The sequence below is a fragment of the Pseudomonas sp. KB_15 genome, from assembly GCF_052114525.1.
GTDB lineage: Bacteria > Pseudomonadota > Gammaproteobacteria > Pseudomonadales > Pseudomonadaceae > Aquipseudomonas.
Genome location: NZ_JBFREX010000003.1, coordinates 421,699 through 533,430, shown reverse-complemented (window position 1 = coordinate 533,430; position 111,732 = coordinate 421,699). Strand labels below are relative to the sequence as shown.

Below are 111,732 nucleotides of genomic sequence, written 5' to 3'. Positions count from 1 at the left end.
CTGGGCGGAACCGAACGGGTGCGGCCGCTGCCGTCGATGGCAACGAACACAAACACCGCTTCGGTTACTTTACGCCACTCGCTGGACAACGGATCGTCGCTCCAGACCTCGACCATCATCTTGATCGAGCTGCGGCCGATTTCCAGGGCCTGGGTATAAAAGGAGAGCTGAGCGCCCACCGCCACCGGAACCAGAAAGGCCATGCGGTCGATCGCAACGGTGGCAACGCGTCCACCGGCGACCTTGCTGGCCATCGCGGTGCCTGCCAAATCCATCTGCGCCACCAGCCAGCCGCCGAAAATATCGCCAAAGCCGTTGGTTTCGCGAGGAAGTGCGGTGATTTGCAGGGCCAGGTCGCCTTGCGGGATCGGATCTTCTTGTTCGAGCTCTATCATGCCGGGGGGCCTCTGACCCGTGACTCTTCGTTGGTATTGCTGGTGGTAGCCGTCTTCGGGAAAAACGATTCAGCACCGAACATACTACGTTCGTCACGTTTTCCATAAGGCGCCTAAAGGGAAACTCTGCGAAATCGCCTATGAACCTGACAGGCGCTTTCGCACAGCAACCCCTCAAAAACCGGAGCAGGCTTTGAGTATATCGGTCGGTAGACTCCGCGACGACCGTCCGGTTCTCATTTTGACCGTCAAAAATGCACCTCTATGTGCTTTTTCGAACAATTTGCTATCGTGCCGGACCTGCCCAAACCTCAGCCAGCGTTGTTGAGGTTGCAGATCCGACTATAAGAGAAGCCCTTGCCATGACCCCAGCGCCCTCGAGCATCGCGCAGCCAGACCAACCCGCACGTCCGCTGACCCGCAGCGATTACAAGACTCTATCGCTGTCTGCCCTGGGCGGCGCGCTGGAGTTCTACGACTTCATCATTTTCGTGTTCTTCGCCACGGTGGTGGGCAAGCTGTTCTTCCCGGCGGACATGCCCGAGTGGCTACGCCTGATGCAGACCTTCGGCATCTTCGCCGCCGGCTACCTCGCACGGCCGCTGGGCGGCATCGTGATGGCGCACTTCGGCGACCTGCTGGGCCGCAAGAAAATGTTCACCCTGAGCATTTTCATGATGGCGGTGCCGACCTTGATCATGGGTTTGCTGCCGACCTATGCGCAGATTGGCCTGTGGGCGCCGATCCTGCTGCTGTTGATGCGGGTGATTCAGGGCGCGGCCATTGGCGGTGAAGTGCCGGGAGCGTGGGTCTTCGTTTCCGAACACGTTCCGCAACGTCATGTCGGCTACGCCTGCGGCACCCTGACCAGCGGCCTGACGGCGGGCATCCTTTTAGGCTCCCTGGTCGCCACGGCGATCAACAGCATTTATACCCCGATGGAAGTGGCGGATTACGCCTGGCGAATCCCGTTCCTGCTGGGTGGCGTGTTCGGCCTGTTCGCGGTGTACCTGCGTCGCTGGCTGCACGAAACCCCGGTGTTCGCCGAGCTGCAACTACGCAAAGCCCTGGCTGAAGAAGTGCCGTTGCGTGCGGTGCTGCGTGACCATCGTGGCGCCATCGCCATTTCGATGCTGCTGACCTGGCTGCTGTCCGCCGCCATCGTGGTGTTGATCCTGATGACGCCAACCGTGCTGCAGACGGTCTACCACTTCTCGCCAACAACGTCCTTGCAGGCGAACAGCGTGGCGATCGTGTTCCTGAGTTTTGGTTGCATCATCGCAGGCGCACTGGCGGATCGCTTCGGCGCGGGGCGAGTCTTCGTCCTTGGCTGCGCGGCATTGCTGGCCAGTTCATGGACCTTCTATCACAGCCTGGCCGATCATCCCGACTGGCTGTTTCCGATGTATGCGGTGACCGGTCTGCTGGTCGGCACCATCGGCGCGGTGCCCTACGTGATGGTCAAGGCTTTCCCGCCGGTAGTGAGATTCAGCGGCTTGTCGTTCTCCTATAACGTGGCCTACGCCATCTTCGGCGGCCTGACACCCATGATCGTCAGCCTGCTGCTCAAGGAAAGCCCAATGGGACCTGCTTATTATGTGGCGGTGCTGTGTGGGGTCGGGATTGTGGTGGGGGCTTATCTCTGGAAGAAGGGTCGTTGATCTCGACTTTTTTATCGTCTGTACCGGCCCAATCGCGAGCAGGCTCGCTCCCACATTTGGAATGCATTTCAACTGTGGGAGCGAGCCTGCTAACGATTGAGGGCGCCACGAATCATCCAGTAAAAACCCGAATACTGGCCATTCATCCAATTGTCATATTTCAGCCATAGAGTGTTCACACGGCCTGCTGATACTTGGCCCCGACTTAACACACCCTATCTGCTAGGAGTAAGGCATGAAACTGAAGCGTTTGATGGCGGCAATGACTTTTGTCGCTGCTGGCGTTGCGACTGCCAATGCGGTTGCCGCTGTTGACCCTGCTATCCCGAGCTACACCAAGACCACTGGTGTGTCGGGCAACCTGTCCAGCGTTGGTTCCGACACCCTGGCCAACCTCATGACCCTCTGGGCTGAGAACTACAAAAAAGAATACCCGAACGTAAACATCCAGATTCAGGCCGCTGGCTCCGCCACTGCGCCACCTGCGTTGACTGAAGGCACCGCCAACCTGGGTCCGATGAGCCGCAAGATGAAGGACACCGAACTGGCTGCCTTCGAGCAGAAGTACGGCTACAAGCCAACCGCTATCCCGGTTGCCGTGGACGCCCTGGCAATCTTCGTTCACAAAGATAACCCGATCCAGCACCTGACCATGGAACAAGTCGACGCAGTGTTCTCGTCTACTCGTCTGTGCGGCGCTAAAACCGAAGTCAAAACCTGGGGTGACCTGGGCGTGACCGGCGACCTGGCCAACAAGCCGGTTCAACTGTTCGGTCGTAACTCGGTATCCGGCACCTACGGCTACTTCAAGGAAGAAGCCCTGTGCAAAGGCGACTACAAGCCTAACGTCAACGAGCAACCAGGTTCGGCTTCGGTCGTTCAGTCGATCAGCTCCTCGCTGAACGGCATCGGCTACTCGGGTATCGGTTACAAAACCGCTAGCGTGAAAACTGTGGCCCTGGCCAAGAAAGGCACCACCGAGTTCATCGAAGACACCGAAGAAAACGCCCTGAACGGCAAGTACCCACTGTCCCGCTTCCTGTACGTATACGTGAACAAAGCCCCGAACAAGCCTCTGGCCCCGCTGGAAGCCGAGTTCGTGAAACTGGTTCTGTCGAAACAGGGCCAGGAAGTTGTAGTGAAAGACGGTTACATCCCACTGCCGGCCAAAGTAGCTGCCAAAGCTCTGGCTGACCTGGGTCTCGCGGAAGGCGGCGCTGAAGTCGCAAAAAAGTAACAAATTGAGTCCGAGGTGAACCCCTCGGACTCACATGGGGGCGGCAGGAGCCGCCCCCATACACCTCAAATTCTCTATCCGCTGCTGGTTACCGCTAGCGGCGGATTTGTTGCGTCACTGCATTGTCATCTTTCTGTCATACAGGATCGCTAGGGTGTGCGCATGAATGATCTGGCCAATTCCAACATGACTACTAATCCCCCCAAGCGAATTGACTTCAATACGCCTGAGCTACAACGCAAGCGCCGCATTCGCGCGCTCAAAGATCGCCTGACTCGCTGGTACGTCCTCGTTGGCGGCCTCGCTGTACTGGGCGCGATCACCTTGATTTTCTTCTTCCTTGCCTACGTCGTCGCGCCCCTGTTTCAGGGTGCCAGCCTGACCGCCAAGGACGCCATCACGCCAGCCTGGATGCAAGACGCCGGCAAGCCGCTGATGATCTCTCTGGAAGAACAAAACCAGGTTGCGATGCGGGTTTCCGACAAGGGCCAGGCATTGTTCTTCGACATCGACAGTGGCGCCGAACTCAAGCGCGTCGATTTGTCGATTCCGGCCGGCACCACCGTGACCTCCATCGGTGAAGACCAGCCAGGTCACCCGTTGGTGGTGGTGGGTCTGTCCAACGGCCAGGCCCTGGTGTTCCGTCACACCTATAAAGTCAGCTACCCGGATGGCAAGAAAACCATCACCCCGGCCGTCGAGTACCCGTACGGCGAAGCGCCAATCGCGGTGAACGAAGCCGGCGGTGCGCTGGAACACGTCAGTCTCAACGCCAACGACTCGACCCTGATGCTGGTTGGCGCCACCGGTTCGCAACTCAATGTTCTGTCGCTGACCAGCGAAGAGAACATGATGACTGGCGAAATCACCAACGAGCAGAAGCGCATCGACCTGCCGCAGATGAACGAGCCGGTGAAGAACATCTTCGTCGACCCTCGTCAGCAGTGGCTGTATGTGATCAACGGGCGTGCCCAGGCCGACGTGTTCAGCCTGCGCGACAAGAGCCTCAACGGTCGCTACAAACTGCTTGAAGACGGTGAAGCGCAAGTCACCGCCAGCACCCAGCTGGTGGGCGGCATTTCGCTGATTATCGGTGACTCCAAAGGTGGCCTGGCCCAGTGGTTCATGGCTCGCGACCCCGATGGCGAACAACGCCTGAAGCAAATCCGCACCTTCCAGATGGGCACCACGCCTATCGTTGAAATCACCGCCGAAGAACGCCGCAAGGGCTTCGTTGCCCTCGACGCTTCCGGCAAGCTTGGTGTGTTCCACAGCACCGCCCACCGCACCTTGCTGGTGGAGCCGGTTGCTGAAGGCCAAGGCATTTTCGGTCTGTCGCCTCGCGCCAACCGCGTGATCGTCGAAGCCGGCGGCAAGCTGCATCCGCTGCTGCTCGATAACCCGCACCCGGAAGTGTCGTGGAGTGCGCTGTGGAGCAAGGTCTGGTACGAGAACTACGACGAGCCTAAATACGTCTGGCAATCGACCGCCGCCAACACCGACTTCGAACCCAAGCTGAGCCTGTCTCCGCTGACCTTCGGTACCCTGAAGGCCGCGTTCTACGCCATGCTGCTGGCCGCTCCACTGGCCGTTGCCGCTGCGATCTACACCGCGTACTTCATGGCACCGGGCATGCGCCGCAAGGTCAAGCCGGTGATCGAGCTGATGGAAGCGATGCCGACGGTGATCCTCGGTTTCTTCGCCGGTCTGTTCCTCGCGCCGTATGTGGAAGGGCACTTGCCTGGCATCTTCAGCCTGCTGATGTTGCTGCCGATCGGCATCCTGGTCGCCGGTTTCACCTTCAGCCGCCTGCCTGAGTCGATCCGCCTGAAAGTCCCGGATGGCTGGGAAAGTGCACTGCTGATCCCGGTGATCCTGTTTGTGGGCTGGCTGTCGCTGTACATGAGCCCGTTCATGGAGAACTGGTTCTTCGGCGGTGACATGCGCATGTGGATCTCCCACGACCTGGGCATCACCTACGACCAGCGCAACGCCCTGGTGGTTGGCCTGGCCATGGGCTTCGCGGTTATCCCGAACATCTATTCCATCGCCGAAGACGCCGTGTTCAGCGTGCCTCGCGGCCTGACCCTGGGCTCCCTGGCCCTGGGTGCCACGCCGTGGCAGACCATGACCCGCGTGGTAATCCTCACCGCGAGCCCGGGCATCTTCTCGGCGCTGATGATCGGCATGGGCCGTGCGGTCGGTGAAACCATGATCGTGTTGATGGCCACCGGTAACACCCCGGTCATGGAAATGAACCTGTTCGAAGGCCTGCGCACCCTGGCGGCCAACGTTGCAGTGGAAATGCCCGAATCGGAAGTCGGCGGCAGCCACTACCGCGTGCTGTTCCTCTCGGCGCTGGTGCTGCTGTTGTTCACCTTCGTCATGAACACCCTCGCAGAACTGATTCGTCAGCGTCTGCGCAAGAAATACTCGTCGCTTTAAGAAAGGTAGAAGTCTGTGAAACAGAACTCCCTGAATGGATGGTTCAAGAGCGGCGCCCCTGGCGTCTGGATCAGCGGTGGCGCGGTGTCCATCGCGGTCATCATGACCATTGGCCTGCTGGCAGTGATTGCCGTGCGCGGCCTGGGTCACTTCTGGCCGGCGGATCTGATCCACGCCAGCTACGACGTACCGGGCCAGGGCCAGCACCTGGTCATCGGCGAAGTGGTACAGAAGGAAGAAGTGCCCCGTGCGCGCTTGAAGAGCGCTGGCTTGCCGGTGCCGGATCAAGGCCCGGAGTTCATGACCCGCGAGCTGATCAAGGTCGGCAACCGTGACCTGAATGGCAACGACTTCACCTGGATCGTCGGCGAGTGGTTGACCAACCAGACGACACCGCCGGAGCTGATGGCGATCGAACGTCGCGAGTGGGGCAACTTCTACGGTTACCTGGTCAACGTCAAACAGGATGGCAAGGTCATCGCTGAAGGCGAAGCCGCATGGCCTGAGTTGCAGGCCCGTGTCGACCGCGTGAACAAGCTGGCTGCACAGCTCAAGAACCTGGAAAAAACCGACATCGGCGCGATCAACGCCGGTCTCGAGCGCATCCGCTTGCACGGTCGCAAGCTGGAGCTGGAAGGAAAACTCGACGCCACCGCACAAGCGGACATGGAATCCGAGCGTGCCGAACTCAATGCTCGCTATCAGGATGTTGAAGCGCGCCTGAGCGACCTGCATGCGCAGTTCAACCGTGACAGCCTGACGGCTCGTGATGCGAACGGTAAGGAAATCGAAATCGGCATCGGCAAAGTGGTTCACGCCTACCAGCCGAACGCCATGAGCACGACTACCAAGATCGGTTTCTACTTCAGCAAGGTCTGGGAGTTCCTGAGCGACGACCCGCGTGAAGCGAACACCGAAGGCGGGATCTTCCCGGCCATCTTCGGCACCGTGATGATGACCCTGATCATGGCGATGATCGTGACCCCGTTCGGCGTGCTGGCGGCGGTGTACCTGCGTGAATACGCCAAACAGAACGCACTGACCCGGGTGATTCGCATCGCGGTGAATAACCTGGCAGGTGTTCCGGCCATCGTTTACGGCGTGTTCGGCCTGGGCTTCTTCGTCTACGTGCTGGGTGGTTCGCTCGACCGTCTGTTCTTCCCGGAAGCACTGCCGGCACCGACCTTCGGCACACCGGGCCTGCTCTGGGCTTCGTTGACCCTGGCGCTGCTGGCGGTGCCGGTGGTGATCGTGGCCACCGAAGAAGGCCTGGCGCGGATTCCTCGCACCGTGCGTGAAGGCTCATTGGCCCTCGGCGCGACCAAGGCTGAAACCCTGTGGAAGATCGTGCTGCCGATGGCCAGCCCGGCGATGATGACCGGCATGATCCTCGCCGTGGCTCGCGCCGCGGGTGAAGTGGCGCCGCTGATGCTGGTGGGTGTGGTGAAACTGGCGCCGTCGTTGCCGGTGGACGGTAACTACCCGTACCTGCACCTGGACCAGAAGATCATGCACCTGGGCTTCCATATCTATGACGTCGGCTTCCAGAGCCCGAACGTCGAAGCCGCACGACCGCTGGTGTACGCCACGGCGCTGCTGCTGGTGCTGGTGATCGCGACCTTGAACCTGTCGGCGGTGTACATCCGTAACCACCTGCGCGAGAAGTACAAAGCGCTGGATAGCTGATTTGCAGCACTGATTTCTATGTGGGAGCGAGCCTGCTCGCGATGGCATCACCGCGGTTTCACAAATGCACCGCGTTGATCGAGCGCGACCCCGGCTGATCGCCAGCAGGCTGGCTCCTACAAAAAACGAACCGAATTTGTTAGCACAGGGAGCCTCCCATGCAGCACGAAGCACATACCCACGGCATCAACATGTCGGCGCTGGGTCGCGACAAACAGAGCCTGAACCTCGAGCAGGAAACCGTGGCCATCGAAGTGCCGGGCCTGAGCCTGTTCTACGGCGAAAAACAAGCGCTGTACGACGTCAGCATGAACATCCCGAAACAGCGCGTGACCGCCTTCATCGGCCCGTCCGGCTGTGGCAAGTCGACGCTGCTGCGCACCTTCAACCGCATGAACGACCTGGTTGACGGCTGCCGCGTCGAAGGCGAGATCAACCTGTACGGCAGCAACATCTACCGCAAGGGCGAAGACGTGGCCGAGCTGCGTCGTCGCGTCGGCATGGTGTTCCAGAAGCCGAACCCGTTCCCGAAAACCATCTACGAAAACGTGGTTTACGGCCTGCGCATCCAGGGCATCAACAAGAAGCGCGTACTCGACGAAGCCGTCGAGTGGGCCTTGAAAGGCGCGGCATTGTGGGACGAGGTCAAGGACCGTCTGCACGAGTCGGCACTGGGCCTGTCCGGTGGTCAGCAGCAGCGTCTGGTGATTGCCCGCACCATCGCCGTTGAGCCGGAAGTGCTGTTGCTCGACGAACCGTGCTCGGCACTCGACCCGATCTCCACGCTGAAAGTCGAAGAGCTGATCTACGAACTGAAATCCAAGTTCACCATCGTGATCGTGACCCACAACATGCAGCAGGCCGCGCGGGTGTCCGACTACACGGCGTTCATGTACATGGGCAAGCTGGTCGAGTTTGGTGACACCGATACGCTGTTCACCAATCCGGCGAAGAAGCAGACCGAAGACTACATCACCGGTCGCTATGGCTAGTTGAGGCAGCTACAAGCCGCAAGCTTCAAGCGGCAAGTCAGAAGCTATGCGGTTTTGAGTTCACCACAACACAGCTTGCAGCTTGTAGCTTGCAGCTCTTGGTTAAACGCTTTTGCGGAGCGAACACAATGATTTCTAAGGAAGGCCTTACACACCACATCTCCCAGCAGTTCAACGCCGAACTGGAGGAAGTGCGCAGCCACCTCCTGGCCATGGGCGGGCTGGTCGAGAAGCAGGTCAACGACGCGGTCACCGCGCTGATCGAGGCCGACTCCGGCCTGGCCCAGCAGGTGCGTGAGATCGACGACCAGATCAACCAGATGGAACGCAACATCGACGAAGAATGCCTGCGCATTCTGGCCCGTCGTCAGCCGGCAGCGTCCGACCTGCGCCTGATCATCAGCATTTCCAAATCGGTGATCGACCTGGAGCGCATCGGTGACGAAGCGACCAAGATCGCCCGTCGTGCCATCCAGCTGTGCGAAGAAGGCGAAGCGCCACGCGGTTACGTCGAGGTTCGCCACATCGGCGACCAGGTGCGCAACATGGTCCGTGACGCACTGGACGCCTTTGCCCGTTTCGACGCCGAGCTGGCCTTGTCGGTGGCGCAGTACGACAAGATCATCGACCGCGAATACAAGACCGCCCTGCGTGAGCTGGCCACCTACATGATGGAAGACCCGCGTTCTATTTCGCGGGTTCTGAGCATTATTTGGGTACTGCGTTCGCTGGAGCGTATCGGCGACCACGCGCGCAACATCTCGGAGCTGGTGATTTACCTGGTGCGCGGCACAGACGTGCGGCACCTGGGCCTCAAGCGCATGAAGGAAGAAGTTGAAGGAACCAGTGGCGAAACCGCTAATGTTCCGGGCAAAACTGACGATAAGTAAGGTTGCCCAAGTAAAGCGCCCGGCCTATTGGCCGGGCGTTTTTGTTTGCGGCTGACGAATTCGAAAAGCAGCACCCGTGAACGAAAAGTCCGGCGTGACTGAAGGTTTTGGCAATGTGCCATCAGCAAAGCGGTATGCTGGCCGGGATTTTTTAAAGGGGTGGTGGATGAGTAAGGTCAGTGTGTTGGTCGTGGACGACGCGTCGTTCATTCGTGACCTGGTGAAGAAGTGCCTGCGCAATTATTTCCCGGGCATGCGGATCGAAGACGCGATCAACGGCAGAAAGGCCCAGGCCATGCTGGTAAAGGAAGCATTCGACCTGGTCCTGTGCGATTGGGAAATGCCGGAAATGTCCGGCCTGGAACTGCTGACCTGGTGTCGTGAGCAACACAATCTCAAGGCCATGCCCTTCGTGATGGTGACCAGTCGTGGCGACAAGGAGAACGTCGTCCAGGCGATCCAGGCCGGGGTATCCGGATACGTCAGCAAGCCGTTCACCAACGAGCAACTGATCACCAAGGTCAAGCAGGCGCTGCACAAGGTCGGCAAACTCGACGCCTTGATCAACGTAGCCGCGACCAAAACGAGTCCGGCATTCGGTAACGATTCCCTGAGCGCATTGACCGGCGGCAAGGCTCCTGTTGCCACGCCAACGGCCGCACCCGCACCGTCCAAAGGCTTACTCAACAACCCGCCGGTCAAGGCACCGGTGGCCTCTTCGGCAACCGCCAGTAGCCGTGGCCAGGGTCAACTGCGTTTGCCGAACGGCATCCAGCAATGCGTGATCAAGGCCTTGAGCCTCAAGGAAGCCCTGTTGGTGGTCAAGCGCACCGAGACCTTGCCGCAGATCCTCGACAGCGCCGTGCTGGACCTGGAGCAGGGCGACAACGCCGAAGTCGCCCGTCTCAACGGCTACCTGCACGCCGTCGTGGCCCACGAACCGAAGCCCGACAGCGACTGGCTGCAACTGACTTTCCGCTTTGTCGATCAGGATGCGCAGAAGCTCGATTACATCTCGCGCCTGATTGCGCGTGGTACGGCGCAGAAGCATTTCATTCCTGGCGCTTAAGGCGCGTCGCCTGATAGTCCGCCTTCGCGAGCAAGCTCGCTCCCACATTTGAAATGCATTCCAATGTGGGAGCGAGCTTGCTCGCGAAGGGGTCATCACGGTTACCGCACATCTGCTGAACACCCATTCTGAAACATCTGCCGACTACCCGGGTCCATTGCAGCTGCTAGGCTCAATCCCAGATCTCACTCGACAGAATCCTTGCTCATGTTCACGCGCCTGCTGTTTTTATGTGGCCTGTTCATGGTCGCCACCTCGGCCATGGCCATGACCATCTACAAGTCCAAAGACGCTTATGGCGTGGTTTCCTACAGCGACCGCCCAAGCAAAGGTGCCCATGTATTCGTTTTTCGCGATGGCATGGTCGAGCACCTTGAGCGTCAGGTGCGCCTCATCATCATGAAGAAGAAAGGCGTGCACAGCGTGTACGTGCGCAATGACCTGTATGCGCCGGTAGAGGTCGAATTGAGTTTCGCCGGGGTGACGAACGCCAGCGGGGCGCCGGGGCAGGCGATTCGGCGCGTGATACCGCAACGCACCAGTGTTCGTCTGGCACAGCTCACGGCGACTAAAGGGGGACGGCCGCTCGCCTACGTTCCGAAGTTCAAGTACTCCCTGGGCGACCCCTCAGGGCCCACGGTGGGCTATCGGTACCCGTTGCCCTGGCGTGGCGGGCCGTTCCGGATCAGTCAGGGCGCCAATGGGCCCTACAGCCACTTTGGGCCCAAGAGCCGCTACGCCATCGACATTGCGATGCCTGAGGGCACGCCGATCATTGCAGCGCGGGGCGGGGTGGTGGTGAAAACCGAGAATAGACAGAGCGGGCGCGGTACCGATGCATCCGGCAATTTCGTGCGGGTGTTGCACGATGACGGGACCATGGGCGTTTACCTGCACCTGAAGAAAGGCTCGGTCTGCGTTCGGGAAGGTCAGCGGGTAAATGTGGGCAGCGCACTGGCGTTGTCCGGTAACACCGGCAACAGCACCGGGCCGCATTTGCACTTCGTGGTGCAGCGCAATACCGGGTTGGGGCTGGTGTCGATTCCATACCAGTTCAACCAGCCGGTCAGCGCGCTGCCCAACTTTGCGTTGGGCAAGCAGTGATGCGTTGTCTGGTCTGACGCCATCGCGAGCAGGCTCGCTCCCACAGTTGAAATGCATTCCAGTGTGGGAGCGAGCTTGCTCGCGATGGTATCGACTCGAATCCGGATATCTCGATCAGTCCAGCATCAACACCTTGGCCAGAACAATCTTCGGCCCTTTCATCTTCTTGATGATGATCCGCAGGCCTTCGACTTCCAGCACTTCTTCCTCTTCGGGAACGCGCTTGAGGCTCTCATAGACCAGCCCGGCAAGGGTTTCGGCTTCGACGTGGTCGAGGTCGATGCCCAGCAGTCGTTCAACCTTGAACAGTGGCGTATCACCCCGCACCAGCAGCTTGCCCGGCTGATACGCGAGGATCCCGCGTTCGGCCTTGCGGTGTTCGTCCTGGATATCGCCCACCAGCACTTCCAGCACGTCTTCCATGGTCAGGTAGCCGATGATGTTGCCGTCGGCCTCTTCGACCACGGCGAAATGCGAGCCGCCCTTGCGGAACTGTTCAAGCAACTGCGACAACGGCATGTGCCGCGACACGCGCTCCAGCGGGCGGGTCAGTTCGGCGAGGTTGAACGACTCGGGAATGTGGTCGAGCGCCGCCAGTTCCAGCAGTAGATCCTTGATGTGCAGCAGGCCGACGAACTCCTGGCGTTCGCTGTCGTATACCGGATAGCGGCTGAACTTGTGGCGACGGAACATCGCCAGGATCTGCTTGAGCGGGGCGTTGAACTCCAGGGTCACCAGGTCTTCGCGGGAGTTGGCCCAGTCGACCACTTCCAGCTCACCCATTTCCACCGCCGAGGCCAATACACGCATGCCTTGGTCGCTCGGGTCCTGGCCACGGCTGGAGTGCAGGATCAGTTTCAGTTCTTCGCGGCTGTAATGGTGCTCATGGTGCGGGCCGGGTTCACCCTGGCCGGCGATGCGCAGGATCTGGTTGGCGCTGGCGTTGAGCAGGTAGATGGCCGGGTACATGGCCCAGTAGAACAGGTACAGCGGCACGGCCGTCCACAGCGACAGCAATTCGGGTTTGCGGATCGCCCAGGATTTGGGGGCCAGTTCGCCGACCACGATGTGCAGGTACGAAATGATGAAGAAGGCGGTGAAGAACGAAATCGCCTTGACCACTTCGGCGGAATCGACGCCCACGGCACTCAGCACGGGTGCCAGGAGGTGCGCGAACGCAGGTTCACCGACCCAACCCAGGCCCAGGGAGGCGAGGGTGATACCCAATTGGCAGGCCGACAGGTAGGCATCGAGCTGACTGTGCACGGTGCGCAGGATGTGCCCGCGCCAGCCGTTTTTATCAGCGATGGCCTCGACCCGGGTCGAGCGCAGCTTGACCATGGCAAATTCCGCCGCAACGAAAAATCCGTTGAGCAAAACCAGGATCAGAGCAAAAAGAATCATGCCGAAGTCGGCGAAAATTGTAGCGAGGGTCAAGCCAGGGGAAGGGTCCATGATGGAGTTTTGCGGGTTCCGTGTATTCGAAAGGGAAGTAAAAACCGCGCCTGAAAGGCAGGCACAAGTCAGCCAATGTAGCGGCTGACATGGCGGTTGCCTAGTGGCATGTGCTGACCGGCATCAGTCGGTGGTGCTGATAACCCGGGATTTGGTGACTTGAGCCGGCGCAAAGTGGCAAGTAAAAGTACTGCCGTGGCCCGGCACACTGCTGATTTCCATTCGTGCCCGATGTCGTAACAAAACGTGTTTGACGATCGCCAGCCCCAGGCCGGTGCCACCGGTGTTGGAGTTGCGGCTGGAATCGACGCGGTAGAAACGTTCGGTCAGGCGCGGCAGGTGTTTGGCATCGATGCCGATCCCGGAATCCTGCACACTCAGATGCGCGCCCTGGTCATCACCCCACCAGCGAATGCGGATATTACCTTCGGCCGGGGTGTATTTCACCGCGTTGAACACCAGGTTGGAAAACGCGCTGCGCAACTCCGCTTCGCTGCCCTTGAGCAGAATCGTCGGGTCGGCTTCCAGGGTAATGCGCTGGTTCTTCTGGCCGGACAGTTGCTGGGCATCGCTCTTGATCGATTGCAGCAAGCAATCGATCGGCACCGGCTGGTTGTCCGACGGATAGTCGGTGGCTTCCAGCTTGGCCAGCAACAGCAGGTCGTTGAGCAAGGTCTGCATGCGTCCGCCTTGTTGCTGCATCTGCTGCAAGGCACGGCCCCAGCGCGGGTTCACCTCGTCGACGTTATCGAGCAGGGTTTCCAGGTAGCCGCAGATCACCGTCAACGGTGTGCGCAATTCATGGGAAACGTTGGCGATGAAGTCTTTGCGCATCTGTTCCAGCTGATGGATGCGCGTCACATCGCGCACCAGCATCAAGTGTTCGTTGTTGCCGTAACGGGTGATGTACAACTGGATGCGTACACGGTCGTTGGTCGGCGAGGGAATTTCCAGCGGCTCGGCGTAACTGTCTTGCTCGAAGTATTCCTTGAAACGCGGATGGCGCACCAGGTTGGTCACCGGTTGGCCGCTGTCCTGTGGCGTCTTGAGGCCCAGCAGGGTTTCGGCGGCGCGGTTCCACCATTCCAGGTTGCCGTCGGTGTCGAGCATGATCACCGCGTCTTTCAGCGCGGCGGTGGATTCCTGAACCCGGTCGATCACCGCTTGCAGGCGCCCGCGTACCCGCTGGTCGCGGCGTTGCAGGTGGTAGATGCTGTCGAACACCTCGCCCCACAGGCCGTAGCCGTCGGGTGGTGCTTCATCGGGTTTGTGCAGGCGCAGCCACTCATGCAGACGCAGCAACTGCTTGAGGGTCCAGGCCAGATAAAGACCCAGGCCTGCGGCAAGGCTCCAGCCGTAATAGCCGGTAATCAGGCCGATCACCAGGCAGGTGGTGACCAGCAGCAGCATGTGGCGAATCAGGGTGCCATGCCAGTTTTGGTTCACTTGACGCGCGTCCTTGTCAGCTTGTCGGGCGGTAAAGGTCCGGGTCAGGCTTTGGTAGAAAAGCGGTACCCGGTGCCGCGCACGGTTTGTACCAGATTTTCGTAAGCATCGCCGAGGGCTTTGCGCAGGCGTCGAATGTGCACGTCGACGGTACGCTCTTCAACGTAGACGTTGCCGCCCCAGACCTGATCCAGCAACTGGCCACGCGTGTAGGCGCGCTCCTGGTGGGTCATGAAGAATTGCAGCAGGCGGTATTCGGTCGGGCCCATCTCGGCAGGACGGCCGTCGATGGTCACGCGATGGCTGATCGGGTCCAGCAGCAGACCGCCGACTTCGATCGGTGCTTCGCCATCGGTCGGGCCGGCACGACGCAGCACGGCCTTCAGGCGCGCCACCAGCTCACGCGGGGAAAACGGCTTGGTGATGTAGTCGTCGGCGCCGACTTCCAGGCCCTGGATCTTGTTGTCCTCTTCACCCTTGGCGGTGAGCATGATGATCGGGATGTCCCCGGTCAGTTCATCACGCTTGAGACGACGGGCCAACTCGATGCCGGACGTGCCGGGCAGCATCCAGTCGAGCAGGATCAGGTCCGGTTTGCGGTCGACGATAATGGCGTGGGCCTGCTGGGAGTTTTCAGCCTCCAGGCAGTCATAGCCGGCCATTTCCAACGCAACGGCGATCATTTCGCGAATAGGCGCTTCGTCGTCGACGATCAGAATGCTCCTGCCAACCATGCCCTTAATCCTCTTGTCATTTAACTGTCTTGCGCCGCATTAGATAACGGAATTATTGCAGTCGTGTGACAGTATTTTAGTTGACCGGCGATTGGCTGGATCCTGGGCTAAGCTCTAATTCCGAATCCTGACAACCACAAAAGGAAGGTTTCCATGAAACACATTGCTCAAACCTGGAAGGCTCTGCTGGTCACGGCAGCGCTAACGCTGCCGACTCTGGCCTTCGCCGCCGAACCGGCGATGATGAAAGACGGGATGATGGTCGATCATAAGGGCATGACGGTGTACACGTACGACAAGGACGCGGGCGGCAAGTCCATGTGTAACGGCGAGTGCGCCGAGTACTGGCCACCAATGATGGCGCCGGCGGGTGCCAAGGCTGAAGGTAAATGGACAGTCGTCAAGCGTGACGATGGCATGATGCAATGGGCCTATGGCGGCAAGCCGCTGTACTACTACAAGGACGACAAGAAAGCCGGAGAAATGAAGGGCGACAAGAAGAAAGACGTCTGGCACGTCGTTCACGAGCATATGTAACGGTTGTAGCCTGCCGCACTGGATCGCTGCCTTCGTTGCTCTGCAGGAGCTGCTGAAGGCGGCGATCTTTTTGACGCTTCAACGCAACGCGTAATCCAGCACAATCCCGACGAAAATCGCCAAGCCCGCCCAGTGATTGTGCAAAAACGCCTTGAAGCAGCGCATCCGGTCCTTGTCGCGGGTGTACCAGAACTCCCACGCAAAGCAGCCCGCCGCCACCAGCAATCCGAGGTGGAACCAGCCGCCGAGGTCAAACTTCGACCCCGCCAGCAGCAGGCAACCCAACGCCAACCCTTGCAGGGTCAGGATGATCACCCGGTCAGCCTCGCCAAACAGAATCGCCGTGGATTTCACGCCGATCTTCAAGTCATCGTCGCGGTCGGTCATCGCGTAATAGGTGTCGTAGCCCACCGTCCACAACAGATTGGCGATGTACAGCAGCCACGCGGCTGCTGGCAGTTCACCGGTTTCAGCGGTGAACGCCATCGGCATGCCCCAGGAAAACGCCGCGCCCAGCACCACTTGCGGGTAATAGGTGTAACGCTTCATGAATGGGTAACTGAACGCCAGCGCCAGGCCGCCCAGCGACAGCCAAATGGTCGCAGCGTTGGTGCACAGCACCAGCAGGAAACTCACGCCCATCAGCAATGCAAAGAACACCAGCGCCTCTTTGGAGCTGATCTTGCCGCTCACCAGCGGCCGTTGTTCGGTACGCTTCACATGGCCGTCAACCTTGCGGTCCGCCCAGTCGTTGATCACGCAGCCGCCGGCGCGGGTCAGCACCACGCCGAGGACGAAAATCACAATGTTGGCCAGGGACGGCGAACCCTTGCCGGCAATCCACAGTGCCCACAGCGTTGGCCAGAGCAGCAGGTAAATGCCGATCGGCTTGTCCATGCGGGTCAGTTGAATGAAATCCCACGCCCGAGGGTTCAAGCGGTTCAAGGACTTGAGCAGGCTTTGGTACATCAACGGTTCTCCGGTTGGGCGCGGGCGGCGTTCCACAGGGTCGGCAGGAAGATTTCAGCCACCAAAACGCTCAAGGCGCCGCGATCGAAACGAGAACGGCGGCCCCACAGTTCAGGCGATTGCACCTCGGCGGGCAGCCATGCTTGCGGATAATGACAAACCTCGATGGCTCGGCGCTGAAAGGCCTGATCGCAAAACAGCAGTTCACCCAGCGAGCGGCTGCCCAGTTCGTCCATGTGCAAGCCGTCGCCTTGCAATGCACTGCGTGACGCCACGCTGCGCGCAAACACCCACGCCTGGCCATGACCGCGCAAATACACCTCGCGCACCCAGCCTTCACTGCCGTCGGCCAGGTCCAGCGCTGCACATTCGTCGGCGCGCAAGAGCTGCCAGCCTTCGAACATTGGCGAGACGCTGAAGGCATCATTCGACAGATGAATCAGACGTCTGGTCAGCGAGCCTTCGTCGAACAGCCAGTCGAGGGTAGAAGCATCGGGGAGGGGCGCCAGTTCGCTGCGCGAGAGCCAGAGAGGAGCTGGAGAGGGGGATTCTGTGTGATGCACAATGAGTCATTATTGGCAGCAAATGAGGCGGCGAGCTTAACATGTCAGCCGCCGATATAGATTGAAATGGCCTGCCGTTGCGCCGAACAGGCTTGCATCTGACGGCCCCGATCAGTACAAAACGCGCTGAGTTGGACGGCAGTGCTACAACCATCGACCGTCCGGCCGGCAAAACGCCTGAACCCTGAGGAAGTACCTGATGAAAAAGTGGCAATGTATCGTCTGCGGCCTGATCTACAACGAAGCCGACGGTTGGCCGGATGACGGCATTGCGCCGGGCACCCGTTGGGAAGACGTCCCGGCAGACTGGCTGTGCCCGGACTGCGGTGTGGGCAAAATGGATTTTGAAATGATTGAAATCGCTGCCTGAATAATTGAGGAGTAAGGAATGAACGCACCTGTCGTAATCATTGGCACCGGCCTGGCTGGCTATAACGTGGCCCGCGAGTTTCGCAAACTCGATAGCGAAACCCCGCTGCTGCTGATTACCGCCGATGACGGGCGCTCCTACTCCAAGCCGATGCTCTCCACCGGCTTCGGCAAAAACAAGGATGCCGACGGCCTGAGCATGGCCGAACCCGGCGCCATGGCCGAACAGCTCAAGGCCGAAATACGCACCCACACCCGCATCAGCGGCATCGACCCGGGTCACAAGCGCCTGTGGATCGGTGAAGAGGCGGTGATCTACCGCGACCTGATCCTGGCGTGGGGCGCCGAAACCGTGCGCGTGCCCATTGAGGGCGACGCGGCGGACTGCGTATTCCCCATCAACGACCTGGAAGACTACGCACGCTTCCGTGCGGCGGCGGCCGGCAAGCGCCGCGTGCTGCTGCTCGGCGCCGGTCTGATCGGCTGCGAGTTCGCCAACGACCTGACCCTGGGCGGCTACGAAGTGCAATTGGTTGCTCCGTGCGAACAAGTCATGCCGACCCTGTTGCACCCGGCGGCCGCCGCTGCGGTGCAGGCTGGCCTCGAAAGCCTCGGCGCGCGCTTCCACCTCGGGCCGGTGCTCAACCGCCTGCAACGCGTGGCGGATGGCCTGGAAGCGCACTTGTCCGATGGCCAGGTGATCCCGTGCGACGTAGTGGTCTCGGCCATTGGCCTGCGCCCGCGCGTCGACCTCGCGGCAGCGGCCGGTCTGCAGGTCAACCGCGGCATCATGGTCGATCGGCACCTGAAAACTTCCCACGCCAACATCTACGCCCTGGGCGACTGTGCCGAGGTCGACGGGTTGAACCTGCTGTACGTCATGCCCCTGATGAGCTGTGCGCGAGCGTTGGCGCAAACCCTGGCCGGCAACCCGACCGCCGTCACCTATGGCCCGATGCCGATTACCGTCAAAACCCCGGTCTGCCCGTTGGTGGTGTCCCCGCCGCCACGGGGCGCGGAGGGCATTTGGACCGTCGAAGGGCAGGGCGCCGATATCAAGGTTTTATGCCGCGATGCCGCGGGCAAGCTGCTCGGTTATGCGCTTACCGGTGCCGCCGTGATGGAAAAACTGGCTCTGAACAAAGAGCTTCCGGCTCTGTTGGCATAAATAGCGGTCGTTCTGTCGGATTCACCCCCCTTTTGCCCTAACAATGGCCGCGCCGATACTGGCGCGGGGCCTCACTGCGTGCCATCCTCACTCCCGTCTGCCGCAGAGTAGAGCACCTGCGGCGCTTTGGGCGCTGCTCCGCAGAGGGCGGCACGGACATAACAACAACAAACCGTCAAAGGGGCTTCACTCATATGCGTAAACCAGAACTCGCTGCAGCCATTGCTGAAAAAGCAGACCTCACCAAAGAACAAGCCAATCGCGTTCTCAACGCCGTTCTTGAAGAAATCACCGGTGCCCTGCACCGCAAAGACAGCGTGACGCTGGTGGGCTTCGGTACCTTCCTGCAACGCCATCGCGGTGCCCGCACCGGCAAAAACCCGCAAACCGGTGAACCCGTCAAAATCAAGGCCAGCAACACCGTTGCGTTCAAGCCAGGCAAGTCGTTGAAAGACAGCGTTAATCCGTAAGCCGTTTTCACCTCTCGCACAGCGGGGGAGTGGAATAAAAAATGGGCACGCCAACCAGGGTTGGGTGCCCATTTTTTGTGGGAGCAGTTACTTAAGTAACCCTGATTTCCACAGTGTGACTAACAAAACTAAGGAAGTTAATAAGCCTATAGCACTCCATTGCAACACTATGAGCATTCGCTTGAGAGTAACGGGGAATTTTTGCAAATCATCAATACTTAGCTCGCCTCTTTTTAGATAGAAGCCAGGAAATGTCACGATTCCTGAAATTCCTCCCACCAGCAACACCTTTCCCCAGCACCCGCCATGTCTGAGTGGTGCTCTGACCATAATGGCAGTACAGTTCTTTAGCTTTTCTAGCATTAAGTCCATTCGGGTATGGGCCAAGTAAAGCGCCGTAACGTTCCAAAGGAATAAACCGACAAGTACCAGGCCACATAAGCTGCCGACGACGAGTTCAGCAATAGTCATTTAATAACGTCGTAAACAACATCGCCAATTATTTCACCACCCATTTCACCAAATTCACCGCCTGCATATGAGCCAGCTCCCACGACTAGAATTCCACACGTAGCTGCAGCAATACCACCAGTGGCTATGCCGAGGCCTACACAAAGATAACCAACGGACGAGCCTGACAACAATGCACCGGTGACGGAGCCAGCAAATATTCCTCCAGCAAAACTTCCCGTCTCAGTAAATTTAACTCGCTGACAGGCTTCGGCATTGCCCGCCCTGCATACATCTTGAACCTTCATAGCCGACGCCCCTCCACCAATGGCCGTGCCGACCCAGCCACCGTACTTGAGGTACTTGGAAGCCCCGGCCACCCCCTCCAGATGAGTGGCGTATCCCGGCATCTGACCTACGCCGCCTGCTTCCGTCCAGCGATGAACCAGAGTGGGAGGCGAAAGGAACATTGCACGATTCAAATTTGGATGGTCGGGAAAACCGATACCTTTGCGCGTCAGGCTTGTCATGTGGATATCGAGTTGAGTGAGCAGTTTTTTGCGTTCTTCCAAAAACGTCGGTGAGCTCAGGTGGCCATCGCGCAGAAATGAATGCTGATGCAACGCTTCGATTTCTTTGAGGGTCTCGCGGACATTTTCCAGATTGTTGTGGAGAATGCTCGCGCCGACGCCAATAGCAGTCGAACCATGGCTCAGGAAGGTCTGGATGGCATCACGGTGCTGTACCATGAAATCCGCTTCTTCCGGGCTGAGCGTCTCAAGCACCTGGTTGGTCCTGGCCGCCACGTCCATGAGCAGGGCTTCTTCGCGGGTGCACTGATAGTTGTTCGGGTCGCTCAGCACGATCATCGAGCCGGCTTTAACATCGCCCAGGTTGGGATTGAGCAGTTTGAATTTGCCCATCACCGCCGGGTCGCGCAGGGTGAACAATGAGGCCTCGAGTTGTTCGCGGGTGGTGCTCTTTGGAACGATGTAAAAGCCGGGCTCTACAGCCTGTGCACTGTTGTCACGCATCTGCATGGGAGAGCTTGGTGCAGGGGCGTAGCTGGATGATCGTGACGCGGCCGGAGCACTGGCTGCGGCGGGCGAAGCCTGCGCAGTGGTGGTCCGCATGGTGTGTGGTTCCGCACTGCGGCTGGACTCGTACTTCGCCGTGGACTGCGATGGGATCAGCCCGGCTTTGCAAGGACAACTACTGAAGCTATCCAGCGATCCCGCCACCATCCTGCCGTTGCTTTTGATGTATGAAACACCGCCAGTGATCACGTAGGTTTTATTGTCTTTTCCGCAGGAAACCTGGTCCCCGTCGCGCGCGTGCGCGAAGCCAAACATCATGATGTGAGTATCGGCTTCCAGAACTTTGCCACCGCAGGTGGTCTTGTCGCCCTCACGAATGAAGTATCCCTTTGCCATTGCTTGCACTCCGTGTCCATTCACGCGCCAGACAGGACGCGTGTTGCGGTTACATGAATCGCACCGACTCAGGAATGAGCGGGCGAACACAAAGTACGTGGGCAGGAAAGTTATTCAAGACGGAGCAGGGAGAACAGGAAGCTTCCTACGCAAATTTGGGAAAGGGAGAAGTGAGCGGGAGTTGGCTATTAAGGAGGGCGGCAGTGACTTGCCTTAAAACCCCGAAAGTGACGGCAACAATCGGGGTCGCTTTCCTTTTTGGCGAGTTAGCTGGCTTGGCTTGATTTCCTTGTGAGAATCGCCGTCATTTCCGGCTTATCCAGATGATCCAGCGCCCGCTCTACCAGCAAATGCGCCCCCTCAGCCACGCGACTGATTGCCAGGGCTACTGAGCGGCGTGAGCCGTCTACATCATCGGCCAGGTCAGCGGCGATGACGCTGATGGACAGCAGATCTTCCGAGGCGTTGGCCAGGAGTGCTTCGGTATTGATGTCCGGGCAGACACTGAAGAGTTGGCCGGTGCGTTTCGGTTGTTTCTGTTCGGCTTGGAAGGTGTGGTGGTTGAAGGTGCATTCGATCGCTTCATGGGTCCCTTCGGAATCGGGAGATTCGCAGGGGAATGTGGCTTTGTCGTCAGGAGGGGTGGATGTTGGTTTGAACATGGATGTCGCTTCCTGGAGTTAAGAGGCTGACACCGTTTCGCTTTGCACTTCGAAAGAGGTGGCAGCTGTGCGTTGGTGTGCAAGACCGGTCCAGGTGCCCGGCAGACCCGAAGGTCTCCGACGCACAGCCGCCATAACGATCCGCGAGCATAGGAAAACGCTCGGTGAATTGCCATCAACGATGTGCACCTGAACCGGACTTGCACGTCCGAGTCACCGATTTTGTGGTGACTTAAAGAGGTTATCGGTACCGGTCAAAACCGCCTAGTTCACGCATGGCTCGGCATTGCGAAGGAAATGTCCGAGAACTCTGCGGGGTACAAGATCAAAAGATCGCAGCCTGCGGCAGCGCCTACAGGAATGTGTTTCTGCAGGTGTAAGGGCGTCGCGGGATGCATTCCCGCTCTGGAGCGTGGGGGCGACCGATGAGAGGGTGTAAGACGTGACTTGGCAGTCATCATGCGGGAAATGTGGCTTATCTTCTTCTAACGCATCTGGATGGTGGCGTTCTTGTTTTAAGTCGCTAAACTGCCCCGGCCGTTCATTTTTCTTCTGAGGCTGTGCGCATGAAATTTCGTTTTCTGCTGTGGATGCTGGGTTTGTTGATGGGCAAGGCCAGCCGGACCAATCCGGCGTTTCAGCAGCAGTTGGGTGACAAGGATCTGGTGTTTCAGTTGCAGACCCTGGACGGGAAAGTGGCGCGGCATTTCCGCGTGAAGGACCAGCGCATTACCAGCCAATCGGGTGTGCATGCCGAGCCTGCGTTTGCGATTGCCTTTAAAGACGCCGCGTACGGTTTTGCCACGATGCAGGCGAAGAACAAGCAACTGGCGTTCATGACGGGGATTCAGGACAAGTCGATTCAGATCAAGGGCAACCCGGCGCTGGTGATCTGGTTCCAGGGGCTGACCAAGTATTTGAAGCCGAAGAAGGCGTAGGAGCGAGCTTGCTCCGGGCGGCGTTCCGACGAGAAACTCAAGTACCCCCGGGTTTATCCAGGATGCGTGCGTCATCGTTGACGACTTTCGCGAGCAAGCTCGCTCCTACAGGGTTTTGGTGATCCCTGTGGGAGCGGGCTTGCCCGCGATGCTTTTCAGCCCTGGGTGAACTGGGAGGCCAGTTCGCGCAGCAGCACTTCGGCTTCAAGAACTTTGCTGACCACGTCGTTGGCTTTTTCGCGGCTCAGGCCAAGGCGTTCGAGCAGGGCGTCGGGGATGTCTTCGTCGGGGCCGGAGCCGATGCCACGGCTGCGCAGCAGGCGCACCGACAGGCAGACCAGGTTCGGGTATTCGGCGTAAGTGCCGTCATAGGCCGGGTCGTTCTGGAAGCGCAGGGCGGTGGCCAGTTCTTCGGGCATGTCCCAGTAGCGCATCAGCCATGAGCCGATCTGTTCGCGGCTGATGCCCAGCAGGTGTTGTTCCACGAAGCTGTGGCACAGGTGCGGGTTGACCTCCAGGTGGCGGCAGATCAGCGAGAAGTGCGGCGGGAACACGTGGGCCAGCAGCAGGTAGCCGAAGTTGTGGAGCAGCCCGGCCAGGTAGGTCAGGCCGGCTTCCGGACGCTGGGCGCGTGGCATGGCGCGGGTCAGGCCTTCGATGACGGCGGCGGTGTAGATCGATTGCTGCCAGTACGGCGTGGTGTGTTGCGGGTGGTCCTTGGGCAGGCTCAGGGTTTTGCCCAGGGCCAGGCCCAGCGCCAGGTTGATCACCAGGTCGAAGCCCAGCACGCGCACGATGGCGTCTTCCACCGAGCGAATCTTGCCTGGCGAGGCGTAATACGGCGACGCCGCCCAGCTCACGACTTGTGCAGCCAGCGCCGGGTCGGTTTCGACCACGCCGGTGATGTCGTCGATGGTGGCGTTGGGGTCGACGCGCAGCTTGATGATTTTTTGCGCCGTTTCGGCCAGCGGCGGGATTTCGATGGTCGCTTCCAGGCGCTGCTGGATGCGCCGTGCGGTGAACGCCTGGACGGCCTGGGTGATTTCCTCGCGGTCGTCATCGGGGCGGTCGAGGTTCGGACGGATGCTGGTCAGGTTTTCGCCGAAGTTGGCGGCGCTGGCCTTGGTCAGCATGGTCTTGAAGTCTTCGCTGGAGACTTCCAGCAGCACGCCCGGCTCACCGGAGTTGATCAGCAACTTCGGCTCACGCAGCAGGATTTCGTCGTACAGGCAGGGTGAACTGGTCAGCGCCGGCAGGCCCGGCAGCAAGCTGAGGTTGTGCTTGCCGAGCATTTTTGTCAGGCGTTCGATCGGTACGGCGGTGAGGCGGCGACCGGTGAGTTCAGTGAGGCGATTGAGGTCCAGCAATTGGCTCTGCGGGAACAGCACCATCAGCGCGCCAATGCTGTCATCCAGCAGAACGGCCTGGACCTTGCGCGTGGCATTGAGGCCGTGATGGTCCAGCACTTCTTCGTAGGCAATGCCCAACTTGCCCAGCATCAGCCGAATAACCGACGGAGCGTGCGGGGTGTCGGGTGCGAAGGCAACTTCGGTCATGGTTTGTATCCGTGCTAAAACAATTGCCGGAGTATAACCAGCTTGCTCGGGGCCACGCCTTAGAAACTGCGACGGTTGTCACACTTGGCCGTACTGTTGGCCATGACGCAGCCAGCGGTCGAGTAGCGGGCTGACGTGGGTCGGCCAGCGCTCGAGCAATGCCTGGGCGGCATCACGTACGGCGGGCAGCAAATCGGCATCGCGCATCAGGTCGGCGACCTTGAATTGAAGCAGGCCGGTTTGCCGGGTGCCGAGCATTTCGCCGGGGCCGCGCAATTCCAGATCCTTTTCGGCGATGACGAAACCGTCGTTGGTTTCGCGCATGATGCCCAGGCGCTGACGGCCGATCTGCGACAACGGCGGATGGTAGAGCAGCACGCAATGGCTGACGGCGCTGCCCCGGCCGACGCGGCCGCGCAACTGGTGGAGTTGCGCCAGGCCCAGGCGCTCGGGGTTCTCGATGATCATCAGACTGGCGTTGGGCACGTCGACGCCCACTTCGATTACCGTGGTCGCGACCAGCAGTTGCAGGTTGCCGGCCTTGAACTCGGCCATCACCGCGGCTTTTTCCGCAGGCTTCATGCGGCCGTGGATCAGCCCGACTTTCAACTCGCCGAGGGCGGCGGTGAGGTCCTCAAAGGTGGTTTCGGCGGCCTGGCAGGTCAGCTCTTCCGACTCTTCGATCAGCGTGCACACCCAATAGGCTTGTCGCCCTTCGGCGCAAGCGCTGCGCACCCGCTCGATGACTTCGACCCGCCGGGTGTCGGTGATCAGCACGGTGTTGACCGGGGTGCGGCCGGGGGGCAGTTCGTCAAGGATCGAAGTGTCGAGATCGGCATAGGCGCTCATGGCCAGCGTGCGCGGAATCGGCGTGGCGGTCATGATCAGCTGATGCGGACACATGCGCCCGCCGACACCTTTCTGCCGCAAGGCCAGACGCTGCTGTACGCCGAAACGGTGCTGTTCGTCGATGATCACCAGCGCCAGGTTCTTGAATTGCACTTCGTCCTGGAACAACGCGTGGGTGCCGACCACCATCGGGGTGCCGCTGGCAATTTGCTCCAGCGCGGCCACTCGGTTCTTGCCCTTGAGCTTGCCGGCGAGCCACGCGACTTCGATGTCCAGCGGTTCGAGCCAACGCTTGAAGGTGATGAAGTGCTGCTCGGCGAGAATCTCGGTGGGCGCCATCAGGGCGACCTGATAACCGGCCTCCAACGCTTGCAGCGCGGCGAGGGCGGCAACCACGGTTTTGCCGGCGCCGACGTCACCCTGGATCAGCCGGAGCATCGGTTCGTGCTGGTTGAGGTCGTAAGCGATTTCGTTGCCGACCCGTTGCTGGGCGCCGGTCGGGTTGAAGCCGAGGTTGGCCAGGTACTTGGCCGGCAGCCTGGTGGCTTTTGGCATTGCCGGTGCGCGCAAGGCACGCATGCTTTCGCGCAGGCGCTGTTGCGACAGTTGATGGGTCAGCAGTTCTTCGAAGGCCAGACGGTGCTGCGCCCAGTGGTGACCGAGGGCCAGTTCATCGACGTCGGCATCGGCGGGCGGGTTGTGCAGGTAGCGGATCGCATCGGCCAGCGGCGCCAGTTGATAGTCCCGGGCCAGTTCGTTCGGCAGCCAGTCGGGCAGGCTGCTGGGGCCGAGCAGGGTGAGGGTCTGCATGCACAACTGGCGCAAGCGCTGTTGGGTCAGGCCTTCGGTCAGCGGGTAAACCGGGGTCAGGGTTTCATCCACCGGTGGTGGTTCGTCGCCGGTGATGGCGCGGTATTCCGGGTGGTAGATCTCCAGCCCCGAAGCACCGGGCCGCGCTTCGCCGTAGCAGCGAATCCGCGTGCCGCGCTTGAGGCCTTCCTTTTGCGCGTTGCTGAAATGGTAGAAACGCAGGCTGAGTCCACCGGTGCCATCCTGCAGCCGGACCACCAGGCTGCGCCGACGGCCCATGACCACATCGGCGCCGCTGACGGTGCCTTCGATGACCGCGTCCTGTCCGGGGCGCAGTGCGCCAATCGGAACCACGCGAGTGCGGTCCTGATAGCGCAGGGGCAGGTGAAACAACACGTCCTGGAGGTTTTCCAGGCCGACCTTGGCCAGTTTCTCGGCCATGGCTTCACCGACACCCTTGAGTGCCGTCACCGACACTTGCGACAACTCGCTCATGGCCGTTGCTTAGCCCGCAGCGACTTGCGTCGCTGGCTTGGCCACCGAGCACAGGCGAATGGAGTCAGCGAGGATTTCAATCGCCTTCGGACGCGGGAAGCTGGCGCGCCAGGCAATGGCCACCGTGCGGAACGGTACGGGTGCCGACAACGGACGCACCTCGATCACGCCGGGGGCGTAGTGATGGCTGTCGACTGCAGACAACGGCAGGATCGAAATCCCGAGGCCCGAGGCGACCATGTGGCGAATGGTTTCCAGGGAGCTGGATTCCACCGTGGTGTGCTTGGCGCCGTCGTTGCCTTTGGTCAGGGTCGGGCAGGCTTCCAATACCTGATCGCGGAAGCAGTGGCCTTCGCCGAGCAGCAGCAGGCTCTTGTCGTTGAGCAGGCTGGCGTCGATGGATTCCTTTTGTGTCCACGGGTGCTGCGCTGGCATCAGTACGTAGAACGGCTCGTCGTAGAGCTGCAGGGTCAGCACGTCGGCTTCATTGAACGGCAGGGCGATGATGATCGCGTCGAGTTCGCCGTTGCGCAGTTTGTCGCGCAGCACGTGGGTGAAGTTTTCTTCGATGTACAACGGCATCTGCGGGGCGACCCGGTGCAGTTGCGGAATCAGGTGCGGGAACAGGTACGGCCCGACGGTGTAGATTGCGCCGACTTTGAGTGGGGCGGTCAGCTGGTTCTTGCCGGCCTGGGCCAGTTCGCGGATGCCCTGGGCCTGCTCCAGCACTTTTTGCGCCTGGGCCACAATGCCTTCGCCGACCGGCGTCAGGCGCACGGCGCTTTTGCTGCGCTCGAAAATCAGCACACCGAGTTCGTCTTCAAGCTTTTTCACGCCCACCGAAAGGGTCGGCTGGCTGACGTGGCAACGCTCGGCCGCGTGGCCGAAGTGCTGCTCTTGGGCGAGGGTAACGATGTAGCGTAATTCTGTGAGGGTCATAGCAAGCGTCCATGTAGTTGCGGGCCAAGCATACCGGCTGCAATCGATAGACGCACGTTATCAGACTGAACGTGTCGGGTGACACTGGGCAATGCCGGTTTGCCGCTGGCAGATAAGAGAAAGGCACCTTTCGGTGCCTTTTAGGGGTGAAGCATGACCTTGTAGGAGCGAGCCTGCTCGCGATGAGGGCATAACATTCGACATCTTCGTTGAATGCTAAACCGCTATCGCGAGCAGGCTCGCTCCCACATGGGATGGTAGTGCGTTTACCGCCGGCGTTTTTCCAGCGAGTAAACAAAGGGTGCAACGATTTCGATGGAGCCATTGGTCAGCATGTCGGCCGGTGGCTTGGGCAGCGGTTGGGCGCGACGGATCATTTCCAGGGTGGCCCGGTCCAGATCGGCAGTGCCCGAGGCGCCTACCAGCTCAAACGACAATACATTGCCTTCGGCATCCACGACGAAACGCAGACGGTTCATGCCTTCCTTGCCCCGCGCCTGGGCACTTGCAGGGTATTTTTTGTACTTCTGCAGGTGCGCCAGCAGCGTGCCTTGCCAGCTGGCCTTGGCTGCCAGTTGAGCCGGCGAAGGGCCGGGCGCAGGCTGGGCGGATTTCTCCGTCGGTGCCTGAGTCTGTTGCGTTTCGGCAGGCTTTTCTTCGGCCGGTTTTTCCTTCGGCGGTTCGGGTTTCTTCTCTACCGGCTTGGGCGGCTGCGGCTTCGGCTTGGGTTTGACCGGCTTGGGCACGGCAATTTCAGCTTTCGGCACTTCAGCGAGCTTGGGTATCGGCAGTTCTTCAACCGGAGCTGGTGGCTGCGGTGGGGTGACGACCTTCGGCGGAGCAGGCGGTGGCGGGGCGGGAGCCGGTGCCAGTTCGACCATCATTGCCTGAGGGGGCAATTCGATGGGCGGACGGGCGGACCAGTTCAGTGCCAGCGCGATGGCCAGCGCGTGAACGCCCAGCACCACGGCCAGGCTACCGCTGTAACGCGTCAGCTTATGGCGCGTCGTGATCATTTCTTGGCTGCCGTCTCGAGTCCGACCAGACCTACCTTCAGGTAACCGGCAGAGCGCAGGTTGTCCATCACGCTCATCAGGTCGCCGTAATCCACGCCTTTGTCGGCCTGGAAGAAGATTGTCGTGTCTTTCTTGCCCTGGGTTTTGGCGTCGAGGGTGGCGCCGAGTGCTTCGGCCTTCACTTCGTCTTCACCGAGGAACAGGCGCTGGTCAGCCTTGACGCTGAGGAACACCGGTTTCTCTGGCCGCGGCGCCGGTTTGGCGGTCGAGGCGGGCAGGTCGACCTTGATGTCCACGGTGGCCAGCGGGGCGGCCACCATGAAGATGATCAACAGCACCAGCATCACGTCAATGAACGGCGTGACGTTGATTTCGTGGTTTTCGGACAGATCGTCGTCTGCCCCTTCTTTCAAATGCAGGCCCATGGCCGATTACCCCACTTTCACCATGTGCGGTTGCGAGCTGCGCTCAGGCTGGTGGTCGAGGTCGCGGCTGACCAGCAGCAGGACCTGTGCCGACGCGTCGGACACCTGAGCCTTGTAGCCGGCGATGGAACGGGCAAAGACGTTGTAGATCACGACTGCAGGGATCGCTGCAACCAGGCCCAGCGCGGTAGCCAGCAGGGCTTCGGCGATGCCGGGAGCGACGACGGCGAGGTTGGTGGTCTGGGTCTTGGCGATGCCGATGAAGCTGTTCATGATGCCCCACACAGTACCGAACAGGCCGACGAACGGCGCGGTGGAACCGATGGTGGCCAGCACGCCGGTGCCGCTGCTCATGTTGCGACCGCAGGCCGCCACCAGACGCTCAAGACGGAAGCTGACGCGTTCCTTGATACCTTCTTTCTCGCGGCTGTTGACCGACAGGCGCATCTCTTCGAGGGCGTCGTGCACCAGCAGGTTCGCCAGTGTGCCTTCCTTCGCCGCGGTGGCGCTGGCTTCCTTGAGGGAGGCGGATTTTTTCAGTTGGGCGATTTCACCGCGCAGACGACGCTTGGCGCCCATCAGCTCAAGACCCTTGGCGATCCAGATGGTCCAGGTGATGATCGAGGCGATGGCCAGGCCGATCATCACGATTTTCACGATAATGTCGGCGTTCTTGTACATGCCCCACGGCGACAGGTCATGGGCCATGCCCAAGGTGTTATCGGCTTCGAGGACTTCAGGAGCGTCTTCCCCCAGGTTTTCTGCCGGCGCTGCCTGGGCAGGATCGGTCGCGGCCGGAGCAACGGCCGGGGCGGCGTGATCAGCCGGTGCAGGTGCTGCTGCGGTTGGAGTAGCTGGCGGCTGGGCATCGGCGAAAGCGGCGACTGGCGCGAGCATCAGGCTGAGGAGCAGCGCAGCCACCGCGCTCCAGGCGCGAGGTCGTTTGGTTGGCGAAGCGGGGAATTGATTGCGTGTCATGCTGGCCGGACCTGAGAGAATAAACGGGTGATGTTCTTCCAGGCCTCGAAAGGCCGAGAACAAAGTGGGGTGCATTATTGCAATTAATTCTTGTTAACAAAAGTAATAGCGTCTCTTTTTTTCCTGCATTGCTAGCCGCCTGTCTATTGTCGGCGCTAGTCTGTGGCTTTCCGATGGGAGTTTTCTGATGTCTGCGCCTACTGTTTTGATCGCCGGCTGCGGTGATGTCGGCAGCCGCCTGGCCACGCAATTGCTGGCGGCGGGGTGGGAGGTCCATGGTCTGCGACGCGACGTTTCACGCCTGCCCAAGGGAGTCATCGGCGTTGCCGGTGACTTGTTCGACAAAGACTGCCCGGCCACTTGGCCAATCGGTGCCGTGGATTACCTGGTGTATTGCGCGGCGGCCACCGATCACGATGAAGCCGGTTACCGTGCTGCCTATGTCCAGGGCCTGGAGCATGTGCTGGAGTGGCTGAACGACTACGGGCAGATGCCCAATCGCCTGCTGTTTGTGTCCAGTAGCAGTGTCTACGGTCAGCAGGATGGCGAATGGGTCGACGAAACTTCACCGGCCGTGGCGGCGGGCTATTCCGGGCGTGTGATGCTCGAAGCCGAGCAACTTGCTCTCAAAAGCGGCATTCCAGCCAGTATCGTGCGCTTGACCGGCATTTACGGCCCCGGCCGAGAATGGCTGCTGACGCAGGTGCGCCGGGGTTATCGCGTGGCGGTCGATCCACCGTTGTATGCCAATCGGATTCATGCGGACGATGCCGCAGGGTTGATGGCGTGCCTGCTTGAGGCGGATCGGCGTGGCGTGGCGCTGGATGATGTCTACATCGGTGTGGATGATGCGCCGGCAGCGCTGGCCGATGTGGTGGGCTGGTTGCGTGAGTATCTGGGCGTGACCGAATGGGCAGATGACGATAGCGTGCGTCGCACTGGCAGCAAGCGCTGCAGCAATGCCAGGGCAAAAGCGTTGGGCTGGACGCCGAAGTACCCGAGTTTTCGCGAGGGGTATGCGGCCATTCTTGAAGGGCGTTGCTGACGTTCAGGCACTCTGAAACAACTGTGGGAGCGAGCCTGCTCGCGATGAGGGCGTGTCATTCAACATCATCGTTGACTGTCATGCCGCCATCGCGAGCAGGCTCGCTCCCACAGGGGGTAATGCGTTGCTTACTGCTTTTCCAGCAACCACTTGCGCTCGCCCGGAGTGAACGAAGGCATTTCGTCTGCCTGCGCCGTATTCACGGTCTGGAAAATCTCCAGCTCCTTGCCTTTGCGCGCAAAGATCCAGGCGTTGCCCTGGCCATTGAGTTGCAGCCACATGTTGTCATTGCCGCCACTCATGGATGCGCAATCGCCAGCCAGACACAACGCATAGCGGTCGCTGCCGGGCAGGCCGGTCACCTGGCCGTCGGCCTGGAATTGAACCGTGTTGCCTTCGCCGGTACCGCTGACGATTGTCCAGCTGCCGCCCATGTAGGCTGAATACAGCGCACGTTCGAAGCTGGCGCCGATTGGAGCGCCGTCCGGCACCGGAATCAGGGCGCGGTCGAAAACCTGCTCGGGCTCGTTGTCGCTGGCGGACTGGCTGAGTTGCTTGCCGTCACGCTTCAGCTCGCTGGCCGAGCTGCCATAAAAGTCGATTTTCCAGGCGCCGGATTCTTCACCGAGCAGCTTGCCGTCGACATTTTCAAAACCATTGGTGTAGCGGGCCTGACCGGCCTTGGTGTTGATGTCCCATTCCAGGTTCGGGCCATAGGCCTGGAGTGCTTCACGCAGGGGGACGCCTTTGGCGGCAGCATCGATCGCCACCTGGTTGATCCAGGTGCCGCTGATATCTCGGTCGGCAGGGTTGCTGGCACATCCGCCCAGGAACAGGGCGAGCAGCGAGAGAGCAAGCGCGTTGCGCATGGTGGAATCCTTTCAAGCTTACTTTACAGCAGAGCAGTCGGCGCAGCCCGAGGCTGCGCCGCACGCATTACTCGATGACCAGGATGGCATCCATTTCAACCTGCGAACCCTTTGGCAGGGCCGCTACGCCGATGGCGGCGCGGGCAGGGTAAGGCTGGTCGAAGTACTTGCCCATGATCTCGTTGACCTTGGCGAAGTGGCTCAGGTCGGTGAGGAAGATGTTCAGCTTGACGATGTCCTTGAACGAACCGCCGGCCGCTTCGGCCACGGCTTTGAGGTTCTCGAACACCTGGACGGTCTGGGCTTCGAAGCCTTCGACCAGTTCCATGGTTTTTGGGTCCAGAGGAATCTGACCTGACATGTAAACGGTGTTGCCAGCCTTGATCGCCTGGGAGTAAGTACCGATGGCGGCCGGGGCCTTGTCGCTGGTGATAACAGTCTTGGTCATGTATGACTCCTTGTAATGAGGTGGCTACGTTTGCGAGCTACGCACGCATGCGGGTGATGCGAATCACCCCGGTCAAGGCGCGCAGTTTCTTGATCACGCGGGCCAGGTGCACGCGGTCGTGCACGCTGACCACCAACTGGACCACGCTGATGCGACCATCGCGTTCGTCCATGCTGATTTTCTCGATATTGCCGTCGGCGGCGTTGACGCTGCTGGCCAGCAGGGCGATCAGGCCGCGCTGGTGCTCCAGCTCGACGCGCAGCTCGACGTTGAATTCGCCGGTGACATCCTTGGCCCACGAAAGCTGGATGCATTTTTCCGGGTTGTGGCGGATTTCGCTGATGTTGCGGCAGTTGTCCAGGTGCACGACCATGCCTTTGCCCGCGGACAGGTGGCCGACAATCGGGTCGCCCGGGATCGGCGTGCAGCACTTGGCATAGCTGAGCACCAGGCCTTCGGTACCGCGAATCGCCAGCGGGCCTTCCGGGCTCGGCAACTGTTCGCCTTCACCCAGCAGTCGGCGAGCCACCACATAGGCCATGCGATTGCCCAGGCCGATGTCTTCGAGCAGATCTTCGACCAGTTCGAGGCGGTACTCGACGAGCATGGCCTTGACGCGCTCGGCCGGAATTTTTTCCAGTGAACTGTCGAAGCCATTGAGGACCTTGTTCAGCAGGCGTTCGCCGAGGCTGATGGACTCGGAGCGGCGTTGCAGTTTCAGCGCGTGGCGGATGTGCGTGCGTGCCTTGCCGGTGACCACGAAGTTGAGCCACGCCGGGTTCGGCCGCGCGCCGGGCGCACTGACAATCTCGACCGTGGAGCCGCTTTGCAGCGGTTCGGACAGCGGTGCGAGACGGCGGTTGATCCGGCAGGCGATGCAGCTGTTGCCCACGTCGGTGTGCACCGCGTAGGCGAAGTCGACCGCCGTGGAGCCCTTGGGCAGCTCCATGATCCGGCCTTTGGGCGTGAACACGTAGACCTCGTCCGGGAACAGGTCGATCTTCACGCTTTCGATGAATTCCAGCGAGTTGCCGGCGCGTTGCTGCATTTCCAGCACGCCTTTGACCCACTGGCGGGCGCGGGCGTGAGTGCCTTTTGGCTGCTCGTCGCCGCTGGATTTGTACAGCCAATGGGCGGCGATGCCGTTGTTCGCCATCTCTTCCATTTCACGGGTGCGGATCTGGATCTCGATCGGAACACCGTGCATGCCGAACAGTGTGGTGTGCAGCGATTGATAGCCGTTGGCCTTGGGGATCGCGATGTAATCCTTGAAGCGCCCCGGCAGTGGTTTATACAAGTTATGTACAGCACCCAGCACGCGGTAGCAGGTATCGACCTTGTCGACGATGATCCGGAATGCGTAGACGTCCATGATCTCGTTGAAGGCCCGACGCTTGCCGCGCATTTTTTTGTAGATGCCGTAGAGGTGTTTCTGGCGCCCGCTGACCTCGCCCTGGATGCCGTCGATGGCCAGGCAGTGGCTTAAGGATTCTTCGATCTTGTTGACGATTTCCTTGCGGTTGCCCCGGGCGCGTTTGACGGCCTGGTAGATCCGCGCGGAACGCATCGGGTGCATGGCCTTGAAGCCGAGGTCTTCGAATTCTATGCGGATGGCGTGCATGCCCAGCCGGTTGGCGATGGGCGCATAGATTTCCAGGGTTTCCTTGGCGATGCGCCGGCGTTTTTCGCCGGACAGCACTTCCAGGGTGCGCATGTTGTGCAGGCGGTCGGCCAGCTTGACCAGGATCACGCGAATGTCGCGGGCCATGGCCATGGCCATTTTCTGGAAGTTTTCGGCTTGGGCTTCGGCCTTGGTTTCGAAATTCATCTGGGTCAGTTTGCTGACCCCGTCGACCAGTTCGGCCACGGTTTCGCCGAACTGCGCTTGCAGCGCTTCCTTGGCAATACCGGTGTCTTCGATCACGTCATGCAGCATGGCGGCCATCAGGCTCTGATGGTCCATGTGCATGTCGGCAAGAATATTCGCCACGGCAAGAGGATGCGTGACATACGCCTCACCGCTACGGCGGCGTTGGCCGTCGTGGGCTTGTTCGGCGTAGAAATACGCTCGGCGGACCAGGTTGACCTGGTCTTTGCCGAGGTAGGTCGATAAGCGATCGGCGAGGGCGTCTATGCTCGGCATGATGTCTCCTGCCGTAAGCTGTGATCCCGCGCCGTGCTACGTCGACCAGGCATAGGCTTAGACGGCCTCGTTGGACTCGTCCTCGAATGCAGCAAAAAGCGGTTCATCTTCAACGATTTCGGCTTCGGCGATAGCTGCGTAGTCGATCAGGCCTTCAGCGATTTCGCGCAGGGCGACGACGGTAGGCTTGTCGTTTTCCCATGCTACTTTCGGCTCTTTGCCGCCGGTGGCCAGTTGACGGGCACGCTTGGTAGAGAGCATGACCAGCTCAAAGCGGTTATCCACGTGTTCTAGGCAGTCTTCAACGGTTACGCGGGCCATGGTCTTCCTCGTAGCAAATGCAATATGCGCGCTGCCCGGATGGGCGAGCGGACTCAACAGTTTAAAAAATCACCAGCGATTAGGGAAGCGCTGATTTTTTAACCAAGCCCTTCAACGCGCTGCAAGTACCAATGTAAAGCCCTTGCAGCGGTTTTGGGAAGAGCTGATTAACCGAGTAATTCAGCCAGCAATTTGCCGTGACGCTGCTGCTGACGCTTCTGAATCAGCTGATTGGCGCGGAAAATCGACTTCAGGTCGTGCAGCGCGTGGGCGAAATCGTCGTTGATGATCAGGTAGTCGTAGTCGACGTAGTGGCTCATTTCGCTGACGGCTTCGCGCATGCGGCCGTCAATGATCTCGTCACTGTCCTGGCCACGATTGGTCAGGCGCTGGTGCAAGGCCTGCAATGACGGCGGCAGAATGAAGACCGAGCGGGCCTGAGGCATCAGCTTGCGCACTTGCTCGGCACCCTGCCAGTCGATTTCCAGAATCAGGTCGTGGCCTTCGTCCAGGGTCTGCTGCAGGTGGCTTTGCGAGGTACCGTAGAGATTGCCGAACACTTCGGCGCGCTCGAGGAAATCGCCGTGCTCGATCATCTTCACGAACTCGCTGCGGTCGACGAAGTGATAGTTCACGCCATTCACTTCACCGGGACGCATGGCGCGGGTGGTGTGGGAGACCGAAACGCGGATCTCCGGATCGGCGTCGGTCAGGGCCTTGACCAGGCTGCTCTTGCCCGCGCCCGAAGGGGCGGAAATGATGTACAGGGTGCCAGTGCTATGTGTCATGTCGGGGTAGCCTTACTCAATATTCTGCACTTGTTCGCGCATCTGCTCGATCAACACCTTGAGGTTGACCGCCGCCTGGGTGCTGCGCGGGTCGAAGGCTTTGGAGCCCAGTGTGTTGGCTTCGCGGTTGAGTTCCTGCATCAGGAAGTCCAGGCGCCGACCGGCAGCGCCGCCGGATTTGAGCACCCGGCGAACTTCGATGATGTGAGTGCTCAGGCGATCCAGTTCTTCGGCGACGTCGCTTTTTTGCGCGAGCATGACCATTTCCTGCTCCAGGCGCTGCGGGTCCATCTCGGCCTTCATGTCGGCAAAGCGGTCGAGGACTTTCTGGCGCTGGGTGGCGAGCATTTGCGGAACCAGTTCGCGCAGGGTCACCACGTCTTCTTCGATGGAGGTCAGGCGCTCGTCAATCAGCCGCGCCAGCTCCGCGCCTTCGCGCTCGCGGCCGGCTTTCAGCTCCTTGAGGCCCTGATTGAACAGTGCCAGCGCTTCGGCGTTCAAGGCTTGCGGGTCGGTGGCGTCGCCTACCAGCACGCCGGGCCAGGCCAGGACTTCCAGCGGGTTCAGCGCTGCCGGGTTCTTGATCAGGCTGGCGATGGTCTCGGCTGCGGCGACCAGTTGCGCGGCGCGCTCCTGATCGATTTGCAGCGCTTTGCCGGTGTTTTCTTCGGTGAAGCGCAGGGTGCATTCAAGCTTGCCCCGGGATACACCCTGGCGCAGGGCTTCGCGAACCGCGCCCTCGAGGTCGCGAAAGGACTCCGGCAGGCGCAGGTGGGGTTCCAGGTAGCGGCTGTTGACCGACCGCAGCTCCCAGCTCAGGGTGCCCTGGACGCCGGCTTTTTCGACGCGGGCGAAGGCGGTCATGCTGTGCACCATGGCGGTACCTCGCAATGCAGATCGGCACAGAACCGAGGTTCCGGGAATCCGATATCAATGAATTAAAGCCGACTGGCAGCAAAGGCGCAGGATTGTAGCGCAGTGGCACGGATGCGCCCAAACACACGGTGTGACAAAGAGCGGCAGGCCTTCGCCGACACGCAGTACAGAGCCCTCGGTCGTCGGCGGATTTTTTTAGATGTGCCCAGTGGCGGCCGGCGGCTCTATAATGCTCCGCAGTTTTCCGTCCCCAGTACAGGTACTCCCTATGATACGTCCAAGTGGTCGCGCTGCCGATCAGCTCCGCTCGATCCGCATCACCCGCAACTACACCAAACACGCCGAGGGTTCTGTGCTGGTCGAGTTCGGTGATACCAAGGTCATCTGCACCGTCAGCGTTGAACCGGGCGTACCGCGTTTCCTGAAAGGCCAGGGCCAGGGTTGGTTGACTGCCGAATACGGCATGCTGCCGCGTGCTACCGGCGAACGTAACCAGCGTGAAGCCAGCCGTGGCAAGCAAGGCGGCCGCACCCTGGAAATCCAGCGTCTGATCGGTCGTTCCCTGCGCGCTGCGCTGGACATGTCCAAGCTGGGCGACGTCACCCTGTACGTCGACTGCGACGTGATCCAGGCCGATGGCGGCACCCGCACTGCTTCGATCACCGGCTCCATGGTGGCGCTGATCGATGCCTTGAAAGTCATCAAGAAGCGTGGTGGCCTGAAGGGCGGCGACCCGGTCAAGCAGATGATCGCCGCTGTTTCCGTGGGCATGTACAAGGGTGAGCCTGTGCTCGACCTCGACTACCTGGAAGACTCGGCCGCCGAGACTGACCTGAACGTGGTGATGACCAGTGCAGGCGGTTTCATCGAAGTCCAGGGCACTGCCGAAGGCGCGCCGTTCCAGCCTGAAGAGCTGAACGCCATGCTCGAACTGGCGAAGAAAGGCATGAACGAAATCTTCGAACTGCAAAAGGCCGCATTGGCCGACTGACCGGACTGCTCCAGACAAGGAGGACACCATGAGTGACGAACAACTGCCGCTGCCCACGCCGAGCCAGGAGGTTCGTCAGTGGGCCATGTTTTGCCACTTGTCCGCCTTGCTGGGGATCTGGATTCCGTTCGGCACGATCATCGGGCCGCTGATTCTCTGGCAGATGAAGCGCGAGATGGACCCGTTCATCGATGCCCAGGGCAAGGAAGCGCTGAATTTTCAGATCAGCGTCGCCATTGCCTCGGCCATTTGCTTCCTGCTGATGGTGGTGATTATCGGGTTCTTCCTGTTTGGCCTGATCGCCATCGGTGCGCTGGTGTTGACGATCATTGCCGGGGTGAAGGCCAATGAAGGGCAGCCTTATCGGTATCCGTTCACTTGGCGGCTGATTAAATAACGATCAGCAAGGATCCCCTGTAGGAGCGAGCTTGCTCGCGAAGATGTGTCAGCCACATTGGTGTCAACTGACACACCATCGCGAGCAATCTCGCTCCCACAGAAAAGCAAAAACAAGTACCCACAAAAAAGCCGACCCTGAAGTCGGCTTTTTTGTGTCTGCAAAACGACGCTTAGATGGTCAGCGTCCAGTCGTAGTCCACGATCAGCGGCGCGTGTTGCGAGAACCGCGGCTGGCGTGGCAGGCGTGCGCTACGTACGAAACGGCGCAGGCCCGGGGTCAGCAGTTGATAGTCGAAGCGCCAACCGAGGTTGAGCATCTCCGCCTGTTCATTATCCGGCCACCAGCTGTACTGGTCGCCTTCACGGCTGACTTCACGCAGGGCGTCGACATAACCCATGTTGCCGACAATCTCGTCCATCCAGGCACGTTCAGGTGCCAGGAAGCCCGGAGACTGCTGGCTGTCGCGCCAGTTCTTGATATCCAGCTTCTGTTGCGCCACGTACAGCGAGCCACAATAAATGTACTCGCGACGTTTGCGCCGCTGTTTATCCAGATAACGGGCGAAGTCGTCCATTAGCTTGAACTTCTGGTTCAAGTCTTCATCGCCATTCTGCCCCGAAGGGAGCAGCAAGGTCGCGATGCTGACCTTGTCGAAATCGGCTTGCAGGTAGCGCCCGTAGCGGTCGGCCGTCTCGAAACCGAGACCGCTGATGACAGCCTTCGGTTGCAGCCGCGAATACAAAGCCACGCCACCTTGGGCGGGGACTTCGGCATCGCAGGCATAAAGGAAGTATCCATCCAGTTGGAAGGCTGGATCGTCCAGTTCAAAGGCGGAGGCGCGGGTGTCCTGCAGGCAGATGACGTCGGCATTCTGTGCTTGCAGCCAACTGAGCAAACCACGCTCGACTGCAGCCTGAATACCATTGACGTTCACACTGATGATCCGCATAAATGGCCCCAAAAATCGCGTGCGTGTATGATACACGGCGTCAAGCTAATTAGCTAAATCCGTGGTATTTGGGGTTTTTTTCATGCAAGCGTATCAGCGCGATTTCATTCGTTTTGCCATCGATCGCGGCGTTTTGCGCTTCGGTGAGTTCACCCTGAAGTCCGGGCGCACCAGTCCTTACTTCTTCAATGCTGGCCTGTTCAACTCAGGTTCGGCCCTGGCGCAGCTGGGTCGTTTCTACGCCGCCGCAATTGCCGAGAGCGGCATTCCCTTCGACGTGCTGTTTGGCCCGGCCTACAAAGGCATCCCGTTGGCGGCGACCACCGCCGTGGCACTGGCTGAACATCACAACCGTGACCTGCCATGGTGCTTCAATCGCAAGGAAGCCAAGGCCCACGGTGAAGGCGGCAGCCTGGTTGGCGCGCCGCTGACCGGCGAAGTGCTGATCATCGACGACGTGATCACTGCCGGCACCGCCATTCGCGAAGTGATGCAGATCATCGCGTCCCAGGACGGCGCCAAAGCGGCCGGCGTGCTGATCGCACTGAACCGTCAGGAACGCGGCAACGGTGAACTGTCGGCGATCCAGGAAGTGGAGCGTGACTTCGGCATTCCGGTGATCAGCATTGTTTCGCTGAATCAGGTATTGGAATTCCTGGCGGACGATCCGCAGCTCAAGCAACACCTGCCTGCTGTCGAAGCGTACCGCGCCCAGTTCGGCGTCTGACTACAAATCCCTGTGGGAGCGGGCTTGCCCGCGATGACGTAGTGTCAGTCGACAGAGATATTGGCTGATAGATTGCTATCGCGGGCAAGCCCGCTCCCACAGGTTTGTCGCTAAATGAGAAAGACCCCGCTCAGCCAGGCCGAGCGGGGTCTTTTTGTTTGCGTTATCGCTTAAGGACGCTTGCGATTGCTGATCAGGGTGCCCACGCCGGTATCGGTGAAGATTTCCAGCAGGATCGCGTTCGGCACGCGACCGTCGATGATCAGCGAGCTGCCCACACCGCCCTGGACCGCTTCCAGTGCGCAACGGATCTTCGGCAGCATGCCGCCGTAGATGGTGCCGTCGGCGATCAGTTCGTCGACCTGTGCAGTGCTCAGGCCGGTCAGGACCTTGCCTGACTTGTCCATCAGGCCGGCGATGTTGGTCAGCAGCATCAGCTTCTCGGCTTTCAGCGCTTCGGCGACTTTACCGGCCACCAGGTCAGCGTTGATGTTGTACGACTCACCGTTGGCGCCGACGCCGATTGGTGCGATCACCGGAATGAAGTCGCCCTTGACCAGCAGGTTCAGCAGGTCGGTGTTGATCCCGACCACTTCGCCCACATGGCCGATGTCGATGATTTCCGGGGTGGTCATCTCCGGGGTCTGACGGGTGACGGTGAGCTTTTTCGCGCGAATCAGCTCGGCGTCTTTGCCGGTCAGGCCGATGGCGCTGCCGCCATGACGGTTGATCAGGTTGACGATGTCCTTGTTGACCTGGCCGCCGAGGACCATTTCCACCACGTCCATGGTCGCAGCGTCGGTGACGCGCATGCCGTCGACAAAGTGACTCTCGATCGACAGGCGCTTGAGCAGGTCACCGATTTGCGGGCCGCCGCCGTGAACCACCACCGGGTTGATGCCCACGGCCTTCATCAGCACGATGTCGCGGGCGAAGCCGGTTTTCAGCTCCTCGCTTTCCATCGCGTTGCCGCCGTATTTGATCACCAGGGTCTTGCCGACGTATCGGCGGATATAAGGCAACGCTTCGGACAGGACCTTGGCGGTGTTGGCGGCGGCTTCGCGTTCGAGGGTCATTCAGGGCTCCGGGTGAATCAGAACGGTAGTTGGAGATCAGGTGCAACGCGCTTGAGCTGGATGCGGAACACATCCTTGATGCGTTGCAGTTCAGCCTCGTCATCGGCCTCGAAACGCAGCACCAGCACCGGTGTGGTGTTGGATGCGCGTACCAGGCCCCAGCCTTTGGCATAGTCGACTCGCACGCCGTCAATGGTGGTCAGATCGGCGCCTGCGCCCCACTGTGCGTCGTGCAGTGCATCAATGATGCTGAATTTGCTCTCTTCGGTCACATGTATATTGATTTCCGGCGTAGAAATATCGTTCGGGAAGGTTGCGAACAGCTCTTCGGCCGAAGATTTTTCCTTGCTGAGGATTTCCAGCAACCGCGCGGCGCTGTAGATACCGTCGTCAAAACCGAACCAGCGCTCCTTGAAGAAGATATGCCCGCTCATTTCGCCGGCCAACAGGGCGCCGGATTGTTTCATTTTCTTTTTGATCAACGAGTGACCGGTCTTCCACATTAACGAGCGGCCGCCGTATTCCTTGATCAGCGGGATCAGGCGGCGGGTGCATTTGACGTCGAAGATGATCTCGGCGCCAGGGTTGCGCGCCACGACGTCGCGGGCGAACAACATCAGCAGGCGGTCCGGGTAAACGATGCTGCCAGTGTTGGTCACCACGCCGACGCGGTCGCCATCGCCGTCGAAGGCCAGGCCGATGTCCGCCTTGGTTTCCTTGACCTTGTTGATCAGGTCCACAAGGTTTTCTGGCTTGCCCGGGTCCGGGTGGTGGTTCGGAAAGTTGCCGTCGACCTCACAGAACAGCGGGATGACTTCGCAGTTCAGCGCTTCGATCAGTTGCGGAGCAATCACGCCGGCCGCGCCGTTGCCGCAGTCGACGACCACTTTCAGACGACGGGCCAGCTTGATGTCCTGGACGATTTCGGTGGTGTAGCGGTCGAGGATCTCGACCTGGGTGATGCTGCCCTGGCCGCTGCTCAGGTTGTTGGTCTTGAGGCGGTCGTGCAGGGCCTGGATCTGTTCGTTGGCCAGGGTGTCGCCGGCAATGACGATCTTGAAGCCGTTGTAGTTCGACGGGTTGTGGCTGCCGGTGAGCATCACGCCGGATTTGCCGGCGAGCACGTTGGCGGCGTAGTAGAGCGCCGGAGTCGGGACCAGGCCGACATCACTGACGTGGCAGCCGCTGTCGGCGATGCCTTTGATCAGTTGCGCGACCAGTTCCGGGCCGGACAAGCGGCCATCGCGACCGACGGACACGTTTGGTTCGCCCTGGGCCAGGCTTTGGGAGCCGACGGCGCGGCCGATCCAGTAAGCGGTTTCAGCGTTCAGGAATTCCGGGACAGTGCCGCGAATGTCGTAGGCGCGGAAGATGCTGTCGGGGAACTTGGGTGCGATTTTGGCCGGGGTGCTCATCTGTGGAAATGCTCCATCTCGAAAGTGGCTGGACAGGCCGCCGAGTCATTCGGCGGCAGGCTCAAACTGAAGGGTATGACGGCGTTTTCCACAGAGAGTTCGTGGTGTGAAAGGGCCATGACACCCCCGACAGCAAGGGTTTGGCCGGGCAATGCCTTGATTTTCGGAGCTAAACCTTGCAGATGACAATTTGAATTTTGTGGCGAGCTACCTCGCCACAATGGATCTCTATCGAATTAACGGGTACCGGTATGGCCGAAACCGCCAGTGCCGCGCTCGGTTTCAACAAACTCTTCAACCATCTCGAAGTGAGCCTGTACCACCGGTACCAGCACCAGTTGCGCCAGACGCTCGCCGACCGGCATGGTGAATTCGGTCTGGCCCCGGTTCCAGCAGGAGACCATCAATGGACCCTGGTAATCGGAGTCGATCAGCCCGACCAGATTGCCCAGCACGATGCCGTGCTTATGGCCCATCCCCGAGCGTGGCAGAATCAGCGCCGCCAGGTTCGGGTCACCGATGTAGACCGACAGGCCGGTGGGGATCAGCACGGTTTCACCCGGCTTGATCACGGTGTCCTGTTCCAGCATGGCGCGCAGGTCGAGGCCGGCGGAGCCTGGTGTGGCGTATTGCGGCAGCGGGAATTCGGTACCGATGCGGGGGTCGAGGATCTTGGCTTGCAAAGCGTGCATGTAAATTAAACCTGGTTCAGACGTTCGGCGATAAAAGTGATCAGCTGGCGAGCAATCTTGCTCTTGCTGGTCTGGGCGAAAAGTGTGGCGTGAAGCTCACGGTCGATGACGCTGCAGGCGTTTTCTTCGCTGTTGAAGCCAATGCTCGGGTTGGCAACGTCGTTGGCGACGATCAAATCGAGGTTCTTGTCTTTCAACTTGCGTGCAGCGTAATCGAGCAGGTGTTCGGTTTCGGCGGCGAAACCGACACTGAACGGACGGTCGGGGCGGGTGGCGATGGTGGCCAGGATGTCCGGGTTGCGCACCATCTGTAGCAACAAGCCGTCGCCGTTCGTAGGATCTTTCTTGAGTTTCTGTGGGGCGACGACTTCCGGGCGATAGTCCGCGACTGCTGCCGAAGCGATGAACAGGTCGCAAGGAATCGCCGCTTCGCACGCGGCGAGCATGTCGCGGGCGCTGACCACATCGATGCGGGTGACGCGATCCGGCGTCGGCAAATGCACGGGGCCGGTGATCAGGGTCACGCGGGCACCGGCTTCCACGGCGGCTTCGGCCAGGGCAAAGCCCATTTTCCCGGAGCTGTGGTTGGTGATGTAGCGCACCGGGTCGATGTTTTCCTGGGTCGGGCCGGCAGTGATCAGCACGTGTTTGCCGGTCAGTGCCTGACGCTGGAAGCAGTCTGCCGCGCATTGCGCCAGATCAAGGGCTTCAAGCATGCGCCCCAGGCCCACGTCGCCGCAGGCCTGGCTGCCGGACGCCGGGCCGAAGACCTTGATGTCACGGCTTTCAAGGGTCTGCAGGTTGGCTTGCGTCGCCGGGTCGCGCCACATGGCCTGGTTCATGGCCGGGGCAACGGCGACTACGGCGTCGGTGGCCAGTACCAGCGTGGTCAGCAGATCATTGGCGATGCCTTGGGCCAGTCGGGCAATGAGGTCCGCGGTGCCGGGAGCGATCAGCACCAGGTCGGCCCATTTGGCCAGCTCGATGTGGCCCATGGCTGCTTCGGCCGCCGGGTCCAGCAGGTCCAGGTGGACCGGGTGACCGGACAGGGCCTGCATGGTCAGCGGGGTGATGAACTCTGCTCCGCCACGGGTCATGACCACGCGCACTTCGGCGCCCTGATCGATCAGGCGGCGAACCAGGTCGGCGCTCTTGTAGGCAGCGATACCGCCGCCGACGCCCAGAACAATGCGTTTCCGATACAGCCGCTGCATAGGCCTGCCTTTCAATTCGTTGGTGACTTACGCGGCGAAACCCCCTCCCCAGGGTGAATTCGCCCGCAAAAAAGATGGGCTACGATATCACAGCGACCGCTACGGAACAGCGGTGCCCACAGACAGGGAGGTGCTATGAGTATTCGTGATTGGCCAGCGGCGGAACGGCCGCGGGAGAAGCTGTTGGAGCAGGGATCGGCGAGTCTTTCCGATGCCGAGTTGCTGGCGATATTTTTACGAACCGGTGTGTCCGGCAAAAGCGCGGTAGATCTGGCGCGGCATCTGCTGAGCGAGTTTGGCAGCCTGCGCTCGCTGCTGGAGGCTGACCTTTCGACATTCAGCGAGCAACCGGGCCTGGGCCCGGCAAAATTCGCACAGTTACAAGCCGTACTGGAAATGGGCCGGCGGCATCTGGCCGAGCGATTGCGCCACAGATCGGTGCTGGAAAACCCGCAAGCGGTGCGCGAATACCTCAAGTCGATGCTGCGTCACGAACCCCATGAGGTTTTCGGCTGCCTGTTTCTCGACTCCAAACATCAGGTGCTGACGTTTGAGAAACTGTTCCGCGGCTCGATCGACAACACCAGTGTTCACCCGCGACAGGTCGTCAAACGGGCGCTGGCCAATAACGCTGCGGCATTGATCCTCTGCCATAACCATCCGTCAGGTAACTCCGACCCCAGCCACGCCGACCGACAGCTAACCAAACGTCTGCAAAAGGCGTTGGAGTTGATCGATGTACGGGTGCTGGACCATTTCATCATCGGTGATGGCAGCCCGTTGTCGATGGCCGAGTATGGGTGGATGTGAGCGGGATGATGCGAACCCCTGTAGGAGCGAGCCTGCTCGCGATGGCGTCGTGTCAGTCACCTTGTCCGATAACTGAAAGAATGCAATCGCGAGCAGGCTCACTCCTACAGGTTTTGTGTATGGCGGATTATTTGATATTGACCTTGGAGTAGTCCTGCCGGCCGAACGGGCTGACCGAGTACCCCTCGACATCCTTGCGCGTCAGTGCGAAGGCCGTCGGGTGGGCCAGGGGCAACCACAGTGCCTGTTGCTGGATCTGCGCCTGGGCCTGTTCGTAGAGCTTGCTGCGCACACCTTGTTCGCCGGTGGTCTTGCCCGCGCTGATCAGCTTGTCCAGGTCCTGATTGCAATAGCGGGCGAAGTTGGTGCCCGACTTGCCCGCCGCGCAGGAAAACTGCGGCGTGAGGAAGTTGTCCGGGTCGCCGTTGTCACCGGCCCAGCCCATGAACAGCAAGTCGTGTTCACCGGCCTTGGCGCGGCGGATCAGCTCGCCCCATTCGATCACGCGGATTTCAGCCTGAATGCCGATTTCCGCGAGGTCGGACTGAAGCAGTTGAGCGCCGAGGCTTGGGTTGGGGTTAAGCAGGCTGCCGGAAGGACGGGTCCAGATGGTGGTCTGGAAGCCTTCCTTGAGCCCGGCCTTGGCCATCAAGGCTTTGGCCTTCGCGATGTCGTGAGGGTAACCCGGCAGGTTTTTCGCGTAGCTCCAGGTATTGGGCGGATACGGACCATTGGCCGCCTCGGCGGTGTCTTCGAACACGGCTTTGACATAGTTGGCCTTGTCGAAGGCGAGGTTGATGGCCTGTCGCACTTCTGGCTTGTCCAGCGGTGGATGCTGGCTGTTGATACCAACGAATGCGGTCATGAACGCGTCAGTCTTTTCGACTTTCAGGGTCGGCTCTTTCAGCGCTTCCTGTACGTCCAGGGGCTTGGGTGACAGGGCAATCTGGCATTCATTGCGGCGCAACTTCTGCAAACGTACGTTGGCATCCGGCGTGATGGCGAAGATCAGCGGATCTATGGCGGGTTTACCACGGAAGTATTCAGGGTTGGCTTTGTAGCGAATCGAGGCGTCCTTCTGGAAGCGGGTGAGCACGAACGGCCCCGTGCCGATTGGCTGGCTGTTGAGTTTCTCAGGTGTGCCGGCCTTCATCAGTTTGTCGGCGTATTCGGCCGAATAGATCGAGGCAAAGCCCATGCTCAGCGTTGCCAGGAAGGTCGAATCCGGGTGGTCGAGGGTGAAGCGCACGGTTTGCGGGTCCAGTGCATCGATCTTCTTGATCAGTGCAGGCAACTGCATCGATTGTGCATGGGGGAAGCCGCTCTGGGCGACTTTGTGCCACGGATTGGCCGGGTCGAGCATGCGGTCGAAGCTGAAAATCACGTCTTCGGCGCTCAGGTCACGCGTTGGGGTGAAGTACTCGGTGCGATGGAATTTAACCTGCGGGTGCAGCTTGAAGACGTAGTTCAGGCCGTCGGGGCTGACTTCCCAACTGTCAGCGAGGCTGGCGACCACTTTGCCACTGGCCGTGTCGAAGTCCACCAGGCGATTCATCAGCACATCGGCCGAGGCGTTGGTGGTGGTCAGCGAGTTGTACTGCACCACGTCGAACCCTTCAGGGCTGGCCTCGGTGCAGACGCTCAGGGCGGCGGCAAAGGCCTGTGGGCTCAGCAGAAGCGGGGCGAGCAACAGCGGTAGGGCAGCAAGGCGCATGGTCGGCTTCCTTTACAGATCGAAGGCCCATCTGCAAGTGCAGTCTGGAAAAGGCTTACCCTAGTGGGCTCTTTTGTAAATGACTATCCCCTTTTTCATTTTGGGGGGACTATAGGCGCCAGATTTTGCTGTGCAGCGGTTAAGCAAAACCCCTGGTTGGCTCGATGAGCGATTCTCTGCGACGAGCGGTCGCCATTGACGATAGCCTTTGTCCAAGGCGCTCGGAGCCCGGAAAGCGGGGTTTTTGTGAATTCTACGCACACTGAATGTTGTTGCTCTCCAGTCTTTCTGGTATAAAGCAGCGCTCTTTTCTAGGGGCCCGGTTCCTTCACTGTAGGTGTAGCCGGTAAGACCTCTAAAGAAACGCGGCGCCTGGCGCCAAATGACTGAGAGATTAAGCGGCCAACCCATGCCGGGTTGGGCATGTGGTTTTAGAGGGCTGAGGCATGTCTAGAGTATGTCAAGTTACCGGTAAGGGTCCGGTAACCGGGAATAACATTTCCCACGCAAACAACAAAACCCGTCGTCGTTTCCTGCCGAACCTGCAGCATCACCGCTTCTGGGTTGAAGAAGAGAAACGTTTTGTGCGTCTGCGCGTATCTGCCAAAGGCATGCGTATCATCGACAAGCGTGGCATCACTGTCGTGCTGGCCGAACTTCGCCGCGATGGCAAGGTTTAAGGGAGCTAATCATGCGTGAATTGATTCGTTTGATTTCGAGCGCCGGTACTGGTCACTTCTACACTACCGACAAGAACAAGCGTACTACCCCGGACAAAATCGAGATCAAGAAATATGATCCGGTTGTTCGCAAGCACGTGATCTACAAAGAAGGCAAAATCAAGTAATTGATTTTTCCCTCTTACGAAAAAGGCCCGTATCGCGAGATACGGGCCTTTTTTGTTGCGCGGGAATCAGGTTGTTTCGTCAGCGCCGAACCTGGTCAGCCGCAGTTGATGCTGACGATGATTCTGTCGGCATTGGTATGCAGGTTGATGCGTTTCGGGCGCAGGTCGTGGCTCGAAGGGTACTTCGGTCCAGTGGCTCGCACTGGTGCGCCATTGGCCAGGGCGCGAACTTCTTCAAGCAGTTCCGGGGTGCATTTCTGGCCGATGGTGTACTGGGCGATGGCAAGATCGCATTGATCGGGTAAGACTGGCATGTTGCCTCCTTGCATGACTGTTGGTTGGGGCGCCTGCGTCGCCGGGTGGCAGCACGTCCTGTGCGTTACCGTCCCGCCGATGAAATGCGTGGCGCCTGTCAGCAAGTCTTACCCGGTGTCGCTGTCCCGGGCCAGCGGCAGAATGTCAGCGACTGTTTCGATGTGGGTTCAAGCCTTCTGTTCAAACGCCACGTAGATCTTGCGGCATGGCTCCAGCACTTCCCATGTTCCGCGAAAGCCGGCGGGGATCACGAAGCGATCGCCTGTGCGTAGGGTCTTGGCATTGCCATCGAGGTCACGCAGTACGGAGACGCCCTGCACGATTTCGCAGTATTCGTGTTCGGTGAAGTTCACCGTCCACTGGCCGACAGCCCCTTCCCACACACCGGCGTTCAACTGGCCGCAAGGGCTGTTGTAATGGTTGTATACCACTTGCTCGGGGTCGCCCTTGAGCACTTTGGTTGGGTCAGGGCGGTAGCGTTCAGGCTCGGTGGTGGCCTGGCTGAAGTCGACGATATTCTGGATGCTCATTGTTGTATTCCCCCGTCATTGCGGTGCGAGTGGTTGGTATCGCCAAAGTCTATGTTTATTAAAATGAACATCGCAAGGCCGTTTGCCGGCGTTATGTCAAATATATTGAAACTTCATGGGCGGCTGGTTTAGGGTGGCAGATGCCTTGGGCCGAAAAGCAGGCTGGCCGGGCAGAATTCCTGACAGCGCCCGCGAAGAACGCGGGTGTCGTATCAATAAGAGGAGGACACTCGCATGACCACCCTGACCCGTGCCGACTGGGAACAACGTGCCCGCGATCTGAAAATCGAAGGCCGCGCCTATATCAATGGCGAATACACCGACGCCGTTTCCGGCGAGACCTTCGAGTGCATCAGCCCTGTCGATGGCCGTCTGCTGGGCAAGATTGCCAGCTGTGACGCCGCCGATGCCCAGCGCGCTGTGGAAAACGCCCGCGCCACCTTCAATTCCGGTGTCTGGTCGCGCCTGGCGCCGACCAAGCGCAAATCCACCATGATCCGTTTCGCCGGCCTGCTGAAACAGCACGCCGAAGAGCTGGCCCTGCTTGAAACCCTGGACATGGGCAAGCCGATCAGCGACTCCCTGTACATCGACGTTCCCGGCGCGGCGCAAGCCCTGAGCTGGAGCGGCGAAGCCATCGACAAGATCTACGACGAAGTAGCCGCCACCCCGCACGATCAGCTGGGACTGGTGACCCGTGAGCCGGTGGGTGTTGTTGGCGCTATCGTGCCGTGGAACTTCCCGCTGATGATGGCGTGCTGGAAACTGGGCCCGGCGCTGTCCACCGGTAACTCGGTGATCCTCAAGCCATCGGAAAAATCGCCGCTGACGGCGATTCGCATCGCTGAACTGGCTGTTGAAGCCGGCATCCCGAAAGGCGTGCTCAACGTGCTGCCAGGCTATGGTCACACCGTTGGCAAGGCCCTGGCCCTGCACAACGATGTCGATACTCTGGTGTTCACCGGTTCGACCAAGATCGCCAAGCAGCTGTTGATCTACTCCGGCGAGTCGAACATGAAGCGTGTCTGGCTTGAAGCTGGCGGCAAGAGCCCGAACATCGTGTTCGCCGATGCGCCAAACCTGCAAGACGCTGCCGAAGCGGCTGCCGGTGCCATCGCCTTCAACCAGGGCGAAGTCTGCACCGCCGGTTCGCGTCTGCTGGTGGAGCGTTCGATCAAGGACAAATTCCTGCCGCTGGTGATCGAGGCACTGAAAACCTGGAAGCCGGGCAATCCCCTGGACCCGGCGACCAACGTTGGTGCGCTGGTCGATACCCAGCAGATGAACACCGTGCTGTCCTACATCGAGTCGGGTCATGCCGATGGCGCCAAGCTGGTGGCCGGTGGCAAGCGTACGCTCCAGGAAACGGGCGGCACTTACGTTGAGCCGACGATTTTCGACGGTGTGAGCAACGCGATGAAAATCGCCCAGGAAGAAATCTTTGGCCCGGTACTGTCAGTCATCGCATTCGACAGCGCCGAAGAAGCCATCGCGATCGCCAACGACACGCCTTACGGCCTGGCCGCGGCGGTGTGGACTGCCGACATCTCCAAGGCTCACCTCACCGCCCGCGCACTGCGTGCCGGTAGCGTATGGGTCAACCAGTACGATGGCGGCGACATGACCGCTCCGTTCGGTGGCTTCAAGCAGTCCGGCAACGGTCGCGACAAGTCCCTGCACGCGTTCGACAAATACACCGAGCTGAAGGCGACCTGGATCAAGTTGTAAGTCTTTAAGGGAGGCCTGTTGTAGAACCGGCCTCCCGAAACGACGCAGATCCCTTGTGGGAGCGAGCCTGCTCGCGATAGCGGTGTGACAGTCGACAAAAATGTTGAATGTTGCTCCGTCATCGCGAGCAGGCTCGCTCCCACAGTGTTTTGTGTTGTCTGTAAAAACAATAAATCCACAGGAGCGTGGAACATGCGTTGGGCGACTTATTTCGCCGTTTTGGCATCTGTCTTGAGTGTCGGCCTGGCCCTGGGGGTCAGCATGCCGCTGGTGTCGTTCCGCCTGGAAAGCTGGGGTTACGGCTCGTTTGCCATTGGCGTGATGGCCGCAATGCCGGCCATCGGCGTCCTGCTCGGGGCGAAAATTTCCAGTCACCTGGCGGCGCGCTTCGGCACGGCCAACCTGATGCGCCTGTGCCTGTGGGCCGGGGCGGTTTCCATCGGTTTGCTGGCGCTGTTGCCGAGCTATCCGGTCTGGTTGGTGCTGCGGCTGATGATCGGGGTGATCCTGACCCTTGTATTCATCATCGGTGAAAGCTGGATCAATCAACTGGTGGTCGAGCAATGGCGCGGGCGGCTGGTGGCGCTGTATGGCAGCAGCTACGCACTGAGTCAGCTGGCAGGGCCGGTGTTGCTGGGCTTCCTTGGCACCGAGCACGATTATGGCTTTTGGGTCGGCGTCGGTTTGCTGATGGCTGCACCGTTTCTGTTGCTGGGTCGCAGTGGTGCGCCGAGCAGCGAGGCCAGCAGCGTGACCCTGCGTGATTTGCTTGAGTTCTGTCGTGGCCTGCCGGCGATTGCCTGGGCGGTGTCGCTGTTCGCCGCGTTCGAGGCAATGATTCTGACCCTGTTGCCGGTCTATTGCCTGCGCCAGGGTTTCACTACGGAGATCGCCCTGGCGATGGTCAGTACGGTGGTGGTCGGCGATGCAGTGCTGCAATTGCCGATTGGTGCGTTGGCCGATCGCTTGTCGCGGCGCGCGTTATTCACCGGTTGTGCGGTGGTCCTGCTGATGTCGAGCCTGGCAATCCCGATGCTGATCGACACGCTGCTGATCTGGCCATTATGGGTACTGTTCGGCGCCAGTGCCGGCGGGTTGTTCACCTTGTCATTGATCCTGATCGGCGAGCGTTATCGTGACGATGCGCTGGTGCGGGCCAACGCACACATCGCCCAGCTGTGGGGGATTGGTTGCTTGATCGGGCCGCTGTTGGCGGGTGCCGGCAGCCAGTGGATCAGCGGGCATGCGTTGCCGTTGCTGATGGCGGTGGGGGCGTTGGGTGTGCTGATCGTGGTGTCGCGGCAAGGGGCGTTTGGCGCGGTTCAGCCAGCATAGCTTTTGTAGCAGCTGGCGAAGCCTGCGTCCGGCTGCGTAGCAGTCGTAAAATCAGGCATCGCGGACTTTCAGTTAAACCGTACAAGCCGGGTTTGCGTCTGCTGCGCAGCCGGACGCAGGCTTCGCCAGCTGCTACAACATCTTCTCCAGCCCAACCGTATTGCTCAGCCAGGCATTGAAGCGCCGCCACCAACTCCCTGGCTCCCTGGTCAGTGTGTGCATTTTTCCATCGTCTTCGGTGGTCCAGACGATCTGACCGTTCTCCAGCTCCACCTGATAACTCAGGGCCGGCGCCATACCCTGCAGCGCCAGTTCGCGAACCCGTGCGGCCAACTCCGGACTGTCCACCAGCACGCCGACTTCGGTGTTCCACAGCACCGAGCGCGGATCGAAATTGAACGAACCGATAAAGGATTTCTGCTGGTCGAAGATCATCGCCTTACTGTGCAGGCTGGAGTCGGAGCCGCGATAGGAACTGCCGGAAAACAAATGCGGCCCGCTACCGTTGCCGTCGCCTTCACCTGGCTGACGACGCAGTTCGTAAAGTTTTACGCCGTGTTCCAGCAACGCCCTGCGGTAGGGCGCGTAGCCACCGTGCACCGCCGGCACGTCCGTGGCTTCCAGTGAGTTGGTCAGCAAACTCACGGAGACGCCGGCATCGGCGCGCCCGGTCAGGTACACCAGCCCCGGTTGGCCAGGCACGAAATAAGCCGAAATCATGATCAGCTCTTTGCGGACACCGTCGAGTTCAGGCGCCAGTTGCGTGGTCAGCAGCAACTGCGGATCGGGCTCGCCCTTGGCCAGCACCTTGCTCGGCGCGTCCCACAGTGCCTGGTTCCAGGCCCAGACCAGCTCGCGACGCCAGATGTCCAGGCGCGGATGCGTGGTGAAGGTCATCAAGTGTTTGTAGAGCGCGTGATTCTGTTTGCGTGTTTCCGCCAGGGACTCTTGCAGTCGGACGCGGGTGTTTTCCAGGTCCTGGGAGGTGGGTTTGCTCGACAGGAATTCGTCGATCGGCTTGCTCAGGGCGCTGTTCCAGTACTGGTCGAAACTGTGCCCGAGTTGTTCGGCAACCGGGCCGACACTGAGCATGTCGATGTCAGTGAAATTCATCTTGGGCTCGGCATCGTAATACTCGTCCCCCAGATTCCGCCCGCCGACGATGGCCATGCTGTTGTCCGCCAGCCACAACTTGTTGTGCATGCGTCGATGTTGTTGCGACAGGTTGAACAGCCGGCCCATGGTGCGCGTCACGCCGGTACTGCGGCCCAGATTCAGCGGGTTGAACACGCGGATCTGGATGTTCGGATGCGCGGCGAGGGTCGCGATGACGCGGTCCAGGCCGTCGCTGGCGGTATCGTCGAGCAGTACCCGCACCCGCACACCCCGGTCAGCGGCCTTGAGCAATTCCTCGATCAACATGCGCGTGCTGATGCCGTCGTGCACGATGTAGTACTGCAAATCGAGGCTGCTTTGGGCATTGCGGATCAGTTCGGCGCGGGCAGTGAAGGCCTCGGTGCTGTCCGATAGCAGGCGAAAGCCCGATTGCCCCTTGTAAGGTGCGGCTTGTGCCTGGACCGAGCGACCGAATGCGGAGTCTGAAGCCGGCAGCGCCTGGCTCGGTACGCGCTGAACGTCGAAGCTGGAGCAGCCGCCCAGGAACGAGGCGAGCAGCAGAAGAGCAAGCAGGGGCTGTCTGGCTCTCACGTAGGATCGTTCCGTTTGGCGGCGCAGATAGGCATATGGACGCTGATTCCAGAATAAAAGTCAGTCGCTGAGCTGATTGGTTTCCGCCAGCAGTTTGATCGCTGTCGCACCGACCTTGCGCACCGCGTCTTCGATCTGCGGTGTTGGTTTGGCAGCGTAGTTCATGCGCAGGCAATTGCGGTACTTGCCCGAGGCGGAAAAAATGCTGCCCACGGCAATCTGTACGCCCTGGTCGTGCAAGGCACGATTCAGTTTCAGGGTGTCGAAGCCTTCCGGCAGTTCGACCCACAGCATGAAGCTGCCTTGTGGGCGACTGGCGCGAGTGCCAGCAGGAAAATAGCGAGTCACCCAATCGATCATCACGTCGCGATTGCGCTGGTATTGCGTACGCATCCGCCGCAAATGCGGTTCAAAGTGGCCGCCCTTGAGAAACTCGGCGATGGCGATTTGCGGTTGTGGCGCGGTGGAGCCGGTGCTGATGTATTTCATGTGCAGCACCCGTTCCAGATACCGGCCCGGCGCGACCCAACCGATACGCAAGCCCGGGGCCAGGGTCTTGGAAAACGAACTGCACAACAGGACGCGACCGTCCTCGTCGAAGGATTTGATCGTGCGCGGACGCGGGTAGGTATAGGCCAGTTCGCCATACACATCGTCCTCGATGATCGCCACGTCAAAGCGCTGCGCAAGCGTCAACAACGCACGTTTGCGCGACTCCGGCATGATGTAGCCCAACGGGTTGTTGCAGTTGGGGGTCAACTGTATGACCTTGATCGGCCATTGCTCCAGGGCCAGTTCCAGTGCTTCAAGACTGATCCCGGTCAGCGGGTCGGTAGGGATTTCCAGAGCCTTCATGCCCAGACCCTTGAGAGTCTGCATCGCACCGTGAAAGCTCGGCGAGTCCACCGCAACAATATCCCCCGGCTCGCAGATTGCGCGAATGCTGGTGGACAGCGCTTCGTGGCAACCCGTGGTGACCACCAGTTCACTGGCGCTCAACTGACAGCCGGAATCGAGCATCAGGCGAGCGATTTGTTCACGCAGTTCGAGGTTGCCGTGGATGTTGTCGTAATACAGGCCAGGCATGTCCTGCCGCCGGCTGATTCGCGCCAGATCGCGCAATAGCGGTTTCATGGTCGGGCTGGTGATGTCCGGCATGCCGCGCCCGAGTTGCACTACATCTTTGCGCGGCACTGCGCGGATCAATTCCAGCACTTGATCCCATTGCGAAATGTCCACCGGACGCTGGGCCGGGCGGCCGACTGCCGGCAAATCCGGCAATTCGCGGCTGGCCGGAACGAAGTACCCGGATTTGGGCCTTGGCATGGCCAGCCCGCTGTCCTCCAGCACCCGATAGGCCTGCTGCACCGTGCTCAGGCTGACGCCGTGCTCGACGCTTAGCGCCCGTACCGAAGGCAGCCGGTCACCGGGGCGATAGAAGCCCTGTTCGATACGTGTGCCGAGCAACTCGGCGAGGTTGACGTAAAGGGTCATGGTGCAGCCTCGATAGGGGTGATTCGGTTAACCAGTACAGATCAGGCAAAAAATCAGGATTCAGTGGCGGAATCGGCAACACTGTATTGAGTTAATACAGTTGTATTGAATCTGTATTGCTTTTGCGCGCCCTCGCATCATGGAACCTCTGGCTACCCAAGTAAACAGGAGCATCCAAGATGAACGGTTTGAGCGATGTGCGGCTGACGTTACACAGTCAGGAACTGACGGCAGGGCAGAACAACGGCACGCGGGAGGCGGGCATGCGCAGTGCGCCGTCCAGCCTGAGTCGCTGGGACCGGTTCTGGTGCCGGCTGCGCACGCGCAAGGCGTTGTTGACCCTGACACCCGACCAGCTCAAGGATATCGGGCTGACGCGAGAGCAGGCGTTGGGGGAGGGGCTGAAGCCTTTCTGGCGGATCTGATTTTGGCGGCGTTCTTTCGGGCCTCATCGCGAGCAAGCTCGCTCCCACAAGGACCGGCGGTGAACACAATTCTTGTGAACACCATCATTCCCTGTGGGAGCGAGCTTGCTCGCGATAACGTCGGCACAGACACCGCCAATCCTTCAGACCAACTCTTTAAGCCGATGCCACAACATCCCCAACGCCAGCAACGGCGAGCGCAAATGCTTGCCGCCGGGGAAGGTGATATGCGGCACCCTGGCAAACAGATCGAAGCCGCCGCTGTGCTGGCCGCTGATGGCTTCGGCCAGCAGCTTGCCGGCAAGATGCGTGGCATTCACGCCATGACCGGAATAGGCCTGGGCGTAATACACATTCGGCTGGTCCTTGAGCCGGCCGATCTGCGGCAGACGATTGGCGCCGATGCCGATCATGCCGCCCCATTGATAGTCGATCTTCACACCAGACAGTTGCGCAAAGACGTCCAGCATTTTCGGACGCATGTACGCGGCGATGTCTTTCGGGTCGCGGCCCGAGTAATGGCAGGCGCCGCCGAACAGCAGGCGCCGGTCCGCCGAGAGCCGGTAATAGTCCAGCGCCACCCTTTGATCGCAGACCGCCATGTTCTGCGGCAGCAGGGCGTGGGCCAGTTCTTCGCTCAATGGTTCTGTGGCGATGATGTAGCTGCCGGCGGGCAGGACTTTGCCGCTGAGTTCCGGGTTGAGGTTATTGAGGTAGGCATTGCAACCCAGCACCAGGGTTCTGGCGCGTACCGAGCCCTCGGCGGTATGGACCTTGACCTCGGGGCCATAGTCGATGCGGGTCACGGCCGATTGCTCGAACAGCCGGACCCCCAATTGTTGTGCGGCTGCGGCTTCGCCCAAAGCCAGGTTCAGTGGATGCAGGTGCCCCGAACCCATGTCGATCAGGCCGCCGACGTAACGCGTAGAGCCGACCACCGTGTGCATCTCATTGGCCTGCAGCAAACGAGTCTCGTAGCGATAACCGAGGCTGTGCAGCTCTTCGGCATCTTCGGCGAAACCTTCAAGGTCACGGGGCTTGTTGGCGAGGTCGCAGTAACCCCAGGTCAGGTCGCAGGGGATCTGAAAACGCTCGATCCGTTGCCGGACGATTTCCACGGCTTCCAGGCCCATGAGTTTCATTTGCCGCACGCCTTCGACACCGATGACATTGGTGAACTGATCGAGGCCGTGACCAACGCCGCGAATCAGCTGCCCGCCGTTGCGTCCACTGGCGCCCCAACCGATTTTGTGGGCTTCAAGCAACACCACGCTGAGTCCGCGATCGGCCAGCTCAAGCGCCGTGTTCAACCCTGAAAACCCGCCGCCCACTACACAGACGTCGGCCAGCACTTCGCCTTTGAGCACCGGATGTTCGGGCTGCGGCAGGCTGCTGGCGGCGTAGTAGGAAGTGGTGTGGCTGACAGGCTGTTGAGCACGGGCATTCATGTGCGTGTTCCTGATTCTTGCGTTTAGAAAACTTGACGGAGCATAAGCCGGACCTTCCCGGGCGGGCAACATTGGTCGGCTGGCGCTGTCTGGATCGGGGCTTTTGCGTCAGAATCGCGCTCTATTCCGCTTTGGGTCACCGCTGCAATGAGCTGCAACAGCCAGACAATTCGCACATTGCGACAACAGATTCCCTCGTTCGAGTGCGTGCCCGGCTGCCATGACTGCTGCGGGCCGGTGACCACCTCGCCGGAAGAAATGTCGCGCCTGCCGCGCAAGACTCGCGCCGAGCAGGATGCCGCGATGGAAGAGCTCAACTGTGTGCATCTGGGGCCGAATGGTTGCACGGTGTATGACGAGCGGCCGCTGATCTGCCGGTTGTTCGGTACCACCAAGACCTTGCCGTGCCCCAATGGGCGGGGGCCGGTGGAGCTGATTCATCCGCGGGTGGAGAAGCAGGTATTCGAGTACATGGCCAGTACACGGCAAGTGCTGGTTTAAAAGGAGCGGGTCTTCAGGTGGACCGAGTTGCCTCAATCGCGAGCAAGCTCGCTCCCACAGGTATTTGAGTCTGCATAAACTTTGTGTTCAAAACCGGTTCATTGTGGGAGCGAGCTTGCTCGCGATGAGGTCCTGAAAGGCACCGCAAATCTCAATCCGGAATCGGCAAGGTCAGGCTCTCTTTCACCTCTTCCATCACGATGTAACTCTTGGACTCGCGCACGTGGGGCAGCTTGAGCAGGATGTCGCCCAGCAATTTGCGATACGAGGCCATCTCGGAAATTCGTGCCTTCACCAGGTAGTCGAAATCCCCTGACACCAGGTGACACTCCAGCACATGGGGCAATTTCAGCACTGCACGTCGGAACTCTTCGAATGTATCGCCGGACTTGTAGTCCAGGCTGATCTCGACGAACACCAGAAGACTACCCTTCAGGTGCTGCGGATTGAGCCGGGCGTTGTAGCCCATGATGATCCCCTCGCGCTCCAGGCGCCGGACCCGCTCAGTGCAGGGCGTGGTCGAGAGCCCGACCTTTTCCCCAAGCTCCGTAAAGGAAATCCGCCCGTCCGCTTGCAGGATCCGCAGGATGTTGCGGTCGATCTTGTCCAGCTCACGTTTGGTCTGGGTGTTGGTACGCATAGGGGATGCGCCTCCGTGAAAAGGGTTTTTGCCGAGAATTGTCGCCAAATATAGGCGCTTATATAGTGAAAAGCACTGGCAAATCTTTTTTACACTGCGCGCATCTGAAGCTTTGAATAACAAACGTCAGCGGTTAGCCGCGATGAGGGATTTGAAAATGCGCGTCATGGTCTTGGGTAGCGGCGTCATCGGTACCACCAGTGCTTATTACTTGGCCCGTGCCGGGTTTGAAGTGGTGGTCGTCGACCGGCAGCCAGCTGCTGCCATGGAGACCAGTTTCGCCAACGCCGGACAGGTCTCGCCAGGTTATGCCTCGCCGTGGGCCGCGCCGGGCGTGCCGCTCAAAGCCATCAAGTGGCTGTTGCAGCGCCATGCACCCTTGGCGATCAAGGCCACTGCCGACATCGATCAGTACCTGTGGATGGCACAGATGCTGCGCAACTGCACCGCCAGCCGTTACGCGGTGAACAAGGAGCGCATGGTCCGTCTGTCCGAGTACAGCCGTGACTGCCTCGACGAACTGCGCCTGGAGACCGGTATCGCCTACGAAGGCCGCAGCCTTGGTACCACCCAACTGTTCCGCACCCAGGCTCAACTGGACGGCGCCGCGAAAGACATCGCCGTGCTGAAAGAATCCGGCGTGCCGTTCGAACTGCTCGACCGCGAAGGCATTGCCCGCGTCGAGCCGGCACTGGCCAGCGTCACCGACATCCTCGCCGGTGCCCTGCGCCTGCCGAATGACCAGACCGGCGACTGCCAGATGTTCACCACCAAGCTCGCCGAGATGGCCGCGAACCTCGGTGTGCAGTTCCGTTTCGGTCAGGATATTCAGCGCCTGGACTTCGCCGGTGACCGCATCAACGGCGTGTGGATCGACGGCAAGCTGGAAACCGCCGACCGCTACGTGCTGGCGCTCGGCAGCTACTCGCCGCAACTGCTCAAGCCGCTGGGCATCAAGGCACCGGTTTATCCGCTCAAGGGCTACTCCCTGACCGTGCCGATCACCAACCCGGCGATGGCACCGACCTCGACCATTCTCGACGAGACCTACAAGGTCGCGATCACCCGTTTCGACAACCGTATCCGCGTTGGCGGCATGGCCGAGATTGCCGGTTTTGACCTGTCGCTGAACCCGCGTCGCCGCGAAACCCTGGAGATGATCGTCAACGATCTTTATCCTCAGGGTGGCGATCTGGCCCAGGCCGATTTCTGGACCGGCCTGCGTCCGACCACTCCCGACGGTACGCCGATCGTGGGTGCCACGCCGTTCAAGAACCTGTTCCTGAATACCGGTCACGGCACGCTCGGCTGGACCATGGCTTGTGGTTCGGGTCGCTTGCTGGCCGACCTGATGGCGAAGAAAAAGCCGCAGATCAGCGCCGAAGGCCTCGATATTTCCCGTTATGGCAACAAAACCCAGGAGCCTGCAAAGCATGTCAGTCCAGCGCCAGCTCACCAATGAGCGCATGAGTCAGATCGTCACCCATAACGGCACGGTTTACCTGGCCGGACAGGTCGGCGATGACATGAACGCCGGGATTGAACAGCAGACCCGTGAAACCCTCGCCAATATCGAGCGGTTGCTCGATCTGGCCGGCACCGACAAGCACCATCTGCTGTCGGTGACGATTTACCTGAAAGACATCGACGCGCATTTCGAAGGCATGAACGCGGTGTGGGACAAGTGGCTGCCAAAAGGTGTTGCCCCGGCCCGCGCCACGGTTGAGTCGAAATTGTGCGAGCCGGAAATCCTGGTCGAGCTGTCGGTTGTCGCCGCTCTGCCATAATCCTGTCAGAAAGATCCCTCTCCCGGTGCTGTTGGCGGTTCACGCTGTCAGCCAGCGCCGGTTTTTTCTTCCCGATAACCCGACCAGAAGTGTGCCGCCATGCGTCCTGCCCGTGCCCTGATCGACCTTCAAGCCCTGCGTCACAACTACCGAATCGCCCGTGAGCTCACGGGGGCCAAAGCCCTCGCGGTGATCAAGGCCGATGCCTATGGCCATGGCGCTGTGCGATGCGCTCAAGCGCTGGAAGCCGAGGCAGACGGGTTTGCCGTGGCCTGCATCGAAGAGGCGTTGGAGTTGCGGGCAGCGGGCATTCGTGCGCCGGTGCTGTTGCTGGAAGGCTTTTTCGAAGCCGATGAGTTGTCACTGATCGTCGAGCATGATTTCTGGTGCGTGGTGCATTCGCTGTGGCAACTCGAAGCCATCGAGAAAGCCGCTTTGAGCAAGCCGATCACTGTGTGGCTGAAGCTTGATTCGGGCATGCACCGCGTTGGACTGCATCCAGCTGATTATCAGACGGCCTATCAACGGCTGTTGGCCAGCGGCAAGGTCGCGAAAGTGGTGCTGATGAGCCACTTTGCTCGCGCCGATGAACTGCACGAGCAGGCCAGCGCCGATCAGGTGGCGGTATTTGAAGCGGCGCGCAAGGGCTTGTCCGCCGAGGTCAGCTTGCGCAACTCGCCGGCGGTGCTTGGCTGGCCGCAGATTCCGAGTGATTGGGTGCGTCCGGGCATCATGCTCTATGGCGCCACGCCCTTCGAAGAAGCCAATGAAGTGGCATCGCGCCTGCAACCGGTCATGACCCTGGAGTCGAAAGTGATCAGTGTTCGCGAGTTGCCGGCTGGCGAACCCGTTGGTTACGGCGCCAGATTCATCACCCCTAAACCTATGCGCATTGGCGTCGTGGCCATGGGTTATGCCGACGGCTACCCGCGTTTGGCTCCGACCGGCACGCCAGTGCTGGTGGCCGGGCAGCGCAGCCAGTTGATCGGCCGGGTGTCGATGGACATGCTCTGTATCGACCTGACCGATGTGCCGCAGGCCGGTCTCGGTTCGACCGTCGAGTTGTGGGGCAAAAACATCCTCGCCAGTGATGTAGCGATGGCTGCCGGCACGATTCCTTACCAGATTTTCTGCAACCTGCGCCGAGTGCCACTGCTCTATTCCGGGGCTTAGTGCGCAGGGCTCCAGACCGGAAGTCGCCTCGCTGAGCAGGATTCAGGTCAAGGTGTTGTAAATACTGAACGCTGTCGCCATGATAACGCTCACTGTTACAACAATCCTGAATCCTGGAGGCGCAAGCTTTGGACGTCGGTGAACGACTGCAATCCATCCGTAGGCTCAAAGGCCTTTCCCAGCGTGAGCTCGCCAAACGGGCGGGGGTCACCAACAGCACGATTTCGATGATCGAGAAGAACAGCGTGAGCCCTTCGATCAGTTCGCTGCGCAAGGTGTTGGGCGGGATTCCCATGTCCATGGTCGAGTTCTTTTCCGAAGAAATCCTGCAGGAAAAACCGACTCAGATTGTCTACAAGGCCAACGAGCTGATCGATATTTCCGATGGCGCCGTGACCATGAAACTGGTCGGCCGGGCCCACCCGAGCCGGGCCATCGCATTCCTCAATGAAATCTATCCGCCAGGCGCCGACACCGGTGACGAGATGCTCACCCATGAAGGCGAGGAAACCGGCATCCTGGTCGAAGGAAAACTGGAACTGGTGGTCGGTCTCGAAACTTTTGTCCTCGAAGCCGGCGATAGCTACTACTTTGAAAGTACCAAGCCACATCGATTCCGGAATCCGTTCGATGCGCCTGCGCGACTAATCAGCGCAGCCACGCCAGCGAATTTCTAAGAAAAGAGGCGTCCTGCCAGTATCGCAGTGGCGCCCGGGCCGTTTTTCCGCCGCAGCCTAAGACCCTTGCGACTTTGGGGTTGTTTCAGTGCGACGGGCTTACCGCTATACTTGCGCCCGCCTGCGAACCGTGGCCGTAGGCGTGACTAGCCACCATTGAGGGTGAACGCGTGAACCTAATTATGAAAATGCTGGCTGCACCAGCAACCGTATTGGCCCTATGGGCTGTCAGTGTCAGCGCTCAAGCTGCGACCAACGACGTTATCGCCAAACGCCTTGAACCGGTCGGTCAGGTCTGTGTTCAGGGTAAAGAGTGCAAGGGCATGGAGGTGGCCACTGCCGCTGGCGGCGGTGGTGGTGCGAAAACCCCGGATGAAGTGATTGCAAAACATTGCAACGCTTGCCACGGTTCAGGCCTGTTGGGCGCGCCGAAAATCGGTGATGCCGCCGCTTGGGGCGAGCGCGCCAAGAAAGAAGGTGGTGTTGACGGCCTGCTCGCCAAGGCTATCTCCGGCCTCAACTCGATGCCGCCAAAAGGCACCTGCGCCGATTGTGCAGACGCCGAGCTAAAAGGCGCGATCCAGAAGATGTCCGGCCTGAAATAAGCCTGAGTCTTTCTGCTGAAAAGCCGCTTTCGAGCGGCTTTTTTGTGCCCGCGATCTCGATATACACCGCTGATTACTTGTAGGAGCGAGCTCGCTCGCGAAGAATTTGAAGGCGCCGCGGGGTGTCAGGTTTCCAGCGTTATCGTTGACGACCATCGCGAGCGAGCTCGCTCCTACAGGGGGCCAGTGGCGGCCGATTGGCATTAACAGGCTGTTCATTGCAGCCAAGACCCGGCAAGCTCGGTCCAACCCCAATTCATGGAGCGTGAGGGAGGATCCGATGGTGCAGCTGTGTTCTATCGAGCAGGCGGTCGATGACGTACTGGCGCGGTTGCCGGTCCACATCCACATGGGCTTGCCTCTGGGCCTGGGCAAACCCAACCACTTCGTCAACGCGTTGTATCGACGTCTCGCGCAACTGCCAGAGCGGCGGCTGACGATCTACACCGCGCTGTGCCTGGGTCGTCCACCCTTGGGCGACGGATTGCAAAAGCGTTTCCTCGAACCCTTTATCGAGCGGGTGTTCGGCGATTATCCCGAGCTGGATTTCCTCGCCGACCTGCGTTGCGATCAACTCCCGGGCAACATCCACATCCAGCAGTTTTTCATGCAGCCCGGCAGCCTGCTCAACAGTGCGACGGCGCAACAGGATTACGTCAGCAGCAATTACAGCCATGCGGCGCGGGACATCAATGCCGCCGGGTTGAATCTGGTCGCTCAGTTAGTCGCCAGCCATGCCGGGCAACCCGACCGCTTGAGCCTGAGCTGCAACCCGGACATCACCCTCGACCTGTTGCCGATGATCGCCAGGCGCCGTGCCGCCGGAGAAACCATCCTGATGGTCGGCCAGGTACACAACGATCTGCCTTACATGACCGGCGATGCGGAGCTCGGCATCGACACCTTCGACCTGCTGATCGATGAGAAGGACAACACCACACTGTTCTCCACACCGAACATGCCGGTGGGGTGCCAGGACCATTTCATCGGCCTGCACGCCAGCAGCCTGGTACGTGACGGCGGCACTTTGCAGATCGGCATCGGTTCCATGGGGGATGCGCTGACGGCGGCGCTGCTGGCGCGACAAGCCGACAGTGATGCTTACAAAACCTTGCTGGACGAAGTGAACCTCAACCAGTGGGCGCAACTGATCGAGCGCGAAGGTGGCATCGAACCGTTCGCCAAAGGCCTGTATGGCTGCAGCGAAATGTTCGTCAACGGCTTATTGGTACTGGCGGATGCCGGGATCGTGCGGCGCAAGGTTTACCCGGACGTGGCGACCCAGCAGCAGGCGAATGCCGGTACCCTGGATGAGGCCGCGCAAACCGATGGCATTTCTGTGCATGGCGGCTTTTTCCTCGGCCCGCGCACCTTCTACGAACGCTTGCGCGAATTGCCGCAGAGCAAGCGGCTCGAATTCAACATGACTCGCATCAGTTACATCAACGAGCTCTATGGCCAGGAAGAACTCAAGCGTTTGCAGCGTCTTGATGCACGGTTCATCAACACCGCGTTCACCGTGACATTGCTGGGTGCCGCTGTGGCGGATCAGCTCGAAGATGGGCGTGTGCTCAGCGGCGTAGGCGGGCAGTACAACTTCGTGGTTCAGGGGCATGCGTTGCAAGGCGCGCGCTCGGTGATGCTGCTGCGCAGTTGGCGTGAGTCTGGCGGCGACGTCAGCTCGAACATTGTCTGGGAGTATGGTCACTGCACGATTCCCCGGCATCTGCGCGACATCGTGGTCACCGAGTACGGCATCGCCGATCTGCGGGGCAAGACTGATGCGGCGGTGATTGAAGCACTGTTGAATATCAGCGACTCACGTTTTCAGTCGGGATTGATCGAGCAGGCACAGAAAGTCGGCAAATTGCCCAAGGACTTCCGTCTCGATCCGCGCTTTGCTGATAACACTCCGCAACGGTTGCAGGGCATTCAGGCACGACATCCGCAGCTGTTTCCAGAGTATCCGCTAGGGTGTGATTTCACCGGGGTCGAGCGAGATGTGTTGCGAGCGCTGAACTGGCTCAAGAGCAAGTTCAAGCTGAGCGAGGTGCTGGAATTGGGCAAGGCAGCGCTGGATGCGCCGGAGCCTGCGTTGTTTCCAGAACATCTGGAGCGCATGCAACTGGCCAATCCTGAAGGACTGAAGGAAGACTTGTATCAACGTCTGCTGCTCACCGGCCTCAAGGCAACTGCGCAGTAACTGTCCCCCAAAAACAACTGTGGGAGCGAGCTTGCTCGCGATAGCGGTGTATCAGTCAACGAAGATGTCGACTGACACTATGCAATCGCGAGCAAGCTCGCTCCCACAGGGTATTGCTGTATCCCGGCTTACTCGATGAAGGTCACAACGCCATCTTTCAACGACTTCACACGAGCCAACGACTCTACGCGATAACCCTGCGAATCCAGTTCCGCACGGCCGCCCTGGAACGACTTCTCGATCACGATGCCCAGGCCCGCCACGGTCGCGCCGGCCTGCTTGATGATCGAGATCAGCGCCTGGGACGCCTTACCGTTGGCCAAAAAGTCATCGATGATCAGCACGCGGTCGCTGCTGGTCAGGTGGCGCGGGGAGATGGCCACGGTGCTTTCGGTCTGCTTGGTGAACGAGTACACGGTCGCCGACAGCAGGTTTTCGGTCAGGGTCAGGGACTGGTGCTTGCGGGCGAAAATCACCGGCACGCCGAGGTTCAGGCCGGTCATGATCGCCGGTGCGATGCCCGAAGCTTCGATGGTGACGATCTTGGTGATGCCCGAATCCTTGAACAGCGTGGCGAATTCGTCGCCGATCAGCTTCATCAGGGCCGGGTCGATCTGGTGGTTCAGAAAGGCGTCGACTTTCAGGACCTGGTCGGAAAGCACGATGCCTTCTTCGCGAATTTTCTGGTGCAGGGCTTCCATGAAGCTGTCCTCTTTTGGCGCCTGTGCGCCGAAGGTCATATAAAAGTGGTCAATTCTAGCGCTTTAACATCGCGCGTATATCCGCCAATGCGTTGTTACCCCGCACGGCTTTGACTTCGGTCGGTGTGTCGTCGTTGCCTTCCCAGGCCAGATCGTCCGGCGGCAACTCATCGAGGAAGCGGCTCGGCGCGCAATCGATGATCTCGCCATACTGCTTGCGCTTGGCGGCGAAGGTGAAGGCCAGGGTCTGGCGCGCACGGGTAATGCCCACGTAGGCCAGGCGACGTTCTTCTTCGATGGTGTCGGCTTCGATGCTGGAACGGTGCGGGAGAATTTCCTCTTCCATGCCCATGATGAACACGTAGGGGAATTCCAGGCCCTTGGATGCATGCAAGGTCATCATCTGCACACCTTCGGCCCCGTCTTCCTCTTCCTGCTGGCGCTCGAGCATGTCGCGCAGGACGAGTTTGCCGATGGCGTCCTCGACGGTCATTTCACCGTCTTCGTCTTTTTCCAGGGTGTTCTTCAGGGCCTCGATCAGGAACCAGACGTTGCCCATGCGGTAGTCCGCGGCCTTGTCGCTGGAGCTGTTGGTGCGCAGCCAGTTCTCATAGTCGATGTCCATGACCATGCTGCGCAGGGCCGAGATCGGGTCTTCGCCGGCGCACTGCTCGCGCACCCTGTCCATGAAGCGCTTGAAGCGCGACAGGCGATCGGTGAAGCGACTGTCCAGGTGTTCGCCCAAACCCATCTCATCGGTGGCGGCGTACATCGAGATCTTGCGTTCGGTGGCGTAGTTGCCCAGCTTCTCCAGCGTGGTCGAGCCGATCTCGCGGCGCGGCACGTTGATCACTCGCAGGAAGGCGTTATCGTCGTCCGGGTTCACGATCAGGCGGAAGTAGGCCATCAGGTCCTTCACTTCCTGACGTCCGAAAAAGCTGTTGCCGCCGGACAGGCGATATGGCACCTGGTGATGCTGCAACTTCAGCTCGATCAGCTTGGCCTGGTAGTTGCCACGATACAGGATCGCGAAATCGCTGTACGGGCGGTCGGTGCGCAGGTGCAGGCTGAGGATTTCCATGGCCACGCGCTCGGCCTCGGCGTCCTCGTTGCGGCAACGGATCACGCGGATCTCGTCGCCGTGGCCCATTTCACTCCACAGCTGCTTTTCGAACTCGTGGGGGTTGTTCGAGATCAGCACGTTGGCGCAGCGCAGGATGCGGCTGGTGGAGCGGTAGTTTTGCTCCAGCATCACCACTTTCAAGGACGGGTAGTCTTCCTTGAGCAGCATCAGGTTTTCCGGGCGAGCCCCGCGCCAGGCGTAGATCGACTGGTCGTCGTCGCCCACCACGGTGAACTGGTTGCGTTTGCCGATGAGCATTTTCACCAGCAGGTACTGGCTGGCGTTGGTGTCCTGGTATTCGTCGACCAGCAGGTAACGCACTTTGTTCTGCCACTTTTCCAGAATGTCGGCGTGCTCTTCGAACAGCTTCACCGGCAGCAGGATCAGGTCGTCGAAGTCCACCGCGTTGAACGCCTTGAGCGTGCGCTGATAGTGGGTGTAGACGATGGCGGCGGTCTGTTCCTTGGGGTTGCGCGCGTTTTCCAGGGCCTGGGCCGGCAGGATCAGGTCGTTTTTCCAGGCGCCGATCATGTTCTTGATCTCGTCGACGCCGTCGTCGCCCGAGTATTCCTTCTGCATGATGTCGGTCATCAGGGCCTTGACGTCGGTCTCGTCGAAGATCGAGAAGCCCGGCTTGTAGCCCAGCCGCACGTGCTCCTTGCGGATGATGTTCAGGCCCAGGTTGTGGAACGTGCAGACCGTCAGCCCGCGACCTTCACCGGCACGCAGCAGGGTGCCGACCCGTTCCTTCATCTCGCGGGCGGCCTTGTTGGTAAAGGTCATGGCGACGATGTACTGGGCGCGGATGCCGCAGTTCTGGATCAGATGCGCGATTTTGCGTGTGATTACGCTGGTCTTGCCGGAGCCTGCACCGGCGAGCACCAAAAGAGGGCCGCCGACGTAGCTCACGGCTTCTTGCTGCCGGGGATTGAGTCGGGACATAGGTAAATTCAGGAGTCAGTCACGAAATGGGCCGGCATTTTAACAGGCTCAGCGAATTGTGCTGCTCTGTCCGACTTGTGACGTACCACGCTATCTGCAATTGCCGGTTTTGTTACTTTCACGCAGGATGCGCAACGAATTTGCGGCTAATGTTCGTAATTGCGGATACAAAGGGCTCGTTTTGCCAACTGATGTCATTGTCATTGACCATCGGAACGGCATAATGCCCGTCGCCTACATTTTTGCAGAGTCTAGGGAGCTAGCTTGTCTACGCCTGTCGAACCCTTGCGTTTGCTGCTACTGGCCGAAGAGCCAGCGTGGGCAGCGTTGTTGCGCGAGTGTCTGGCTCCTATGGGGAGCTCGGCCGTGCTCATCAGCGCGCCGAGTTGGGAGTCGGTCAGCAGCCTGTTCGATGACAACCGCAGCGCGGTGTTATTGACCATCCCGCAACTTCAACCGGCGCCGGGCCGTTGCAGCCTGCCGACGGTGTTGCTGCTCGACCATGAGCCGCTGACCCCGCCCGACGGTGTGAGTGACTGGCTGGTGCGCGACCTGCTCGACTCCGGCATGTTGCGCCGCTGCCTGCGCCATGTGCGCGAGCGTGGCGTCCTGGAAAACACGCTGCAACGCCTGGCCGAGCAAGATCCGCTCACCGGCATCGCCAACCGCCAGGGCTTCCAGACCCTGCTGACGGCGCGGCTGGCGGAAAACGACGGTCGCGGCCTGGCCCTCGGTCATCTCGACCTCGACAACTTTCGTTATGCCAACGACGCCCTCGGCCATCAGGCCGGTGACCGCCTGATCCTGCAAGTGGTGGCGCGGCTCAAGAGCCAGCTCGAGGCCGGCGATCAACTGGCACGCCTGGGCAGCGATGAGTTCGCTCTGTTGATCGACACCCGTCGCGCTCCCCAGCGTGCCGAGTGGATGGCCGAACGCATCAGCGAAGCATTGGCCGAGCCTTATTGGGTCGATGGCGAAAGCCTGCTGATCGGTTCCAGCCTGGGCATCGCCTACGCCCGGGCCCAGACCGGTGCGGATCCGCTGATGTGGCATGCACATATCGCCATGCAGCAGGCCAAAAGCACCCAAGGCTGCACCTTTCACATTTTCAACGAGCGCATCAACCGCAATGCCCGCAGCATCGCCGACCTCGAAACCGAGCTGCGCCGGGCGCTGCGCCGCGATGAGCTGGAATTGCACTACCAGCCACGCCTGAACCTTGAAGACGGGCAGATCGTCGGCCTCGAAGCCCTGGTGCGCTGGCGGCATGCCGAGCGCGGCTTGCTGCCTCCGAGCGAATTCGTGCCGCTGGCCGAGCAAAGCGGTCTGATCGTGCCGCTGGGCTACTGGGTGATTTCCCGGGCCTTGCGCGACATGCAGGCGCTGCGTGAGCTGGGTTTGCCGCCGTTGCACATGGCGATCAACCTGTCGTTCCGGCAATTCCAGGACAGCCAGTTGCTCTCGACCCTGAGTCGTCTGATTGCCGAGCGCGGTGTCGAGGCGCAGTGGCTGGAGTTCGAGCTGACCGAAACCGCGGTCATGCGCCGCAGCGATCTGGTCAAGCAGACCATGGACGCCCTCGGGCGCCTCGGTGTGCGCTTCTCCCTCGACGACTTTGGCACCGGCTTCTCGTCGTTCGTGCACCTCAACAGCCTGCCGATCACCTTGCTGAAGATCGACAAGAGCTTTGTCGGCGGCATGGAACAGCGTGAGGAAAACCGCAAACTGGTCCACGCGATGATCAATCTGGCGCACAACCTCAACCTTGAGGTGGTCGCAGAAGGCGTGGAAACGCCGGAGCAACTGGATCTGCTGCGCGGGTTCGAGTGCGATCAGGTGCAGGGCTATTTGATCAGCAAGCCATTGCCGCTGGCCGAGCTGGTGGAGTATCTGACGATTGGCTCCAGCCAGCAGCCGATGCTGGAAATCGTAAGCTGAGGTTGCCACAGAGCCCTGTAGGAGCGAGCTTGCTCGCGATAAACCTGAGAACGCCGCGGGGCACCTGCCAGCCAGCGTTATCGTTGACGACCATCGCGAGCGAGCTCGCTCCTACAGCGGTCTCAGTCAGGCTGAGCGACCTCGAAGCGCTGCTCTGACGTCGTATCGCGCTTGATCATCCGCTTCATTTTCCACTCGAACCCCAGCGTCAGGCTCACCGCCGCGCACGCCAGGCCCAGTGCCAGGCCCCACCACACGCCAGTTGGCCCCCAGTGCAAGTGGAACGCCATCCACCACGCCGCCGGAGCGCCGATCAGCCAATAGCAACCCAGGCCGACGAGGAAAGTAGTCTTGGCATCCTTGAGTCCGCGAATGCAGCCCATGGCGATGGTTTGCGTGCCGTCAAACAGCTCGAACCACGCCGCCACTGCCAGCAGGCTCACGGCCAGGTTGATGACATCGCGGAACGCCGGATCGTTGTGGTCGAGGAACAGGCCGACCAACTGGTTTGGCAGCAGCCAGAAGACCATGGCGAAACACAGCATCGCCGCCGCCCCGAACGCAATGCCGACCCGCCCGGCCAGACGCGCATCCAGCAGCTGCCCGGCGCCGTAATGCTGACCGATGCGCATGGTGATTGCGTAGGAAATACCCGCCGGGACCATGAACGCCACCGAGACGATTTGCAGGGCGATCTGGTGTGCGCCCAGTTGCGTGCTGCCCATGGTGCCCATGCACAGCGCGGCGAAGGCAAACAGCCCGACTTCCACCGCGTAGGTGCCGCCAATCGGCAGGCCCAGACGCCACAACTCCTTCAGGTACTGGCGGTTCAGCCGTGACAGGCCCTGACTTAGCGGATAAGCCTCGTACGCCGGGTGACGACGAATGTGCCACGCCAGCGCAAGTGCCATCAGGTTGGCGACAATCGCCGTGACCAGCCCGATGCCCACCAGCCCCAATTTTGGCAGGCCGAACATCCCCGTAATCAGCGCATAGTTGAGCAAGAAGTTGGCGACTGTACCGCCCAGGCTAATGACCATCACTGGTGTCGCGCGGCCAATGGCGCTGGTGAACCCGCGCAGGGCCATGAAGCTCAGGTAGCCGGGCAGGGCGAACGGCAGGAAGATCAAAAACTGCCCGGCTGCGTGGACGTTGCTTTCGGTCTGGCCGAACAGCAGCAGCACCGGTTTGAGGTTCCACAACAGCAAACCGGCGACCAGCGCCATCAGCCATGCCAGCCACAACCCGGCCTGGGTCAGCCGGGTAGCCCCGACAATATCGCCGGCCCCCTGACGGATCGCCACCAGAGTACCGACGGCCGCAATCACGCCGATGCAGAAAATCGACACGAACGAATAGGTCGCCGCGCCGAGCCCGCCACCGGCCAGCGCCTCGGGACTCAGACGCGCCATCATCAGGGTGTCGGTGAGGACCATCAGCATGTGCGCCAACTGCGAGGCAATCAGCGGCCCCGCCAGCCGCAGGATGGCCCAGAGTTCAGTACGTGCTGGATGTTGCATGGTCATCACGCTCGATTATCAAGGGAAACAGGAAAGCGTCGATTCTCGGCGCTCTGGGGGGATTGCACAAAGGGATAAAAAGGATGGATGGCATGATTCAAACTCATGCTGGAGAGTTTCTGCTAGGGTGGCCAGAAACCTGTGTAGGAGCTTTCCCAATGTCACGTCGTCTTCCTCCCTTGTATGCCCTGCGCGCATTCGAAGCGGCGGCGCGGCACAGCTCGTTTACCCGCGCGGCCGAGGAGCTGTCGATTACCCAAAGTGCGGTCAGCCGGCATATTCGTACGCTCGAAGAACATTTTGCCTGCCGCCTGTTTCATCGCAGCGGCCGCAACCTGCAACTGACCGAGTCGGCGCGGTTACTGTTGCCGGGCATTCGCGAAGGCTTCACCGCGCTAGAGCGCGCCTGCAATACCTTGCGCGCCGAAGACGACATCCTGCGCATGAAAGCCCCGTCGACCCTGACCATGCGCTGGTTGCTGGCGCGCCTCAGCCGCTTTCGCCACCTGCAACCAGGCAACGAGGTGCAACTGACCAGTGCGTGGATGGACGTCGATTCCGTGGATTTCAACGACGAGCCGTTCGACTGTGCGGTGCTGTTGAGTAACGGCCATTTCCCTCCGGACTGGGAGGCGAGTTACCTGTTCCCTGAGGAATTGATCCCGGTCGGTGCGCCCAACCTGCTTAACGACCAGCCCTGGGATGTCGAGCGCCTGACCAACACCGAGTTGCTGCACCCCACGCCTGACCGCCGCGACTGGCGCAACTGGCTGGAGCGCATGGGCCTGGCCGAACAGGTGTCGCTCAAGGGCGGGCAGGTGTTCGATACCCTGGAACTGGGTATGATCGCCGCCGCGCGAGGCTATGGTGTGTCCATGGGCGATCTGCTGATGGTCGCGGAGGACGTGGCTCAGGGGCGCCTGAGTTTGCCGTGGCCGACCGCCGTCGCCAGCGGTGAGTGTTATTACCTGGTCTGGCCGAAAACCCGGCCCGGCGGTGAGCGCATGCGCCGGCTCAGCGACTTTCTGCAGAACGAAGTCCGATCCATGGAATTACCAGACGTCATGCACCTGAGTTGAAACGATGTCTCCGGTTTAAAACGTAAAGGATGTCTGCGGTTTCTACCCTTATCGCCGTCCCCTGTGGGAGCGAGCCTGCTCGCGATGGGGGCGACGCGGTGTCGGCACTCACTGCGTTGCCGGCCGATACTGCAACGCTTCCGCCAAATGCTCACGGTTGATCGCATCAACCTGTTCCAGATCCGCCAGCGTCCGCGCAACCTTGAGCAACCGATGTGCCGAACGCAGCGACAAGGTCAGACGTTCGCAAGCCGACTCCAGCCAGTTTTCATCGGCTGTGGATAACTTGCAGTGCCGACGCAGCCCCGGCAAATCCAGAAAGGCATTGGCACAACCCTGACGCTTCTGCTGGCGCTCACGCGCCTCGGCGACAAGCGCTGCAGCACGGGCACTGTCCTCTCCCGGTTTCACCGTGGGGTTCAACGTCGTGGTTTCCCGGGCGACGGTCAGGTGCAGGTCGATGCGATCGAGCAGCGGCCCCGACAGTTTGTTGCGATAACGCTGCACCATGTCCGGCGTGCAGGAGCAGCGCCCGCTCGGTTCGCCAAGATATCCACAGGGACATGGATTCATCGCCGCCACCAATTGAAAACGCGCCGGAAAGCGCACGCGATCTTTCGCCCGCGAGATTACGATATGCCCGGATTCGAATGGTAGGGGGTTATTCCACACAATTTTTAGCAATGGATTTTTGCTCCCGATTGGACTGAGAATGGCATTTTGCCAACAGGAGGTTGTATGGGATTTCTATCAAAAGCTGGGAGCATTGCGTTCGGGATTGCCGTTTTTCTAGGATTGCTGGCTTTACCGTTCTTATTTTTTGCAGGCATAACCAGAGCTTACGAACAAATAATTCCGCCGTTAATATCAGTAGGATGGATATGTATAGGGTTGATTTTGTTTGTGTTGTTACCACTTTCAATCTTTAAAAGACTTCGGTTTTTTACTGGTGCAACGATATACATATTTTCATATGTTTTCGGCCTCCTGAGTTTTCTCATTAGCCTTTTGACTACATGGTTCCTATGGGGTGGTTTTTGGGCGATTCTTGGCATGGTATTACTTGGGGGAGCAGTAGTGCCATTTGCATTATTAGCCAGTGCATTCAAAGGGATGTGGACATTGTTTTTTATAGTCGTCGGTCTTCTGGTAATTACTTGGGGGGCTCGTATCGTTGGAATGTTAATCGCTGAAAGTGGTGCAAATCATAAGCATAGGTAAGCAAGGTCATTTTGAAAGCTTGAACTTGTTCAAGGTTGAAAAATGAGCAGATGATTGCATTGATTAAGGTCTAACCCTATTTGACTAATAAGGTTCGACCTTAAATTTATTTTCATTTTGCTATTGACAGTGGTTTTCATTGATTTTAAGCCAAGAAACGGCTGTCCAAAAAGATGAAAACTCAAAAAACCACATAAAAAACTCATAAAAAAACAAATGCGTTTTTTTGGTGCATTAACGGAAATAGGCCAAAAACAGCGTATTTTTGCGTGTAGATATTAATATACGAGGATGATGGTGAATCCTCTAAAAACGGCAAAATAACGACTTTAAAATTTTCGAAAGTTTTGCTACCAAAAGATGTTATTTAAAATGCGTGATTACGAAGCGTAATTAGCTGCATAGGTGTCTTACTACTCCCGACCTAATAAACCACTTAAATTTGGGGTGTTTCGAGTGTTTTAGCGATGTAATGGCGTAGAGGTGTGAGTGTGTAGGTAGGTGTAGGTGTAGGTGTAGGTGTAGGTGTAGGTATGTGTATGTAGGTGTGTAGGTGTGTAGGTGTGTGTATGTGAGTAGGTACGTACATGTGTGATATCTTTTTAATTCCAGCCTTGCCCTTCGCTTTTATTCTTACCAGAATAAAGCTCGGGCAAAGCTGGTCTTCCTATCTTCATAAACTGAAAACAGTTGAGCCTTACCCGATTACGCTTGTTTTAGCTCGGGGTTTAAATCTGTGATACTCAGTTTAAACTTTGAACACTTGATGGCTATATCAACACCACATTGGAACCCTGTTCAACATATTTCTATGGCTGGCGGGTCGAGAAATTTCCAATATCCCCATTCTATTTCTCTTTGGCTACGCAACGGAACAATCACCTGAATTTCCAACATTGCTTACAGGCGTGAATACTGAATTTCTTATAGTTATGAATTTTTAAGGCGGGAGAGACTTGAAGATATAAAATTATGTGATATAACTTTAATTACAAGTTGAAACTGCCTCATTCAGTATCAACGCCGAACCCTGAATGCTAACAACATTCGGGGTTCACCTTTTTATGTTGTATCATTTTATTAGATAAAGTCAAATCGCTGCTTTTGCTCTTACCATCCAGAGTGCTTTTGATTTTGCCACTTATGGCACTCACATGAAAAACAGAGTTTAAACTCTGTCTTCTTATATCTCTGTTAAAATTAATCAGTGCAATTTCAAGGTTCTGCGAGATGGGTTCAGTTTTTTAGGTTTAAAGCTGGCTTCAACATCATATTTTTCAAGTGATTTATTTTGTTCGTCGAGATAGTCATTGATTATTTTTTTACCATCACTTGTTGGTAATGCTTTATACATTTCATCTAATCTTTTATTAACCTCAATAACTTTTTCCTTCGTCGGTCGTTTAGTGTCCATCTTCCAAGTTCTATTGACGCAAACCTCAACAAAGTCTGATATTGATTTGAACATGCTTGATATTCTATCAATAAAATTCAATTGTTCTTTAATGTATTCATCATTCTTTTTTATTTCATTGGCTCTATATTCTTTTAAATTTGTATCAACTTTCTTCTTTTCGGCTGTCTTGAATTCATCTAATTGTTCGGAATAATTAGACTTTGCTAATTTAAAGTTTTCGCTAAGTTCACTTATTGCATTAGCGGCTTTTTTAGTTCGTTCGTTAATTGAATTCAATTCGTTATCAAGTTTTGCTTTTTGTTCAGTTCCTCGACTTATGGAATTATAAACCCTATCAATTTTAGGTTGTGAAGTATCTTTTTTTATTAACCTGTTTCTTGCTTTTTTTTCTGGCGAATCCGGTATGATCTCCACAGATATATCATAGTTATATTTGGCAAGTTTTTCATTGACGTGTTTATAAATCATTTCTTGATAATCTACGCCCAACTGAACAGCGGTGGAATATTTACCATCGTGTCTATCGAGTGGTTCAAGACCTTTCAAACCCCTGAATTTATTCACCATTCTAAATTCTTGGTCGATTATGTCGTATTTATTTGTTTTGCTGTTTTTACCATCTATAAATATATGAGGGTGAACAGCCAAGCCATTATCATCAGGCGACGAAATTTCATCACCATGAAACACAATCAGTTTAATCGGATAATCTGGAAAATGTTCTTTATAAAAGCTATTGATAGTATTTATATAGTGGGCCGGTTTTATACTGTCCACATTTTGATTAAATGGAAATTTCCAAAATGCCTCTTGAACAACTGTTCTTTTCTTATGAAAATTATCGGGTATAGGTTTAGAAAGCTCCATTTTAGAATTGTGCAAATCAATGTAAGTTGATAGGCAAGATTTTTTTTGTTCCTTTCTTTTTAAAGTCAAAAGCTCTAACTGGGCAAGGGTTTCACCCTTGTCTATTGGCTCGTTTTTATTGGTCAATATACTTTTGAGAAGTGTAGTGAGTTCAGGGGATTCATTTTTTTGAGCGAGTTGTTTCAGTTTGTACGAGTACTTAGAAAGTTCGGAATTGTTAACAGTGGATAGCTGTTTTGATTCACTTGTTGCAATAGCAGGTTCAACTATGCTTTTCAATATATCTCTTCGTTCATCTTTCGATAGAGCTTCGAGCTGAATAATTTTATTGTTGTGAACAATCAAGTTGTTCATTTTCAAGTCTAAATTAAATTCCATGCCATGCTTTTGAACAAGTCTTAACGAATGTTCAAGGGATTTAGTTAGTTGATTGGTTCCGAGGATATTGCCTTTTGTTTTTGATTTCACACCGGTGAAATTTAAACGTTTCCAAATCATATTTTTGACTTTGGTCATTTTGCTCCTGATCGATGTTCACCTTACGGGTGAACTAGTTTGGTTTCGTCACTCAGGCCGCCTACGGGCGTGCTGGTGACTGCGTATGGCGATGACCCTGCCAAGGGTTCAGAGACTTCGATAGCGTGGTCTACAAGAGAAATTACAGCCAATGGAATTGGTGAAAATTTTCTTATTGACCAGTTAAGCTTTTGATTTTGCTTCTGTCCCCCTGACAAGGGCCAGTAATAAATTCGCAAGCACGTAGTGCGTCTTTCCGAAGGAAAGTGTGAAATTATTATCAACTGGTTGATAAAAACTCATACTTTCAGTTTTGAGTTGTTTAACTACAAGTTACCATTAATTATTTTATTTTCAAGCGAACACAAAAAAGGCCACCGATTAGGCAGCCTACTTTGATTGTTATGGTATCAATTAAAGTATTCGTTGAGATTGTTGATGCCAAACTCTTTAAGTGGATTATGTAGGCTGAACTGTTTCGCTATGCGGTCAATTTCAAAACCATTCTGGAAAATCTTAGCAAACAAAGTTCTTGTGGTTTTTTCGAAGTTGAACTTGAAAGTGATGTCATTAGCAACAAAGAATTGATTTATTTTTAAGCGACCATCTTCTGTTTTATACAAATCAATTATGTCGTTTTCGGAGTAAATGTTTATAGTGGTTTTCTTGATGTTTATTTGTGTTTGTAGTTCTGCAAGGTTTTGTTCAATATCGTTGATATTTGCTTCTGTTTTGCTAACTACCTCTAAGAATTCTTTTGGGATAACTCCACTGGTGAAACCAGCAAAAGACTTCATTAGGTTGTCTCTATAACTTTTTTGTTCAAGCAAAAGGTTGTTAAGTTCCACAATTTTCTTGTTGTCTTTGGTTTGGCTCTCTCTGTTTGACAGTAGCTTGATTAATAATTCTCTAAAATTCTCTACCCGTTCTTCTTCATCAATGTCGTCTTGTGTTGGGAGACGATAAATCATCCCGCTTTCACGAGTTATCCATTCATGTTGACGTTCGGGATTTGGGTCTTCGTTTTGCCATGGGTGAACGTCGAAATCTTCATTTGTTGTTGATTGATATATGAGTTCAAGAAATAACCCAAAAGCCAAGTCAAAACGAAAGCGTGGTTGGTCACATCCATTTTTTAATTCTTTGCGTGTGTAGCATTGAAAATAAGGATAAACGACGCCTTTGGGGTTTGTTTGTTTTTCAAACAACATAGATGCCTCACAACAATCACATTTGATGCTGTGGCGGAAAATGTTCAAGCTACCAACACTTTGGTTGCCATAGTTTTTTCTTTGTGCTCTGTTTTTCATCGCCGCTATTGCTTCATTAAATAGTTCATATGAAACGATTTGCGGATAATAGTTTTCAATGTATCGCTCAAATACTTTCTTTTTGTTTTCATCTCTTCGTTGAGCCATGTAAGCACCAAGAACGTATTTCGTATCTATTAGATGCTTTATATTTCTACTTGACCATTTTCGTTTTGAATAAGCGTTGAGCTTTTTAATTGACAACGACACGCCGACATATTTCAAGCTCTCAAAGAAATCTCTTATTTCCTGAGCTTCTTCTTCCTCGATTTCAAAGCAATTAAGTTCTTTGTTATATCGAATGCCATAGGGTGGATTATGGGCGTTAAAAATGACCTTTTCTTCTTCCGCTAGTTTTTTGGCTCTATTCCATGCGGACTTTCTGCGAACTGATTTTGTCTTACTTTCTTCGTATGCTCGCTTTGCGATAACACTTAAAAGGATATCTTGCTGTAAGTCATCAATTCGGTTTGTTTCGTTCGGTTTTTCATACCGTTGACCATCAATAGTAGTTATTAAAATAACACCTTTTTCAAGGATGCCATTGACCAGTTCTTTTGCTTGTAGAAGTCTTTGGCGACTAAGGCGGTCGATACTTTCAACGAATATGTAGTCGCCCTCTTTGATATGCATGTCGCTTATCATATCAATGAGTTCTTTTAGTTTTCCCTTTCTCTTGTTGCTTCCATCGTGTGCAGATATGCCCGTATCCGAGTAGATATTCTCGGGCGGCAACTCAATACCTTGTTGCTTTGTAATGGCTTGGATTGAAGCCATTTGACGGTCTACGGAGTCTCTACCGGCTTCGCCTTGGGCCTTGGATGAGTAGCGGATATAAGCGTAGGCAGTAGGCATTCCGGGCTTCCTGTGACGTTTGGCAAAGTGTGAGAATATCACCTACCAGTCTCCATCGGCTCCCTTAGCACTTCCAGCACTTTGCGGTCGAACTCCGGCAGCTCATCGAGGAACAGCACGCCATGATGGGCAAGGGTGATTTCGCCGGGTTGCGGTTTCGAGCCGCCGCCGACCAGTGCAGGACCTGATGCAGAGTGATGCGGCTGGCGAAACGGTCGCTGCGGCCAATGGCTCAACGGCACACAGCTGGCGACTGACTGAATCGCAGCGACCTCCAGTGCTTCGTTTTCGGCCAAGGGTGGCAACAGCCCTGGTAATCGGCTCGCCAGCAGTGTCTTGCCCGTACCCGGTGGCCCGCTGAACAGCAGGTTATGCGCACCCGCTGCCGCAATCAGCAGCGCGCGTTTGGCTGCCATTTGCCCCTGAACTTCATTCAAGTCGGGATAGGGTTTGCTGGCGTAGAGCAAACCATTGGAAACGTACGGCTCGATGGGCGTGTGCCCATTGAAATGTGCCACTGCCTGCAGCAGATGGTCCACTGCAATGACCTTCAACCCCGACGCCAGGCAAGCCTCTTCGGCATTCGCCTGCGGCACCATCAGCCAACGCCCGGCCTTGCGTGCCGCCAACGCCGCCGGCAACACCCCTCGAACTGCCCGTACCGCACCTGACAGGGCCAACTCCCCTAAACACTCTACGTCATCCAGTGTCAGCGTCGGCACCTGTACGCTGGCCGAGAGAATCCCCAGGGCAATCGCCAGATCGAAGCGCCCGCCATCCTTGGGCAAATCCGCCGGCGCCAGATTCAGCGTGATCCGTCGCGCCGGAAATTGCAGCCCGGAATTGATGATCGCACTGCGCACCCGATCCTTGCTTTCCTTCACCGCCGCCTCGGGCAGGCCGACCATGGTCAGGGATGGCAGGCCGTTGGCCAGATGGACTTCTACGGTGACGGCGGGTGCCTCGACGCCCACCTGGGCGCGGCTGTGGACGATGGAGAGGGACATGGTCGTTCCTTGAGCTAAACGGGGGCCGCTTCCTGCGGGTTGTTGAAGGGTAGACGTGGAGTCTTGCCGGAGAGGAGGGGGAACTATCGCAGAATGTTGCTGAAGCCACGATCTGTAACAGCTGCCCAGTGCTGCGTTCGGCTGCGCAGCAGTCGTAAAGCCTGCTGGCAAAGCCAGCCTGACACACCCCAGCGCATTTATTTTGCGTATAAAATCAAGAAACTTATGTTGAGGCGGCTTCTTCGGAAGAAGTTGTGTCGTCAAATAAACTACTGTCACCGTCCAGAATTCTGCTGGCGAAGCTCTCGGTATCCATCTTCTTTTTACCTTCAGCGATATTCGTAAAATAGTTGAAGTCTAGATCTATCCAATTCTTGAGTTTGGTTTCGTAGTCGTTTGGATACTGTGCTTGCTCCACTGGGGGCAGACCCTTGTAATGGTCAAGGACGCTTTGGAAGAATTTGGTGAGTTTTCCGGTGCTGTTATATTCATATTCTGCTTCGGCCACCACTTTCTGTCGCCATGCAAATTCTTGTTTGGCTGACTCTTGCAACGCTGCCCGTCTTTCATTGACGGTAAAGGTGCCGCTGTCATCGTAAGTAATTAAAGCAAGCTGATCCATGGGCATCCCCGAAAACGGGTTTTTTCCGAGCCCGTTTGTATACTTTGTCGCACTTTTGGCGCGCGCTAATAATTCGGCATTATCTGTGTCGGGAACTTCAGAGTCGTGTTTTGATTTGTTGGCAGTATAATGATCGCTGTCCAACTCGTTGAATGTGTTCTTAGCCATCCAACTCAGTTCCGTTCTAGTTAGGCGTGCATCCCGGGCCTGTGCACGTACTGAGGCTTCGCTCAATTGGCTAGCTAGCGTGGAAACGGTACTACTATCTCGTGCGTTGCCAATTGGGCCTTGGGGTGTGTTTTGGTTCACACCTTGGTTTTTGCCGGGAGTCTCTGTCAATTTTTTTGTTCCAGCCGGCGCTTGGCTGTTGCTAGCTGCAAAATTGTTTAGTGAATTAACCATTTTTTGCCACTCCCTGTTCGATGACTAAAATATGATAGGTTGCCTAATGACTGTTGATGCTTTAGCAAGATCTTACAAGCCCCTTAAGGCCCGCTACATGCTTTACTTCATTGTGATTACTACCGACCAAGCATAGGTGGACGGATTTGTTTTAGTTACCTTTATGGTGCAGGTCGCCCCGCCACTAGGCGTGGCCTTATTATTCCATTTTGGAATTTTGCTTGCGGCAAAGCCAGGGGTGGTTACAAATGTCGCTAAATAAACACATTTCTTATTGCCGATTTGATACCGTAAATTAGCATGGTTGTAATCAGGTGATATCTGGCTTTGTATGTCGTACGTATCCGAGCTATTTGCAGTCACGGACGCTTGTGGAGTGGGTGATGCATTTGCTTTCGTTATAGCTTCGTTGTTCGTTATGGGGGTATACGTAGCAGTCTGTGTTTCAAGATTCTTGAATGTAACTGTCACAGGCGGCCCAGCTACCGCTGAACCGATGTGGAATGTAGTCATCGCGAAAGCCGCAATTAAAGGCTTGGATATTTTCATGGGTGTTGTTCCTTGTAGTGCTGGTGCAGTATTCCATTTAGAAAATTGTACTCATCAAAATCTATTATCTAAGCCATGTAACATGGACTTAAACTTTTCGAGCGGGTTGGCGAGCCGGTGACTGCGGAAAAACCGGCAGACCGGAAGGTCTTTCCATGCACGACCATAATTCGAGAAAGGAATAAATCACTGGTTCGAACGTGGTCACGGTGCGTCGGGTGCTGTTCGAGTACCCAAACCCGTTGCTGACTAATCAGCTGGGAGTGAGCTTAGGAACCGGAGCTTTGCCGCGCAATCGGACGGGGAATGAGATCTTCGTAGGAAGTTGCCGGGATTCTTGCGGGCTTGAATACCGCAGCCTGCGGCAATTCCTACAGGTCAATCTGAAGGTCGTTTCGACTTTATCGCGAGCAGTCTCGCCCCCACGTCGATCTTCGATCTCCACCGGGTAATCGCCTGGACGCGTTGAATGTGTCGACACCTACGGTGAACGACATCGTGCTCCAGCGTCGGTGTGTCAGTGCTGATATGGCTCTAAGGTTATCAATCTGTCTGGACACTACCCCGGAATTTTGGCTGAACCTGCAATCGACTTACGATTTGCGTAAAGCCGAGATTGAACGAGGGGCTGCGATTCGGGATCAGGTTGAGCGGCTTGCGCACTGTGCCTGATTGTTGTCCTGGATTTTCTGAACCCCCACGCCAAAGCGTGGGGTTTTTATTCATAATGCTTGAAGCATCTTCGCGGCTCTTTTCCACCAAGGCGCACTGATAGCAGGCCTTGAAGTCTCCTGATCAGGCAGCATCTGCGGCACATCCTGCAGCCGAATCCACGGCTGGTTGTTCCAGTGCAGCAGGCTCAACGACATTTCCGGCCAGTTGAGCAGGCTCAGTTGTGGGCGTTCGATTGTGGTGGGGTGTTGGGCGTCTCGCAGGGCGGGGACGACTTCGTGGGTCAGCCATTCACGCAATGCTCGGTATTCGGGGCAGTAGTGGTAGACGAGCATGGCGTAGACACCGGATTCGCTGATCAGCAGGGTGTTTTCGATGCGGCCGTAGATGAGGGTTCTGGTGGTTTGGTATTGGTCAGGATCGAGTTTTCGGAGTTGGCGGTCGTTGAGGTAGATGCGTAGCAGTCGGCCCAGGTCGCGGGCGCTGAACCAGGGTTGGTTTTGTATTAGGAGGGCGTGGAGGTGGAGTTTGTGGCGGGTGAAGACGTGGGGGACCAGGTAAGCGTCATCGCTATTCATTGATACAGCTCCTTTTGCTTAAGGGCTGCCAGTAATTGTCGCCAAACAATTGGGTGGCAGTTGTACGCGGGTTGGCGAACCGGAGCAAAAGGAACCCGGCAGACCCGAGGATCTCCCACGCACAACCGCCATGGAGGTGGCGGAGTTAAACCCGCCTTCCGATTGTCGTCGTGTCCCTTAAGCTTCCAGGTCGCCAAACCCAAAGCTGAAAAATTCAGCTGGGGGTGAGCTTAAGAACCGGAACATTGCGGCGCAATCGGACGGCGGTGGTTTTTTTGTAGGACGTTGCCGGGATTTTTGCGAGGTTTGAGATCAAAAGATCGCAGCCTGCGGCAGCTCCTACAGGGGTGGTCTGTCCAGTGTGGGATAACTGGAAGATCGAGACGACCCCATTCGCGGGCAAGCCCGCTCCCACAGGGATCGCGTGTTACAGAGGGTTTGGTGTGTTATTCGGTCGGCGGATTCAGCTTCGCTTCCATCTCCGCCACCTTCGTTTCAAGAGCCTCCAGCCGCGCCCGCGTGCGTGCCAGTACAACCATCTGGCTATCGAACTCTTCCCGACTCACCAGATCCAGTTTGCTGAAGCCGCTCTGCAGCAACATTTTGAACTGGCTTTCGATTTCAGCTTTCGGCAGGGGCGTGTCGCCGCTGAAGAGGCGGGAGGCGGTGCCGGTGAGGGCGTCGAGGAAATCTTTTGGCGCGAGCATGGGCAATGTCCTGGAAACAATGACGGGCAGTGTATCACGCAGTGTCTATAGTGATTTGCGCGGGCAGGGGTGCACGCTTTTCGCGCATTGGGACGGACGGCGTTGCACCGTTGTTGTGCGTAACGTGCGGGGTCTTGTCGCGAAGTATCCACCATCCACCTGTAATGGCTTGAAAACAGTCAGTTTTGTGGAGATGGCAAGCTTTCTGCTTAGATGCTGGTGACCCATGCACTGATGCAGTCGCTGTGACGAATGCAGTGCGCCAAACGGAACGCGGGGGAGTGTTTCGTGAGGAGCGGTTAGCTGGCGTCGGACGGGCAGGTAAGGCCGACGATGCGTTACAAAGCCAGGCACTGCGCTTAGACTTGAGACGGGTTTGTTTTCCTGGGGCAAGTCCACCAATTCGGGAGAGAGTTTTCATGAAGCTAGTCACTGCCATCATCAAGCCGTTCAAGCTGGACGACGTACGCGAGTCGCTGTCCGAGATCGGCGTGCAGGGCATTACCGTCACTGAAGTCAAAGGCTTTGGTCGGCAGAAGGGTCACACCGAGCTGTATCGCGGCGCGGAATATGTGGTCGATTTCCTGCCCAAGGTGAAGATCGACGTCGCCATCGACGACAAGGATCTGGACCGGGTAATCGAGGCCATCACCAAGGCTGCCAACACCGGCAAGATCGGTGACGGCAAGATCTTCGTGGTCAATCTGGAACAGGCGATTCGCATCCGTACCGGCGAAACCGATACCGACGCTATCTAAGCCGCCACAAACCCAACGCCCCAGGAGAAAACAATATGACTCTGCGTAAATTCGCAGGGCTAGGAGCCCTGTTGTCCCTCGTAATGCCCGGCCTGGCCATGGCGGCAGACGAAGTGGCGGCCCCAGTCCTCAACTCCGGCGATACCGCCTGGATGATGACCTCGACGGCCTTGGTGCTGTTCATGACCATTCCCGGCCTCGCGCTGTTCTACGGCGGCATGGTTCGGTCGAAAAACATTCTTTCCGTGATGATGCAGTGCTTCGCCATTACCGGTCTGATCAGCGTCCTGTGGGTCATTTATGGCTACAGCATCGCGTTCGACACCACGGGCATGGAGCAGGGCGTCGTCAACTTCAATTCGTTCTTCGGCGGCATGGGCAAGGCATTCCTCGCCGGCATCACGCCAGCCAGCCTGACCGGCCCTGCGGCACTGTTTCCCGAGGCGGTGTTCGTCACCTTCCAGATGACCTTCGCGATCATCACCCCGGCGTTGATCGTCGGTGCATTCGCCGAGCGGATGAAATTCTCCGCGATGCTGGTCTTCATGGGCATCTGGTTCACCCTGGTTTACGCGCCGATTGCGCATATGGTCTGGTCCGGTAACGGCGGTCTGTTGTGGGATTGGGGCGTGCTGGACTTCGCCGGCGGCACAGTGGTGCACATCAACGCCGGTGTGGCCGGTCTGGTTGCCTGCCTGGTGCTGGGCAAGCGCAAAGGCTTCCCGACCACGCCGATGGCGCCGCACAACCTCGGTTACACCCTGATGGGCGCGGCCATGCTGTGGGTCGGCTGGTTCGGTTTCAACGCCGGTTCCGCCGCTGCGGCCAACGGCACCGCCGGCATGGCGATGCTGGTGACGCAAATCGCTACCGCCGCTGCTGCGCTGGGCTGGATGTTTGCCGAGTGGGTTACCCACGGTAAACCCAGCGCACTGGGTATCGCTTCGGGCGTGGTTGCCGGCCTGGTGGCAATCACTCCGGCAGCCGGCACCGTCGGCCCGATGGGTGCGCTGGTAATCGGTCTGGCGGCTGGCGTGGTGTGCTTCTTCTGCGCGACCACCCTCAAGCGCAAGCTCGGCTATGACGACTCCCTGGATGCCTTCGGCGTGCACGGTATCGGCGGTATCCTCGGCGCAATCCTGACCGGTGTGTTCGCCGCCCCGTCTCTGGGTGGCTTCGGCACCGTGACCGACATCGCTGCGCAAGTGTGGATTCAGTGCAAGGGCGTGGGCTTCACGGTGATCTACACCGCGATCGCCACGTTCATCATCCTCAAGGTGCTGGATGCGGTGATGGGTCTGCGCATCAACGAAGAAGAAGAAGCGGTCGGCATCGATCTGGCGCTTCACAACGAACGCGGCTACAACTTGTAAGCACGCACATAAAAAACTTGCCCGGCTTGCCGGGCATTTTTTTGTCTGGAATTTGTCATTGGAGGGCGAGCCGAAAGGTTTTTTCCTACAGGTTTTGCGATGTTTGCTTCGGGTGATTTCGTGCGGTCGAAGGCTTACATGATTGAAGGAATATTAGGGCCTTTGTTTTTTCCCAGAGCGCGCTAGAATGCGCCCCGAACGTGCGGAGAACTGTATGTGGCAACAGACTCTGATTACCTTGCGGGCGAGGCCCCGGGGCTTTCATCTGGTAACGGACGAGTTACTCGCCGGCCTGCCTGAACTCAAGGCGTGTCGGGTCGGTCTGTTGCATTTGTGGCTGCAGCATACCTCGGCGTCGTTGACCATCAACGAGAACGCCGATCCGGCGGTACGTCGCGACTTCGAACGATTTTTCAATCGTCTGATCCCACAAGGAACAGACGGCAATGAGCATAACGACGAAGGCCTGGACGACCTCCCGGCGCACTTCAAGGCCAGCGTGCTTGGCTGTCAGCTCAGTTTGCCGATTTCGGCAGGCCGGTTGGCGTTGGGGACCTGGCAAGGCGTTTACCTGGGCGAGCACCGTGATCATGGCGGTGCCCGTAAAGTCCTCGCCACCGTGCACGGTGAAGGGGCATAACCGCTGGTCAGCAGCGGCTGTTGATTTTTTTCCGGCAGCCTTCGACAGAGGGCAAAGCTGGGCTATAACTAATCTGCTTTTCGCAAGTCATGAGGTAGAACATGAGCGACGATGATCTGGAAAACGACGACCTCGAAGTAGGCGACGACGAAACCGAAGAAGGTCTGGAAGCAGCGGCGGAAGACGTCGCTGAAGACGACGGCGGTGATGCGCCGGTTCCGACCGCCAAAGGCAAGGCCAAGGCAGCGGTATCAGTCGATGAGCTGCCGAGTGTCGAAGCCAAGAACAAGGAGCGCGACGCCCTGGCCAAGGCCATGGAAGAGTTCCTGGCGCGTGGCGGCAAGGTGCAGGAAGTGGAGGCCAATGTGGTCGCCGATCCGCCCAAGAAGCCTGACAACAAGTACGGCAGCCGGCCTATCTGAGCCCGCTTCGCGCTTGCTGAAAAAGCCCGCCGTCGCTGCGGGCTTTTTCATGCCTGAAGCAAAAATTTGAAACCTGTGGTGATCCCTGTGGGAGCGGGCTTGCCCGCGAAAGCGGTGTGTCAGTCGATATCAATGCTGACTGACGCGGCCCCTTCGCGGGCAAGCCCGCTCCCACAGGTTTTTGTGTCAGGCCGACACAGAATTCCACCGCGCCAGCAACGCCGGCAACTCGGTCAGACTGCCAATCTGCGCATCCGGCAGCCGGTCCGCTTCCCAGGCCTTGCCCGCCGGGTTGAACCAGATCGCCCGCAACCCCGCCTGCTGCGCCCCGGCAATGTCATCGCCCGGATGATCGCCAATATGCACTGCCGTTTCAGCGGTTGCGCCACCGCGCTGCAAGGCCTCCTGGAACAATCGTGCGTCGGGTTTGGCGATGCCGATGTCTTCGGCGCACAGCGCAAACTTGAAATAATCCGCCAGGCCCAGTCGACGGACATCGGCGTTGCCATTGGTGACCACGCCGAGGGTGTAATGGTTGGCCAATACTTCCAGGGTCGGTTGCACCTCCGGGAAGATTTCCAGCTGATGTCGGGCATGCAGAAACACTTCGAAACTCTGATCGGCCAAGTCCGACGCTTCAGCATGGGGATATCCGGCTTCTTCCAGGGCCTGGAACAACACGCGCCGGCGCAAGGCGCTGATGCGGTGCTTGAGGTTCGGCTCGATGCTCAGGATGCGTTCGCGTATGGCCCACAAATGCTCCACCGGCACTGCACCCAGGTTGGGCGCATGCTCGGTCAGCCATGCGCGCAATACGGCTTCGGCGCTGACGATCACCGGGGCGGTGTCCCACAGGGTGTCGTCGAGGTCGAAGGTGATCAACTGAATACTCATGAATCGTCGCCTTTCATGCGTTTGGCCCGTGGGTGGGCACTGTCGTAGACCGCTGCCAGATGCTGGAAGTCCAGGTGTGTGTAGATCTGCGTGGTCTTGATGTCCGAGTGGCCGAGCAGTTCCTGCACCGCCCGCAGATCCTGGGAGGATTCCAGCAAATGGCTGGCGAAGGAGTGCCGCAGCATGTGCGGGTGCAGGTTCTGCCCCAGTTCGCGCTCGCCGGCAGCCTTGACCCGCACCTGGATCGCCCGGGGACCGAGACGCCGACCTTGCTGGCTGACAAACACCGCATCGTCCGCCGGGTTGGCCATGGCCCGCAGTGGCAGCCACTGTTCCAGCGCCTCGCGGGCCTTTTTGCCTACTGGCAGCAGGCGAGTCTTGCTGCCTTTACCAAGCACCTGGACCATGCCGTCGGCCAGGTCGAGCTGATCGAGATTGAGCCCCGTCAACTCCGACAGCCGCAGGCCGGAGGAATAGAACAGCTCGAGAATCGCCTGGTCCCGACGCGCCAGAAAGTCATCTTCAACCCCGCCTTCGAGCAGTTGCAGGGCGCGGTCAGTGTCGAGGGTTTTCGGCAGGCGGCGTTCGCCTTTCGGCGGCGCCAGGCCATTGGCCGGATCGTGGTCGCACAGGCCTTCGCGGTTCAGGTAATGATAGAGACCGCGAACGGCCGACAGCAATCGCGCCAGACTGCGGGACGATTGGCCCTGGGCGTGCAGGCGGGCAATCAGGCTGCGCAGGCGCTGGATGTCCAGCGCCGCCCAGCTGTCGATGTTCTGTTTGGCGCACCAGCCCAGCACTTTATCGAGGTCGCGGCGATAGGCCGACAGCGTGTGCGGCGACACCTGCCGCTCACTGCGCAGGTGTTCGCAGTAAGCGTCCAGTTGTCGTTCCATGTTCAGCGTACCGAGCGCAGGGAGTTGTTGACCCGTGGCAGCACGCGGCCCATGACTTCAGCGATGTAGCTCAGGAACAAGGTGCCCACCGAGCTTTTGTAGTGCTGCGGATCGCGGCTGGCGATGGCCAGGATGCCGTGGATGCCCTGGTGGCTGATGGCAACCACCGCGGTGGAACCGATCTGCTTGCGCTGTTCTTCGCCGAACAGGAAGTCCAGCTCATGTTCGCGCAGGCTGCCGCTGATGCTTTTTTCTTCCGAGAGCAAGCCGCCGATGGCCACTTGTGCTTCGGCGTGAGTGGCCCAGCGGCCGACCGGCATGGCGTTGTCACCGAGCAGAATGAGGCTGACGAAGGGCACCTGGAATTCCTGGCGCAGGCTGTCTTCGACGCACATCACCACATCTTCCAGGCTGGCGGCGTCCATCAGCGCCAGGATCAGGCGACGGGTCTTGTCGAAGAGACGATCGTTGTCGCGGGCTACGTCCATCAGGTGCGACAGGCGATGACGCAACTCGATGTTGCGGTCGCGCAGGATGGTCATCTGACGCTCCACCAGCGACACGGTGTCGCCGCGCCGATGGGGAATACGCAGGGACGGGAGCAGTTCTTCGTGCTCGACGAAGAAGTCCGGATGAGCCTCCAGGTACGCGGCTACAGCCGCCGCCTCCAGGCTTTCGGACGGTGATTCGTCAGCTTGTCGTGCGGGTACCTGGGGCTTGTCGGTCATGGGTTTCGCTCACTCAAAGACGCACTTGTCCTTCATATACGCGCACTGCCGGGCCGGTCATCATCACCGGTTGGCCAGGGCCTGCCCATTCGATGGACAGGCGCCCGCCAGGCAGGTCGATCAATAGCGGCGAATCCATCCACCCCTGGCTGATCGCGGCCACTGCGGCGGCACAGGCGCCGGTTCCGCAAGCCTGGGTTTCCCCGGTTCCGCGTTCCCAGACGCGCAACTGTGCGCGGCTCCGGTCGATGACCTGGAGAAAACCGACATTGACCCGTGCCGGAAAGCGCGGGTGATGTTCGATTTTCGGCCCCAGTTCATGCACCGGCGCATTGTTGATATCGCTGACCCGCACCACGGCATGGGGGTTGCCCATGGATACCGCAGCCAGTTCGACCGGGGTGCCGTCGACGTCGACCTGATAACTCTTGGCCTGCTCTGGCGCCTGGAACGGGATTTCCGCCGGCACCAGGCGCGGGGCGCCCATGTTGACGCTGATCTGGCCATCGTTGCGGATGTCCAGTTCGATGATGCCGCTTTTGGTCTCGACGCGAATCTGCCGCTTGGCGGTCAAGCGCTTGTCGAGCACGAAGCGGGCGAAGCAGCGTGCACCGTTGCCGCACTGTTCCACTTCGGAGCCGTCAGCGTTGAAGATCCGGTAGCGGAAGTCCACGTCCGGATTGCTTGGTGCCTCGACGATCAGTAACTGGTCGAAACCGACGCCGGTGTGCCGGTCGCCCCATTGTTTGGCGTGCTTGGGCAGAATGTGCGCGTGCTGGCTGACCAGGTCGAGGACCATGAAGTCATTACCCAGGCCGTGCATTTTGGTAAAACGCAGCAGCATGGTTTTACTCCGGCAGCAGGCTTTCGCCAGCAAACAACTCGGCTACCGTCTCACGGCGACGCACTTCAAATGCCTGATCACCGTCCACCAACACTTCAGCGGTACGGCCGCGGGTGTTGTAGTTGGAACTCATGACAAACCCGTAGGCACCGGCCGAATGCACGGCCAGCAGGTCGCCTTCCTCCAGCGCCAGTTGACGGTCCTTGGCCAGGAAGTCGCCGGTCTCGCAGATCGGGCCGACGATGTCGTAGGCGCGGGCGGCGGATTGACGCGGGCGCACGGCCGTGACGTCCATCCAGGCCTGGTACAGCGCCGGGCGGATCAGGTCGTTCATGGCGGCGTCGACGATGGCGAAGTCTTTGTGCTCGGTGTGCTTGAGGTATTCGACCTGGGTCAGCAATACACCGGCGTTGGCCACGATGAAGCGGCCCGGTTCGAACACCAGCGCCAGGTCACGACCGTCGAGGCGTTCGCGCACGGCCTTGATGTAGTCGCCAGCCAATGGCGGTTCCTCGTCCTTGTAGCGCACGCCCAGGCCACCACCAAGATCGATGTGGCGCAGGTAAATACCGCAATCGCCGAGGCGGTCGACCAGGCCCAGCAGGCGGTCGAGGGCATCGATGAACGGTGGCAGGGTGGTCAGTTGCGAGCCGATGTGGCAATCGACGCCGACCACTTCCAGGTTAGGCAACTGCGCGGCACGCACGTACACGTCTTCGGCGTCGGCAATGGCGATGCCGAACTTGTTCTCTTTGAGACCGGTGGAAATGTACGGGTGGGTGCCGGCATCGACGTCCGGGTTCACGCGCAGCGAAATCGGCGCGCGAACGCCCAGTTCGGCGGCGACTACTTGCAGGCGTTCCAGTTCGTCGGTGGACTCGACGTTGAAGCAGTGCACGCCGACTTCCAGGGCGCGACGCATGTCGTCACGGGTCTTGCCGACGCCGGAGAACACGATCTTGTCGGCGCTGCCGCCAGCGGCCAGTACGCGTTCCAGTTCGCCACGGGAGACGATGTCGAAACCGGCGCCCAGACGCGCCAGGACATTCAGTACGCCCAGGTTGGAGTTGGCCTTGACCGCGAAGCAGACCAGGTGCGGCATGCCGGCCAGCGCATCGGCGTAAGCCAGGTATTGGGCTTCGATGTGTGCACGGGAGTAAACGTAGGTCGGTGTACCAAAGCGCTCGGCGATGGCAGACAGGGCAACACCTTCCGCGAACAGTTCACCGTCACGGTAGTTAAAAGCGTCCATGAGGTTCCCTTATTGGTAGACGTCGTGCTTGTGTGCTTTCGAGGCAGGCTGCTGTTGCGACGACTTGGCCTGCTCGGCAGGGTCCTGGTCTTCATCAGGCAGGTAGAGCGGGCCTTTTTGACCGCAGGCCGACACAAGGCAGGCGACCGCGAGGAGCGCAGCAAGGGAAGAGATCAGGCGCTTCATGGCGAAATCCTTGAAAATGCATTAATTGCGCCGGAGTATACCGGCCACCCGGCAGCTTGCCTATGCAGCGGGGCTCCCGTCCGGCGGGCCTTGGCCGCAAGCACATCGAACCCTGTGGGAGCGGGCTTGCCCGCGATGAGGCCATAACAGGCGCATTAATGTTGAATGTGAGGCCGCATCGCGAGCAAGCTCGCTCCCACAGGTAGGGCAGCGGGTCATTATCCTTTGCAATCGACGGGGCTCGGTCGTATCTTGCGGCGCTTGAGCCTGATCAGACACTTTTTGAGGTTGCCGTAATGAGTTTGTCCGAAGCGCGTTTCCACGACCTGGTCGATGCCACCCAGCAAACTCTGGAGGACATCTTTGACGACAGCGACCTGGACATCGACCTCGAAAGCTCGGCCGGTGTGCTGACCGTCAAATTCGAGAACGGCAGCCAGCTGATCTTCAGTCGCCAGGAGCCGCTGCGTCAGCTGTGGCTGGCCGCGGTGTCCGGGGGCTTCCACTTCGACTATGACGAAGAAAGCGAGCGCTGGATGTGTGACAAGAGCGAAGAGCAGTTGGGTGAAATGCTCGAGCGTATCGTCAAGCAACAGGCCGGTGTCGAATTCGATTTCGAAGGTCTGTAAGTCCGTGACTCAACCTGCTCCGGTCCGTCCGCCCAAGCCGCTGTACAGCAATGTAAGCCCGGCGGTGCCCTCGCCCTGCAGCGGGGTTTGCCGACTGGACGAGCAGAAAATCTGCCTGGGCTGCTTGCGCCATGTCGAAGACATCCGCGAATGGCGCTCGGCGGACGATGATCGCCGCCGCGTCATCTGCGCCCAGGCAGCGCAACGCAAAGCCGCCATTTGACGCCGTAACGCGATCCGTAGCAGCTGGCGAAGCCTGCGTTCGGCTGCGCAGCAGTCGTGAGATCAGACAATAAGGTGTACCAGGAATACCGAGCATTCAGGTTCTACGACTGCTGCGCAGCCGAACGCAGGCTTCGCCAGCTGCTACAAGGTGCATGGTCGGACCTGGCTTGTATATTTTTTGAGCTGTGATAGTGTCCAGATATGCCTCAACCCATCGAGGCTTGTGAAAACCCCGCCTTTTTCTGGCGGGGTTTTGCTTTTTTCGTGCAGAAGAAAGGAGTCTGCCCTGATCATGACCGCACCTTCTATCACCCTTACCCGTCTGGACGTCCAGCGTCTGGAGCGTCTGATCGACAGCCTGGACGACACGCTGCCGGGCGTTATCGCGTTGCAAACCGAGCTCGATCGCGCCGATACCGTAGTCGGCCACGATGAAGTGCCCGCCGATGTCGTGACCATGAATTCCCGTGTGCATTGCCGCGAAGAAGGCAGTGGCAAGGACTACCACCTGACCCTGGTGTACCCCAAGGATGCGAATGCCGACGAAGGCAAGGTCTCGATCCTGGCGCCGGTGGGCAGTGCGCTGCTCGGCCTGAAGGTTGGCCAGCATATCGATTGGCCGGCTCCGGGCGGCAAGACCCTGAAGCTGACGTTGCTGGAAGTCGAATCGCAGCCGGCCAATGGCGGCGACTTCCCGGAGTGACATCCCCTCAGACCTGACCGAGCGCCTCGTTCAATGCGTGCTCAAGGTCAGCTTTGTAGCGCAGGTACAGATGGGTGGAACTCTGTCCTTCGCCGAGCAGGCCTGACAGGTCGAGGTCGGTGATGTAGCAGCGGTAGCGTTCGGTTTCCCGGCGCTGCCCGACGATTTCCCGGGCGACCACACTGAACAGTTGGTCGCCATGCTCCAGCTCGGAAAACTCCCTTTGATTGCAATACAGCGAGACCTGCACCTGACCCGGTGCGGCTTTGCCGACGATCGCCTGCACGTCGTAGAACGGTTTGTTCACCGGCGTCTGCGGTGCTGGCCGGGCTTCGATACGGCGCGCCCGGCCAGGGCCTGACGGCAGCAACTGGCAATACAGGGTGTCGAGGTTCAGCGGGTGGGCCGCGTCCATCGGCAACAAGGCATCGCGACGGTACTGGATCGATTGCAGGAAACGCTGCAGCGGCACCAGCAGGCTTTGCTCATCGTGCCAGGGCAGGCGTTGCTGCCACAGGGCATTGAACTCATCGAGCACGTACAGATCGGCCTGATCTTCGTTGACCCGGTAGAACACTTGAATGCAATCCGGCTGGCCCGTCGGCAGGAACAGCGCAAGGTCGTGCTCTTCCAGTGCCTTCGGGTCCAGGTGAAGCGGGCTGTAGCTCGCCATTTCCTCGCCCAGGTAATCGATCAACGCCGGCAGAGTAGTCAGCGCGATGTGCTGGACCTGGCCCGGCACCAACTCCAGCACGTGGTAGTGCTGCTGGACCTGGATCAGGTAGCGATGATTGAGCTGGCTCAGCAGCAGGTTCTGCGCGGTATCGAGGATTTCCTCGACCCGTTGGGCAATGAACTGCGCGCGGTTATGGCAGAAGCAACGCACCCTCAGCTTCGGCTGTTGTGGCCCGGCCGGCAGGTTGTTGAGGTAGTCGCGGATGCAGTCGAGCAGGGCATGGGGGCCGTCGTAGCGGCCGACCAGCACTTCGTTCCAGCTATTGAGCGTGACCTGGTCCAGGGTCAGCACCAGATTTTCCCGGACGCCGGCGTAGCTCAGGGAATCGGTGCGTTCGGTGGTCATCAGGATATTCAGGTCGCGATGATGCTTGAGCGGATCGATGCCGACATTCACCAGCATCAGCACTTCACTCGGTACGCTGGCGCGCAGCAGGGGTTCTTCGGCGACGGTGGGCAGGGGCAGGGCGATGGTCTGTTGCAGGCTGCCGAGCAGGTTGAACAGTTCGAATTCGCTCAAGTCGCTGCTGCCGGGGTGCAAGGCCAGGCGGGTACTGCTGTCGATCACGCCATTGCGGTGGCACCAGGTCAGCAGCTCGAGCAAGTGACGGCTGCGTTTGATCGGCGCGAAATGCTCCCACTCCAGCGCCGTCAGGCTGCCGTTGTACAAGCCCCACTGGCCTTGCCCCGGTTCTTTCTTGTTCGGCGCGTACACCAGCGTCAGGGTGTCTTCCGCCAGGTCCGGGGCGATACCGGGGTTGATGAACTCGACTTTGCCGGCCTTGCGCTCGAACGCGGCGTACAGTCGACGGCCGAGGACACTCAGGTCGCGCTTGTTGATGCGGCTGACGGTTTGTTCGTGACGGGCAAACCGGGTGAGGAAGCGGTAGCTGTAGTTCAGCTCGTTGACCAGGGCCCGCCGTTCGGAACTGACCTGGCGGACTTTCCACTGGCTGCGGCTGTCGAGCAGGGCCAGTTGGCGCTGGTTCCAGTGCCATTCATGGGCCAGGCGCTCAAGCAAAGAGCGCTGCCAGCTCTGGGTGCGGCTGTTGCCGGTGAGTTTGCGATTGACCTTCAGGTACAACGCGCGACGCACCAGTTCCAACCGTTCCGGTTCGTTGCGGGCGATCAGGTATTCCTCGATGCGCCGGTACACCACGACGTACGGATCCAGCTCGTCGAGGTCGAGACGGTTGGCGAACACCGCTTGTTTGAAGCGCAGGCTCAGGCAATAGACCCTGGGGTGTTCACTGGCATATACCTCGGTCAGCAACAGCTTGAGTACCGACTTGTAGGGCGACTCGATGCCCTTGAACAACTGCCAGAGCCCGGCGCCGATAAATTCGCCGGGCGGGATGTAGGCCAGGTTACCGAGGTCGAGGGTTTCATCGGCACGGATGAAGCGTTTGGAGATCAAGGTATGGGTGTAGCGGTCGTAGCTCGATTCTTCGTAGACCGGCACCAGCCACCAGATCGGTGTCCGCCCGGCCAGCCAGATCGCGGTGCGGTAAAACTCGTCCAGCAACAGGTAGTGCTGGGTGGTGCCGCAATCTTCCGGGCTCAGCTGGGTATCACGCTCACCACGGACGAAACGGGTCGGGTCGATCAGGAAAAAATGCGCCTCGGCGCCCTGGCTGGCGGCCCAGGTTTCCAGCAACTGGCATTTTTTGCGCAGCTCGGCGAGTTCGTTCTCGGTCAGGTCGGGTGCATGGCAGACCCACACATCCATATCGCTCTGGTCTGCCTGCGCCAGGGTGCCGAGGCTGCCCATCAGGAACAGTCCGTGAATTGGCCGGGGCGGGTTGCTGCCGTGGCGCGGTTTGTAGGAAAACGAGCGAGTCAGGCGCTGGGCTTCAGCGAGGACATTGGCATCCGGCTCGAAATTCGACAGCCCGGCTGGCGTGCTGCCGGAAACGTAGCCGGGCAACAGCGGATGATTAACGTGGAAAAACAGCGGCAGCAAGGTCAGGACCCCTTGCTGGCGGGTCGACAACCCTTCCATGGCGCGAGCCATGCGTCCTTCGTTGAGCTTCAGAAAGCGTGCGCGCAGCTGGCTGAGAACCTTGCGGTCGATTCCCTCGTCCAGATCAGGGCGGATTTCATGGGTGCGGGTCATGTCAGCTCAAACCGGCTCGCAGGGCACGGGCGTGGGGCTCTTCGGATGAGGGGCAGTTTAGCGCCTTGAGGCGAGGACTTTTAAGCGGATTTGTTTTTCTGGCGTCAGATTTCTATCGGTGGAGACAGAAGTCAGGGGGAGATGTGCCCGCGGAAATCCCTGGATCGGGGTCTCCGTGGGCGATGCGGCAGAATTCAGGCTGTTACTTCGGCGTTAAGAATAGTCAGCACGCTTTGCACATTTTGCGCGGCATCACGACCCAGGCTGGTCAGGTAACCGCCATCAGGCTGGTCGGTCAGTTCTTTTTCAAAGAGGCGTTTGGCGGCGGCAATGTGTTTCGGGGCAGCGGTCTGATGAATTTTCAGACCTTCCTGGGAACTGTCCAGGTTGAAGAGTGCGAGGACTTCCAGTTCGGCAACCAGCTCAGGGGTAAGCGACATAAGGACTCCAGACTTTCTAGGAATTGGACGACAGCGCCCCTAAGGTGAACCCGCTTGTCCGGCATGTCCAGTGCTGGCGACAGGGTTTTTTCTTCTGTAGGAGCAGCCGGTCGACGCTCGATTGCTCGCGATGGTCGTTAACGATGCCGCGTGTTTACTGACTAAACGCGGCGCTCTTGAGTCCATCGCGAGCAAGCTCGCTCCTACAGGGAAGGCGTAGGCCTACTGCTTTTCCGGTGGCAACTCGGGCAATGCGCGTAGCGCAGCTTCGTACCATTCGGTGTTGAACGCGCGGTCTTCTTCGAGGATTGCGTCGATTTCTACCGCCAAAACGTGAGCCATCAGGTTGAGGATTTCTTCCCGCTCGTAGCCCACCAGGGTCAGCTTGTTGAAGGTCGCCTTGGCCGCTGGCGGGTTGTCGCTTTCGATCTGGTTTTCTATGGCCTGGATCAGGGTACTTTCGGCGAACTCTTCTTCGTCGTTGTCGATATCGTTCAGCTCGCTCATGGCAGGCTCCTCAGGGAAAGGTGGCCAGTTTAACCGTATTCAGTGGCGTGATGCTGCTGGCAAGAAACCCTCGAGCGTTCTATAAACAGGCACTGCCCACCCCGCATGGCCTGGAGGCTTTGTGATGATCAAGCTTTATGGATTCTCCGTCAGTAACTACTACAACATGGTCAAACTGGCGCTGCTGGAAAAAGGACTGCCTTTCGAAGAGGTGCCATTTTACGGTGGCACTGCCCCCGAAGCACTGGCCATCAGCCCTCGCGGAAAGGTCCCTGTGCTGCAGGTAGAGCAAGGCTTCATCAATGAAACCAGCGTGATCCTCGAATACATCGAGCAGAGCCAGAAAGGCACGCCTTTGCTGCCGAGCGATCCGTTCGAGCGCGCGCAGGTGCTGGCACTGGCCAGGGAAATCGAGCTGTACATCGAATTGCCTGGCCGGGCCTGCTATCCCGAAGCTTTTTTCGGCATGACCCTGCCGGACGCGATCAAGGAAAAAACCAAAACCGAATTGTTGCTGGGGATGGCTGCGCTGGGCCGGCACGGCAAATTCAGCCCTTACGTGGCTGGCGACAGCTTGAGCGTGGCGGATCTGTATTTCCTGTTCAGCGTGCCGCTGGCGTGTGGGGTCGCCAAGAAGTTGTTTGGCATTGATCTGTTGGCCGAGATGCCGAAGGCCAAGGCGCTGCTGGAGTTTTTGGGGGGTAATCCGAATGTACAGCGTGTGGCGGCGGACCGGGAGGCCGCGATGCCGGCGTTCTTGGCGATGGTCGCGTCGAAGAAGTAAATTTTGTAGCGTTTGGAAGCAGGTCATCGCGAGCAGGCTCGCTCCCACATTGGATTGGGTTCACACATCAAACCCTGTGGGAGCGAGCTTGCTCCGGGCGGCGATCCGACGATGCTTTTAGCGGCTGGCGAGCAATGCCTGGCCGCGAGCCACGGCAGCCTTCACCTGCGCCGGCGCGGTGCCGCCGATGTGGTTGCGGGCATTGACCGAGCCTTCCAGAGTCAGCACGGCGAACACGTCCTGGTCGATCTGGTCGCTGAACCTGCGCAGTTCTTCCAGGCTCATTTCCGCCAGGTCCTTGCCGCTGTCTACGCCGTACTTCACGGCATGGCCAACGATTTCGTGGCAATCACGGAATGGCAGGCCGCGACGTACCAGGTAGTCGGCCAGGTCGGTGGCGGTGGAGAAGCCGCGCAGTGCCGCTTCGCGCATCATCGCGTGCTTTGGCTTGATCGCCGGAACCATGTCGGCAAAGGCCCGTAGCGAGTCGCGCAAAGTGTCTGCGGAGTCGAACAGGGGTTCCTTGTCTTCCTGGTTGTCCTTGTTGTAGGCCAGAGGCTGGCCTTTCATCAGGGTCAACAGGCCCATCAGCGCGCCGAATACGCGACCGGTCTTGCCGCGCACGAGCTCCGGCACGTCCGGGTTTTTCTTTTGCGGCATGATCGAGCTGCCGGTGCAGAAACGGTCGGGCAGATCGATGAACTGGAACTGCGCGCTGGTCCACAGCACCAGCTCTTCGGAGAAGCGCGACAGGTGCATCATCGCAATGCTGGCGGCTGAGCAGAATTCGATGGCGAAATCGCGATCGGAGACGTTATCCAGCGAATTGCCGCCAACCGCGTCGAAACCCAGCAATTGGGCGGTGTACTCACGATCGATCGGGTAGGTGGTGCCGGCCAGCGCCGCGCTGCCCAGTGGCATGCGATTGGTGCGCTTGCGGCAGTCGACCAGGCGTTCGTAGTCGCGGCTGAGCATTTCGAACCAGGCCAGCATGTGGTGCCCGAACGTCACCGGTTGTGCAGTCTGCAGGTGGGTGAAACCCGGCATGATGCTGGCGGCTTCGCGCTCGGCCTGCTCCAGCAGGCCTTTTTGCAAGCGGGTGATTTCGGCCAGGATCAGGTCGATCTCGTCACGCAGCCACAGACGGATGTCGGTGGCGACCTGGTCGTTACGGCTGCGGCCGGTGTGCAGTTTTTTACCGGTCACGCCGATGCGGTCGGTCAGCCGTGCCTCGATGTTCATGTGGACGTCTTCGAGGTCGATGCGCCAGTCGAACTGGCCGGCCTCGATTTCACCCTGGATGGTGTTCAGGCCATCGATGATGCTGTCGCGCTCGGCATCGGTCAGCACGCCGACCTTGGCCAGCATGGTGGCGTGGGCGATCGAGCCCATGATGTCGTGGCGATACAGGCGCTGGTCGAAGGTGACGGAGGCGGTGAAGCGGGCGACGAAGGCGTCGACGGGTTCACTGAAGCGGCCGCCCCAGGACTGATTGGTCTTGTCAGTGCTCATGAATTCGCTCGTATCGGCTTGAAGTAAGAAGGCGTGGAACGCTGGCGCGGATAATAACAGGGTTGCCAATCCTGTCGCTGACACTGGTCGACACGTTTTTTTGTGTAGGAGCGAGCTTGCTCGCGATGGGCGTTAACGATAACGCGTACTTCCTGGATAAACGCGTCGACGCCAGGTTCATCGCGAGCAAGCTCGCTCCTGCATTAGCGCAACGATATTTTTCAATTGAGCAATAACGTCCCGGCAACCGTCTACAGTTGGACAGTAGGATCAGCGCACTTCTCGGTGCGGAGGCTGGCTACTATAAGAAGAGGGGTGTTCATATTGCGTATCAGCAAACCCTGTGGCGATGTGTCGCCAATGCGGGCCTGGGCCGCCAATCGCCCGGCAGATGGAAATTTAGCCGCCGGACCAACGGCACTTTTTGACGCTCGGGCTAGTCTTAGCGTGGATCGCGGTGACGGACGTCACTTCACCTGTCTACGCTATCCTTGTGCGAGACTCACGCAGGAATCCAGCGCAATATGAATGTCCTGATCGTTGATGACGAACCCTTGACCCGCGAGCGCCTGAGCCGAATGGTTGGCGAACTCGAGGGATACAGTGTCCTGGAGCCTAGTGCCACGAATGGCGAAGAGGCGTTGGCACTGATCGACAGTCACAAGCCGGATATCGTGCTGCTTGATATCCGCATGCCCGGCCTCGATGGCCTGCAAGTGGCTGCGCGGTTGTGCGAACGCGAAACTCCGCCCGCCGTGGTGTTCTGCGCCGGGCCCGATGAATTTGCCGTGGAAGCCTTACAGGCCAGCGCCGTAGGCTATCTGGTGAAACCTGTGAGAACTGAACAATTACATGACGCATTAAAGAGAGCCGAGCGCCCCAATCGTGCCCAGCTCGCCGCCCTGACCCGCCCTGCTGCCGAAAGCGGCAGCGGCCCGCGCAGCCATATCAGCGCCCGAACCCGTAAAGGGATCGAGCTGATTCCGCTGGATCAGGTGGTGTACTTCATTGCCGACCACAAATACGTGACCTTGCGCCACGAAAGCGGCGAAGTGCTGCTCGATGAGCCGCTCAAGGCCCTCGAAGACGAATTCGGTGACCGTTTCGTGCGTATCCATCGCAATGCACTGGTCGCCCGCGAGCGTATCGAGCGACTGCAGCGCACACCCCTGGGGCATTTTCAGCTGTTCCTCAAAGGTCTCAACGGTGATGCGCTGATCGTCAGCCGACGTCATGTGGCAGGGGTACGCAAAATGATGCAACAGCTTTAAACAGCTGTTCGCAAACTCATTTCACACCCGATTGCCGGACATCCGGGGCCAGGGAGGCCGAGTAGTATCTGATACAAGTCAAAGTGGATTTGGCTGAGCTGTTATTATCCGTCATATCTATTCAGTACGGATTGATCCATGTCCTCTCGCCAGATCCGCATCGCCACCCGCAAAAGCGCTCTCGCCCTGTGGCAGGCCGAATACGTCAAAGCCCGCCTTGAAGCGGCTCATCCGGGCCTGCTGGTGAGCCTCGTTCCCATGGTCAGCCGTGGTGACAAGCTGCTTGACTCACCGCTGTCGAAAATCGGCGGCAAGGGCCTGTTCGTCAAGGAGCTCGAAACCGCGCTGCTGGACAATGAAGCCGACATCGCCGTGCACTCCATGAAGGACGTGCCGATGGACTTCCCCGAAGGCCTCGGTCTGTTCTGCATTTGCGAGCGGGAAGACCCGCGCGATGCCTTCGTTTCCAATACCTACGCTAGCCTGGATGAGCTGCCCCAAGGCAGTATCGTCGGCACTTCCAGCCTGCGTCGCCAGGCTCAATTGCTGACCCGTCGTCCGGACCTGGAAATCCGTTTTCTGCGCGGCAACGTCAACACCCGCCTGGCCAAGCTCGATGCCGGTGAATACGACGCCATCATCCTCGCCGCGGCCGGCCTGATCCGTCTGGGCTTTGAAGATCGCATCACTTCGGCCATCAGTGTCGACGACAGTCTTCCGGCCGGTGGCCAGGGTGCGGTAGGTATCGAATGCCGCAGCGCCGACAGTGAAATCCATGCGCTGCTGGCGCCCCTGCATCACCAGGACACCGCCACCCGCGTGACCGCCGAACGAGCCCTCAACAAGCACCTCAATGGCGGCTGCCAGGTGCCGATTGCCTGCTATGCCGTGCTGGAAGGTGAGCAGGTCTGGTTGCGCGGGCTGGTGGGCGATCCAGGCGGTGGCCGGCTGCTCAGCGCACAAGCCCGCGCACCTCGTGCCGATGCCGAGGCGCTGGGTGTGCGAGTGGCCGAAGACCTTCTCAGCCAGGGTGCCGATGACATTCTCAAGGCGGTCTATGGCGAGGCTGGTCACGAGTGACTGGCTGGCGCTTGCTGCTGACGCGTCCCGCCGAAGAGTCGGCGGCGCTGAGCAGTTTTTTGGCCGAGCAGGGGATATTCAGTAACAGTCTGCCGCTTTTGGACATCGAGCCCATTGCGGCCACTGACACAATGCGCCAGGTGATTCAGGCGCTGGATCAGTTCTGTGCCGTCATTGTGGTCAGCAAACCGGCCGCCCGGATCGGCGTCGAGCTGCTCGCCCGGTATTGGCCAACGCTGCCCGGTGTGAAGTGGTTCAGCGTCGGCGCGGCGACTGCACAGGTCCTCGGGGATCACGGGTTGGACGTGAGCTTCCCGGCAGAAGGCGATGACAGTGAAGCCTTGCTCGAACTTTCCCGACTGCGCGAGGCTATCGCACAACCCGATCCGCGAGTGCTGATCCTGCGCGGGGAGGGCGGGCGCGAGTTGCTGGCGGAGCGTTTGCGTGAGCTTGGTGCTAGTGTCGAGTACCTGGAGCTGTACCGCCGGGCAATGCCGGTTTACCCGCCGACAGTGCTGCCGGAACGGATACAGGCGGAACGCCTGAACGGGCTGGTGGTCAGCAGTGGACAAGGTTTTGAGCACCTGCATCAATTGGCCGGCGACGCCTGGCCGCAGTTGGCGCGGTTGCCGTTGTTTGTACCAAGCCCCAGGGTTGCCGAGATGGCGCGTGCCGCCGGGGCCAGAACAGTTGTGGATTGTCGCGGTGCCAGTGCCGCGGCTTTGCTTGCGGCGTTACGGGAGTATCCCGTACCCGTTTTCTAATGCAAAGGATGGATACGTGAGCGAAACAGCCTTGCCTAAAGATGACTCGCGACCGGTGCTTGATGCACCTGTTGATGCACCTGTTGATGAAATGCCGCCGCCGCCAGCTGCTGCCGAGCAGCGTCGGGGCAATGGTCTGGCAATCATCGCGCTGCTGCTGGGTGCGGCCGGTGTCGCGGTGGGCGGTTGGGGTGTCTGGCAGGTGCGTCACCTGCAAGCCAATAGTCAGCAGCAACTGAGCCAGGTACAAGCGTTGAATGACCAGGCGCAAAACCTCAAGCTCAATGAGGAGCGCCTCAGCGCACGCCTGGCGCAATTGCCTCCCGCCGATGAACTGGAAGCACGCAGCCGTCTGGTGATTCAGCTGCAAGGAGATCAGCAGAGGCTGAACCAGCGGCTGGAAACCGTACTCGGCGCCAGTCGCAAGGACTGGCGTCTGGCCGAGGCCGAGCACCTGCTGCGTCTGGCCAGCCTGCGACTGTCCGCCTTGCAGGACATCAGCAGCGCCCAGGCACTGGTACAGGGCGCCGACGAGATACTGCGCGAGCAGAACGACCCGGGCTCCTTTGCCGCTCGCGAGCAGGTAGCCAAGACACTGATCGCCTTGCGCAGCACCGAACAGCCCGATCGCACCGGGCTGTTTCTGCGTCTGGGCGCGTTGCGCGAGCAGGTGGCCAGCCTCACAGAGCTGGCCCCTGAGTACAAGGACCGTGGCGATTCGTTGCTGGGCCTGACTGCCGATGGCGACGGTGCCAGTCGCTGGGCGCAATGGTGGGATCAGATTTCGCGCTACATCCGTATCGATTTCAATGCCGACAAAAACGTTCGCCCATTGCTGGCCGGCCAGAGCCTGAGCCAGGTACGCCTGGCCCTGAGCCTGGCACTGGAGCAAGCACAGTGGGCCGCACTCAATGGCCAGGCTGCGGTTTACTCCCAAGTGCTGGATGAAGCGCGGGACATCCTCAAGGGCAATTTCAACCCGGACAACGCACAAAGCAAAATCATGCTTGAACAGGTGGCCGAGTTGAGCAAGCAACCCGTCACCGTAGTCACGCCGGATATGACCGGCACCCTGAGCGCGGTGCAGGGGTATCTGGAGCGGCGCAACGTCAACGCCGAGGATTCGGTCAAGCCACTGGCCAGGCCTGCCGCGAACACCGCGCCGGAGGGCACGCCATGAAACGCCTCTATGTGATCGTGTTCCTCGTTATCGCCGCGGCCGCTGCATTGGGACTGGCGATTGCCGAACATTCCGGTTACGTGCTGATTGCCTACAAGACCTTCCGCTATGAGTCGAGCCTGTGGGCGACCCTGGCTTTGGTGGCTGTGCTCTGGCTGGTGATCTGGGGCATCAAGTCGCTGGTCGAACTGGTGATGGCTTCCAGTGGCGTGGTTAATCCGTGGTCGCGGCGTAACCGCAGCCGTCGGGTGCAGGTGGCGATCGAGCACGGTCAACTGGACCTCGCCGAGGGTCGCTGGGCCAGTGCGCAACGTCACTTGCATCGGGCTGCCGAAGCCGAGCGCCAACCGCTGCTTTACTACCTCGGAGCGGCCCGTGCGGCGAACGAACAAGGCAATTACGAAGAAAGCGACAACTTGTTGGAGCGCGCACTGGAGCGTCAGCCCCAGGCCGAGTTGGCGATCGCCTTGAGCCACGCTCAGTTGCAGACCGACCGCGGTGATACCGAAGGCGCCCTCGCCACTCTGCAAGCCATGCATGAACGCCATCCTCATAACGCACAGACCTTGCGTCAGTTGCAGCGCCTGCTTCAGCAGCGTGGTGACTGGTCGGCAGTGATTCGCCTGCTGCCGGAGTTGCGCAAGGACAAAATCCTGCCGGCGGCCGAGCTCTCCGAGCTGGAGCGTCGGGCCTGGGGGGCGAACCTGTCTCTGGCGGCGCAACGGGAGGAAGACGGAACGGTGGGGCAGCAATCGCTTGAACGTGCCTGGCAGCAACTGACCTCGGCACAGCGTCAGGAGCCGCAACTGGTGCTCGCATATGCCGAACAATTACGGCAATTAGGGGCTCAGGTCGAGGCCGAAGAAGTGCTGCGTACCGCTCTCAAGCGCAGCTACGACAGTCATCTGGCACGTCTCTACGGACTGGTTCGCGGCAAGGATCCGGCCCGCCAGTTACAGGCCGCCGAAGGCTGGCTCAAGGACCATCCGGCCGATCCGGGTCTGCTGCTGACACTGGGTCGTCTTTGCCTGCAAAACAGTTTGTGGGGCAAGGCCCGGGACTATCTGGAAAGCAGCCTGCGCGTGCAACGCAATCCGGAAGCCTGTGCGGAGCTGGCACGCTTGCTGGCGCAAATGGGCGATACCGAGCGCAGCAACCAGTTGTTTCAGGAAGGCCTGGGGTTGTTGGATAAACGCTTGCTCGCGGCCCCTCTGCCAGTGCCAGTCCGCGCTTGACCCATTCGCTGGCGCCAGGCTCCGGCGTCTGAGCGATGACCTGCAGCGAGGGAGCAATCGCCCTCGCCGCAGCGCGATGATAAGTTGAAGTTCAGTCGCAAAATTTCGTCGCAGGCAAAGTCCTACAGGGGACTGCATTTTATCCTCTCGCCTGCGTCGGGATTTCCCTACACCTGTGCTGAAGTCTCTGTGGGCAGTTGCCTTGAAAGGCCGTCGCGCTTTCCTCTACCGTAACGGTCTGTCACTACTTTTACGGAAAAGCCATGTCTTTGGCCTGCTCACGCTCCTTGTTTTTCATGGCTTTCATTGCGGGTGCCCTGGCGATGGGCGTTTCCTACTACCTGGAATATGCAGTCGGCCTGCGGCCTTGCGGCTTGTGTCTTGTGCAGCGATTTTGCCTGGCGCTCCTTACCGGTGTCTGCCTGATGGCTTCAGTCCATGGCCCCGGTCGCATCGGAAACGTTCTGTATTGGTTGCTCAGTCTTTGTTGCAGCCTGGCCGGTACTGTCTCGGCGTGGCGACAGGTCCTGCTGCAAAGCCTTCCGGCGGAACAGGCAGCGGCGTGCTCGACCCATCTGGCGGAACTGTTGGCCAGTTCTCCGTGGCTATCCGTCGTACAGCAAATGTTCAAGGGAGCTGCCGGTTGTGTGGAAATTTCCTGGACGCTGTTCGATCTGAGTCTCACCGAGTGGAGCCTGCTGTTCTTCGTCGCGATGATGATTCTGGCCGTTTACCAGTCGTTGCGACTGGTCTGGACCAGCTATCAGCGACCACTCAGCGGCGAGTCGTCGCACCGGGCCTTTGCGGGCGATTAAACACTTGTATGAACTTTATCGCCTGCGTACCTTGAAGCCAGTGTCGTGCGGGCATAATCTGGCCCGCACGTGTCATTGGAATTATGTTGCTCGATGACGCTCTGCCTGACCGCCCACCGACGTTACAAGAGGCGAGCGGGCATAGAGCAGCTGACCCACAAGGGAAGAGAGATCACCATGCTCGAAAGTTGTCAGAATGCTCAGGAACGCTGGGGCGGAGTGCACCTGCTGATCGATCGCTGGTTGCAGGAGCGCAAAGAGCTGATCGATGCATACGACAAGCTCGGTGCCGATCCAGAGACTCTGTCCACGAATCGCAAGCCTTTGCAGGAGTTCTGCGGCGTGCTGGTCGATTATGTATCGGCCGGGCATTTCGAGATCTACGAGCAACTGACGGGGGAGGCCAAGGCCTTCAACGACAAGCGTGGTCTGGAGCTCGCCGAGACTATCTACCCGCGCATCGATGTCATCACTGAAAAGCTGCTTGCGTTCAATGACCTTTGCGACGAAGGCAAATGCGTTGCGGAGAAGTTCAAGGAACTGGGTGGCCTGTTGCACGAGCGCTTCGAGCTGGAAGATTGCCTGATCGAAGTGCTGCACACCGCTCACAAGGAAGCCGATCCGGTTCAGGCATGATTCGCTTCCCGCAAGACCCTGAAACGGCGTGCCAAGGCACGCCGTTTTTCGTTTCCGTCGTCAGCTGGTTGCACCACGCAATTCAACTTCGAACACCAGTGGAGTGAACGGTGCGATCACGTCACCGGCACCATCGGCGCCATAGGCCTGGGCCGATGGAATCACCAGTCGCCATTTCGCCCCTGCCGGCATGTTTTGCAATGCACTGCGCCATCCGGCGATCACGCTGTCGAGGCTGAACCATTGTGGCTGGCTGTTCTGATCGAACACCGTGCCGTCGGGCAAGCGACCGATGTACAGCACCTGCACCTTGCCGTTCGGTCCGGCCTTGGGACCATTGCCCGGAATCAATTCGGTGAGCAGCACGCCATCTGCCAATTCACGCACGCCGGGTTTGGCTTTTTCTTCGGCAAGAAAACGCTGTTCTTTTTCCAGTGCCGCTTCGCTATGAGGTTGGGCCGATTGCACGGCAACCCGGGCTTCGTGCTCGGTCAGAATCTGTTCGATCTGCTCGTCCTTCAGTGCCAGAGGTTTGCCTTGGTAAGCCTGCTGCAAGCCTTCGACCAGCGCTTGAAGTTGCAGATCGGGAACCTCCTGGCGCAAGCGTTCGCCAAGACTTGCACCCAGACTGTAAGCCAGATCGTGGGCTTCATTTTCCTGTGTTGTTTCGGCGGCCTGGGCCACCGAAAAAAACACGCACAGCGATAAAAAAAGGTAGCGCGACATGGTCACTCTCCGGCCTGAATTGCGGGCGATTATGCCAGTGAGAATGCGCACAACGGTGAACTGCTTTTGCGCCGATGCAGAAGTTTTTCAATCCTTTGCAACGCGGCGCTTTCGATAGTGTCAACATGCCCTAGCGGCGGTTGCAGCAGAGGTCTAGTATGAGCCGCACTCACTTCAGCCAGGAGGTAAACCATGTCGGCCACCAAGAAGCCAGTAAACACTCCATTGCATCTGCTCCAACAACTCTCGGGCAGCCTGCTCGAGCATCTGGAAACCGCTTGTTCCGAAGCCTTGGCTGATGCTGAAAAACTGCTCGCCAAGCTGGAAAAGCAGCGCGGAAAAGCGCAAGAAAAACTGCACAAGTCCCGCACCAAATTGCAGGACGCTGCGGCGGCCGGAAAAGCCAAGGCGCAAGCCAAGGCCAAGGACGTAGTGGCCGATCTTGAGGAGCTGCTCGATGCCCTCAAGGATCGTCAATCGGAAACCCGCGGCTACATTCTGCAACTCAAGCGCGATGCTCAGGAAAGCCTGAAACTGGCCCAGGGCGTCGGTCGTGTACAAGAGGCTGTCGGCAAGGTGTTGTCCCTGCGTGCGGCCAAACCTGCTGCGGCACCTGCGAAGAAAGCCGCTGCCAAACCGGCTGCTGCAAAAGCACCGGCCAAGCCTGCCGCCAAACCGGTTGCCAAAGCACCGGTGAAAGCCGCAGCCAAGCCTGCCGCTAAACCGGCAGCGAAAAAACCTGTTGCAGCCAGCGCTGCAAAACCTGCTGCTAAAACTCCAGCAGCCAAACCTGCTGCAAGAACAGCGGCCGCCAAACCTGCCGCGGCGCGAACCGCTGCTGCCAAGCCGGCCGCTAAACCAGCCGCTAGACCTGCTGCCAAACCAGCAGCCAAAACCGCAGCGGCGAAACCTGCTGCCAAGCCGGCGGCCAAACCTGTCGCGGCGCGAACCGCCGCTGCCAAGCCTGCCGCTAGACCTGCTGCCAAACCAGCAGCCAAAACTGCAGCGGCGAAACCAGCTGCCAAGCCGGCGGCCAAACCTGTCGCGGCGAAACCTGCTGCCAAGCCAGCGGCAAAACCCGCGGCGAAAGCGCCAGCAAAACCAGCCGCCAAACCGGCCACTGCCAGTGCAGCCAAACCCGCTGCAAAACCAGCGGCCAAACCTGCAGTGAAAAAACCGGTTGCCGCCAAGCCAGCGACCGCGCCTGTTGCCAAGCCAGCCTCCCCGGCTCCAGCCGCAACATCCACTCCGGCAGCTACCACCTCGACAGCTACGCCAGCACCAACGCCGGCCGCCGTTCCGAGCGCAGCAATCTCCACCCCGACCAGCGCTTCCTAAGTGCCGGTTACCGCGACGCGCAGCTGATGCAGCGCGTCGCGGTGCAGGTGGGCGGCACCCGCCGTCGCACCTTCCAGCCAGGCCGATAGTTCGGTCTCGGCACCTTGCGGCCAACTCCGCGCCGCTCTCTCCAGCCGCAACAACAGATGCCTTTCGGCTTCCAGCTCCAGTGCCTTCACTTGTTCGCGCAGGGTATGCAACCCGGCGTCTTGCGTGGCCGCAGCTTTCCATTGCGTGCGCAAGGTGCGCAACGGCTGCACGACATCGGTGTCCCACGAGACGGCCACACTACGAAGCTGCTGCAAGCGTTGCTCATCGCAGGCCACACCTCGTTGCCCCAACCACGCACCACACAGCAGCAGACACACATTGACTCCCGCCGACTGCAATTGCAGGCATGCCTGCTCAACACCCGGACGGGCGTAAGTGGTCAGGGAAAAGCTCCACAGGTCAGAGGACATAGTGCTACTCGCGCCAGTTGCGAGCGAAGCTGGTAGACTCCGCCGCCATTATGATTCGACTTCAGAACCTGACTTTACAGCGTGGCCCGCAACGTCTGCTAGAAGACGCCGAGCTGACCCTGCACGCCGGCCAGAAAGCCGGCCTCATCGGTGCCAACGGCGCCGGCAAATCGAGCCTGTTCGCCTTGCTTCGGGGCGAGCTGCACCCGGACTCGGGTGATTGCTTCCTGCCGGCCGACTGGCGTATCGCCCATATGCGCCAGGAGGTCGATACCCTCGAACGCCTGGCGGTCGACTACGTGCTCGATGGCGACCTTCGCCTGCGCCAGGTGCAACGCGACCTGGCGGCAGCCGAAGCGGCCCATGACGGCGCCGCACAGGCCCGCCTGCACTCGGAACTTGACAGTGCCGACGGTTACACCGCTGACGCCCGCGCCCGCAAGTTGCTGGCAGGCCTTGGCTTCACAAACGAGCAGATGGATCGCCCGGTAGGGGATTTCTCCGGTGGCTGGCGGATGCGTCTGAACCTGGCGCAGGCGCTGATGTGCCCTTCGGACCTGTTGCTGCTCGATGAACCGACCAACCACCTGGACCTCGACGCCATCATCTGGCTCGAAGAGTGGCTCAAGAGCTATCCGGGCACCTTGATGCTGATCTCCCACGACCGGGACTTCCTCGATGCCGTGGTCGACCACGTGGCCCACGTCGATCAGCGCAAGATCACCCTGTACCGCGGTGGCTACAGCGCCTTCGAGCGCGCCCGTGCCGAACGTCTGGCCCAGCAACAGCAGGCGTACGAGAAGCAGCAGGTGCAACGTGCGCACATGGAAAGCTACATCGCCCGCTTCAAGGCCCAGGCCACCAAGGCCCGTCAGGCCCAGAGCCGGATCAAGGCACTGGAGCGGATGGAAGAGTTGACCGCTGCCCACGTTGATTCGCCGTTCGATTTTGTCTTCCGTGAATCGCAGAAAATTTCCAGCCCGCTGATTGACCTGTCCGATGCCCGTCTGGGTTACGGCGACAAAGCCGTGCTGGAGAAGGTCAAGCTGCAACTGACCCCGGGAGCGCGAATCGGTCTGCTCGGCCCTAACGGCGCCGGTAAATCGACCCTGATCAAGAACCTTGCCGGTGAGCTCTCGCCATTGGCCGGCCGCTTGACCCGTGGCGAGAACACCGTGGTCGGTTACTTCGCCCAGCATCAGCTCGACTCTCTGGATTCCAAGGCCAGCCCGTTGCTGCACTTGCAGCGCCTGGCGCCGACCGAGCGCGAGCAGACCCTGCGTGACTTCCTCGGCGGTTTCGACTTCCGTGGTGCGCGAATCGACGAGCCGGTGCTGAATTTCTCCGGTGGCGAAAAAGCGCGCCTGGCGTTGGCGTTGATCGCCTGGGATCGACCGAACCTGTTGCTGCTCGACGAACCGACCAACCACCTGGACCTGGAAATGCGCCTGGCGCTGACCATGGCCCTGCAGGAATTCAGTGGTGCGGTACTGGTGGTCTCCCACGACCGGCATTTGCTCAAAAGCACCACCGACAATTTCTATCTGGTGGCAGACGGCAAGGTCGAGGAGTTCGACGGCGACCTGGAGGACTACACCCGCTGGCTGGTGGAGTATCGCCAGCGTAACGCCCCGGTCAGCAACACGCCGGTCAACCCGGACAAGACCGACAAGAAAGCCCAGCGTCAGGCCGCTGCTGCGTTGCGCCAGCAACTGGCACCGCACAAGCGCGAAGCTGACAAGCTTGAAGCCGAACTCGGCAAGCTGCACGAAAAGCTGGCGAAGGTCGATACCAGCCTCGGCGACAGCGATATCTACGAGCCGGCGCGCAAGAACGAATTGCGCGATCTGCTGGCCGAACAGGCCAGGCTGAAGGTGCGTGAGGCGGAGCTGGAAGACGCGTGGATGGAGGCTCTGGAATTGCTGGAAGGCATGCAGGCGGAGCTGGAGGCGCTGTCCTGATGGACGCCTTCAAACTGCCGTTGCCGGCGGTGTGGGTCGAGCCGATCTGGCTCGGCGTGCAAATCCTGCTGATCCTGCTGGCCGGGTACTTCGCCCAGCGCTTCGTCGCGAAATGTCTGACCCGTCTCGGTGAGCGTTACCCGTTCCCGCCGCAGTTGTTGATGCCGCTGCGGGGCGGTTTGCGCTGGTTGATCATGGGCAGCGCGCTGATTTTCGTCCTGGAGCGACTTGGTGTATCGGCCACGGTGCTCTGGACCGCGTTGTCCGGTTTCGTCGCGGTGGCGGCGGTGGCGTTTTTCGCCATGTGGAGCGTGCTGTCGAACCTGCTGTGCGCGATCCTGATCTTTACCGTCGGCCCGTTTCGCATAGGTGACGTGGTCGAGTTGGTGGACACCACCGACAAACCCGGCGTCAAAGGCCGGGTGGTGGCGATCAATCTTCTTTACACCACGCTGATCGAGGCTGAAGAGCTCGGCACGGGCAGCGCCATGGTGCAGGTGCCCAACAGTTTGTTCTTCCAGCGTTCGGTGCGGCGCTGGCGCGGGACGGATGTGTTTCCTTCCAGCGGGTTTGAAAAGTAAACCTTCTGCTGCCTGATAGATTGCTTTCGTCGGATCGCCGCCCGGAGCAAGCCCGCTCCCACAGGTGATCGCGTTCTTATTAGCGACATCGGTCTGATGTGGGAGCGAGCTTGCTCGCGATGAGGCCCTCAAGCCCTGAACGCTGGTCGGCCGTCACCATGTCCTGCAAAAAATCGATAGTCATCCAATCAAAGCCGCATTAGCTTAGACGTCTGTCACGAGTCTGAGTCGAGGTGTGCAATGGAGCTTCAAACATGGCTGGCGTTTTTTGCCGCCTGCTGGGTAATCAGCCTGTCCCCCGGTGCCGGCGCCATTGCGTCGATGTCCAGCGGCCTGCAATACGGCTTCTGGCGCGGCTACTGGAATGCCCTGGGCCTGCAATTGGGCCTGGCTTTGCAGATCGCCATCGTTGGTGCCGGTGTCGGCGCCATTCTCACGGCTTCGGCCACAGCCTTCTATGCAATCAAATGGTTTGGCGTGGCGTATCTGGTCTACCTCGCGATCAAGCAATGGCGTGCGCTGCCCAGCGATATGAGCGATGACGCGGCAGTGCGCCAGATCGGCAAGCCGATGGCCCTGGTGTTCCGTGGTTTCCTGGTGAACATCAGCAACCCCAAGGCGCTGGTGTTCATGCTGGCGGTGTTGCCGCAGTTCATCGACCCCCATGCTCCACTGCTGATTCAGTATCTGGTGATCGGCGTGACCATGGTCTGCGTCGACCTGATCGTCATGGCCGGCTACACCGGTTTGGCGTCAAAAGTGCTGCGTCTGCTGCGTACACCGAAACAGCAAAAACGCATGAACCGGACCTTTGCCGGGCTGTTCATCGGGGCGGCAGCGTTCATGGCGACGCTGCGCAGAGCCGCAGTCTAAACCGACAGAAACCCCAAAAGGCGACCCATGTGGTCGCCTTTTTCATTGACGAATCAGTACCTTGGAGAGCCCGCGATTTCGCAGGGAGGCCCAACAAGGCTTGAGCGAAATCCGTTGGGCGTTAACAATATGTAACTTCGTTTTTCAAATTGAGATTCATTCATGATTGCCCCCACCCGTTTCCTGGCCTGGCTGTTGCTGCCGCTGTTCGCGGCGTGCAGCTTTCAACTGCTGGCCGCCTCCGCAGAAGGTGCGCCGCAGGCGCTGCACTTGCTCGATTACATCGGCGCGGATTACCCGGACACGGTGCAGGCGGGCAGCATCACGGATCAGGCCGGATTTCGCGCGCAGCAAGAGTCGGTCAAGACGCTGGGAAGTCTGATTGCAGCCATGCCGGCCAAACCGGAAAAAGCTGCGCTGGAGCAAAGCCTGACCTCGCTGGGAACCTCCATCGGCACCCGTCAGGACGGTGCCGAGGTCACTCGCCAGACCCGGCAACTGGGTGCGAAGCTGGCCGTGGCCTATGAAGTCAGCCAGGCCCCGGTCATTACGCCGGACCCGTCGCGTGGGGCGCCACTGTACGCCCAGCATTGCTCGGTTTGCCATGGCGACACGGGGGCTGGCGACGGCCCGGCAGGTGTCGGCATGACGCCACCGCCGTCCAACCTGCGCGATACCACTCGGCTGGATCGCCTGAGCCTCTACGCGATCTACAGCACCTTGGGCCTGGGTGTCGAAGGGACGGATATGCCAGCCTTTGCCGATCAACTGGATGATCGTCAGCGTTGGGACCTGGCCACCTATATCGCCAGCTTCAGTGTCGACCTGGCGACAGCCAATGCTGACAAAACCTACAACATCGCCGACCTGGCCCGTCAGACTCCGGCCGAAGTACAGTCCGCTGAAGGCTCGCAGGCCGCTGCGACGTTCCGTGCCCAACGGGCGCAACCGCCGCAGGTCAAGCGTGGCCCGGCACAATTGCTCGACTACACCGCGGCCACTCTGGACAAGAGCATCGCGGCGTATCGTGCCGGTGAGCATGATCAGGCTTATGACTTATCGGTAGCAGCGTATCTGGAAGGTTTCGAGCTGGTTGAAAGTTCGCTGGATAACATTGACGCCAACGTGCGTAAAGACACTGAAAAATCCCTGATGGCCTACCGTCAGTCGTTGCAGGACGGCCTGCCGGTGAACGACGTCGAACAGCGCCTGGACGCGGCCAAGGCCAGGTTGAAGGCGTCGGCCGGTCTGCTGGGCAACGACGGTTTGAGTTGGTCGTTGAGTTACATTTCCGGCTTGCTGATTCTGCTGCGCGAAGGTCTTGAAGCGATTCTGGTGCTGGCGGCAATCCTGGCTTTCCTGCGTAACACAGGTCAACAGTCGGCGGTGCGCAGCGTTAACGTCGGCTGGGGCCTGGCGTTTGTGGCGGGGCTGGGTACCTGGGCGCTGGCAGCCTATGTGATCGATGTCAGCGGTTCGCAGCGCGAATTGCTGGAAGGCGCGACGG

At 59.0% G+C, this 111,732-nt stretch carries 106 protein-coding genes and 4 pseudogenes (2 of these 110 cut by a window edge); 54 read left to right on the top strand and 56 right to left on the bottom strand.

Annotated elements, in window-relative coordinates; all coding sequences use genetic code 11:
- Positions 1-395: the 5' portion of an acyl-CoA thioesterase gene (locus AB4Z35_RS06675; RefSeq protein ID WP_007942704.1), read on the bottom strand. The gene continues 10 nt to the left of window position 1, outside the view; only the first 395 of its 405 coding nucleotides appear in the window; it begins with the start codon at positions 393-395; the stop codon falls past the left edge of the window.
- Positions 396-757: 362 nt separating this feature from the next.
- Between AB4Z35_RS06675 and AB4Z35_RS06670 the strand changes: the two genes are divergently transcribed.
- From AB4Z35_RS06670 to AB4Z35_RS06635, 8 genes are all read left to right on the top strand, one after another.
- A complete protein-coding gene (locus AB4Z35_RS06670; RefSeq protein WP_442096399.1) occupies positions 758-2,056 on the top strand; it encodes an MFS transporter in 1,299 nt (432 codons plus the stop codon).
- Between the two features lie 235 nt (positions 2,057-2,291).
- The gene (locus tag AB4Z35_RS06665) at positions 2,292-3,293 is read left to right on the top strand and encodes a phosphate ABC transporter substrate-binding protein PstS family protein (RefSeq protein WP_057398950.1); all 1,002 of its coding nucleotides are present in this window, start codon (positions 2,292-2,294) and stop codon (positions 3,291-3,293) included.
- A gap of 162 nt (positions 3,294-3,455) precedes the next feature.
- Entirely contained in the window at positions 3,456-5,738 is a 2,283-nt protein-coding gene (locus AB4Z35_RS06660; protein WP_007995404.1) for an ABC transporter permease subunit, read from the top strand.
- 15 nt (positions 5,739-5,753) lie between these two features.
- Positions 5,754-7,424: a phosphate ABC transporter permease PstA gene (gene pstA, locus AB4Z35_RS06655; RefSeq protein WP_442096398.1), complete on the top strand. Its 1,671-nt coding sequence runs from the start codon at positions 5,754-5,756 to the stop codon at positions 7,422-7,424.
- Between the two features lie 158 nt (positions 7,425-7,582).
- Positions 7,583-8,416, top strand: coding sequence for a phosphate ABC transporter ATP-binding protein PstB (gene pstB, locus AB4Z35_RS06650; RefSeq protein WP_007995399.1), 834 nt, complete (start codon positions 7,583-7,585; stop codon positions 8,414-8,416).
- 128 nt (positions 8,417-8,544) lie between these two features.
- The gene (phoU, locus tag AB4Z35_RS06645) at positions 8,545-9,306 is read left to right on the top strand and encodes a phosphate signaling complex protein PhoU (RefSeq protein WP_007992846.1); all 762 of its coding nucleotides are present in this window, start codon (positions 8,545-8,547) and stop codon (positions 9,304-9,306) included.
- 166 nt (positions 9,307-9,472) lie between these two features.
- On the top strand, positions 9,473-10,375 hold the full coding sequence (locus AB4Z35_RS06640) for a response regulator (protein ID WP_442096397.1): 903 nt from the start codon (positions 9,473-9,475) through the stop codon (positions 10,373-10,375).
- A 207-nt stretch (positions 10,376-10,582) separates the two neighbouring features.
- Complete coding sequence (locus AB4Z35_RS06635; RefSeq protein ID WP_442096396.1) at positions 10,583-11,479, top strand: peptidoglycan DD-metalloendopeptidase family protein; 897 nt, start codon at positions 10,583-10,585, stop codon at positions 11,477-11,479.
- Positions 11,480-11,593: 114 nt separating this feature from the next.
- Here AB4Z35_RS06635 and AB4Z35_RS06630 read toward each other — a convergent pair whose 3' ends face one another.
- The 3 genes from AB4Z35_RS06630 to phoB form a co-directional block, all read right to left on the bottom strand.
- Positions 11,594-12,934, bottom strand: a complete 1,341-nt coding sequence (locus AB4Z35_RS06630) for a hemolysin family protein (protein ID WP_007992853.1) — start codon at positions 12,932-12,934, stop codon at positions 11,594-11,596.
- 123 nt (positions 12,935-13,057) lie between these two features.
- Positions 13,058-14,344, bottom strand: a complete 1,287-nt coding sequence (phoR, locus tag AB4Z35_RS06625) for a phosphate regulon sensor histidine kinase PhoR (RefSeq protein ID WP_238541637.1) — start codon at positions 14,342-14,344, stop codon at positions 13,058-13,060.
- An 80-nt stretch (positions 14,345-14,424) separates the two neighbouring features.
- On the bottom strand, positions 14,425-15,114 hold the full coding sequence (gene phoB / locus AB4Z35_RS06620; protein WP_003229608.1) for a phosphate regulon transcriptional regulator PhoB: 690 nt from the start codon (positions 15,112-15,114) through the stop codon (positions 14,425-14,427).
- A gap of 153 nt (positions 15,115-15,267) precedes the next feature.
- Between phoB and AB4Z35_RS06615 the strand changes: the two genes are divergently transcribed.
- Positions 15,268-15,651 carry a COG4315 family predicted lipoprotein gene (locus tag AB4Z35_RS06615; RefSeq protein WP_442096395.1) on the top strand — a complete coding sequence of 128 codons (384 nt, stop codon included), beginning with the start codon at positions 15,268-15,270 and terminating at the stop codon, positions 15,649-15,651.
- A 78-nt stretch (positions 15,652-15,729) separates the two neighbouring features.
- Here the strand turns inward: AB4Z35_RS06615 and ubiA are convergent, their stop codons facing one another.
- A complete protein-coding gene (ubiA, locus tag AB4Z35_RS06610; protein ID WP_442096394.1) occupies positions 15,730-16,620 on the bottom strand; it encodes a 4-hydroxybenzoate octaprenyltransferase in 891 nt (296 codons plus the stop codon).
- Positions 16,620-17,183 (bottom strand): chorismate--pyruvate lyase family protein, encoded by a 564-nt coding sequence (locus AB4Z35_RS06605; protein ID WP_442096393.1) that lies wholly within the window; start codon positions 17,181-17,183, stop codon positions 16,620-16,622. Before AB4Z35_RS06605 ends, ubiA begins: the two co-directional genes overlap by 1 nt.
- A 199-nt stretch (positions 17,184-17,382) precedes the next feature.
- Here AB4Z35_RS06605 and AB4Z35_RS06600 point away from each other — a divergent pair, with 199 nt between their 5' ends.
- The 3 genes from AB4Z35_RS06600 to AB4Z35_RS06590 all read left to right on the top strand — a co-directional run bounded on the left by AB4Z35_RS06600 (position 17,383) and on the right by AB4Z35_RS06590 (position 19,190).
- On the top strand, positions 17,383-17,553 hold the full coding sequence (locus tag AB4Z35_RS06600) for a rubredoxin (protein ID WP_007995385.1): 171 nt from the start codon (positions 17,383-17,385) through the stop codon (positions 17,551-17,553).
- Between the two features lie 18 nt (positions 17,554-17,571).
- A complete protein-coding gene (locus tag AB4Z35_RS06595; protein WP_008045504.1) occupies positions 17,572-18,720 on the top strand; it encodes an NAD(P)/FAD-dependent oxidoreductase in 1,149 nt (382 codons plus the stop codon).
- A gap of 194 nt (positions 18,721-18,914) precedes the next feature.
- Complete coding sequence (locus AB4Z35_RS06590) at positions 18,915-19,190, top strand: HU family DNA-binding protein (RefSeq protein ID WP_003213368.1); 276 nt, start codon at positions 18,915-18,917, stop codon at positions 19,188-19,190.
- A gap of 87 nt (positions 19,191-19,277) precedes the next feature.
- On the opposite strand, the gene AB4Z35_RS06585 is transcribed toward AB4Z35_RS06590, so the two are convergent.
- From AB4Z35_RS06585 to AB4Z35_RS06575, 3 genes are all read right to left on the bottom strand, one after another.
- The gene (locus AB4Z35_RS06585; RefSeq protein WP_442096392.1) at positions 19,278-19,661 is read right to left on the bottom strand and encodes a hypothetical protein; all 384 of its coding nucleotides are present in this window, start codon (positions 19,659-19,661) and stop codon (positions 19,278-19,280) included.
- On the bottom strand, positions 19,658-21,073 hold the full coding sequence (locus tag AB4Z35_RS06580; RefSeq protein ID WP_442096391.1) for a PAAR domain-containing protein: 1,416 nt from the start codon (positions 21,071-21,073) through the stop codon (positions 19,658-19,660). The genes AB4Z35_RS06585 and AB4Z35_RS06580 overlap by 4 nt, the downstream gene beginning before the upstream one ends.
- Before the next feature lie 266 nt (positions 21,074-21,339).
- Positions 21,340-21,735 carry a DUF6124 family protein gene (locus tag AB4Z35_RS06575; RefSeq protein WP_442096390.1) on the bottom strand — a complete coding sequence of 132 codons (396 nt, stop codon included), beginning with the start codon at positions 21,733-21,735 and terminating at the stop codon, positions 21,340-21,342.
- A 566-nt stretch (positions 21,736-22,301) separates the two neighbouring features.
- On the opposite strand from AB4Z35_RS06575, the gene AB4Z35_RS06570 reads away from it, so the two are divergent.
- On the top strand, positions 22,302-22,673 hold the full coding sequence (locus AB4Z35_RS06570; RefSeq protein ID WP_008000275.1) for a hypothetical protein: 372 nt from the start codon (positions 22,302-22,304) through the stop codon (positions 22,671-22,673).
- 155 nt (positions 22,674-22,828) lie between these two features.
- On the opposite strand, the gene AB4Z35_RS06565 is transcribed toward AB4Z35_RS06570, so the two are convergent.
- The 6 genes from AB4Z35_RS06565 to exbB all read right to left on the bottom strand — a co-directional run bounded on the left by AB4Z35_RS06565 (position 22,829) and on the right by exbB (position 29,741).
- Complete coding sequence (locus AB4Z35_RS06565; protein ID WP_442096389.1) at positions 22,829-24,229, bottom strand: aminoacyl-tRNA deacylase and HDOD domain-containing protein; 1,401 nt, start codon at positions 24,227-24,229, stop codon at positions 22,829-22,831.
- 78 nt (positions 24,230-24,307) lie between these two features.
- On the bottom strand, positions 24,308-26,383 hold the full coding sequence (gene recG / locus AB4Z35_RS06560; RefSeq protein ID WP_442096388.1) for an ATP-dependent DNA helicase RecG: 2,076 nt from the start codon (positions 26,381-26,383) through the stop codon (positions 24,308-24,310).
- 9 nt (positions 26,384-26,392) lie between these two features.
- A complete protein-coding gene (locus AB4Z35_RS06555; protein ID WP_008000272.1) occupies positions 26,393-27,322 on the bottom strand; it encodes a hydrogen peroxide-inducible genes activator in 930 nt (309 codons plus the stop codon).
- A 266-nt stretch (positions 27,323-27,588) separates the two neighbouring features.
- A complete protein-coding gene (locus tag AB4Z35_RS06550) occupies positions 27,589-28,338 on the bottom strand; it encodes a TonB family protein (RefSeq protein WP_442096387.1) in 750 nt (249 codons plus the stop codon).
- Positions 28,335-28,763 carry a TonB system transport protein ExbD gene (gene exbD, locus AB4Z35_RS06545; RefSeq protein WP_007989589.1) on the bottom strand — a complete coding sequence of 143 codons (429 nt, stop codon included), beginning with the start codon at positions 28,761-28,763 and terminating at the stop codon, positions 28,335-28,337. Before exbD ends, AB4Z35_RS06550 begins: the two co-directional genes overlap by 4 nt.
- Positions 28,764-28,769: 6 nt before the next feature.
- A complete protein-coding gene (gene exbB / locus AB4Z35_RS06540; protein ID WP_442096386.1) occupies positions 28,770-29,741 on the bottom strand; it encodes a tonB-system energizer ExbB in 972 nt (323 codons plus the stop codon).
- Between the two features lie 187 nt (positions 29,742-29,928).
- On the opposite strand from exbB, the gene AB4Z35_RS06535 reads away from it, so the two are divergent.
- Positions 29,929-30,786: an SDR family oxidoreductase gene (locus tag AB4Z35_RS06535; RefSeq protein WP_442096385.1), complete on the top strand. Its 858-nt coding sequence runs from the start codon at positions 29,929-29,931 to the stop codon at positions 30,784-30,786.
- A 128-nt stretch (positions 30,787-30,914) separates the two neighbouring features.
- Here AB4Z35_RS06535 and AB4Z35_RS06530 read toward each other — a convergent pair whose 3' ends face one another.
- The 6 genes from AB4Z35_RS06530 to AB4Z35_RS06505 form a co-directional block, all read right to left on the bottom strand.
- Positions 30,915-31,655, bottom strand: coding sequence for a hypothetical protein (locus AB4Z35_RS06530; protein ID WP_442096384.1), 741 nt, complete (start codon positions 31,653-31,655; stop codon positions 30,915-30,917).
- Between the two features lie 67 nt (positions 31,656-31,722).
- On the bottom strand, positions 31,723-32,103 hold the full coding sequence (locus AB4Z35_RS06525; RefSeq protein ID WP_003229509.1) for a RidA family protein: 381 nt from the start codon (positions 32,101-32,103) through the stop codon (positions 31,723-31,725).
- A gap of 37 nt (positions 32,104-32,140) precedes the next feature.
- Positions 32,141-34,246, bottom strand: a complete 2,106-nt coding sequence (spoT, locus tag AB4Z35_RS06520) for a bifunctional GTP diphosphokinase/guanosine-3',5'-bis pyrophosphate 3'-pyrophosphohydrolase (protein WP_007989580.1) — start codon at positions 34,244-34,246, stop codon at positions 32,141-32,143.
- Between the two features lie 57 nt (positions 34,247-34,303).
- Positions 34,304-34,567 carry a DNA-directed RNA polymerase subunit omega gene (gene rpoZ / locus AB4Z35_RS06515; protein WP_007921129.1) on the bottom strand — a complete coding sequence of 88 codons (264 nt, stop codon included), beginning with the start codon at positions 34,565-34,567 and terminating at the stop codon, positions 34,304-34,306.
- A gap of 167 nt (positions 34,568-34,734) precedes the next feature.
- Positions 34,735-35,355 (bottom strand): guanylate kinase, encoded by a 621-nt coding sequence (gmk, locus tag AB4Z35_RS06510; protein WP_442096383.1) that lies wholly within the window; start codon positions 35,353-35,355, stop codon positions 34,735-34,737.
- 12 nt (positions 35,356-35,367) lie between these two features.
- Entirely contained in the window at positions 35,368-36,231 is an 864-nt protein-coding gene (locus AB4Z35_RS06505; RefSeq protein ID WP_007996525.1) for a YicC/YloC family endoribonuclease, read from the bottom strand.
- A gap of 268 nt (positions 36,232-36,499) precedes the next feature.
- On the opposite strand from AB4Z35_RS06505, the gene rph reads away from it, so the two are divergent.
- Positions 36,500-37,222 carry a ribonuclease PH gene (gene rph / locus AB4Z35_RS06500; protein ID WP_007989575.1) on the top strand — a complete coding sequence of 241 codons (723 nt, stop codon included), beginning with the start codon at positions 36,500-36,502 and terminating at the stop codon, positions 37,220-37,222.
- 28 nt (positions 37,223-37,250) lie between these two features.
- Entirely contained in the window at positions 37,251-37,619 is a 369-nt protein-coding gene (locus AB4Z35_RS06495) for a DUF4870 domain-containing protein (RefSeq protein WP_007996522.1), read from the top strand.
- Positions 37,620-37,791: 172 nt separating this feature from the next.
- Here AB4Z35_RS06495 and AB4Z35_RS06490 read toward each other — a convergent pair whose 3' ends face one another.
- Positions 37,792-38,571 (bottom strand): exodeoxyribonuclease III, encoded by a 780-nt coding sequence (locus AB4Z35_RS06490; protein WP_003176915.1) that lies wholly within the window; start codon positions 38,569-38,571, stop codon positions 37,792-37,794.
- Positions 38,572-38,653: 82 nt separating this feature from the next.
- On the opposite strand from AB4Z35_RS06490, the gene pyrE reads away from it, so the two are divergent.
- Positions 38,654-39,298: an orotate phosphoribosyltransferase gene (gene pyrE, locus AB4Z35_RS06485; protein WP_007954442.1), complete on the top strand. Its 645-nt coding sequence runs from the start codon at positions 38,654-38,656 to the stop codon at positions 39,296-39,298.
- Positions 39,299-39,468: 170 nt separating this feature from the next.
- Here the strand turns inward: pyrE and argB are convergent, their stop codons facing one another.
- The 4 genes and pseudogenes from argB to coaBC form a co-directional block, all read right to left on the bottom strand.
- Positions 39,469-40,374 (bottom strand): acetylglutamate kinase, encoded by a 906-nt coding sequence (gene argB / locus AB4Z35_RS06480; RefSeq protein WP_007989569.1) that lies wholly within the window; start codon positions 40,372-40,374, stop codon positions 39,469-39,471.
- 17 nt (positions 40,375-40,391) lie between these two features.
- Positions 40,392-41,795: pseudogene (locus AB4Z35_RS06475) on the bottom strand (phosphomannomutase/phosphoglucomutase); the annotation flags it as partial.
- A 230-nt stretch (positions 41,796-42,025) separates the two neighbouring features.
- Entirely contained in the window at positions 42,026-42,481 is a 456-nt protein-coding gene (gene dut, locus AB4Z35_RS06470; RefSeq protein WP_007975171.1) for a dUTP diphosphatase, read from the bottom strand.
- 5 nt (positions 42,482-42,486) lie between these two features.
- Positions 42,487-43,695 carry a bifunctional phosphopantothenoylcysteine decarboxylase/phosphopantothenate--cysteine ligase CoaBC gene (gene coaBC / locus AB4Z35_RS06465; RefSeq protein ID WP_007996515.1) on the bottom strand — a complete coding sequence of 403 codons (1,209 nt, stop codon included), beginning with the start codon at positions 43,693-43,695 and terminating at the stop codon, positions 42,487-42,489.
- A gap of 135 nt (positions 43,696-43,830) precedes the next feature.
- Between coaBC and radC the strand changes: the two genes are divergently transcribed.
- On the top strand, positions 43,831-44,505 hold the full coding sequence (gene radC / locus AB4Z35_RS06460; RefSeq protein ID WP_442096382.1) for a RadC family protein: 675 nt from the start codon (positions 43,831-43,833) through the stop codon (positions 44,503-44,505).
- Positions 44,506-44,632: 127 nt separating this feature from the next.
- Here radC and AB4Z35_RS06455 read toward each other — a convergent pair whose 3' ends face one another.
- A complete protein-coding gene (locus AB4Z35_RS06455; protein WP_442096381.1) occupies positions 44,633-46,219 on the bottom strand; it encodes an ABC transporter substrate-binding protein in 1,587 nt (528 codons plus the stop codon).
- 446 nt (positions 46,220-46,665) lie between these two features.
- Here AB4Z35_RS06455 and rpmB point away from each other — a divergent pair, with 446 nt between their 5' ends.
- Together rpmB and rpmG are read left to right on the top strand one after the other, a co-directional pair.
- Positions 46,666-46,899 carry a 50S ribosomal protein L28 gene (gene rpmB, locus AB4Z35_RS06450; RefSeq protein ID WP_007975166.1) on the top strand — a complete coding sequence of 78 codons (234 nt, stop codon included), beginning with the start codon at positions 46,666-46,668 and terminating at the stop codon, positions 46,897-46,899.
- Positions 46,900-46,910: 11 nt separating this feature from the next.
- Entirely contained in the window at positions 46,911-47,066 is a 156-nt protein-coding gene (rpmG, locus tag AB4Z35_RS06445; protein WP_003177274.1) for a 50S ribosomal protein L33, read from the top strand.
- 95 nt (positions 47,067-47,161) lie between these two features.
- On the opposite strand, the gene AB4Z35_RS06440 is transcribed toward rpmG, so the two are convergent.
- On the bottom strand, positions 47,162-47,380 hold the full coding sequence (locus tag AB4Z35_RS06440; protein WP_007996509.1) for a hypothetical protein: 219 nt from the start codon (positions 47,378-47,380) through the stop codon (positions 47,162-47,164).
- 168 nt (positions 47,381-47,548) lie between these two features.
- Positions 47,549-47,911 carry a cupin domain-containing protein gene (locus AB4Z35_RS06435; protein WP_442096380.1) on the bottom strand — a complete coding sequence of 121 codons (363 nt, stop codon included), beginning with the start codon at positions 47,909-47,911 and terminating at the stop codon, positions 47,549-47,551.
- A 234-nt stretch (positions 47,912-48,145) separates the two neighbouring features.
- Between AB4Z35_RS06435 and AB4Z35_RS06430 the strand changes: the two genes are divergently transcribed.
- The gene (locus tag AB4Z35_RS06430) at positions 48,146-49,639 is read left to right on the top strand and encodes an aldehyde dehydrogenase (protein WP_007996504.1); all 1,494 of its coding nucleotides are present in this window, start codon (positions 48,146-48,148) and stop codon (positions 49,637-49,639) included.
- A gap of 192 nt (positions 49,640-49,831) precedes the next feature.
- Positions 49,832-50,974 carry an MFS transporter gene (locus tag AB4Z35_RS06425; RefSeq protein ID WP_442096379.1) on the top strand — a complete coding sequence of 381 codons (1,143 nt, stop codon included), beginning with the start codon at positions 49,832-49,834 and terminating at the stop codon, positions 50,972-50,974.
- Between the two features lie 132 nt (positions 50,975-51,106).
- Here AB4Z35_RS06425 and AB4Z35_RS06420 read toward each other — a convergent pair whose 3' ends face one another.
- Both AB4Z35_RS06420 and AB4Z35_RS06415 read right to left on the bottom strand, forming a co-directional pair.
- On the bottom strand, positions 51,107-52,681 hold the full coding sequence (locus AB4Z35_RS06420) for a phospholipase D family protein (RefSeq protein ID WP_442096378.1): 1,575 nt from the start codon (positions 52,679-52,681) through the stop codon (positions 51,107-51,109).
- A gap of 60 nt (positions 52,682-52,741) precedes the next feature.
- The gene (locus AB4Z35_RS06415) at positions 52,742-54,175 is read right to left on the bottom strand and encodes an aminotransferase-like domain-containing protein (protein ID WP_442096377.1); all 1,434 of its coding nucleotides are present in this window, start codon (positions 54,173-54,175) and stop codon (positions 52,742-52,744) included.
- Between the two features lie 179 nt (positions 54,176-54,354).
- Here AB4Z35_RS06415 and AB4Z35_RS06410 point away from each other — a divergent pair, with 179 nt between their 5' ends.
- The gene (locus AB4Z35_RS06410) at positions 54,355-54,600 is read left to right on the top strand and encodes a DUF1127 domain-containing protein (protein WP_442096376.1); all 246 of its coding nucleotides are present in this window, start codon (positions 54,355-54,357) and stop codon (positions 54,598-54,600) included.
- A 143-nt stretch (positions 54,601-54,743) separates the two neighbouring features.
- Here AB4Z35_RS06410 and AB4Z35_RS06405 read toward each other — a convergent pair whose 3' ends face one another.
- A complete protein-coding gene (locus AB4Z35_RS06405; protein ID WP_442096375.1) occupies positions 54,744-56,048 on the bottom strand; it encodes an NAD(P)/FAD-dependent oxidoreductase in 1,305 nt (434 codons plus the stop codon).
- 147 nt (positions 56,049-56,195) lie between these two features.
- Here AB4Z35_RS06405 and AB4Z35_RS06400 point away from each other — a divergent pair, with 147 nt between their 5' ends.
- A complete protein-coding gene (locus AB4Z35_RS06400; protein WP_007975156.1) occupies positions 56,196-56,549 on the top strand; it encodes a YkgJ family cysteine cluster protein in 354 nt (117 codons plus the stop codon).
- Between the two features lie 151 nt (positions 56,550-56,700).
- On the opposite strand, the gene AB4Z35_RS06395 is transcribed toward AB4Z35_RS06400, so the two are convergent.
- Complete coding sequence (locus AB4Z35_RS06395) at positions 56,701-57,189, bottom strand: Lrp/AsnC ligand binding domain-containing protein (RefSeq protein ID WP_007975155.1); 489 nt, start codon at positions 57,187-57,189, stop codon at positions 56,701-56,703.
- Positions 57,190-57,346: 157 nt separating this feature from the next.
- Here AB4Z35_RS06395 and dadA point away from each other — a divergent pair, with 157 nt between their 5' ends.
- The 6 genes from dadA to AB4Z35_RS06365 all read left to right on the top strand — a co-directional run bounded on the left by dadA (position 57,347) and on the right by AB4Z35_RS06365 (position 63,634).
- The gene (gene dadA / locus AB4Z35_RS06390; RefSeq protein WP_442096374.1) at positions 57,347-58,651 is read left to right on the top strand and encodes a D-amino acid dehydrogenase; all 1,305 of its coding nucleotides are present in this window, start codon (positions 57,347-57,349) and stop codon (positions 58,649-58,651) included.
- Positions 58,623-58,976, top strand: coding sequence for a RidA family protein (locus tag AB4Z35_RS06385; protein ID WP_007989530.1), 354 nt, complete (start codon positions 58,623-58,625; stop codon positions 58,974-58,976). The genes dadA and AB4Z35_RS06385 overlap by 29 nt, the downstream gene beginning before the upstream one ends.
- 99 nt (positions 58,977-59,075) lie before the next feature.
- Positions 59,076-60,149, top strand: coding sequence for an alanine racemase (gene alr, locus AB4Z35_RS06380; RefSeq protein ID WP_442096373.1), 1,074 nt, complete (start codon positions 59,076-59,078; stop codon positions 60,147-60,149).
- 128 nt (positions 60,150-60,277) lie between these two features.
- Positions 60,278-60,826, top strand: a complete 549-nt coding sequence (locus AB4Z35_RS06375; RefSeq protein WP_007975150.1) for a cupin domain-containing protein — start codon at positions 60,278-60,280, stop codon at positions 60,824-60,826.
- Between the two features lie 182 nt (positions 60,827-61,008).
- Entirely contained in the window at positions 61,009-61,431 is a 423-nt protein-coding gene (locus AB4Z35_RS06370) for a c-type cytochrome (RefSeq protein ID WP_442096468.1), read from the top strand.
- Between the two features lie 280 nt (positions 61,432-61,711).
- Positions 61,712-63,634: an acetyl-CoA hydrolase/transferase C-terminal domain-containing protein gene (locus AB4Z35_RS06365; protein WP_442096372.1), complete on the top strand. Its 1,923-nt coding sequence runs from the start codon at positions 61,712-61,714 to the stop codon at positions 63,632-63,634.
- 128 nt (positions 63,635-63,762) lie between these two features.
- On the opposite strand, the gene AB4Z35_RS06360 is transcribed toward AB4Z35_RS06365, so the two are convergent.
- Positions 63,763-64,335 carry a xanthine phosphoribosyltransferase gene (locus AB4Z35_RS06360; protein WP_008001071.1) on the bottom strand — a complete coding sequence of 191 codons (573 nt, stop codon included), beginning with the start codon at positions 64,333-64,335 and terminating at the stop codon, positions 63,763-63,765.
- 55 nt (positions 64,336-64,390) lie between these two features.
- Positions 64,391-66,400 carry a DNA helicase Rep gene (rep, locus tag AB4Z35_RS06355; RefSeq protein WP_033052577.1) on the bottom strand — a complete coding sequence of 670 codons (2,010 nt, stop codon included), beginning with the start codon at positions 66,398-66,400 and terminating at the stop codon, positions 64,391-64,393.
- 264 nt (positions 66,401-66,664) lie between these two features.
- Between rep and AB4Z35_RS06350 the strand changes: the two genes are divergently transcribed.
- Positions 66,665-68,338 (top strand): putative bifunctional diguanylate cyclase/phosphodiesterase, encoded by a 1,674-nt coding sequence (locus AB4Z35_RS06350; protein WP_442096371.1) that lies wholly within the window; start codon positions 66,665-66,667, stop codon positions 68,336-68,338.
- A gap of 122 nt (positions 68,339-68,460) precedes the next feature.
- Here the strand turns inward: AB4Z35_RS06350 and AB4Z35_RS06345 are convergent, their stop codons facing one another.
- Positions 68,461-69,858, bottom strand: coding sequence for a NorM family multidrug efflux MATE transporter (locus AB4Z35_RS06345; protein ID WP_008001068.1), 1,398 nt, complete (start codon positions 69,856-69,858; stop codon positions 68,461-68,463).
- 158 nt (positions 69,859-70,016) lie between these two features.
- Here AB4Z35_RS06345 and AB4Z35_RS06340 point away from each other — a divergent pair, with 158 nt between their 5' ends.
- The gene (locus tag AB4Z35_RS06340; RefSeq protein ID WP_008001067.1) at positions 70,017-70,937 is read left to right on the top strand and encodes a LysR substrate-binding domain-containing protein; all 921 of its coding nucleotides are present in this window, start codon (positions 70,017-70,019) and stop codon (positions 70,935-70,937) included.
- A 108-nt stretch (positions 70,938-71,045) separates the two neighbouring features.
- Here the strand turns inward: AB4Z35_RS06340 and AB4Z35_RS06335 are convergent.
- Positions 71,046-71,591 (bottom strand): annotated as a pseudogene (locus AB4Z35_RS06335) (ATP-binding protein); the annotation flags it as partial.
- An 84-nt stretch (positions 71,592-71,675) separates the two neighbouring features.
- Here AB4Z35_RS06335 and AB4Z35_RS06330 point away from each other — a divergent pair.
- Complete coding sequence (locus tag AB4Z35_RS06330; RefSeq protein ID WP_169916451.1) at positions 71,676-72,158, top strand: hypothetical protein; 483 nt, start codon at positions 71,676-71,678, stop codon at positions 72,156-72,158.
- Between the two features lie 1,204 nt (positions 72,159-73,362).
- On the opposite strand, the gene AB4Z35_RS06325 is transcribed toward AB4Z35_RS06330, so the two are convergent.
- From AB4Z35_RS06325 to AB4Z35_RS06305, 5 genes and pseudogenes are all read right to left on the bottom strand, one after another.
- On the bottom strand, positions 73,363-74,958 hold the full coding sequence (locus tag AB4Z35_RS06325; protein ID WP_442096370.1) for a hypothetical protein: 1,596 nt from the start codon (positions 74,956-74,958) through the stop codon (positions 73,363-73,365).
- 410 nt (positions 74,959-75,368) lie between these two features.
- Positions 75,369-77,123, bottom strand: a complete 1,755-nt coding sequence (locus tag AB4Z35_RS06320) for a recombinase family protein (RefSeq protein ID WP_313326603.1) — start codon at positions 77,121-77,123, stop codon at positions 75,369-75,371.
- Positions 77,124-77,167: 44 nt separating this feature from the next.
- Positions 77,168-78,130: pseudogene (locus tag AB4Z35_RS06315) on the bottom strand (YifB family Mg chelatase-like AAA ATPase); the annotation flags it as partial.
- Positions 78,131-78,353: 223 nt separating this feature from the next.
- The gene (locus AB4Z35_RS06310; RefSeq protein ID WP_442096369.1) at positions 78,354-79,154 is read right to left on the bottom strand and encodes a hypothetical protein; all 801 of its coding nucleotides are present in this window, start codon (positions 79,152-79,154) and stop codon (positions 78,354-78,356) included.
- A gap of 102 nt (positions 79,155-79,256) precedes the next feature.
- On the bottom strand, positions 79,257-79,703 hold the full coding sequence (locus AB4Z35_RS06305) for a hypothetical protein (RefSeq protein WP_442096368.1): 447 nt from the start codon (positions 79,701-79,703) through the stop codon (positions 79,257-79,259).
- Between the two features lie 462 nt (positions 79,704-80,165).
- On the opposite strand from AB4Z35_RS06305, the pseudogene AB4Z35_RS06300 reads away from it, so the two are divergent.
- Positions 80,166-80,375, top strand: a pseudogene (locus tag AB4Z35_RS06300) (HigA family addiction module antitoxin); the annotation flags it as partial.
- 50 nt (positions 80,376-80,425) lie between these two features.
- On the opposite strand, the gene AB4Z35_RS06295 reads toward AB4Z35_RS06300, so the two are convergent.
- Entirely contained in the window at positions 80,426-80,953 is a 528-nt protein-coding gene (locus tag AB4Z35_RS06295; protein WP_442096367.1) for a BRO-N domain-containing protein, read from the bottom strand.
- Between the two features lie 446 nt (positions 80,954-81,399).
- A complete protein-coding gene (locus AB4Z35_RS06290; RefSeq protein WP_007980822.1) occupies positions 81,400-81,660 on the bottom strand; it encodes an accessory factor UbiK family protein in 261 nt (86 codons plus the stop codon).
- Positions 81,661-82,079: 419 nt separating this feature from the next.
- On the opposite strand from AB4Z35_RS06290, the gene glnK reads away from it, so the two are divergent.
- The 4 genes from glnK (at position 82,080) to sutA (ending at position 84,853) form a co-directional block, all read left to right on the top strand.
- Positions 82,080-82,418, top strand: a complete 339-nt coding sequence (glnK, locus tag AB4Z35_RS06285; protein ID WP_002555808.1) for a P-II family nitrogen regulator — start codon at positions 82,080-82,082, stop codon at positions 82,416-82,418.
- 35 nt (positions 82,419-82,453) lie between these two features.
- Complete coding sequence (locus AB4Z35_RS06280; RefSeq protein WP_442096366.1) at positions 82,454-83,791, top strand: ammonium transporter; 1,338 nt, start codon at positions 82,454-82,456, stop codon at positions 83,789-83,791.
- A 214-nt stretch (positions 83,792-84,005) separates the two neighbouring features.
- Positions 84,006-84,431, top strand: coding sequence for a secondary thiamine-phosphate synthase enzyme YjbQ (locus tag AB4Z35_RS06275; RefSeq protein ID WP_442096365.1), 426 nt, complete (start codon positions 84,006-84,008; stop codon positions 84,429-84,431).
- A gap of 101 nt (positions 84,432-84,532) precedes the next feature.
- On the top strand, positions 84,533-84,853 hold the full coding sequence (sutA, locus tag AB4Z35_RS06270) for a transcriptional regulator SutA (RefSeq protein WP_060542536.1): 321 nt from the start codon (positions 84,533-84,535) through the stop codon (positions 84,851-84,853).
- A 186-nt stretch (positions 84,854-85,039) separates the two neighbouring features.
- On the opposite strand, the gene AB4Z35_RS06265 is transcribed toward sutA, so the two are convergent.
- The 6 genes from AB4Z35_RS06265 to lptM are packed head-to-tail and all read right to left on the bottom strand — an operon-like array spanning position 85,040 to position 89,653.
- On the bottom strand, positions 85,040-85,747 hold the full coding sequence (locus AB4Z35_RS06265) for an HAD family hydrolase (RefSeq protein WP_007996252.1): 708 nt from the start codon (positions 85,745-85,747) through the stop codon (positions 85,040-85,042).
- On the bottom strand, positions 85,744-86,643 hold the full coding sequence (gene xerC, locus AB4Z35_RS06260; RefSeq protein WP_116262307.1) for a tyrosine recombinase XerC: 900 nt from the start codon (positions 86,641-86,643) through the stop codon (positions 85,744-85,746). The genes AB4Z35_RS06265 and xerC overlap by 4 nt, the downstream gene beginning before the upstream one ends.
- Before the next feature lie 2 nt (positions 86,644-86,645).
- Positions 86,646-87,371 carry a DUF484 family protein gene (locus AB4Z35_RS06255; RefSeq protein WP_429370613.1) on the bottom strand — a complete coding sequence of 242 codons (726 nt, stop codon included), beginning with the start codon at positions 87,369-87,371 and terminating at the stop codon, positions 86,646-86,648.
- Between the two features lie 13 nt (positions 87,372-87,384).
- Entirely contained in the window at positions 87,385-88,215 is an 831-nt protein-coding gene (gene dapF, locus AB4Z35_RS06250) for a diaminopimelate epimerase (RefSeq protein WP_442096364.1), read from the bottom strand.
- Between the two features lie 4 nt (positions 88,216-88,219).
- Positions 88,220-89,467 carry a diaminopimelate decarboxylase gene (lysA, locus tag AB4Z35_RS06245; protein ID WP_442096363.1) on the bottom strand — a complete coding sequence of 416 codons (1,248 nt, stop codon included), beginning with the start codon at positions 89,465-89,467 and terminating at the stop codon, positions 88,220-88,222.
- Positions 89,468-89,476: 9 nt separating this feature from the next.
- A complete protein-coding gene (gene lptM, locus AB4Z35_RS06240) occupies positions 89,477-89,653 on the bottom strand; it encodes an LPS translocon maturation chaperone LptM (RefSeq protein ID WP_007992225.1) in 177 nt (58 codons plus the stop codon).
- A 296-nt stretch (positions 89,654-89,949) separates the two neighbouring features.
- Here lptM and cyaY point away from each other — a divergent pair, with 296 nt between their 5' ends.
- The 3 genes from cyaY to rnk all read left to right on the top strand — a co-directional run bounded on the left by cyaY (position 89,950) and on the right by rnk (position 91,210).
- Positions 89,950-90,282, top strand: coding sequence for an iron donor protein CyaY (cyaY, locus tag AB4Z35_RS06235; RefSeq protein WP_083367569.1), 333 nt, complete (start codon positions 89,950-89,952; stop codon positions 90,280-90,282).
- A gap of 4 nt (positions 90,283-90,286) precedes the next feature.
- Positions 90,287-90,505, top strand: coding sequence for a DUF1289 domain-containing protein (locus tag AB4Z35_RS06230; protein WP_442096362.1), 219 nt, complete (start codon positions 90,287-90,289; stop codon positions 90,503-90,505).
- A gap of 294 nt (positions 90,506-90,799) precedes the next feature.
- A complete protein-coding gene (gene rnk, locus AB4Z35_RS06225; RefSeq protein ID WP_008001484.1) occupies positions 90,800-91,210 on the top strand; it encodes a nucleoside diphosphate kinase regulator in 411 nt (136 codons plus the stop codon).
- Between the two features lie 7 nt (positions 91,211-91,217).
- Here the strand turns inward: rnk and AB4Z35_RS06220 are convergent, their stop codons facing one another.
- The 3 genes from AB4Z35_RS06220 to AB4Z35_RS06210 form a co-directional block, all read right to left on the bottom strand.
- Positions 91,218-94,061 carry a class I adenylate cyclase gene (locus tag AB4Z35_RS06220; protein WP_442096361.1) on the bottom strand — a complete coding sequence of 948 codons (2,844 nt, stop codon included), beginning with the start codon at positions 94,059-94,061 and terminating at the stop codon, positions 91,218-91,220.
- A gap of 194 nt (positions 94,062-94,255) precedes the next feature.
- Positions 94,256-94,501: a TIGR02647 family protein gene (locus tag AB4Z35_RS06215; RefSeq protein ID WP_007980796.1), complete on the bottom strand. Its 246-nt coding sequence runs from the start codon at positions 94,499-94,501 to the stop codon at positions 94,256-94,258.
- A gap of 222 nt (positions 94,502-94,723) precedes the next feature.
- Positions 94,724-95,008 carry a hypothetical protein gene (locus tag AB4Z35_RS06210; RefSeq protein WP_007992234.1) on the bottom strand — a complete coding sequence of 95 codons (285 nt, stop codon included), beginning with the start codon at positions 95,006-95,008 and terminating at the stop codon, positions 94,724-94,726.
- A gap of 124 nt (positions 95,009-95,132) precedes the next feature.
- Here AB4Z35_RS06210 and AB4Z35_RS06205 point away from each other — a divergent pair, with 124 nt between their 5' ends.
- Positions 95,133-95,792 (top strand): glutathione S-transferase family protein, encoded by a 660-nt coding sequence (locus tag AB4Z35_RS06205; protein ID WP_008001480.1) that lies wholly within the window; start codon positions 95,133-95,135, stop codon positions 95,790-95,792.
- 117 nt (positions 95,793-95,909) lie between these two features.
- On the opposite strand, the gene argH is transcribed toward AB4Z35_RS06205, so the two are convergent.
- Positions 95,910-97,304, bottom strand: a complete 1,395-nt coding sequence (gene argH / locus AB4Z35_RS06200) for an argininosuccinate lyase (protein WP_442096360.1) — start codon at positions 97,302-97,304, stop codon at positions 95,910-95,912.
- A gap of 524 nt (positions 97,305-97,828) precedes the next feature.
- On the opposite strand from argH, the gene AB4Z35_RS06195 reads away from it, so the two are divergent.
- The 7 genes from AB4Z35_RS06195 to AB4Z35_RS06165 all read left to right on the top strand — a co-directional run bounded on the left by AB4Z35_RS06195 (position 97,829) and on the right by AB4Z35_RS06165 (position 104,285).
- The gene (locus tag AB4Z35_RS06195; protein ID WP_108230864.1) at positions 97,829-98,575 is read left to right on the top strand and encodes a LytR/AlgR family response regulator transcription factor; all 747 of its coding nucleotides are present in this window, start codon (positions 97,829-97,831) and stop codon (positions 98,573-98,575) included.
- Between the two features lie 138 nt (positions 98,576-98,713).
- Positions 98,714-99,655, top strand: coding sequence for a hydroxymethylbilane synthase (hemC, locus tag AB4Z35_RS06190; protein WP_442096359.1), 942 nt, complete (start codon positions 98,714-98,716; stop codon positions 99,653-99,655).
- The gene (locus AB4Z35_RS06185) at positions 99,652-100,419 is read left to right on the top strand and encodes a uroporphyrinogen-III synthase (protein WP_442096358.1); all 768 of its coding nucleotides are present in this window, start codon (positions 99,652-99,654) and stop codon (positions 100,417-100,419) included. Before hemC ends, AB4Z35_RS06185 begins: the two co-directional genes overlap by 4 nt.
- A 16-nt stretch (positions 100,420-100,435) precedes the next feature.
- Positions 100,436-101,599 carry a uroporphyrinogen-III C-methyltransferase gene (locus AB4Z35_RS06180; RefSeq protein ID WP_442096357.1) on the top strand — a complete coding sequence of 388 codons (1,164 nt, stop codon included), beginning with the start codon at positions 100,436-100,438 and terminating at the stop codon, positions 101,597-101,599.
- Complete coding sequence (locus tag AB4Z35_RS06175; protein ID WP_442096356.1) at positions 101,596-102,834, top strand: heme biosynthesis protein HemY; 1,239 nt, start codon at positions 101,596-101,598, stop codon at positions 102,832-102,834. The genes AB4Z35_RS06180 and AB4Z35_RS06175 overlap by 4 nt, the downstream gene beginning before the upstream one ends.
- Before the next feature lie 263 nt (positions 102,835-103,097).
- Positions 103,098-103,649 (top strand): disulfide bond formation protein B, encoded by a 552-nt coding sequence (locus AB4Z35_RS06170; protein ID WP_442096355.1) that lies wholly within the window; start codon positions 103,098-103,100, stop codon positions 103,647-103,649.
- Positions 103,650-103,826: 177 nt separating this feature from the next.
- Positions 103,827-104,285 carry an Rsd/AlgQ family anti-sigma factor gene (locus tag AB4Z35_RS06165; protein ID WP_033052184.1) on the top strand — a complete coding sequence of 153 codons (459 nt, stop codon included), beginning with the start codon at positions 103,827-103,829 and terminating at the stop codon, positions 104,283-104,285.
- A gap of 60 nt (positions 104,286-104,345) precedes the next feature.
- Here AB4Z35_RS06165 and AB4Z35_RS06160 read toward each other — a convergent pair whose 3' ends face one another.
- Entirely contained in the window at positions 104,346-105,011 is a 666-nt protein-coding gene (locus tag AB4Z35_RS06160) for an FKBP-type peptidyl-prolyl cis-trans isomerase (protein WP_442096354.1), read from the bottom strand.
- 192 nt (positions 105,012-105,203) lie between these two features.
- Between AB4Z35_RS06160 and AB4Z35_RS06155 the strand changes: the two genes are divergently transcribed.
- Positions 105,204-106,349 (top strand): AlgP family protein, encoded by a 1,146-nt coding sequence (locus tag AB4Z35_RS06155; protein ID WP_442096353.1) that lies wholly within the window; start codon positions 105,204-105,206, stop codon positions 106,347-106,349.
- Here the strand turns inward: AB4Z35_RS06155 and AB4Z35_RS06150 are convergent.
- Positions 106,346-106,810, bottom strand: a complete 465-nt coding sequence (locus AB4Z35_RS06150; protein ID WP_442096352.1) for a TIGR02444 family protein — start codon at positions 106,808-106,810, stop codon at positions 106,346-106,348. The two genes, AB4Z35_RS06155 and AB4Z35_RS06150, sit on opposite strands and share 4 nt — an antisense overlap.
- Positions 106,811-106,860: 50 nt before the next feature.
- Between AB4Z35_RS06150 and AB4Z35_RS06145 the strand changes: the two genes are divergently transcribed.
- From AB4Z35_RS06145 to AB4Z35_RS06130, 4 genes are all read left to right on the top strand, one after another.
- Complete coding sequence (locus AB4Z35_RS06145; protein ID WP_442096351.1) at positions 106,861-108,771, top strand: ATP-binding cassette domain-containing protein; 1,911 nt, start codon at positions 106,861-106,863, stop codon at positions 108,769-108,771.
- The gene (locus AB4Z35_RS06140) at positions 108,771-109,352 is read left to right on the top strand and encodes a mechanosensitive ion channel family protein (RefSeq protein ID WP_108217187.1); all 582 of its coding nucleotides are present in this window, start codon (positions 108,771-108,773) and stop codon (positions 109,350-109,352) included. Before AB4Z35_RS06145 ends, AB4Z35_RS06140 begins: the two co-directional genes overlap by 1 nt.
- A gap of 240 nt (positions 109,353-109,592) precedes the next feature.
- Positions 109,593-110,225, top strand: coding sequence for a homoserine/homoserine lactone efflux protein (gene rhtB, locus AB4Z35_RS06135; protein ID WP_007998964.1), 633 nt, complete (start codon positions 109,593-109,595; stop codon positions 110,223-110,225).
- A gap of 162 nt (positions 110,226-110,387) precedes the next feature.
- Positions 110,388-111,732: the 5' portion of an FTR1 family protein gene (locus tag AB4Z35_RS06130; protein WP_442096350.1), read on the top strand. Its footprint extends 554 nt past the window's final position; only the first 1,345 of its 1,899 coding nucleotides appear in the window; its start codon is at positions 110,388-110,390; its stop codon lies beyond the right edge, outside the window.

Excerpts from the sequence above, each read along its gene's own strand:
- AB4Z35_RS06670 (WP_442096399.1), top strand. The coding sequence starts at position 758 with ATGACCCCAGCGCCCTCGAGCATCGCGCAGCCAGACCAACCCGCACGT.
- AB4Z35_RS06665 (WP_057398950.1), top strand. The coding sequence starts at position 2,292 with ATGAAACTGAAGCGTTTGATGGCGGCAATGACTTTTGTCGCTGCTGGC.
- AB4Z35_RS06660 (WP_007995404.1), top strand. The coding sequence starts at position 3,456 with ATGAATGATCTGGCCAATTCCAACATGACTACTAATCCCCCCAAGCGA.
- pstB (WP_007995399.1), top strand. The coding sequence starts at position 7,583 with ATGCAGCACGAAGCACATACCCACGGCATCAACATGTCGGCGCTGGGT.
- phoU (WP_007992846.1), top strand. The coding sequence starts at position 8,545 with ATGATTTCTAAGGAAGGCCTTACACACCACATCTCCCAGCAGTTCAAC.
- AB4Z35_RS06640 (WP_442096397.1), top strand. The coding sequence starts at position 9,473 with ATGAGTAAGGTCAGTGTGTTGGTCGTGGACGACGCGTCGTTCATTCGT.
- AB4Z35_RS06635 (WP_442096396.1), top strand. The coding sequence starts at position 10,583 with ATGTTCACGCGCCTGCTGTTTTTATGTGGCCTGTTCATGGTCGCCACC.
- AB4Z35_RS06630 (WP_007992853.1), bottom strand. The coding sequence starts at position 12,934 with ATGGACCCTTCCCCTGGCTTGACCCTCGCTACAATTTTCGCCGACTTC.
- phoR (WP_238541637.1), bottom strand. The coding sequence starts at position 14,344 with ATGCTGCTGCTGGTCACCACCTGCCTGGTGATCGGCCTGATTACCGGC.
- phoB (WP_003229608.1), bottom strand. The coding sequence starts at position 15,114 with ATGGTTGGCAGGAGCATTCTGATCGTCGACGACGAAGCGCCTATTCGC.
- AB4Z35_RS06615 (WP_442096395.1), top strand. The coding sequence starts at position 15,268 with ATGAAACACATTGCTCAAACCTGGAAGGCTCTGCTGGTCACGGCAGCG.
- ubiA (WP_442096394.1), bottom strand. The coding sequence starts at position 16,620 with ATGTACCAAAGCCTGCTCAAGTCCTTGAACCGCTTGAACCCTCGGGCG.
- AB4Z35_RS06600 (WP_007995385.1), top strand. The coding sequence starts at position 17,383 with ATGAAAAAGTGGCAATGTATCGTCTGCGGCCTGATCTACAACGAAGCC.
- AB4Z35_RS06595 (WP_008045504.1), top strand. The coding sequence starts at position 17,572 with ATGAACGCACCTGTCGTAATCATTGGCACCGGCCTGGCTGGCTATAAC.
- AB4Z35_RS06590 (WP_003213368.1), top strand. The coding sequence starts at position 18,915 with ATGCGTAAACCAGAACTCGCTGCAGCCATTGCTGAAAAAGCAGACCTC.
- AB4Z35_RS06585 (WP_442096392.1), bottom strand. The coding sequence starts at position 19,661 with ATGACTATTGCTGAACTCGTCGTCGGCAGCTTATGTGGCCTGGTACTT.
- AB4Z35_RS06580 (WP_442096391.1), bottom strand. The coding sequence starts at position 21,073 with ATGGCAAAGGGATACTTCATTCGTGAGGGCGACAAGACCACCTGCGGT.
- AB4Z35_RS06575 (WP_442096390.1), bottom strand. The coding sequence starts at position 21,735 with ATGTTCAAACCAACATCCACCCCTCCTGACGACAAAGCCACATTCCCC.
- AB4Z35_RS06570 (WP_008000275.1), top strand. The coding sequence starts at position 22,302 with ATGAAATTTCGTTTTCTGCTGTGGATGCTGGGTTTGTTGATGGGCAAG.
- AB4Z35_RS06565 (WP_442096389.1), bottom strand. The coding sequence starts at position 24,229 with ATGACCGAAGTTGCCTTCGCACCCGACACCCCGCACGCTCCGTCGGTT.
- recG (WP_442096388.1), bottom strand. The coding sequence starts at position 26,383 with ATGAGCGAGTTGTCGCAAGTGTCGGTGACGGCACTCAAGGGTGTCGGT.
- AB4Z35_RS06555 (WP_008000272.1), bottom strand. The coding sequence starts at position 27,322 with ATGACCCTCACAGAATTACGCTACATCGTTACCCTCGCCCAAGAGCAG.
- AB4Z35_RS06550 (WP_442096387.1), bottom strand. The coding sequence starts at position 28,338 with ATGATCACGACGCGCCATAAGCTGACGCGTTACAGCGGTAGCCTGGCC.
- exbD (WP_007989589.1), bottom strand. The coding sequence starts at position 28,763 with ATGGGCCTGCATTTGAAAGAAGGGGCAGACGACGATCTGTCCGAAAAC.
- exbB (WP_442096386.1), bottom strand. The coding sequence starts at position 29,741 with ATGACACGCAATCAATTCCCCGCTTCGCCAACCAAACGACCTCGCGCC.
- AB4Z35_RS06535 (WP_442096385.1), top strand. The coding sequence starts at position 29,929 with ATGTCTGCGCCTACTGTTTTGATCGCCGGCTGCGGTGATGTCGGCAGC.
- AB4Z35_RS06530 (WP_442096384.1), bottom strand. The coding sequence starts at position 31,655 with ATGCGCAACGCGCTTGCTCTCTCGCTGCTCGCCCTGTTCCTGGGCGGA.
- AB4Z35_RS06525 (WP_003229509.1), bottom strand. The coding sequence starts at position 32,103 with ATGACCAAGACTGTTATCACCAGCGACAAGGCCCCGGCCGCCATCGGT.
- spoT (WP_007989580.1), bottom strand. The coding sequence starts at position 34,246 with ATGCCGAGCATAGACGCCCTCGCCGATCGCTTATCGACCTACCTCGGC.
- rpoZ (WP_007921129.1), bottom strand. The coding sequence starts at position 34,567 with ATGGCCCGCGTAACCGTTGAAGACTGCCTAGAACACGTGGATAACCGC.
- gmk (WP_442096383.1), bottom strand. The coding sequence starts at position 35,355 with ATGACACATAGCACTGGCACCCTGTACATCATTTCCGCCCCTTCGGGC.
- AB4Z35_RS06505 (WP_007996525.1), bottom strand. The coding sequence starts at position 36,231 with ATGGTGCACAGCATGACCGCCTTCGCCCGCGTCGAAAAAGCCGGCGTC.
- rph (WP_007989575.1), top strand. The coding sequence starts at position 36,500 with ATGATACGTCCAAGTGGTCGCGCTGCCGATCAGCTCCGCTCGATCCGC.
- AB4Z35_RS06495 (WP_007996522.1), top strand. The coding sequence starts at position 37,251 with ATGAGTGACGAACAACTGCCGCTGCCCACGCCGAGCCAGGAGGTTCGT.
- AB4Z35_RS06490 (WP_003176915.1), bottom strand. The coding sequence starts at position 38,571 with ATGCGGATCATCAGTGTGAACGTCAATGGTATTCAGGCTGCAGTCGAG.
- pyrE (WP_007954442.1), top strand. The coding sequence starts at position 38,654 with ATGCAAGCGTATCAGCGCGATTTCATTCGTTTTGCCATCGATCGCGGC.
- argB (WP_007989569.1), bottom strand. The coding sequence starts at position 40,374 with ATGACCCTCGAACGCGAAGCCGCCGCCAACACCGCCAAGGTCCTGTCC.
- dut (WP_007975171.1), bottom strand. The coding sequence starts at position 42,481 with ATGCACGCTTTGCAAGCCAAGATCCTCGACCCCCGCATCGGTACCGAA.
- coaBC (WP_007996515.1), bottom strand. The coding sequence starts at position 43,695 with ATGCAGCGGCTGTATCGGAAACGCATTGTTCTGGGCGTCGGCGGCGGT.
- radC (WP_442096382.1), top strand. The coding sequence starts at position 43,831 with ATGAGTATTCGTGATTGGCCAGCGGCGGAACGGCCGCGGGAGAAGCTG.
- AB4Z35_RS06455 (WP_442096381.1), bottom strand. The coding sequence starts at position 46,219 with ATGCGCCTTGCTGCCCTACCGCTGTTGCTCGCCCCGCTTCTGCTGAGC.
- rpmB (WP_007975166.1), top strand. The coding sequence starts at position 46,666 with ATGTCTAGAGTATGTCAAGTTACCGGTAAGGGTCCGGTAACCGGGAAT.
- rpmG (WP_003177274.1), top strand. The coding sequence starts at position 46,911 with ATGCGTGAATTGATTCGTTTGATTTCGAGCGCCGGTACTGGTCACTTC.
- AB4Z35_RS06440 (WP_007996509.1), bottom strand. The coding sequence starts at position 47,380 with ATGCCAGTCTTACCCGATCAATGCGATCTTGCCATCGCCCAGTACACC.
- AB4Z35_RS06435 (WP_442096380.1), bottom strand. The coding sequence starts at position 47,911 with ATGAGCATCCAGAATATCGTCGACTTCAGCCAGGCCACCACCGAGCCT.
- AB4Z35_RS06430 (WP_007996504.1), top strand. The coding sequence starts at position 48,146 with ATGACCACCCTGACCCGTGCCGACTGGGAACAACGTGCCCGCGATCTG.
- AB4Z35_RS06425 (WP_442096379.1), top strand. The coding sequence starts at position 49,832 with ATGCGTTGGGCGACTTATTTCGCCGTTTTGGCATCTGTCTTGAGTGTC.
- AB4Z35_RS06415 (WP_442096377.1), bottom strand. The coding sequence starts at position 54,175 with ATGACCCTTTACGTCAACCTCGCCGAGTTGCTCGGCACACGTATCGAA.
- AB4Z35_RS06410 (WP_442096376.1), top strand. The coding sequence starts at position 54,355 with ATGAACGGTTTGAGCGATGTGCGGCTGACGTTACACAGTCAGGAACTG.
- AB4Z35_RS06405 (WP_442096375.1), bottom strand. The coding sequence starts at position 56,048 with ATGAATGCCCGTGCTCAACAGCCTGTCAGCCACACCACTTCCTACTAC.
- AB4Z35_RS06400 (WP_007975156.1), top strand. The coding sequence starts at position 56,196 with ATGAGCTGCAACAGCCAGACAATTCGCACATTGCGACAACAGATTCCC.
- AB4Z35_RS06395 (WP_007975155.1), bottom strand. The coding sequence starts at position 57,189 with ATGCGTACCAACACCCAGACCAAACGTGAGCTGGACAAGATCGACCGC.
- dadA (WP_442096374.1), top strand. The coding sequence starts at position 57,347 with ATGCGCGTCATGGTCTTGGGTAGCGGCGTCATCGGTACCACCAGTGCT.
- AB4Z35_RS06385 (WP_007989530.1), top strand. The coding sequence starts at position 58,623 with ATGTCAGTCCAGCGCCAGCTCACCAATGAGCGCATGAGTCAGATCGTC.
- alr (WP_442096373.1), top strand. The coding sequence starts at position 59,076 with ATGCGTCCTGCCCGTGCCCTGATCGACCTTCAAGCCCTGCGTCACAAC.
- AB4Z35_RS06370 (WP_442096468.1), top strand. The coding sequence starts at position 61,009 with ATGAAAATGCTGGCTGCACCAGCAACCGTATTGGCCCTATGGGCTGTC.
- AB4Z35_RS06365 (WP_442096372.1), top strand. The coding sequence starts at position 61,712 with ATGGTGCAGCTGTGTTCTATCGAGCAGGCGGTCGATGACGTACTGGCG.
- AB4Z35_RS06360 (WP_008001071.1), bottom strand. The coding sequence starts at position 64,335 with ATGGAAGCCCTGCACCAGAAAATTCGCGAAGAAGGCATCGTGCTTTCC.
- rep (WP_033052577.1), bottom strand. The coding sequence starts at position 66,400 with ATGTCCCGACTCAATCCCCGGCAGCAAGAAGCCGTGAGCTACGTCGGC.
- AB4Z35_RS06345 (WP_008001068.1), bottom strand. The coding sequence starts at position 69,858 with ATGCAACATCCAGCACGTACTGAACTCTGGGCCATCCTGCGGCTGGCG.
- AB4Z35_RS06340 (WP_008001067.1), top strand. The coding sequence starts at position 70,017 with ATGTCACGTCGTCTTCCTCCCTTGTATGCCCTGCGCGCATTCGAAGCG.
- AB4Z35_RS06330 (WP_169916451.1), top strand. The coding sequence starts at position 71,676 with ATGGGATTTCTATCAAAAGCTGGGAGCATTGCGTTCGGGATTGCCGTT.
- AB4Z35_RS06325 (WP_442096370.1), bottom strand. The coding sequence starts at position 74,958 with ATGACCAAAGTCAAAAATATGATTTGGAAACGTTTAAATTTCACCGGT.
- AB4Z35_RS06320 (WP_313326603.1), bottom strand. The coding sequence starts at position 77,123 with ATGCCTACTGCCTACGCTTATATCCGCTACTCATCCAAGGCCCAAGGC.
- AB4Z35_RS06310 (WP_442096369.1), bottom strand. The coding sequence starts at position 79,154 with ATGGTTAATTCACTAAACAATTTTGCAGCTAGCAACAGCCAAGCGCCG.
- AB4Z35_RS06305 (WP_442096368.1), bottom strand. The coding sequence starts at position 79,703 with ATGAAAATATCCAAGCCTTTAATTGCGGCTTTCGCGATGACTACATTC.
- AB4Z35_RS06295 (WP_442096367.1), bottom strand. The coding sequence starts at position 80,953 with ATGAATAGCGATGACGCTTACCTGGTCCCCCACGTCTTCACCCGCCAC.
- AB4Z35_RS06290 (WP_007980822.1), bottom strand. The coding sequence starts at position 81,660 with ATGCTCGCGCCAAAAGATTTCCTCGACGCCCTCACCGGCACCGCCTCC.
- glnK (WP_002555808.1), top strand. The coding sequence starts at position 82,080 with ATGAAGCTAGTCACTGCCATCATCAAGCCGTTCAAGCTGGACGACGTA.
- AB4Z35_RS06280 (WP_442096366.1), top strand. The coding sequence starts at position 82,454 with ATGACTCTGCGTAAATTCGCAGGGCTAGGAGCCCTGTTGTCCCTCGTA.
- AB4Z35_RS06275 (WP_442096365.1), top strand. The coding sequence starts at position 84,006 with ATGTGGCAACAGACTCTGATTACCTTGCGGGCGAGGCCCCGGGGCTTT.
- sutA (WP_060542536.1), top strand. The coding sequence starts at position 84,533 with ATGAGCGACGATGATCTGGAAAACGACGACCTCGAAGTAGGCGACGAC.
- AB4Z35_RS06265 (WP_007996252.1), bottom strand. The coding sequence starts at position 85,747 with ATGAGTATTCAGTTGATCACCTTCGACCTCGACGACACCCTGTGGGAC.
- xerC (WP_116262307.1), bottom strand. The coding sequence starts at position 86,643 with ATGGAACGACAACTGGACGCTTACTGCGAACACCTGCGCAGTGAGCGG.
- AB4Z35_RS06255 (WP_429370613.1), bottom strand. The coding sequence starts at position 87,371 with ATGACCGACAAGCCCCAGGTACCCGCACGACAAGCTGACGAATCACCG.
- dapF (WP_442096364.1), bottom strand. The coding sequence starts at position 88,215 with ATGCTGCTGCGTTTTACCAAAATGCACGGCCTGGGTAATGACTTCATG.
- lysA (WP_442096363.1), bottom strand. The coding sequence starts at position 89,467 with ATGGACGCTTTTAACTACCGTGACGGTGAACTGTTCGCGGAAGGTGTT.
- lptM (WP_007992225.1), bottom strand. The coding sequence starts at position 89,653 with ATGAAGCGCCTGATCTCTTCCCTTGCTGCGCTCCTCGCGGTCGCCTGC.
- cyaY (WP_083367569.1), top strand. The coding sequence starts at position 89,950 with ATGAGTTTGTCCGAAGCGCGTTTCCACGACCTGGTCGATGCCACCCAG.
- rnk (WP_008001484.1), top strand. The coding sequence starts at position 90,800 with ATGACCGCACCTTCTATCACCCTTACCCGTCTGGACGTCCAGCGTCTG.
- AB4Z35_RS06220 (WP_442096361.1), bottom strand. The coding sequence starts at position 94,061 with ATGACCCGCACCCATGAAATCCGCCCTGATCTGGACGAGGGAATCGAC.
- AB4Z35_RS06215 (WP_007980796.1), bottom strand. The coding sequence starts at position 94,501 with ATGTCGCTTACCCCTGAGCTGGTTGCCGAACTGGAAGTCCTCGCACTC.
- AB4Z35_RS06210 (WP_007992234.1), bottom strand. The coding sequence starts at position 95,008 with ATGAGCGAGCTGAACGATATCGACAACGACGAAGAAGAGTTCGCCGAA.
- AB4Z35_RS06205 (WP_008001480.1), top strand. The coding sequence starts at position 95,133 with ATGATCAAGCTTTATGGATTCTCCGTCAGTAACTACTACAACATGGTC.
- argH (WP_442096360.1), bottom strand. The coding sequence starts at position 97,304 with ATGAGCACTGACAAGACCAATCAGTCCTGGGGCGGCCGCTTCAGTGAA.
- AB4Z35_RS06195 (WP_108230864.1), top strand. The coding sequence starts at position 97,829 with ATGAATGTCCTGATCGTTGATGACGAACCCTTGACCCGCGAGCGCCTG.
- hemC (WP_442096359.1), top strand. The coding sequence starts at position 98,714 with ATGTCCTCTCGCCAGATCCGCATCGCCACCCGCAAAAGCGCTCTCGCC.
- AB4Z35_RS06175 (WP_442096356.1), top strand. The coding sequence starts at position 101,596 with ATGAAACGCCTCTATGTGATCGTGTTCCTCGTTATCGCCGCGGCCGCT.
- AB4Z35_RS06170 (WP_442096355.1), top strand. The coding sequence starts at position 103,098 with ATGTCTTTGGCCTGCTCACGCTCCTTGTTTTTCATGGCTTTCATTGCG.
- AB4Z35_RS06165 (WP_033052184.1), top strand. The coding sequence starts at position 103,827 with ATGCTCGAAAGTTGTCAGAATGCTCAGGAACGCTGGGGCGGAGTGCAC.
- AB4Z35_RS06160 (WP_442096354.1), bottom strand. The coding sequence starts at position 105,011 with ATGTCGCGCTACCTTTTTTTATCGCTGTGCGTGTTTTTTTCGGTGGCC.
- AB4Z35_RS06155 (WP_442096353.1), top strand. The coding sequence starts at position 105,204 with ATGTCGGCCACCAAGAAGCCAGTAAACACTCCATTGCATCTGCTCCAA.
- AB4Z35_RS06150 (WP_442096352.1), bottom strand. The coding sequence starts at position 106,810 with ATGTCCTCTGACCTGTGGAGCTTTTCCCTGACCACTTACGCCCGTCCG.
- AB4Z35_RS06145 (WP_442096351.1), top strand. The coding sequence starts at position 106,861 with ATGATTCGACTTCAGAACCTGACTTTACAGCGTGGCCCGCAACGTCTG.
- AB4Z35_RS06140 (WP_108217187.1), top strand. The coding sequence starts at position 108,771 with ATGGACGCCTTCAAACTGCCGTTGCCGGCGGTGTGGGTCGAGCCGATC.
- rhtB (WP_007998964.1), top strand. The coding sequence starts at position 109,593 with ATGGAGCTTCAAACATGGCTGGCGTTTTTTGCCGCCTGCTGGGTAATC.